The organism is Bacillus sp. AFS037270, from assembly GCF_002585305.1.
The window spans coordinates 1-115,343 of the sequence record NZ_NUNF01000019.1 but is presented as its reverse complement, the minus strand read 5'-3'; the positions used below and the strand labels follow the sequence as shown (position 1 = coordinate 115,343).

General features: G+C 38.4%; 115 protein-coding genes and 1 pseudogene (1 of these 116 running past the window's edge). 78 read left to right on the top strand and 38 right to left on the bottom strand.

Annotated elements, in window-relative coordinates; genetic code table 11:
* From ureC to COD92_RS09970, 12 genes are all read left to right on the top strand, one after another.
* Positions 1 to 1,167: the 3' portion of an urease subunit alpha gene (gene ureC, locus COD92_RS10025; RefSeq protein ID WP_098996244.1), read on the top strand. Its footprint begins 546 nt before the window's first position; the window shows 1,167 of its 1,713 coding nt (coding positions 547–1,713); its start codon lies off the left edge, out of view; it ends in the stop codon at positions 1,165 to 1,167.
* A gap of 26 nt (positions 1,168 to 1,193) precedes the next feature.
* Positions 1,194 to 1,640, top strand: coding sequence for an urease accessory protein UreE (gene ureE / locus COD92_RS10020; protein WP_098527378.1), 447 nt, complete (start codon positions 1,194 to 1,196; stop codon positions 1,638 to 1,640).
* Positions 1,633 to 2,319: an urease accessory protein UreF gene (locus COD92_RS10015; protein WP_098996243.1), complete on the top strand. Its 687-nt coding sequence runs from the start codon at positions 1,633 to 1,635 to the stop codon at positions 2,317 to 2,319. Before ureE ends, COD92_RS10015 begins: the two co-directional genes overlap by 8 nt.
* Before the next feature lie 25 nt (positions 2,320 to 2,344).
* The gene (gene ureG, locus COD92_RS10010) at positions 2,345 to 2,956 is read left to right on the top strand and encodes an urease accessory protein UreG (protein ID WP_098996242.1); all 612 of its coding nucleotides are present in this window, start codon (positions 2,345 to 2,347) and stop codon (positions 2,954 to 2,956) included.
* Between the two features lie 6 nt (positions 2,957 to 2,962).
* On the top strand, positions 2,963 to 3,775 hold the full coding sequence (locus tag COD92_RS10005) for an urease accessory protein UreD (RefSeq protein WP_098996280.1): 813 nt from the start codon (positions 2,963 to 2,965) through the stop codon (positions 3,773 to 3,775).
* Between the two features lie 75 nt (positions 3,776 to 3,850).
* A complete protein-coding gene (locus tag COD92_RS10000; RefSeq protein ID WP_098996241.1) occupies positions 3,851 to 4,306 on the top strand; it encodes an SRPBCC family protein in 456 nt (151 codons plus the stop codon).
* An 85-nt stretch (positions 4,307 to 4,391) separates the two neighbouring features.
* Positions 4,392 to 5,327 (top strand): dipeptidase, encoded by a 936-nt coding sequence (locus tag COD92_RS09995; protein WP_098996240.1) that lies wholly within the window; start codon positions 4,392 to 4,394, stop codon positions 5,325 to 5,327.
* Positions 5,328 to 5,567: 240 nt separating this feature from the next.
* Positions 5,568 to 7,907, top strand: coding sequence for a helix-turn-helix domain-containing protein (locus COD92_RS09990; RefSeq protein ID WP_098996239.1), 2,340 nt, complete (start codon positions 5,568 to 5,570; stop codon positions 7,905 to 7,907).
* A gap of 273 nt (positions 7,908 to 8,180) precedes the next feature.
* The gene (locus tag COD92_RS09985) at positions 8,181 to 9,587 is read left to right on the top strand and encodes an MFS transporter (RefSeq protein WP_098996238.1); all 1,407 of its coding nucleotides are present in this window, start codon (positions 8,181 to 8,183) and stop codon (positions 9,585 to 9,587) included.
* 55 nt (positions 9,588 to 9,642) lie between these two features.
* A complete protein-coding gene (locus tag COD92_RS09980) occupies positions 9,643 to 10,830 on the top strand; it encodes an amidohydrolase (RefSeq protein ID WP_098996237.1) in 1,188 nt (395 codons plus the stop codon).
* Between the two features lie 237 nt (positions 10,831 to 11,067).
* Positions 11,068 to 11,301, top strand: coding sequence for an excisionase family DNA-binding protein (locus COD92_RS09975; protein WP_098527370.1), 234 nt, complete (start codon positions 11,068 to 11,070; stop codon positions 11,299 to 11,301).
* 92 nt (positions 11,302 to 11,393) lie between these two features.
* Positions 11,394 to 11,765: a DUF488 domain-containing protein gene (locus COD92_RS09970; RefSeq protein WP_098996236.1), complete on the top strand. Its 372-nt coding sequence runs from the start codon at positions 11,394 to 11,396 to the stop codon at positions 11,763 to 11,765.
* Positions 11,766 to 11,822: 57 nt separating this feature from the next.
* Here the strand turns inward: COD92_RS09970 and COD92_RS09965 are convergent, their stop codons facing one another.
* Together COD92_RS09965 and trhA are read right to left on the bottom strand one after the other, a co-directional pair.
* Positions 11,823 to 12,644, bottom strand: a complete 822-nt coding sequence (locus COD92_RS09965; RefSeq protein WP_176541032.1) for a YitT family protein — start codon at positions 12,642 to 12,644, stop codon at positions 11,823 to 11,825.
* 214 nt (positions 12,645 to 12,858) lie between these two features.
* On the bottom strand, positions 12,859 to 13,506 hold the full coding sequence (gene trhA, locus COD92_RS09960) for a PAQR family membrane homeostasis protein TrhA (protein WP_098527367.1): 648 nt from the start codon (positions 13,504 to 13,506) through the stop codon (positions 12,859 to 12,861).
* 131 nt (positions 13,507 to 13,637) lie between these two features.
* On the opposite strand from trhA, the gene COD92_RS09955 reads away from it, so the two are divergent.
* Entirely contained in the window at positions 13,638 to 14,228 is a 591-nt protein-coding gene (locus tag COD92_RS09955; RefSeq protein ID WP_098527366.1) for a DUF1836 domain-containing protein, read from the top strand.
* A 117-nt stretch (positions 14,229 to 14,345) separates the two neighbouring features.
* Here the strand turns inward: COD92_RS09955 and COD92_RS09950 are convergent, their stop codons facing one another.
* Together COD92_RS09950 and COD92_RS09945 are read right to left on the bottom strand one after the other, a co-directional pair.
* On the bottom strand, positions 14,346 to 15,902 hold the full coding sequence (locus COD92_RS09950; RefSeq protein ID WP_098996235.1) for a glycosyl hydrolase family 28-related protein: 1,557 nt from the start codon (positions 15,900 to 15,902) through the stop codon (positions 14,346 to 14,348).
* Positions 15,903 to 16,190: 288 nt separating this feature from the next.
* Complete coding sequence (locus tag COD92_RS09945) at positions 16,191 to 16,937, bottom strand: RDD family protein (RefSeq protein ID WP_098996234.1); 747 nt, start codon at positions 16,935 to 16,937, stop codon at positions 16,191 to 16,193.
* A 154-nt stretch (positions 16,938 to 17,091) separates the two neighbouring features.
* On the opposite strand from COD92_RS09945, the gene COD92_RS09940 reads away from it, so the two are divergent.
* On the top strand, positions 17,092 to 17,406 hold the full coding sequence (locus tag COD92_RS09940; protein WP_098527363.1) for a DUF3892 domain-containing protein: 315 nt from the start codon (positions 17,092 to 17,094) through the stop codon (positions 17,404 to 17,406).
* 39 nt (positions 17,407 to 17,445) lie between these two features.
* Here the strand turns inward: COD92_RS09940 and leuD are convergent, their stop codons facing one another.
* From leuD to COD92_RS09875, 15 genes are all read right to left on the bottom strand, one after another.
* Positions 17,446 to 18,030 (bottom strand): 3-isopropylmalate dehydratase small subunit, encoded by a 585-nt coding sequence (leuD, locus tag COD92_RS09935; protein ID WP_098527362.1) that lies wholly within the window; start codon positions 18,028 to 18,030, stop codon positions 17,446 to 17,448.
* Between the two features lies 1 nt (position 18,031).
* Positions 18,032 to 19,450 carry a 3-isopropylmalate dehydratase large subunit gene (gene leuC / locus COD92_RS09930; protein ID WP_098996233.1) on the bottom strand — a complete coding sequence of 473 codons (1,419 nt, stop codon included), beginning with the start codon at positions 19,448 to 19,450 and terminating at the stop codon, positions 18,032 to 18,034.
* Positions 19,451 to 19,543: 93 nt separating this feature from the next.
* On the bottom strand, positions 19,544 to 20,650 hold the full coding sequence (gene leuB / locus COD92_RS09925; RefSeq protein ID WP_098527360.1) for a 3-isopropylmalate dehydrogenase: 1,107 nt from the start codon (positions 20,648 to 20,650) through the stop codon (positions 19,544 to 19,546).
* Between the two features lie 236 nt (positions 20,651 to 20,886).
* Positions 20,887 to 22,431: a 2-isopropylmalate synthase gene (locus tag COD92_RS09920; protein WP_098527359.1), complete on the bottom strand. Its 1,545-nt coding sequence runs from the start codon at positions 22,429 to 22,431 to the stop codon at positions 20,887 to 20,889.
* A complete protein-coding gene (ilvC, locus tag COD92_RS09915) occupies positions 22,418 to 23,449 on the bottom strand; it encodes a ketol-acid reductoisomerase (protein ID WP_098527358.1) in 1,032 nt (343 codons plus the stop codon). The genes COD92_RS09920 and ilvC overlap by 14 nt, the downstream gene beginning before the upstream one ends.
* Before the next feature lie 26 nt (positions 23,450 to 23,475).
* Positions 23,476 to 23,997: an acetolactate synthase small subunit gene (gene ilvN / locus COD92_RS09910; RefSeq protein WP_098527357.1), complete on the bottom strand. Its 522-nt coding sequence runs from the start codon at positions 23,995 to 23,997 to the stop codon at positions 23,476 to 23,478.
* Entirely contained in the window at positions 23,994 to 25,721 is a 1,728-nt protein-coding gene (gene ilvB / locus COD92_RS09905) for a biosynthetic-type acetolactate synthase large subunit (protein ID WP_098527356.1), read from the bottom strand. The genes ilvN and ilvB overlap by 4 nt, the downstream gene beginning before the upstream one ends.
* 599 nt (positions 25,722 to 26,320) lie before the next feature.
* Entirely contained in the window at positions 26,321 to 27,991 is a 1,671-nt protein-coding gene (gene ilvD / locus COD92_RS09900; RefSeq protein ID WP_098527355.1) for a dihydroxy-acid dehydratase, read from the bottom strand.
* A 363-nt stretch (positions 27,992 to 28,354) separates the two neighbouring features.
* A complete protein-coding gene (locus COD92_RS09895) occupies positions 28,355 to 29,089 on the bottom strand; it encodes an exonuclease domain-containing protein (RefSeq protein ID WP_098527354.1) in 735 nt (244 codons plus the stop codon).
* Positions 29,076 to 30,062, bottom strand: coding sequence for a DUF294 nucleotidyltransferase-like domain-containing protein (locus COD92_RS09890; RefSeq protein WP_255286498.1), 987 nt, complete (start codon positions 30,060 to 30,062; stop codon positions 29,076 to 29,078). Before COD92_RS09890 ends, COD92_RS09895 begins: the two co-directional genes overlap by 14 nt.
* A gap of 72 nt (positions 30,063 to 30,134) precedes the next feature.
* Positions 30,135 to 31,397, bottom strand: coding sequence for an ammonium transporter (locus tag COD92_RS09885; RefSeq protein ID WP_098527352.1), 1,263 nt, complete (start codon positions 31,395 to 31,397; stop codon positions 30,135 to 30,137).
* 192 nt (positions 31,398 to 31,589) lie between these two features.
* A complete protein-coding gene (locus COD92_RS09880) occupies positions 31,590 to 31,919 on the bottom strand; it encodes a MerR family transcriptional regulator (RefSeq protein WP_098527351.1) in 330 nt (109 codons plus the stop codon).
* A gap of 141 nt (positions 31,920 to 32,060) precedes the next feature.
* Positions 32,061 to 32,219 carry a hypothetical protein gene (locus COD92_RS31900; RefSeq protein ID WP_176550420.1) on the bottom strand — a complete coding sequence of 53 codons (159 nt, stop codon included), beginning with the start codon at positions 32,217 to 32,219 and terminating at the stop codon, positions 32,061 to 32,063.
* Between the two features lie 21 nt (positions 32,220 to 32,240).
* Positions 32,241 to 32,378, bottom strand: a complete 138-nt coding sequence (locus COD92_RS31895) for a hypothetical protein (RefSeq protein ID WP_176541029.1) — start codon at positions 32,376 to 32,378, stop codon at positions 32,241 to 32,243.
* Between the two features lie 170 nt (positions 32,379 to 32,548).
* Positions 32,549 to 32,905 (bottom strand): PspA/IM30 family protein, encoded by a 357-nt coding sequence (locus COD92_RS09875; protein ID WP_098527350.1) that lies wholly within the window; start codon positions 32,903 to 32,905, stop codon positions 32,549 to 32,551.
* A 430-nt stretch (positions 32,906 to 33,335) separates the two neighbouring features.
* Between COD92_RS09875 and COD92_RS09870 the strand changes: the two genes are divergently transcribed.
* The 3 genes from COD92_RS09870 (at position 33,336) to COD92_RS09860 (ending at position 35,611) form a co-directional block, all read left to right on the top strand.
* Positions 33,336 to 34,136 (top strand): basic amino acid ABC transporter substrate-binding protein, encoded by an 801-nt coding sequence (locus tag COD92_RS09870; protein WP_098996232.1) that lies wholly within the window; start codon positions 33,336 to 33,338, stop codon positions 34,134 to 34,136.
* 99 nt (positions 34,137 to 34,235) lie between these two features.
* Entirely contained in the window at positions 34,236 to 34,892 is a 657-nt protein-coding gene (locus COD92_RS09865) for an amino acid ABC transporter permease (protein WP_098527348.1), read from the top strand.
* Complete coding sequence (locus tag COD92_RS09860) at positions 34,889 to 35,611, top strand: amino acid ABC transporter ATP-binding protein (protein ID WP_098527347.1); 723 nt, start codon at positions 34,889 to 34,891, stop codon at positions 35,609 to 35,611. The genes COD92_RS09865 and COD92_RS09860 overlap by 4 nt, the downstream gene beginning before the upstream one ends.
* Positions 35,612 to 35,677: 66 nt before the next feature.
* Here COD92_RS09860 and COD92_RS09855 read toward each other — a convergent pair whose 3' ends face one another.
* Entirely contained in the window at positions 35,678 to 35,938 is a 261-nt protein-coding gene (locus tag COD92_RS09855; protein WP_098527346.1) for a zinc ribbon domain-containing protein, read from the bottom strand.
* A 15-nt stretch (positions 35,939 to 35,953) separates the two neighbouring features.
* Positions 35,954 to 36,463 (bottom strand): hypothetical protein, encoded by a 510-nt coding sequence (locus tag COD92_RS09850; RefSeq protein WP_098527345.1) that lies wholly within the window; start codon positions 36,461 to 36,463, stop codon positions 35,954 to 35,956.
* Between the two features lie 372 nt (positions 36,464 to 36,835).
* Here COD92_RS09850 and COD92_RS09845 point away from each other — a divergent pair, with 372 nt between their 5' ends.
* Positions 36,836 to 39,589 carry a dynamin family protein gene (locus tag COD92_RS09845; protein ID WP_098527344.1) on the top strand — a complete coding sequence of 918 codons (2,754 nt, stop codon included), beginning with the start codon at positions 36,836 to 36,838 and terminating at the stop codon, positions 39,587 to 39,589.
* A 348-nt stretch (positions 39,590 to 39,937) separates the two neighbouring features.
* On the opposite strand, the gene COD92_RS09840 is transcribed toward COD92_RS09845, so the two are convergent.
* The gene (locus COD92_RS09840) at positions 39,938 to 40,900 is read right to left on the bottom strand and encodes a D-2-hydroxyacid dehydrogenase (protein WP_098527343.1); all 963 of its coding nucleotides are present in this window, start codon (positions 40,898 to 40,900) and stop codon (positions 39,938 to 39,940) included.
* 355 nt (positions 40,901 to 41,255) lie between these two features.
* Between COD92_RS09840 and COD92_RS09835 the strand changes: the two genes are divergently transcribed.
* Positions 41,256 to 42,023 carry a 3-hydroxyacyl-CoA dehydrogenase gene (locus tag COD92_RS09835; protein WP_098527342.1) on the top strand — a complete coding sequence of 256 codons (768 nt, stop codon included), beginning with the start codon at positions 41,256 to 41,258 and terminating at the stop codon, positions 42,021 to 42,023.
* A 104-nt stretch (positions 42,024 to 42,127) separates the two neighbouring features.
* Entirely contained in the window at positions 42,128 to 42,541 is a 414-nt protein-coding gene (locus tag COD92_RS09830; protein WP_098996231.1) for a VOC family protein, read from the top strand.
* A 52-nt stretch (positions 42,542 to 42,593) separates the two neighbouring features.
* Here the strand turns inward: COD92_RS09830 and COD92_RS09825 are convergent, their stop codons facing one another.
* Positions 42,594 to 42,800 (bottom strand): zinc ribbon domain-containing protein, encoded by a 207-nt coding sequence (locus tag COD92_RS09825; protein WP_098527340.1) that lies wholly within the window; start codon positions 42,798 to 42,800, stop codon positions 42,594 to 42,596.
* A 362-nt stretch (positions 42,801 to 43,162) separates the two neighbouring features.
* Here COD92_RS09825 and COD92_RS09820 point away from each other — a divergent pair, with 362 nt between their 5' ends.
* The 5 genes from COD92_RS09820 (at position 43,163) to recQ (ending at position 50,608) form a co-directional block, all read left to right on the top strand.
* Positions 43,163 to 44,308, top strand: a complete 1,146-nt coding sequence (locus COD92_RS09820) for an acyl-CoA dehydrogenase family protein (RefSeq protein ID WP_098996230.1) — start codon at positions 43,163 to 43,165, stop codon at positions 44,306 to 44,308.
* Positions 44,309 to 44,320: 12 nt separating this feature from the next.
* Entirely contained in the window at positions 44,321 to 45,481 is a 1,161-nt protein-coding gene (locus COD92_RS09815) for a thiolase family protein (RefSeq protein WP_098527338.1), read from the top strand.
* Positions 45,482 to 45,598: 117 nt separating this feature from the next.
* A complete protein-coding gene (locus COD92_RS09810; protein WP_098996229.1) occupies positions 45,599 to 47,170 on the top strand; it encodes a fatty acid--CoA ligase in 1,572 nt (523 codons plus the stop codon).
* Positions 47,171 to 47,184: 14 nt separating this feature from the next.
* Positions 47,185 to 48,279, top strand: a complete 1,095-nt coding sequence (locus COD92_RS09805) for a CaiB/BaiF CoA transferase family protein (RefSeq protein WP_098996228.1) — start codon at positions 47,185 to 47,187, stop codon at positions 48,277 to 48,279.
* 205 nt (positions 48,280 to 48,484) lie between these two features.
* Entirely contained in the window at positions 48,485 to 50,608 is a 2,124-nt protein-coding gene (gene recQ, locus COD92_RS09800) for a DNA helicase RecQ (RefSeq protein ID WP_098527335.1), read from the top strand.
* A 178-nt stretch (positions 50,609 to 50,786) separates the two neighbouring features.
* On the opposite strand, the gene COD92_RS09795 is transcribed toward recQ, so the two are convergent.
* A complete protein-coding gene (locus tag COD92_RS09795) occupies positions 50,787 to 51,587 on the bottom strand; it encodes a formate/nitrite transporter family protein (RefSeq protein WP_098527334.1) in 801 nt (266 codons plus the stop codon).
* 200 nt (positions 51,588 to 51,787) lie between these two features.
* On the opposite strand from COD92_RS09795, the pseudogene yfkAB (COD92_RS09790) reads away from it, so the two are divergent.
* From yfkAB (COD92_RS09790) to COD92_RS09770, 5 genes and pseudogenes are all read left to right on the top strand, one after another.
* A pseudogene (gene yfkAB / locus COD92_RS09790) lies at positions 51,788 to 52,447 on the top strand (radical SAM/CxCxxxxC motif protein YfkAB); the annotation flags it as partial.
* 76 nt (positions 52,448 to 52,523) lie between these two features.
* Complete coding sequence (locus COD92_RS09785; RefSeq protein ID WP_098996227.1) at positions 52,524 to 54,053, top strand: recombinase family protein; 1,530 nt, start codon at positions 52,524 to 52,526, stop codon at positions 54,051 to 54,053.
* Between the two features lie 107 nt (positions 54,054 to 54,160).
* Positions 54,161 to 54,952: an ABC-three component system protein gene (locus COD92_RS09780; RefSeq protein ID WP_098996226.1), complete on the top strand. Its 792-nt coding sequence runs from the start codon at positions 54,161 to 54,163 to the stop codon at positions 54,950 to 54,952.
* Positions 54,952 to 55,185, top strand: a complete 234-nt coding sequence (locus COD92_RS09775; protein ID WP_098996225.1) for an ABC-three component system middle component 7 — start codon at positions 54,952 to 54,954, stop codon at positions 55,183 to 55,185. The genes COD92_RS09780 and COD92_RS09775 overlap by 1 nt, the downstream gene beginning before the upstream one ends.
* Positions 55,169 to 56,773 carry a DUF2326 domain-containing protein gene (locus tag COD92_RS09770; RefSeq protein WP_098996224.1) on the top strand — a complete coding sequence of 535 codons (1,605 nt, stop codon included), beginning with the start codon at positions 55,169 to 55,171 and terminating at the stop codon, positions 56,771 to 56,773. The genes COD92_RS09775 and COD92_RS09770 overlap by 17 nt, the downstream gene beginning before the upstream one ends.
* 96 nt (positions 56,774 to 56,869) lie before the next feature.
* Here COD92_RS09770 and COD92_RS09765 read toward each other — a convergent pair whose 3' ends face one another.
* The 4 genes from COD92_RS09765 to COD92_RS09750 form a co-directional block, all read right to left on the bottom strand.
* Positions 56,870 to 57,220 (bottom strand): hypothetical protein, encoded by a 351-nt coding sequence (locus tag COD92_RS09765; protein WP_098996223.1) that lies wholly within the window; start codon positions 57,218 to 57,220, stop codon positions 56,870 to 56,872.
* A gap of 49 nt (positions 57,221 to 57,269) precedes the next feature.
* A complete protein-coding gene (locus COD92_RS09760) occupies positions 57,270 to 57,506 on the bottom strand; it encodes a hypothetical protein (protein WP_141561090.1) in 237 nt (78 codons plus the stop codon).
* Between the two features lie 420 nt (positions 57,507 to 57,926).
* Positions 57,927 to 58,475, bottom strand: a complete 549-nt coding sequence (locus COD92_RS09755; RefSeq protein WP_098996221.1) for a tyrosine-type recombinase/integrase — start codon at positions 58,473 to 58,475, stop codon at positions 57,927 to 57,929.
* A 321-nt stretch (positions 58,476 to 58,796) separates the two neighbouring features.
* Positions 58,797 to 59,069 (bottom strand): hypothetical protein, encoded by a 273-nt coding sequence (locus COD92_RS09750; RefSeq protein ID WP_098996220.1) that lies wholly within the window; start codon positions 59,067 to 59,069, stop codon positions 58,797 to 58,799.
* 1,110 nt (positions 59,070 to 60,179) lie between these two features.
* On the opposite strand from COD92_RS09750, the gene COD92_RS09745 reads away from it, so the two are divergent.
* From COD92_RS09745 to hprK, 10 genes are all read left to right on the top strand, one after another.
* On the top strand, positions 60,180 to 61,049 hold the full coding sequence (locus COD92_RS09745) for a hypothetical protein (RefSeq protein ID WP_098996219.1): 870 nt from the start codon (positions 60,180 to 60,182) through the stop codon (positions 61,047 to 61,049).
* 156 nt (positions 61,050 to 61,205) lie between these two features.
* Entirely contained in the window at positions 61,206 to 62,240 is a 1,035-nt protein-coding gene (locus COD92_RS09740; RefSeq protein ID WP_098996218.1) for a hypothetical protein, read from the top strand.
* Positions 62,241 to 62,255: 15 nt separating this feature from the next.
* Complete coding sequence (locus tag COD92_RS09735; RefSeq protein WP_098996217.1) at positions 62,256 to 62,858, top strand: hypothetical protein; 603 nt, start codon at positions 62,256 to 62,258, stop codon at positions 62,856 to 62,858.
* A gap of 193 nt (positions 62,859 to 63,051) precedes the next feature.
* Entirely contained in the window at positions 63,052 to 63,885 is an 834-nt protein-coding gene (locus tag COD92_RS09730; protein ID WP_098996216.1) for a hypothetical protein, read from the top strand.
* Positions 63,885 to 64,049, top strand: a complete 165-nt coding sequence (locus COD92_RS31890) for a hypothetical protein (RefSeq protein ID WP_176550419.1) — start codon at positions 63,885 to 63,887, stop codon at positions 64,047 to 64,049. Before COD92_RS09730 ends, COD92_RS31890 begins: the two co-directional genes overlap by 1 nt.
* Positions 64,050 to 64,138: 89 nt before the next feature.
* On the top strand, positions 64,139 to 64,918 hold the full coding sequence (locus COD92_RS09725; RefSeq protein ID WP_255295267.1) for an HNH endonuclease: 780 nt from the start codon (positions 64,139 to 64,141) through the stop codon (positions 64,916 to 64,918).
* A gap of 108 nt (positions 64,919 to 65,026) precedes the next feature.
* Positions 65,027 to 65,188: a hypothetical protein gene (locus COD92_RS31885; RefSeq protein ID WP_176550418.1), complete on the top strand. Its 162-nt coding sequence runs from the start codon at positions 65,027 to 65,029 to the stop codon at positions 65,186 to 65,188.
* Positions 65,189 to 65,312: 124 nt separating this feature from the next.
* Entirely contained in the window at positions 65,313 to 66,503 is a 1,191-nt protein-coding gene (gene yfkAB / locus COD92_RS09720) for a radical SAM/CxCxxxxC motif protein YfkAB (protein WP_098996215.1), read from the top strand.
* A gap of 298 nt (positions 66,504 to 66,801) precedes the next feature.
* Positions 66,802 to 67,599, top strand: a complete 798-nt coding sequence (locus tag COD92_RS09715; RefSeq protein WP_098996214.1) for a fumarylacetoacetate hydrolase family protein — start codon at positions 66,802 to 66,804, stop codon at positions 67,597 to 67,599.
* A 206-nt stretch (positions 67,600 to 67,805) separates the two neighbouring features.
* Complete coding sequence (gene hprK, locus COD92_RS09710) at positions 67,806 to 68,729, top strand: HPr(Ser) kinase/phosphatase (protein ID WP_098996278.1); 924 nt, start codon at positions 67,806 to 67,808, stop codon at positions 68,727 to 68,729.
* A gap of 143 nt (positions 68,730 to 68,872) precedes the next feature.
* Here hprK and COD92_RS09705 read toward each other — a convergent pair whose 3' ends face one another.
* A complete protein-coding gene (locus COD92_RS09705) occupies positions 68,873 to 70,027 on the bottom strand; it encodes an MFS transporter (protein WP_098996213.1) in 1,155 nt (384 codons plus the stop codon).
* A 183-nt stretch (positions 70,028 to 70,210) separates the two neighbouring features.
* Complete coding sequence (locus tag COD92_RS09700) at positions 70,211 to 70,852, bottom strand: GntR family transcriptional regulator (RefSeq protein WP_098996212.1); 642 nt, start codon at positions 70,850 to 70,852, stop codon at positions 70,211 to 70,213.
* Positions 70,853 to 71,216: 364 nt separating this feature from the next.
* Between COD92_RS09700 and COD92_RS09695 the strand changes: the two genes are divergently transcribed.
* The 7 genes from COD92_RS09695 to COD92_RS09665 all read left to right on the top strand — a co-directional run bounded on the left by COD92_RS09695 (position 71,217) and on the right by COD92_RS09665 (position 77,662).
* Positions 71,217 to 72,563 (top strand): MFS transporter, encoded by a 1,347-nt coding sequence (locus COD92_RS09695; protein ID WP_098527330.1) that lies wholly within the window; start codon positions 71,217 to 71,219, stop codon positions 72,561 to 72,563.
* Between the two features lie 111 nt (positions 72,564 to 72,674).
* A complete protein-coding gene (locus tag COD92_RS09690; protein WP_098527329.1) occupies positions 72,675 to 73,640 on the top strand; it encodes a catechol 2,3-dioxygenase in 966 nt (321 codons plus the stop codon).
* Between the two features lie 227 nt (positions 73,641 to 73,867).
* Positions 73,868 to 74,599: a PIG-L deacetylase family protein gene (locus COD92_RS09685; protein ID WP_176541028.1), complete on the top strand. Its 732-nt coding sequence runs from the start codon at positions 73,868 to 73,870 to the stop codon at positions 74,597 to 74,599.
* Positions 74,599 to 75,306 (top strand): 4-carboxy-4-hydroxy-2-oxoadipate aldolase/oxaloacetate decarboxylase, encoded by a 708-nt coding sequence (locus tag COD92_RS09680; protein WP_098996211.1) that lies wholly within the window; start codon positions 74,599 to 74,601, stop codon positions 75,304 to 75,306. Before COD92_RS09685 ends, COD92_RS09680 begins: the two co-directional genes overlap by 1 nt.
* 35 nt (positions 75,307 to 75,341) lie before the next feature.
* Positions 75,342 to 75,722, top strand: coding sequence for a RidA family protein (locus COD92_RS09675; protein WP_098996210.1), 381 nt, complete (start codon positions 75,342 to 75,344; stop codon positions 75,720 to 75,722).
* 156 nt (positions 75,723 to 75,878) lie between these two features.
* On the top strand, positions 75,879 to 76,109 hold the full coding sequence (locus COD92_RS09670; protein WP_098996209.1) for a hypothetical protein: 231 nt from the start codon (positions 75,879 to 75,881) through the stop codon (positions 76,107 to 76,109).
* A 221-nt stretch (positions 76,110 to 76,330) separates the two neighbouring features.
* Complete coding sequence (locus tag COD92_RS09665; RefSeq protein WP_098527325.1) at positions 76,331 to 77,662, top strand: GntT/GntP/DsdX family permease; 1,332 nt, start codon at positions 76,331 to 76,333, stop codon at positions 77,660 to 77,662.
* Positions 77,663 to 77,705: 43 nt separating this feature from the next.
* Here COD92_RS09665 and COD92_RS09660 read toward each other — a convergent pair whose 3' ends face one another.
* Positions 77,706 to 78,551 carry a MurR/RpiR family transcriptional regulator gene (locus tag COD92_RS09660; RefSeq protein ID WP_098527324.1) on the bottom strand — a complete coding sequence of 282 codons (846 nt, stop codon included), beginning with the start codon at positions 78,549 to 78,551 and terminating at the stop codon, positions 77,706 to 77,708.
* A gap of 148 nt (positions 78,552 to 78,699) precedes the next feature.
* On the opposite strand from COD92_RS09660, the gene gnd reads away from it, so the two are divergent.
* Positions 78,700 to 79,596 (top strand): phosphogluconate dehydrogenase (NAD(+)-dependent, decarboxylating), encoded by an 897-nt coding sequence (gene gnd / locus COD92_RS09655; RefSeq protein WP_098527323.1) that lies wholly within the window; start codon positions 78,700 to 78,702, stop codon positions 79,594 to 79,596.
* Positions 79,597 to 79,831: 235 nt separating this feature from the next.
* Here the strand turns inward: gnd and gntK are convergent, their stop codons facing one another.
* Entirely contained in the window at positions 79,832 to 81,376 is a 1,545-nt protein-coding gene (gntK, locus tag COD92_RS09650) for a gluconokinase (protein ID WP_098527322.1), read from the bottom strand.
* 375 nt (positions 81,377 to 81,751) lie between these two features.
* Between gntK and COD92_RS09645 the strand changes: the two genes are divergently transcribed.
* The 19 genes from COD92_RS09645 (at position 81,752) to COD92_RS09555 (ending at position 98,843) form a co-directional block, all read left to right on the top strand.
* On the top strand, positions 81,752 to 82,051 hold the full coding sequence (locus COD92_RS09645) for a YrdB family protein (protein ID WP_098527321.1): 300 nt from the start codon (positions 81,752 to 81,754) through the stop codon (positions 82,049 to 82,051).
* Between the two features lie 115 nt (positions 82,052 to 82,166).
* Positions 82,167 to 82,928, top strand: coding sequence for a threonine/serine exporter family protein (locus tag COD92_RS09640; protein ID WP_098527320.1), 762 nt, complete (start codon positions 82,167 to 82,169; stop codon positions 82,926 to 82,928).
* A 17-nt stretch (positions 82,929 to 82,945) separates the two neighbouring features.
* Positions 82,946 to 83,392, top strand: a complete 447-nt coding sequence (locus COD92_RS09635) for a threonine/serine exporter family protein (protein WP_098527319.1) — start codon at positions 82,946 to 82,948, stop codon at positions 83,390 to 83,392.
* Positions 83,393 to 83,600: 208 nt separating this feature from the next.
* Positions 83,601 to 84,350 carry a C39 family peptidase gene (locus COD92_RS09630; RefSeq protein WP_098527318.1) on the top strand — a complete coding sequence of 250 codons (750 nt, stop codon included), beginning with the start codon at positions 83,601 to 83,603 and terminating at the stop codon, positions 84,348 to 84,350.
* 772 nt (positions 84,351 to 85,122) lie between these two features.
* Positions 85,123 to 86,538 (top strand): branched-chain amino acid transporter BcaP, encoded by a 1,416-nt coding sequence (bcaP, locus tag COD92_RS09625; protein ID WP_098996208.1) that lies wholly within the window; start codon positions 85,123 to 85,125, stop codon positions 86,536 to 86,538.
* Positions 86,539 to 86,715: 177 nt separating this feature from the next.
* A complete protein-coding gene (locus COD92_RS09620) occupies positions 86,716 to 87,957 on the top strand; it encodes an ATP-binding protein (RefSeq protein ID WP_098527316.1) in 1,242 nt (413 codons plus the stop codon).
* Between the two features lie 225 nt (positions 87,958 to 88,182).
* The gene (locus tag COD92_RS09615) at positions 88,183 to 89,364 is read left to right on the top strand and encodes an HD-GYP domain-containing protein (RefSeq protein WP_098527315.1); all 1,182 of its coding nucleotides are present in this window, start codon (positions 88,183 to 88,185) and stop codon (positions 89,362 to 89,364) included.
* 103 nt (positions 89,365 to 89,467) lie between these two features.
* Positions 89,468 to 90,715 (top strand): zinc metalloprotease, encoded by a 1,248-nt coding sequence (locus tag COD92_RS09610; protein ID WP_255286496.1) that lies wholly within the window; start codon positions 89,468 to 89,470, stop codon positions 90,713 to 90,715.
* A gap of 138 nt (positions 90,716 to 90,853) precedes the next feature.
* Positions 90,854 to 91,939 (top strand): hypothetical protein, encoded by a 1,086-nt coding sequence (locus tag COD92_RS09605; RefSeq protein WP_098996207.1) that lies wholly within the window; start codon positions 90,854 to 90,856, stop codon positions 91,937 to 91,939.
* Positions 91,926 to 94,094, top strand: coding sequence for a molybdopterin oxidoreductase family protein (locus COD92_RS09600; protein WP_098996206.1), 2,169 nt, complete (start codon positions 91,926 to 91,928; stop codon positions 94,092 to 94,094). Before COD92_RS09605 ends, COD92_RS09600 begins: the two co-directional genes overlap by 14 nt.
* Positions 94,094 to 94,654, top strand: coding sequence for a 4Fe-4S dicluster domain-containing protein (locus COD92_RS09595; RefSeq protein WP_098527312.1), 561 nt, complete (start codon positions 94,094 to 94,096; stop codon positions 94,652 to 94,654). Before COD92_RS09600 ends, COD92_RS09595 begins: the two co-directional genes overlap by 1 nt.
* Positions 94,655 to 94,666: 12 nt before the next feature.
* Positions 94,667 to 95,191, top strand: a complete 525-nt coding sequence (locus COD92_RS09590) for a Rieske (2Fe-2S) protein (protein ID WP_098527311.1) — start codon at positions 94,667 to 94,669, stop codon at positions 95,189 to 95,191.
* Complete coding sequence (locus COD92_RS09585) at positions 95,181 to 95,372, top strand: hypothetical protein (RefSeq protein ID WP_098527310.1); 192 nt, start codon at positions 95,181 to 95,183, stop codon at positions 95,370 to 95,372. Before COD92_RS09590 ends, COD92_RS09585 begins: the two co-directional genes overlap by 11 nt.
* Positions 95,365 to 95,676, top strand: coding sequence for a hypothetical protein (locus COD92_RS09580; protein WP_098996205.1), 312 nt, complete (start codon positions 95,365 to 95,367; stop codon positions 95,674 to 95,676). The genes COD92_RS09585 and COD92_RS09580 overlap by 8 nt, the downstream gene beginning before the upstream one ends.
* Entirely contained in the window at positions 95,663 to 95,944 is a 282-nt protein-coding gene (locus tag COD92_RS09575; protein WP_098527308.1) for a hypothetical protein, read from the top strand. The genes COD92_RS09580 and COD92_RS09575 overlap by 14 nt, the downstream gene beginning before the upstream one ends.
* Positions 95,945 to 96,002: 58 nt before the next feature.
* Positions 96,003 to 96,656 (top strand): sensor histidine kinase, encoded by a 654-nt coding sequence (locus COD92_RS09570; RefSeq protein WP_098527307.1) that lies wholly within the window; start codon positions 96,003 to 96,005, stop codon positions 96,654 to 96,656.
* 20 nt (positions 96,657 to 96,676) lie between these two features.
* The gene (locus COD92_RS09565; protein ID WP_098527306.1) at positions 96,677 to 97,330 is read left to right on the top strand and encodes a response regulator; all 654 of its coding nucleotides are present in this window, start codon (positions 96,677 to 96,679) and stop codon (positions 97,328 to 97,330) included.
* A 12-nt stretch (positions 97,331 to 97,342) separates the two neighbouring features.
* The gene (locus COD92_RS09560; RefSeq protein WP_098527305.1) at positions 97,343 to 97,795 is read left to right on the top strand and encodes a GAF domain-containing protein; all 453 of its coding nucleotides are present in this window, start codon (positions 97,343 to 97,345) and stop codon (positions 97,793 to 97,795) included.
* A 19-nt stretch (positions 97,796 to 97,814) separates the two neighbouring features.
* On the top strand, positions 97,815 to 98,843 hold the full coding sequence (locus COD92_RS09555) for a PAS domain-containing sensor histidine kinase (protein WP_098527304.1): 1,029 nt from the start codon (positions 97,815 to 97,817) through the stop codon (positions 98,841 to 98,843).
* A 78-nt stretch (positions 98,844 to 98,921) separates the two neighbouring features.
* On the opposite strand, the gene COD92_RS09550 is transcribed toward COD92_RS09555, so the two are convergent.
* Together COD92_RS09550 and COD92_RS09545 are read right to left on the bottom strand one after the other, a co-directional pair.
* Entirely contained in the window at positions 98,922 to 99,386 is a 465-nt protein-coding gene (locus tag COD92_RS09550) for a low molecular weight protein-tyrosine-phosphatase (protein ID WP_098527303.1), read from the bottom strand.
* A 209-nt stretch (positions 99,387 to 99,595) separates the two neighbouring features.
* Positions 99,596 to 101,254, bottom strand: coding sequence for a glutamine--tRNA ligase/YqeY domain fusion protein (locus COD92_RS09545; protein WP_098527302.1), 1,659 nt, complete (start codon positions 101,252 to 101,254; stop codon positions 99,596 to 99,598).
* 229 nt (positions 101,255 to 101,483) lie between these two features.
* On the opposite strand from COD92_RS09545, the gene COD92_RS09540 reads away from it, so the two are divergent.
* The 3 genes from COD92_RS09540 (at position 101,484) to COD92_RS09530 (ending at position 105,900) form a co-directional block, all read left to right on the top strand.
* Positions 101,484 to 102,467: a Gfo/Idh/MocA family protein gene (locus COD92_RS09540; RefSeq protein WP_098996277.1), complete on the top strand. Its 984-nt coding sequence runs from the start codon at positions 101,484 to 101,486 to the stop codon at positions 102,465 to 102,467.
* 300 nt (positions 102,468 to 102,767) lie between these two features.
* On the top strand, positions 102,768 to 103,784 hold the full coding sequence (locus tag COD92_RS09535; protein WP_098996204.1) for a 4Fe-4S binding protein: 1,017 nt from the start codon (positions 102,768 to 102,770) through the stop codon (positions 103,782 to 103,784).
* A gap of 148 nt (positions 103,785 to 103,932) precedes the next feature.
* The gene (locus COD92_RS09530) at positions 103,933 to 105,900 is read left to right on the top strand and encodes a WG repeat-containing protein (RefSeq protein WP_098996203.1); all 1,968 of its coding nucleotides are present in this window, start codon (positions 103,933 to 103,935) and stop codon (positions 105,898 to 105,900) included.
* 63 nt (positions 105,901 to 105,963) lie between these two features.
* Here COD92_RS09530 and COD92_RS09525 read toward each other — a convergent pair whose 3' ends face one another.
* Positions 105,964 to 106,317: a hypothetical protein gene (locus COD92_RS09525; RefSeq protein WP_098996202.1), complete on the bottom strand. Its 354-nt coding sequence runs from the start codon at positions 106,315 to 106,317 to the stop codon at positions 105,964 to 105,966.
* Positions 106,318 to 106,588: 271 nt separating this feature from the next.
* Here COD92_RS09525 and COD92_RS09520 point away from each other — a divergent pair, with 271 nt between their 5' ends.
* The 5 genes from COD92_RS09520 to COD92_RS32765 all read left to right on the top strand — a co-directional run bounded on the left by COD92_RS09520 (position 106,589) and on the right by COD92_RS32765 (position 110,873).
* Positions 106,589 to 107,437 carry an MBL fold metallo-hydrolase gene (locus COD92_RS09520; protein ID WP_483295673.1) on the top strand — a complete coding sequence of 283 codons (849 nt, stop codon included), beginning with the start codon at positions 106,589 to 106,591 and terminating at the stop codon, positions 107,435 to 107,437.
* A gap of 127 nt (positions 107,438 to 107,564) precedes the next feature.
* Entirely contained in the window at positions 107,565 to 107,864 is a 300-nt protein-coding gene (locus COD92_RS09515) for a DUF5658 family protein (RefSeq protein WP_098527298.1), read from the top strand.
* A 100-nt stretch (positions 107,865 to 107,964) separates the two neighbouring features.
* The gene (locus COD92_RS09510; protein WP_098996201.1) at positions 107,965 to 109,110 is read left to right on the top strand and encodes a DEAD/DEAH box helicase; all 1,146 of its coding nucleotides are present in this window, start codon (positions 107,965 to 107,967) and stop codon (positions 109,108 to 109,110) included.
* A gap of 103 nt (positions 109,111 to 109,213) precedes the next feature.
* Positions 109,214 to 110,677 carry an amidase family protein gene (locus COD92_RS09505; protein ID WP_098996200.1) on the top strand — a complete coding sequence of 488 codons (1,464 nt, stop codon included), beginning with the start codon at positions 109,214 to 109,216 and terminating at the stop codon, positions 110,675 to 110,677.
* A 61-nt stretch (positions 110,678 to 110,738) separates the two neighbouring features.
* Complete coding sequence (locus COD92_RS32765) at positions 110,739 to 110,873, top strand: hypothetical protein (protein ID WP_255286495.1); 135 nt, start codon at positions 110,739 to 110,741, stop codon at positions 110,871 to 110,873.
* A 125-nt stretch (positions 110,874 to 110,998) separates the two neighbouring features.
* On the opposite strand, the gene COD92_RS09500 is transcribed toward COD92_RS32765, so the two are convergent.
* From COD92_RS09500 to COD92_RS09495, 3 genes are all read right to left on the bottom strand, one after another.
* Complete coding sequence (locus tag COD92_RS09500) at positions 110,999 to 112,531, bottom strand: FAD-dependent oxidoreductase (protein WP_098527295.1); 1,533 nt, start codon at positions 112,529 to 112,531, stop codon at positions 110,999 to 111,001.
* A gap of 142 nt (positions 112,532 to 112,673) precedes the next feature.
* Positions 112,674 to 112,820: a hypothetical protein gene (locus COD92_RS31880; protein WP_176541026.1), complete on the bottom strand. Its 147-nt coding sequence runs from the start codon at positions 112,818 to 112,820 to the stop codon at positions 112,674 to 112,676.
* A gap of 82 nt (positions 112,821 to 112,902) precedes the next feature.
* Positions 112,903 to 113,289, bottom strand: coding sequence for a DUF1360 domain-containing protein (locus tag COD92_RS09495; protein WP_098527294.1), 387 nt, complete (start codon positions 113,287 to 113,289; stop codon positions 112,903 to 112,905).
* Positions 113,290 to 113,402: 113 nt separating this feature from the next.
* Between COD92_RS09495 and safA the strand changes: the two genes are divergently transcribed.
* The 3 genes from safA (at position 113,403) to COD92_RS09480 (ending at position 115,194) form a co-directional block, all read left to right on the top strand.
* Positions 113,403 to 114,014: a SafA/ExsA family spore coat assembly protein gene (safA, locus tag COD92_RS09490; RefSeq protein WP_098527293.1), complete on the top strand. Its 612-nt coding sequence runs from the start codon at positions 113,403 to 113,405 to the stop codon at positions 114,012 to 114,014.
* 153 nt (positions 114,015 to 114,167) lie between these two features.
* Positions 114,168 to 114,515 (top strand): lmo0954 family membrane protein, encoded by a 348-nt coding sequence (locus tag COD92_RS09485; RefSeq protein ID WP_098527394.1) that lies wholly within the window; start codon positions 114,168 to 114,170, stop codon positions 114,513 to 114,515.
* A gap of 34 nt (positions 114,516 to 114,549) precedes the next feature.
* The gene (locus COD92_RS09480; RefSeq protein WP_098527292.1) at positions 114,550 to 115,194 is read left to right on the top strand and encodes a PspA/IM30 family protein; all 645 of its coding nucleotides are present in this window, start codon (positions 114,550 to 114,552) and stop codon (positions 115,192 to 115,194) included.
* Positions 115,195 to 115,343 lie beyond the last annotated feature (149 nt).

The window sequence follows — 115,343 nt, the reverse complement described above, 5'->3', positions numbered from 1 at the left end:
ATGTTAGAAGCAGCAGAGGAATTCCCTATGAATTTGGGATTTTTAGGAAAAGGAAATTCGTCCGCACGAGAACCGTTAATTGAACAAATTAATGCTGGGGTCATTGGCCTAAAGCTTCATGAAGACTGGGGGACAACGGCATCGGCAATCGACCATTGCCTTAGGGTTGCAGACCAGTATGATGTCCAGGTCGCGATCCACACCGATACCTTAAATGAGGGCGGGTTTGTCGAAGATACCTTGGCAGCGATCAATGGACGGGTCATCCATACATATCATACGGAAGGGGCAGGAGGCGGGCATGCCCCTGATATTATTAAGGTTGCCAGCTATCCCTATATTCTTCCGTCTTCTACTAATCCAACCCGTCCCTATACAAAAAATACCTTAGATGAACATCTTGATATGTTGATGGTATGCCATCACTTAGACCCTGAGGTACCGGAGGATATTGCTTTTGCCGATTCAAGGATTCGCAAAGAAACGATTGCGGCCGAAGATATTCTCCATGATTTGGGCGTATTTAGTATGATTAGTTCCGATTCACAGGCGATGGGCCGTGTGGGAGAGGTTATTACCCGGACATGGCAAACTGCGGATAAAATGAGAAAGCAAAGAGGAAAGATGCCAGAGGATACCGGTGTGGGCGACAATTTTCGGGTCAAACGCTACATTGCCAAGTATACGATTAATCCGGCGATTACTCATGGTATTGCGGAGGAGGTTGGTTCTATTGAGGCAGGAAAACTGGCCGACCTCGTCATCTGGGATCCGGCATTTTTTGGTGTTAAGCCTGAACTGGTACTAAAAGGCGGTATGATTGCCCACAGTCTGATGGGTGATCCGAATGCTTCAATTCCCACTCCTCAGCCTGTAATATACCGCCCTATGTTCGCTTCCTATGGAAAAGCAAAATATTCTACTTCGATTACCTTTATGTCAAAGGCAGCGATTAATCTTGGTGTTCCACAGCAGCTCGGATTAAAAAAGCTGATCAAACCGGTTCAGGGAATTCGTCACTTAAGCAAGACAGATATGAAGCTAAATAGTGAAATGCCCAAAATAGATGTGGATCCACAAACCTATGAAGTCATGGTGGACGGGGAACTTGTGACCTGTGATCCGGCTGAGATTCTGCCGATGGCACAGCGCTACTTTTTATTTTAAAAGAGGATCAGTAAAGGGGGATAAAGATGATTATTGAACAAATCGTTGGGAATGTTGAGGATATCCCATCCTCTGGCAGGCATATCGAAAAGGTCTATTTATCAAGCGATGATTTGGTGAAGCGCATCCAGCGGGTGACTACCGACCATGGGAAAGAGGTGGGGATTCGCTTAAAGGAGCCTAAAGATCTTATAGATGGCGATATATTATATATGGATGAACACAATATGATTGTCATAAGTGTGATGAATGATGACTTGCTGGTGATTCAGCCTGCGAATATAAAGCAAATGGGGGAGATTGCCCATCAGCTCGGGAACCGCCATCTGCCAGCTCAATTTGAAGGTGAAGATATGCTCGTCCAATTTGATTACCTTGTTCAGGAGCTCCTAGAACAATTAGATGTGCCATATTCAAGGCAAATAAGAAAAGTAAAAAAAGCTTTCCGTCATATCGGTCATCATCATGGATAATCAGCTATTAGCTTTGCTGCAATTTGGCGATTCGAACTTTCCTTCAGGAGCCTTTTCCCATTCACTTGGTCTTGAAACCTATATACAGGAAGGCATGATTCATGATAAAGAAACATTCTTTAGTTGGATTAGAATGTTTTTAGAAAAACAACTAGCTGCAACTGATGGGCTCGCTTGCCGGTTGGCTATTGATGCCTTAAGACAGAATCAAATAGAGGAGGTTTGGGCCCTCGACCGAAAGCTTTATATACAAAATATTCCTAAAGAAACCCGCCAAGCTAATAGGAGAATTGGCGAAAGGCTGATTAAAATGGGCAGGGATCTATATTCAATTCCATTATTAGAAGATTATCAGATGAAAATAAAGCACAGTGAAGCCTATGGACATCCTGCCATTGTATTTGCGATTATTAGTCAATTTTTAAAAATAGATCAATATCAAATTATGTTGACCTATCTATATTCTACTGTCGGCACACTAGTTCAAAATGCGGTACGCGGTATTCCGCTTGGTCAAACAGCGGGTCAACAAGTTCTTTTAGAGCTTCAACCATATCTAGTAGAAACGGTAAAACAAATAGACAAAATGGAGCATGATGACTTTGGTGCAGTTGCCCCTGGGATTGAAATTGCCCAAATGCGTCATGAGAGGCTGCATGTACGGTTATTTATGTCCTGAAAAATAAAAGAAAGAAGGGGAGAAGATGGAGCCTATACGAATTGGAATTGGCGGGCCGGTTGGAGCAGGAAAAACCATGCTGGTCGAGCGGTTAACGAGACATCTAAATGATGAATTTAAAATGGCTGTCGTAACGAATGATATTTACACAAAGGAAGATGCCCAATTTTTAATTAAAAATAGTGTGCTGCCTGGTGACCGAATAATTGGCGTGGAAACGGGAGGCTGTCCGCATACCGCGATACGGGAAGATGCATCGATGAATTTTGCTGCGATTGATGAATTAAAGGAAAAACATCCTGACCTTTCGATTATTTTTGTCGAGAGCGGAGGGGATAACTTGGCTGCTACCTTTAGTCCGGAACTGGTCGATTTCTCTATTTACATAATTGATGTCGCCCAGGGGGAAAAAATACCTCGTAAAGGCGGCCAAGGGATGATTAAATCTGATCTGTTTATTATCAACAAGATTGATTTGGCACCATATGTGGGGGCGAGTTTGGAGGTCATGGAATCAGATACGAAGGCAGCCAGAGGCACAAGGCCATACATTTTTACGAATTTAAAAACCGATACAGGCCTTGACCAGGTAATTGATTGGATAAAAAGGAATACGTTGTTAGTAGGATTGGGATAGGTGGAAATGTGGACTGGATACCTAAGCCTGATGGCTTCCAAAAAAGGGGATCACACCATTTTAAAGGACTCGTATTCAGAGGGGGCTTTTAAAATCACTAGACCCGTTTACCTTACCACAAGCGGCGAGGCCTATTTTTATATCATGAATCCCGGTGGAGGCTACGTTGACGGGGATACTTATAAAATCAATATTGGGGTGGAAGAAGCCGCAAGCGTGGTTGTGACAACCCAATCCTCTACTAAAATTTATAAAACACGAAATCGACCGGCTTTTCAGGAGACGAACATCTATTTAAAAAGTGGAAGTGTTTTAGAGTATTTGCCAGACCCTGTCATTGCCTATCAGAATGCTCGTTTTAAGCAGACGATGGTGGTGAAGATGGAGAAAGATGCTTCGTTCATTTGCTCGGACATTTTTACCCCGGGCTGGGCTCCTGATGGAACTCTTTTTCAATATGACTTCCTCCAGTCAAAAATGGAAATTTACATGGGGGATCGACTGGTACTTTTTGATCATATTAAATTACAACCCGACAAAGATATTGACGGGATTGGCATGATGGAGGGTTATACTCATTTTGGGTCATTGATCGTTATTGATCATCGGATTAATTCAGCTGCGGTTGAGGAGCTGCAAGAAAGGTTTGATGAGTACCTGGATGCTAGAATCGGTATATCGATGCTGGGCGTTCCGGGTTTTGCGGTGAGAGTTTTAGCGAATTCGACACAGGGGATTGAAAAGGTCCAATCCATCTGTCATGAAACCATCCGACGGAACATATTGAAAACAGATCCTGTTTTTCTAAGAAAATATTAAACGGCAGGTGGTTTGGACCACCGCCGATTTTTTCTTTATAATCGAAATAATACTTTACCAGTTTTGGAGGGCCAGATGACTAAATTATTTGTTGACAAGACGATTGAAATTAATGCTCCTGCTTCAAAGGTTTGGGATGTCTTAACAATTAGTGAATTAAATCGTCAGTGGGCAGTCGAGTTTTCCAGTGGAGGGCCAGAGTTTCATCTAGAGTCAACATGGGAGTTAGGAAGTCCAGTCTATTGGAAAGGCCAGGACGGGACCGTGATTGTGGAGGGAAATGTAACCTCTGTCCAGCAAAACAAACTTCTCCATTTTACTGTCTTTGATGTTCGAATGGCAGAAAGACCAAAGGTTACGAAGGAAGATGGAATTACTTTTCAATTAGATGAAGTGGAAGGCAAGACGACCCTTCATATTCTGCAAGGTGATTTTTCGGCGATGGCAGATGGTCAAATCTATCGAGATGCCAGCGCTGAAATTTGGGATAAGGTCCTGCCCAAAGTGAAAAAGATGGCGGAGGAAAACTAAAGCCGCTATTAATCGGGTTAGATATTTTTATATCTGACCTTTTTTTGTTATGGTAAAATTTTTATAAAAAGGAGTTTTGGAAAAAATGAATATTATCGATCTGCATTGCGATGCCTTGATGAAACTCCAAGAAGCAAAGGGCTCCTTACGATTTGCTGATGCAAAGGAACTCAATACCAATAAGAATCGGTTACAAGCCGGCCAGGTCAAAGTCCAATGCTTTGCCATCTTTATTGAGCCGGATATTAAAGGCGATCAGAAGTTTCAGGTCGCTCTTGAGCAAATTGATTATTTTTATAAGGAAGTTCTCGGTCGTAATCCAGATATGGTCCATATCAAAGAGTGGTCGGACTTTGACCGTTTGAAGCTTGGGCAGATAGGAGCGATGTTAACACTTGAGGGTGTAGATGCCATCGGAAATGATTTGGCGAAGCTTCATATTCTGTATCAGCTTGGGGTGCGCTCTGTGGGATTGACCTGGAACCAAGCAAATCTTGCTGCTGACGGTGCCGGGGAACCGCGCGGAGGAGGGCTGACTCTGTTTGGCAAGGAGATTGTTAAGTTTAATAATCAACATCAAATTCTTACGGATGTATCTCATCTGAGTGACAAAGGAATTTGGGATGTTATTGAATTAGCAAGGTATCCGATTGCCAGCCATTCCAATGCCCGCGCTCTTTGTAACCATCCTCGGAATTTAACGGACGAACAGGCGAAGGCTATGTTTGCGCGAGGCGGATTGGTCCATGTGGTTTATAATCCTCCGTTTATTAAGGAAAGTGGAGTAGTGACTATTTCAGATTTGGTCAAACACATTGATCATTTTTGTTCCCTAGGGGGCGTGAAGCAAATTGGCTTGGGTTCTGATTTTGATGGTATTACTGCCTTTGTCAAGGATTTGGAAGATGCCTCTAAGAGTCAAAATCTGATTAATGAATTGTTGAAGCATTTTAAAGAGGAAGAGGTAAGAGGCTTTGCCTGCGAAAACTTTCTTAATCACCGTCCGGGGATTGGGCGTTAATTTGGATTAAAACAGGTCATCATTTTAAGAGCTTCAAACCCTTGAGAGAGAAGGGTTTGAAGCTTTTTTGTTCTTTTTTAACCCAACTACCGATCTATTTTTTGGGAAAGGGCTGTTTCTTCAAAATAAACGAAGGATATAGTAAACATAATACATCTCAAGCAGTTTTTGTAAATGTCGTTATTTAAATATAATATTTGGCACAGGTTCAAAACAGACCAGACGAAGAGAGGGCAAGGAATGGAAAACGTAGAGGACTTTCAATTGCACTTACAAAACATAGAGTTTCTATCATCAAGAATCTACCAAGGAATTGAGATTCTTCTTGTACTTGATGGTGAATTAGTTGTTGAAATGGATAGCGGATTTTTTCAGCTGCAAGAAAATGACCTGCTTGTGATAAACCGAAATCAATTATATAAAGTGCGCGCTGTAAAGAAAAATACTGTTTTAACATTAAGTATTCCAGATACATTTATTTCGAAATATTATCAGGAGTACCGTCATTATCATTTTAATTTATTTTCGCGGCAAGTTGATCGAGGAAAAGAAAATATTATTGTACAGATGCGTAAATTTCTCTCTGAATTGTTGGTTACCTATTGCAGACATGAAGAAGGGAGTCAGCTAGAATTACATATTTTAATTTGTAGAATTTTGCTTACTTTGATTCTAAGATTTAAAGGGGACAGAAACAATGTTGAAGAAATAACTGTCAAAAATCAGCGATTAAAAGAGATTATCTGCTATTTAAAGCAGCATTTTGACGAACCAATCACGTTAGAAGATGTAGCTCATCATTTTTATCTGTCTCCCAGTTATTTGTCCCGATATTTTAAACAGCAATTAGATATAGGCTTTAGCCGTTTTTTAATGAATATTAGGTTAGAACACAGTGTAAAAGATTTACTCTATTCTAACGATTCCATCACATATATTTCAATGAAAAATGGCTTCCCTAACACAAAATCATTTACAAATTTATTTAAAGAGATGCATGGAGAGACACCTCATTCTTTTCGTGAAAAGAACAAGCAGGAACAAGTGAATTTAGTGGAAAATTATCAGTTGCAAGATTCAGGGACACTTCTTAGTTCCCCGGAAATTATAATGAAAATAGGGGATTTACTATCAGAGGGGGATACTTCATCATCCTTTAGTAATACAGAAACTCACTTCGAAGAATTAAAAATTGACTTATCTGCTACTAACAGTAGACTATTGGTTCATCCTTCCAATATTTTATCGATTGGTGAATTGAGAGAACTACAAAAAGATAACGTTCGCAGGCAAGTGATATTAGCTAAAAAAGGATTGAATATAAAGTATATCAGCATACATAAGTTATTAAGTGGAGGAACAATATCTTCGGCAGTAGAAACAGATGAATTAATACCGACAACATCGCCTTACTATAATTCAGATGAAGTGATTCAATTTGTAAAAACAAATGATTTATCATTATTTATACAAGTAAATTATAAAGGCATCTCCTCAGATGAAAATGCATACCTTCAAAAGCTTGAACATTTTTTAAGACATTGCTTGCAAGTATTTGGTGAAAATTATGTAAGCTCCTGGTATTTTGTGTACTTAACAAATGATGAAGCTTTAGATCATAAAAGGTTAGAACGTTTCTATTTATCATTACACAAATTATTGAAAACAATGGTTCCTTCTATTCAAGTTGGCGTATTATTACCATTTTCATTTCAAACTGGGACAACAGATGACAAGCATAGATGGGTACTGCACCAAGAAGAGCAAATTGATTTTATTGCTTTTCAAGCGAACCCTAATGAAATCGTCGATTTTAAAGAATTAATCGATGATAATTATCTATTAGCAAAAGATTTTATTAGAAAAAAAACGGAGAAAATAAAGCACTATTTAAAAAGTCATTCGATAGAAAAACCCCTGCATTTGCTTACTTGGAGTTCCTTTTCAGGAAATACTCGTTATACGAATGGAACATTTTTCCGTGGAGCGTTAATATTGAATGATGCAATTAACGCAGCGGAAGATGTAAAATCACTCGGTTTCTGGATTAATTCTGAAATACATGAAAAAAGTGTAGGAGGAAAGAGTATTCCACTAGAAGGAATGGAATTGTTTCATTATTTTAATGGAAAACGTCCTGCCTATTATGCAATGTCATTTTTCAACAGACTGCAAGGCAGGGTGATTGCAAAAGGGGATTTTTATATTATGACGGAAAATGAAAGAGGCTATCAGATTGTGTTAATAAATCACAATATTGTTAATCCTTATTTTTCTATAGAGGAAACTTTTCTACAAAAATTAATGAAAGAAGTACGAGTAACGATAAAAGGAATCCCTAGCGGAGAATATCAAATACGTAAATATGTTTTTGATAAAGACCACGGGGCTTTGTATAAGAATTGGTGGCAAAATAACAGTAAATTTGGAATGGATGCCGAGATTATTGACTATATTACACATTCAAGTCAACCATCTTTAGAAGTATTTGATGAAATGATTGACGCGGAATGGTCGTTTTATTCTTACTTAACCATGAATGCGATTCATTTTTTTGAACTAAGAAAAGTATTTCTTTAAAAGAGAATGAATCTTTAAATATTTTCACCTGAACAATCTGTTGCTTTACTTATTCAATCTATTTACACAGTAAAGGTAAAAAATATACCGTCAAATTTCGTTTAGATATTTTCTGCGTTTATAAATGCATGTATCCGATAGCTTAATTTGGATAAAAAATGGCTCCTTTTTACAGGGAGTCTTTTTTATAATATAGACATACCACCGGTGTTATTAAGAAAAATTATTAAAATGCAAGATACTTATAAATTTTGCATTTGAGGAGGTAAAAGAATGGAAACCTATAAAGGTACAAATAAATTGATTACCGGGATTGTGTTTGGCGTTATTACATTCTGGCTGTTTGCTCAAGCCATGGTTAACGTAGTGCCAGCTGTACAATCAGATTTAGGTATTTCACTTGGAACATTGAATATTGCAATTAGCTTAACTTCGTTATTCTCAGGTATGTTTATTGTAGGTGCTGGTGGTCTAGCGGATAAAATAGGACGGAAAAAAGTTACGTATATTGGATTAATATTGAGTGTTATTGGTTCTTTACTCCTTGTGGTGACACAAGGGGCAGCGCTGCTGATTGTTGGACGGATTATTCAAGGTATTTCTGCAGCATGTATTATGCCATCAACCATTGCTCTAGTGAAGGAGTATTATGAGGGAAAAGATCGTCAGCGCGCTCTAAGTTACTGGTCAATCGGGTCTTGGGGTGGATCAGGAGTTTGTTCATTTGCTGGAGGTGCGATTGCAACCTATTTGGGATGGAGATGGATTTTTATTTTCTCCATTATTTTTGCTCTTCTTGGTATGCTGCTTATAAAAGATACCCCAGAAAGTAAAGCAGAATCAAAAGGTGCTTTTAAATTTGACGTTGCAGGATTAATCATTTTGATTATAACGATGCTTGCCTTGAATCTTTTTATTACTCGTGGGTCAGATTGGGGTTGGACAAGCACTCTTACTTTAATTAATTTAGTTGTAGCCATTATCGGAATTATTGCTTTTGTTAAAGTTGAAAAAAACAATGCCATTGCTTTAATCGACTTCTCTTTATTTAAAAACAAACCATATGCAGGTGCAACTTATTCTAACTTCTTATTAAATGCAGTAGCTGGTACATTAGTTGTTGCCAATACGTATGTTCAAGTAGGGCGAGGATTTACTGCTTTCCAATCAGGAATGCTGTCAATTGGTTACTTAATCGCAGTGTTAGCGATGATTCGGGTTGGCGAGAAAATTTTACAAAAAACAGGTGCGAAATCTCCAATGATATGGGGAGCTGTGATTACTACTATTGGTGTAGCACTTATGGGTTTAACCTTCTTACAAGGTTTTGCTTATACAATTGTTGTGTTCATTGGTTTTGCATTATTTGGTTTAGGACTTGGCATCTATGCAACTCCATCTACAGATACTTCCGTATCCAATGCTCCTTCAGATAAAGTTGGGGCGGCTGCAGGGGTTTACAAAATGGCAAGCTCACTTGGAGGAGCATTCGGTGTTGCCATTTCTGCAGCAGTTTATGGTGCCGTTACAAATGCTGCTAGTATTGAAGTTGCCGCAGCAGGAGGAGTTATCGTCAATGTCATTTTTGGTATCCTTTCTATATTCTCTATCGTGCTAATGGTTCCCAAGAATGCAGGAAAGGAACATAAAGAAAATGTACTCAACAAAAAGGCTGGTTAATGTTTCCATTAGTCGTACTAAATAAATGAGTAGGAATGTAATGGAGGGAAAAAAAATGAAAGACAAATTGATGAAAATGTTAGAAGAGCGTAAAAAAGAAATGATTGAAATTCGTCGATATCTTCATGAAAATCCTGAACTTTCATTTGAAGAAGAAAATACAAGTAAGTATATTGAAGAGTTTTATAAAGGTAAAGATGTCGAAGTACAAACCAATGTTGGCGGCGGACATGGCCTTATCGTGACCATAACTGGTGGAGAACCTGGAAAAACAATTGGGCTGCGTGCTGATTTTGATGCGCTTCCAATTTTTGAAGAAACTGATGTACCATTTAAATCGAAAAAACCAGGTGTCATGCATGCTTGCGCTCATGATGGACATACCGCTTATCTGATGATTCTTGCTGACTGCTTAATTCAACTCAAGGATGAAATCCCTGGCAAGATCAAAATTATTCATCAACCTGCTGAGGAGGTACCGCCTGGTGGAGCAATCGGGATGATCAAATCGGGTTTACTGGATGACTTAGATCATATTTTCGGGATCCATTTACTGCCGCTTGGACCAGCAGGCGTTGTCGGCTATAACAGCGGCTACGTATTTCCAGGACGTGCCTACTTTAAGTTGAAAGTTCAAGGTACAGGAGGACATGGTTCTTCTCCTCACTTAGCAAATGATGCCATTGTAGCTGCTTCCCATTTCGTAACAGCTATTCAAACGGTTGTCAGCCGCCGTTTAAACCCATTTGATATGGGGGTTATTACGATTGGTTCATTTGACGGAAAAGGAACATTCAATGTTATTAAGGATAGTGTAGTGCTCGAAGGTGATGTCCGTGCCATGACAGATGAAACCCGCGAATTAATTGAACAAGAAATTCGCCGCATCGCCAAGGGGGTTGAACAAGAATTTGATGTAACATGTGAACTTACTTATACACCAGATTATCCACCATTATATAACGATCCAGAAGTGACAGAGATGGTTGCTGGATTTTTGAAAAATGCGAATGATAAAGAAATTACGGAAGTAAAGGAATTCCCTAAGATGTCCCCATCAGAAGACTTTGCACACTATGCGAAAAGATTTCCAGCGTGCTTCTTCTACATTTGCTGCACACCAAAAGGGGTAGAAAAACCATACTTTAATCACCATCCAAAATTCGATATTGATGAAGATGCCCTATTAGTAGCCGCAAAAGCAGTCGGTCAAGTTGTTTGTGGTTATTACAAAATAGACTAACACTTTTGAAAATCTTCATTTGATAACAATAAACAAAAACCTCTGCCATGAAATTTACAATGCAGGGGTTTTTAACTGTTTGTTGTCCTTTTTTCTCATTCATTTATTTATGTTCAACCTCTACGGCATTAGTTTGTTGGTGAACGGACAGAAATGAGAATAGTAGAAAATTAAGTAACTCATGCTAAAATAGGCTATAGTAGGCTTTACAAAGTTAGTAGTAGGAGTGACGAAAAAGTGTATTTAACATTAGAGGAAACGGCTAAGTATTTATCGGTGTCTGTACCATATGTAGAGAAACTAATTTTACAAGGTAAAATACGAGTTTTGCATGACGAAGATGGCGTAGTAATGATCTTCAAGAATCAGTTCAAAACACATTTTGAACAGCTTGAGAAATATAAGAAATTAGTGGAGGAATTGAAGAGTGAACCAATTCCAGAAGATATAGATATAAAAGATGAAGACTAAGGCTTTTAGCTTTTTGGTGCCTGACACCATTCGTGGACATTGACCGTTTGGAGTGGACGAATGGAGATTTACCCATAGGGGAGTGATTGTTTTTGTCTAATGTTTTTATTAAAAGAATTTATGAACCTTATGATGAGATGGATGGCTGCAGGATTTTGGTTGACCGGCTGTGGCCACGCGGGATTTCGAAGGATGCAGCTAGATTATCTTTTTGGTTTAAAGAGGTAGCCCCGAGTAATGAGCTGCGGAAGTCATTTTGTCATGTACCGGAACTTTTTGAAGAGTTTCGAACGAAGTATCTTAATGAGCTACGGACGGATAATGAGAAAGGTGATTTAGTCAAGAAAATCCTTGAACTGGCTGAGGAGGATAGGGTGACTCTTTTATATGGAGCAAAAGAAACAGTTTATAATCATGCTCAAGTGTTGATGGACGAGCTTAAAAGACAGGAAGCTGGATCCTAGAACTACTTCATCCTCCAGACAAAAGCAGAAGGCCGAAACGTTAATGGCTGTCTGCTTTTAATTTTTCCGGAATCGTCCCATCACTTCCATCGTTTGCATGATATTCACAAACGCCTGAGGGTCGACATTTTTTATCGTATGCTTTGTTTCATTAAGCTCAAATTTGGTAATAACAGTCGTTAACATTTTCCTTTGCTTATGAGTGTAAGCCCCCTCAACATCGGTCATCGTAACCCCTCTTGCATGCAGTTGAAATAAAGCGTCCGTTAGTTCATGATACTTATCGGTTATAATCGTAATCGTCAATTTATTCTGATTGGTATAAACCATATCGACAGCACGGCCGGCCACATAGATCGCAATTATTGTATAAAGGGTAATATTCCATCCGAAAATCAGTCCAGAACTACCTACCACAAAAAGATTCATAATGGTATTTAAAAAACCAACTTGAATGTTCCTCTTTTTGGCAAGGGTTAAACTGATAATATCAGTTCCACCCGTGGACCCGCCTTGACGGATAATGAGCCCAACAGCAATTCCATAGAGAGCACCGCCAATAATCGAGGAGAGAAGAATATCCGGACTAATGGCCCTAATCGGGATGAATCGCATACTAAGTGATAAAACCAATACCGCATATCCAGTAAACAAGACAAATTTTTTTCCCAAATATTTAATCCCAACGAAAAATAATGGAATATTAATCGCGAGAATAATCAACCCAGTATTAATATGGGTAAAGTGCTGAATTAAAAAGGAGATACCCGTTACACCACCGGACGTCAGCTTATGGGGGATTAGGAATGTATTAAAGGCAAAGCCAAAAAGAATCGAGCATAGTCCAATGACAATAATTTGAAATATTAATCGAAACAAATTAAACACCTCAGTTGTTTTTTAACCAATTTGTTATAAGTTCACATGACCCCAAGTCATTGCCATCTAAATTGGCTAAACGTAATAAGAAGCAGATAAACGTTATTAAAACCTAATCTTAGTTTGAGTCAATATAAAAAGTTTAATGTTAATGAATTTGTATAAAATATGTAATTTTGCAAAATAAAAACGCCTTTGTTAGAGGCGTCTAAAATTAAATCACATATAGGTATACCGTTAAGAAATGTGACAGGGTTCCTAATAAAATAAAAATATGAAAAATCTCGTGGAAGCCTAGATATTTAGTTTCAAGGAACTTCGGTTTTGCCCCGTAAATGACTCCGCCGATCGTATAGAAGATTCCTCCAAGGATAAGTAAGAACAGTCCAATCGAGTTTAGGCTTCCTGTAAGTGGTGAGAAGACAAACACAATCATCCAGCCCATCGCGATGTACAAAGCAGTCGAAATCCAGCGTGGACAAGAAAACCAGACCATTTTAAAAACAACGCCGCTAATCGCAACCGCCGAGATAATTGAAAATAAAATGGCACCTGTTTTTCCGTTCAGACTAATAAAACAAAAAGGCGTATACGTTCCCGCAATCAGAACAAAAATCATCGAATGATCGAGCCGACGTAAAAAGGCGATCACTTTATCTCGTGCAATGACCATATGATATGTCGCTGAAGCAGAGTAAAGCAGGATCATACTGACACCAAAAATAATGACAGCGGTGATCGCAAGCGGAGTTGGGGTGGTCATGGACGCTTTTATGACCATCATGAGCAAACCGACAAAGGATAAAACGGCACCGGCTAAATGGGTTAATCCATTAATGGGTTCTCGAATATAATTATGCATTTATTTGCCTCCTTAACACCACATGTAGTTTTTATAACTACTTATAATAATACTGATAAAACAGAATCTAGTCAATCTTTATCTCATTATGTATAATAATATTATCGATTAAGTTAGTGGGGGCTTTTAAAATGGAAAATATCAAACATATCATTGATTCGATAGGTCCTGAGATAAATTTAACACTGGATGAAATTCCAAACATTGATTTATATATGGACCAGGTCATTCAATTATTTGAAAATAAATTCAACGAGTCAAAGCGGAATCAAGAAGATAAGATTCTTACTAAAACCATGATTAATAACTATGCAAAGGGAAAATTGATTTTTCCGATACAAAATAAAAAATATTCAAAAGAACATCTAATTTTAATGAGCTTGATTTACCAGCTAAAGGGGGCACTATCGATCAATGATATTAAAGTGACCCTAAGCGGAATTAATAAAAAAATTATAAATGATAAAATGGATTTAGATTCTTTTTATAGTAGTTACTTACATCTAACCAGCCAAAATGTTGCTGATTTTAAAGTAGATATTGGAGATAGAGTAACGCAAGTAAAGGAGGAAATCTCTGAGGACCACCAAGATGATGCTGCTTATTTAGAGCAGGTTCTGATGATTTCTACTCTAGTCCATATGAGTAATTTATACAGAAGAGCTGCTGAAAAACTAGTAGACGAAATTGTTGTTGAGAAGGAAGGGAAGCGTCAAAAATGATTTGACGCTTTTTTCATGAGATAAGAAGGTATAAAAGTTTTTAACTTTGAGNNCTTTCCCTGAGCGTCTTATGTTTGTCGGGGCTGTTCAAGGCGCTTTTCGCTTTTCTTATGTGGTCTAAATTCCGGCAGGTCCATGGGCAGGGGCCATTGTTTCAATCCAAACATCTTGTACACCCGGCCCAACCTCAATTTCTTCTGGAGAGCAATCTTGAATTTTAATAGAGTCAGCATGATTATCGCCGCCGTAAACCTTTATACAAGCCCCTCGATTTGTAAAATTCTTGACTGTCACTCTGTTCAAAATTACATTTCTGGCTCGATATTGCACCGCAATAACCGGGTTGCCTTTAAAGTCATACTCAGGGCCGCCAACCACTGTAAATTGATTAACGACCACATTTTTATAAGCGGAAACGACTAATCCTCGTGGTGTTGAATCCTTATATAAATCAGAGTATACTGGTGCAATCGCTGCCAGATTGGCAGCGATAATATTATGGGCACTCCTCGATTCTGAATCGTTCCGGTTATGGTGACCTATATGGCGGAAGTTAAAAGAACGATTATCATTCAGAGAAATGTGTCCCATGATTATCACGTTGGACGCCGCAGAAGAATTCTCGTGGGCCTTTATTTCAATTCCGCCAAAGCATCGGGAGCTTGAATTATTCACTAAACAAACATTCCGCGAACCATCATCAATCTCGATTCCGTTTGAATTTGAGAAGCCCTGTTGATGAGCACGACCGCTTGGGTCGCACATATGTGAATTAGAGATAAAAATATAATCGCTGTGGTGTGTGGTAATTCCATCGTCACCAAAACCGTAGCCAGTCACATGATCAAGCCAGACATATTTGCTGCCGCCGCGGGCCCGATATCCGTCACCGGCATAATTGTATAATGTTGAAGAAATATCAAAACAATGAAGTCCGGGATTCATTCCTTCCACGTCTTTCACCCAGCCGTAAGTAACATTTGCGTAGGTTAAACAGCTTGAATGGTTGCCCCATGTACTTGTCTTTTGAACATTACCGAGTCTTTCGACGTTCCAATCCAAACTTAAGCCTTGGACAAAAAGGTGATGATTTCCTTTCCAATGATTAGCGTTTGTGATTAATCTATTGCCCTTTGGGGCTTTGTCATGAAGTTTAATCGTGGTTGTGCCTGCACCCGAGCCGATAAACCATGTCCAAGACGGCAGTGTAATACCCTTCGTGACATAAATTCCAGGAGGAACGATTACTTTAACTTGTCCGTTACCAAGTGCCTTTTTAAATGCAGAGGTGCAATCTGTTTTTCCGTCCCCAACTGCTCCATAATCCACTACATTTATTTCTTTCTTAATGTTAGCAAGTAATCGCTTGTACTCCACGTCAAGCTTGTCTTTCCAATCTGGAACGACATTTCCATCATGGTCCAGTAAAATTCGAGTAGGTTCCAATAGCCGAGCTCGCTCAGCAGTAAGATGAAAAACACCACTTTCAAGTTTTTTTATGATAGAAAATGATCTGCTTGCTTCAGGTTGAGGTGCGTTGGAAAAGTGACGTGATTGCTGAAATAAGGAATCGGTTTCTTGTATTAGTTCTTTTATATGTAGTTTATTTCCGGTTATTTGGTCTATTAGCAACTTGTTCTGAAGCGGATCATGGGTTTTATCTAAATCTGGCATTTTCTTCACTCCGTAAAGGCTTATTAAAAGTAGTATACACTGGTTAAGCTTTAAAGTGAAAAAGAACGGGTCCAATATAAATCCATCCCAATCATTTATCTATTCGTTAAAATGGAATGACAAAAGAAGGTATATCATGGAAAGTTGGATGAATTACCGGGAATCCACAGTAGAACTATCAGTAGTATGAGAATTTATTCAATTCATGATGAACTGAATCTAAATTCCTGTTCAATGAAAATAAAACCCTTCCATAAAAATTTATGAAGGGTCGTCAATTATACAATTTTATAAAACAAAACCGGCAATTAATAAGGCAATCGGAAAAAAACTGATAAATAAAATCCGGGCTGTACTAGTGTGCCCATATAATACTACAGTTCCAATTTGCCTATCCCAGGTCGACCTTCCATTCTTTGTAAGATCAAGAAAAGAGAAAAAAAAGCAAACCAAATTAATAATCGGTACACCAAGTCCCATTCCAACTGCAGTTACATAAATACTCCGTTTTATTGCTGTTAAAATGTCGACTCGCTCTCCATTTACTTTATATAAACGAATGTTTAGAATGGCCTTACCTAAGGTGTTGCCAAAGATAGAGAGGATATAAGCCTCTACAGAAATATAGAGAATCACGCTAAGTAAAAAGATGAATAACCTTGATGACTTAAAAATAAAGGACGGGGAAAAGATCGATACAAATGTGATAAGGAAAAGAGAAAATAACGATAGATCAAATAACCTAGCCAAAAAACGTACAAAGGGTCTTCCATTTGGATAAGTATCCTTTTTTAGTTCCTGCCAAGTGGCAGCTAAATTTACCTTTGAATCGGCGATTTTATACTTAAAGGAGGATTCCGGAAGCAGATATAGACTATTTGCCATCTGCCAATCATCCATATCTTTGTTCCAAATATAAGTTTCAGCAGGTAAGATGCCTTGTTCAAATAGTTTCCCTAATTCAAAAAAACCAACAGGTCCTTGTTGTTGATGATCGCGGATGTAAAACCAAACATTTTCTTTTGGTAATTCCATATCATCACCCCTAACTAGGTAAATTATACCATGATAAATTAACTGTAATTTTTTATTAGTTTAGGATAAGTTTGAACATTTATTGACATTTTTGTCCAAAAGGATAAATGAAATGATAATGAAAAATAATAACAAATGTTCGGAGGTGGAAGTGATGGAACAGAAGGATTATCAAAAAATTTACGAAGAGTATAAAGCACAAGGTGAACAGCAGGCACAAGTTGAGGCGAATCAAGGGACTAACCCCGGAAAAGAGGAGTTTGTTGCAGTTAGAAAAAATGATGATGGCGACATCATCGCGTTCAGAACCAGTTCTGGGCGGGAATTAGATTATCTAACCGCTTTAAATGAAGCGAAGGCAGGCAAACTCGCCCATGTAGATGTTTTTCATAAATATGGCCGGGACATCATTCGGAGTGAACCGGATGGTATTAAGGAGAACAATCTGGATCATCTGCCAGAATTTTAATAGGCAGAAAAAATGCGCTAGGGCAATGCCCAGCGCATTTTATTTGCTTGCAGCTTCATATTGATTAATTTTATCCTCGTATGTTAAAGTGACGCCAATTTCATCCCAGCCATTAAGCAACATTTGCTTAGGGTATGGAGCGATATCGAATGAAAGTTCAAAACCTTCATTGTCGTATACTTTCTGTTCCTCAAGGTCAACTGTTAATGTGTATTCAGTGGACTCAGCCTTTTTAATAATTGTCTGAACCTGATCCTCACTAGCTACAATCGCGAGAATACCATTTTTCACACAGTTGTTTTTAAAAATATCGGCATAGCTTGGAGCAATAATGACTTTAAAGCCGAAATCCTGAACTGCCCATGGGGCATGCTCACGAGAAGAGCCACAGCCAAAATTCTCGCCGGCAACTATGATGGATGCGCCTTTATATTTCGGCTCATTCAATGAAAAATCAGGACGAGGATTCCCGTTGTCATCAAAACGCCAGTTATAAAATAAAAATTGGCCGAAACCACTGCGTTCTATCCGTTTCAAAAACTGCTTAGGGATAATCTGGTCAGTATCAATATTAGAACGGTTTAATGGATAAACAAGGCCTTGGTGCACACGTAATGGTTCCATATTAAATTACCTCCTGAGCAGTAAATTGACGGACATCCACAAAATGACCAGCTACCGCAGCGGCTGCTGCCATTTCTGGACTTACAAGGTGGGTGCGGGCACCATTTCCTTGACGTCCTTCGAAGTTTCGGTTAGAAGTAGATGCACAGCGTCCGCCTGGAGGAACAATATCATCATTCATTGCAAGACACATACTGCAGCCTGCTTCACGCCATTCAAAACCAGCTTCAATAAACACTTGATCAATGCCCTCTTTTTCAGCGGCAAGTTTAATACTAAATGAACCTGGAACAACAATCGCTTTAACACCAGGATTTACTTTGCGGCCGTGAATCACTTCAGCAGCTTTACGTAAATCGCTCAATCTTGAGTTTGTGCAAGAACCAATAAATACATAATCGATCGCTACACTTGAAAGAGGCTGTCCAGCTTCAAGTCCCATATATTCAAGGGCACGCTTGATTTCATCTTTTTCGCTTGGCTTGTTAGAATCAGCAGGACTTGGTACGTTTGCTGTAACCGGGATACACATACCAGGGTTCGTTCCCCATGTTACTTGCGGTTCAACTTCAGCTGCATCAATTTCAACTACAGAATCATAAACTGCACCTTCATCTGTTGCAAGAGCACGCCATTTTTCTACAGCTTTCTCAAACTCTTCCCCTTGTGGAGCATGTCTTCTGCCGCGTACGTATTCAAAAGTGGTTTCATCTGGAGTAATCAATCCTGCTCTAGCGCCAGCCTCAATGGACATGTTACAGACCGTCATACGCTCATCCATGGAAAGGGCTCGGATTGCTTCACCAGTATATTCAATGACATAACCAGTACCAAACTGAACACCGAATTTTCCGATAATCGCGAGGATTAAATCTTTTGCAGTAACGCCTGTCCCAAGTTTTCCATTAACCTTTACATTAAGGGTTTTTGGTTTTGCTTGCCAAAGGGTTTGGGTGGCAAGAACATGTTCAACTTCGCTTGTTCCAATACCAAAGGCCAGGGCACCAAATGCACCGTGTGTAGAGGTATGGCTGTCGCCGCAAACAATGGTTTTACCAGGTTGTGTAAGACCAAGCTCAGGCCCGATAACATGGACGATTCCGTTATCTGGATGATGAATGTCAGCAAGGGTTACTCCGAATTCCTGACAATTTTTTTGTAAGGTATCAATTTGATTTTTCGAAACAGGATCGTTAATAGTCAGCCTCTGGCGGGTTGGCACGTTATGATCCATTGTTGCAAAAGTCAGGTCAGGGCGGCGAACTTTGCGCCCGTTCATGCGCAAGCCTTCAAACGCTTGAGGGGAGGTTACTTCATGAACAAGATGTAAATCAATATATAGTAAATCTGGTTTTCCTTCTTCTTGATGAACAACATGCTGTTCCCAAATTTTTTGGATAATTGTTTTTGGTGTTGTCATAGTACACTTCCTCACTATAAGTGATTTATAGTTTTTATGGATAGAAAAATTGCGGGTAAACCATTTAATTAACTGGTTTACCCTGCAAATGAATTAATAATAACAGCTGGCGATGCATTTGGATGCATGCTGCGATTTAATATAATCAACAATCAATTTTGTCATCTCTGCTGTTCCTACTTGGCGTCCTTCTGCAATTTGAAGGTCCCCTGTATGGAATCCAGAATCGAGAACCGACTGTACGGCATCTTCAATCACTTTGGCTTCATTATTTAAATCAAATGAATATCTCAGCATCATGGCAGCTGATAAAATCATCGCAGCTGGATTGGCAATTCCTTTGCCGGCGATGTCAGGTGCGGAACCATGAACTGGTTCGTACAGACCAACACCGTCTTCACGCAAGCTTGCAGAAGGGAGCATACCAATCGAGCCAGTTAAAACAGAAGCTTCATCACTTAAAATATCGCCAAAAAGATTTTCTGTCACAATGACATCAAACTGAGTTGGGTTTGTGATTAATTTCATTGCGGCAGCATCAACTAACAGATGCTCAACCACTACATCAGGATATTGAGCTTTTTTCTCCTCAACCACTTCACGCCACATCTTGCTGGATTCAAGGACATTGGCCTTATCAACCGAAGTAAGGTGCCCCGAGCGTTGCTGGGCAGCTTGGAAACCTTTATCGACAATTCTTTCAATTTCCTTACGTGTATAAGAAAGTGTGTCGACTACAGCATTACCATTATCACGGCGTTCGCTTGGTGTACCGAAATAAAGCCCGCCCGTTAATTCACGTACAATGAGGAGGTCGCTTCCTGCCACGACTTCTTCCTTAAGTGGGGAAGCATGGAGCAGATTCTTAAATCCCTTAATTGGCCTTAAATTTGCGTATAAATCCAACGCTTTCCGAATACCAAGCAAGCCACGTTCTGGACGAAGATGGGAAGGGTTTTGATCCCATTTTGGTCCGCCTACAGCACCTAGTAAGACAGCATCTGCTTGTTTACAAGCATCGACTGTTGAATCCGGAAGGGGAGTGCCGTACTGATCAATGGCTGCTCCTCCGATTTCATGGGTTTCAAAGCTAAAACTATGATTAAATTCCTCTGCAATTGCTTGTAAGACATCTTTTGCGGAATTAATAACTTCCTTGCCAATCCCATCACCGGGAAGTAAGACAATATGTTTTTTCACTAGAAGCAACCTCCTCATTTTTTTGTTTTACGATTAGCGCCTATGGGGACGCCTTTATTTAAATATAAGAATGTATAAATTTCCACTTCGAGAATTGTCCAGCTCCAGGCGCCATCGGCTCGAGGTCACAAGCCAATCCGTCCAAAAGGTTAAAGAACAACCTTTCGGCCGGCTCGTCTTGTGCTTGTCGCCGAAGTCTAAGCGCCTTGCGCTTTTCTTATTAAATAAGAACTTTTTTATAGTGCTGCTGGTTCTTGAACTAATGCTGTTTGGTTAAAACAAGCACGATTGACTGCATTTAAGAAGGACCTTGCTGATGCTTCCAAAACGTCTTGGGCAGAGCCGCGGCCCGAGTAAGAGGTTCCGTTCACCGTCATCTTTACATGGACCTCAGCAAGAGCGTCGCGTCCTTGGCCAACAGAACTTAGTCTGAAATCAGTCAAATGGATTTCTTCTTCAATTAGTGCTTCAAGGGTGTTCATTAATGCTTCAACACTTCCTGATCCGGTACGCGCTGTTTCAACTCGATTACCCTCTGGAGTTGTAAGGGCAACAGTCGCAGTAGGGAGATTTGCTGAACCATAGTGCACTTGGAAAGCAACCAATTCATATTTTTTCACATCGATAGTCGCTGTCTGAATATCAGTTAAGATGGTAAATAAATCCTCATCTGTAACTTCCTTTTTACGATCGGTTAATTGTTTAAAAGAAGTAAATGCTTCAGCAAGTTTTTCAGGTGATAAGGAGTAACCTAATTGCTCGATTTTGTCCTTGAAGGCATGGCGGCCAGAATGTTTTCCAAGAACTAAGTCATTGGAAGTAACCCCGACTAATTCAGGAGTGATAATCTCATAGGTTAACGCATTTTTTAAAACGCCGTCCTGATGTATTCCTGATTCATGAGCGAAGGCATTTCTTCCTACAACTGCTTTATTAGGCGGAACAATCATCCCTGTTAAACGGCTGACCAAATCACTTGTGCGTTTAATTTCTTTTAAAACTAGATTGGTAGTATATGGATACTTATCTTTACGGATATTTAGGGCAACGGCAACTTCTTCTAAAGAGGCATTGCCGGCACGTTCACCAATCCCGTTGATGGTACCTTCAACTTGAGTTACACCATTTTCAATTGCTGCTAATGTATTGGCAACGGCCATTCCTAAATCATCGTGACAATGACAAGAAAGGGCAGCTTTATGAATATTAGGTACATTTTCTCTGATGTAACGGAACATCCGTCCATATTCTTCAGGGGTTGTATAACCTACTGTATCCGGAAGATTAATGACAGTTGCTCCGGCATCAATGACTTTTGTAATAATTTGAACTAGAAAATCCAGATCAGAGCGGGAAGCATCTTCTGCAGACCATTCAATATGCGGAAATCTTTGTTTCGCATATCTAACCATGTCTACTGCTGTGTTAATAACCTCCTCTGGAGTTTTCATCAGCTTATATTGCATATGGATAGGGGAGGTAGCAAGAAAAACATGCAATCTAGGTTCGGCTGCACCTTTTAACGCATCCCACGCAATGTCAATGTCCGATTTTGTTGCACGTGCCAGGCCTGTAACCGAAGAATTCTTGATTGTTTGGGCAATGGCTCTTACTGCTTCAAAATCGCCTTGAGAGGAAGCCGGAAAGCCGGCCTCCATAATATCAACCCCAAACCGTTCAAGCTGTCTGGCGATTTCTAATTTCTCAAGCTGGTTTAAATTCACACCAGGAGACTGTTCTCCATCACGTAAGGTTGTATCAAAGATGTTAACGTGAACCATTTACCACCACTTCTTTCTTCGCATTTACTGGCTTTTTAATAAATGGCATTAATGCACGAAGCTCGCGGCCGACAACCTCGATTTGGTGATTGTTTTCAGCACGGTTAATTGCGTTGAATTGTGGGCGGTTTGTTTGATTCTCTAAGATCCAGCCCTGAGCAAATTTACCAGTTTGGATATCTTTTAATACTTCTTTCATGCGCGCTTTTGTATCTTCGTTCACTACACGTGGTCCAGATACGAAATCTCCCCATTGAGCAGTGTCAGAGATAGAATAACGCATGTTTTCTAATCCACCTTCATATAAAAGGTCAACGATTAATTTCAATTCATGTAAACACTCGAAATAAGCAACTTCAGGCTGGTAACCTGCTTCTACTAGAGTTTCGAAGCCAGCTTTGATTAGGGCAGTAGCACCGCCGCAAAGAACCGCTTGTTCTCCGAATAAATCTGTTTCTGTTTCTTCTTGGAAAGTAGTTTCTAATACTCCGGCACGAGCAGAGCCGATTCCTTTTGCATAAGCAAGAGCAACATCACGTGCTTGACCAGTGTAATCTTGGTAAACAGCATATAGAGCAGGAACTCCAGCACCTTCTGTATAAGTACGGCGAACTAAATGTCCTGGGCCTTTTGGAGCTACTAAGAATACGTCAACATCAGCAGGAGCAACGATTTGGCTGAAGTGAATGTTGAAACCATGTGCAAATACTAATGCGTTTCCTGCTTGAAGATTTGCTTTGATGCTTTCTTCATATACTTTAGGCTGCATTTCATCTGGAAGAAGAACCATTACTACATCAGCAGCTGCAGTTGCTTCTGCAACAGGGCGAACGTCTAAACCATCTTCAACTGCTTTATCCCATGATTTTCCTTCGCGTAAACCAACTACTACATCAAAGCCGCTTTCTTTTAAGTTAAGCGCATGAGCATGACCTTGAGAGCCATATCCGATTACTGCAATTTTCTTTCCTTGTAAAACTTCCTCTTTAATATCTCCGTTATAAAGTACCTTTACCATTATGAATCATCCTCTCAGATATATTGTTATTTTAATAGTGAATATGTTGCTAGGTCGTTTACTTGTGGCTGGTGCCCACGCTGGAGGGCAGTCAGACCGGTTCTTGCAATTTCCTTAATGCCGTAGGGGCGAAGCATTTCAATCAAGGCATCAATTTTATCAGGACGTCCTGTAATTTGGACGGCGAGACTGTCTTTGCTTACATCAATAATTAAGGCACGGAACGGATCAATAATCCCGTTGATTTCACTGCGCAATTGGCTGTTAGATGCTACTTTTATTAGGGCAAGTTCTCTTGCGACAATCGCTTTATCAGTAATATCGGATACCTTTAAAACATCAATTTGCTTGTTTAATTGTTTTGTTACCTGTTCAAGACGCTGTTCGTCTTCAACTTCAACTACCAGGGTCATTTTTGAAATTCCCTCGGTTTCGGAAGGGCCAACCGAAATACTTTCAATATTGAACTGGCGTCTTTGCAGGAGTCCGGTTACACGGTTAAGGACACCGCTTCGGTCTTGAACAGTTGCTGTTATGATCCGTTTCATGGTTTCACCCCCAACATTTCATGAATTCCTTTACCAGGGGCAATCATCGGGAATACTTTTTCTTGCTGAAGGACACGGCAATCAACTAATACCGGACCATTATGGGCAAATACTTCCGGTAAAACCGTGATCAGTTCTTCCTGATTGTTAACCCGATAACCCTTAATTGAATAGCTGTCAGCAAGTTTGACAAAATCAGGCTGTGTATGAAGAATCGATTCTGAAATACGATTTCCATGTAAAAGTTCCTGCCATTGGCGAACCATTCCTAGGGCGCCGTTGTTGACAATAATAATTTTTACCGGAAGGTTTCTTTCGTATATAATCGACAATTCCTGAAGTGTCATTTGGAAGCCGCCATCGCCAACAATTGCTACAACGGTACTATCTGGTTCGGCGATTTGTGCGCCAATTGCGGCAGGGAAACCAAAGCCCATTGTTCCAAGTCCGCCAGAGGTAATCCAGCGATGTGGCTGCTTAAAGGTGTAATATTGTGCTGCCCACATTTGGTGCTGACCGACATCAGTTGCAACGATGGCGTCACCATTCGTAACTTTATGGACTGCTTCGATTACCCATTGCGGACACATTCCGTTTGGATCATGTTTATACCAAAGCGGATACTCCTGTTTGTTCTGGCTCAGTTTTTTCAGCCATTCAGCAGCTTTAGGTGATTCAATTTCCTGATTAAGCAGTTCGCTAAGTGCCTCTTTCGTATCAGAAACGATTGGAAGATGTGTTGGAACATTTTTACCAATTTCAGCAGGATCGATATCGATATGGGCAACCTTCGCAAATGGGGCGAAGTGTTTAAGATTTCCTGTTAGTCTGTCATCGAATCGGGCACCAAAGTTGATTAGCAGGTCACATTCGTAAATTGCCATGTTTGCTGCATAGGTTCCATGCATTCCTCCCATTCCTAATGAAAGGGGATTATCTGCAGGAAAGGTACCAAGTCCAAGTAAGGTAGTGACTACTGGGATTTGGTGTTTTTCCGCAAAAGCAGTTAATTCAGCGGATGCTTTTCCATGAAGGACACCGGCGCCCGAAAGAATTAATGGCTTGATAGCTTTTGAAATCGATTCGGCAAGCTTTTTAATTTGTAATGGATTTGGCTTTGTTGTTGGCTGATATCCAGGTAAATTAATGCTTGCTTCCTCAAATTCCTGGGTTAAAAATCCAGCTGAGATATCTTTCGGGACATCCACTACGACTGGTCCTGGCCGCCCTGTAGAAGCAATATGAAAAGCTTCTTTGACGATGCGCGGTAAGTCCTCAACGGATTGGACCTGAAAGTTATGTTTTGTAATTGGTGTCGTGATCGCCATAATATCTGCTTCTTGGAAGGCGTCTGTTCCGATGATGTTTCGTGCAACCTGCCCAGTGAAAACGACAAGCGGCAGGGAATCCATCATTGCATCCGTTATGCCTGTAACAAGGTTGGTTGCTCCAGGTCCTGAGGTAGCAATGACCACTCCAGGTTTGCCTGTAACGCGGGCATAACCTTCGGCTGCATGAATCATTCCTTGTTCATGTCGGAAGAGAATATGCTCGATTGTTCCTTTGGCACGGTATATGGCGTCGTAAATTGGAAGAACGGCACCACCAGGATATCCAAACAGTGTTTCTACACCTTCTTTTTTCAGTAAGTCGATGAGAAGGTCTGCACCGGTTCTCGGTTCTGTAGTTGTTTGGACCTCAAGCTTTTTTGCTTCTACTTTCACGTCATAATCCCTCCTTAAAGGTATAAATTGAATGTAGATATCGAAAAATAATGAATTTTTAAGTAAATGTCGTTTTTTGTATTATAATATAGAAATTTGTAAATAAACAGATAATTTTATTAATAAAATGTTGGAATTTTACGATAAATCTTTATACACAGTCAAAAAGGCCCATTATCCACGAATTAACTGCAAAAACGAAAACATAAGCAGAATAATCGGGGAGAAAAGGCCTTTCATTTTCTCGGTACCACCCGTTTTTTTACAGTATCCTTACGAATACTGCCTTAGGAAGCGACAACTAATTAGAACGCTTCTTTTGGTAACAGGTGCTTTTAAAATAACACCTGATTGAGCCTACTTTATAAAATATTTCAGCCCAACACTCAGGGATGATGTCAGAATAAGTTGTATTACTGGGCTTCCAGCAACCCCAGCTCTCTGAAAATACAAGATCTTATTCCTTTATTCCCGTCATCGATTTAACTATTATTTTGTCAAATAATCATCATTGTCACTTTTAGTACCTTATCTTCCTTAGGGAAGGGGAGGGGTACTAACGATTCCCGTGCTTTAGCTTCGGCAATCATGCCGTTATTTTATATCTTCATTATGCCGCCAGTATTAGCAGAAGTAACAAGCTTCGCATATTTTGCTAGATAACCAGTTTTAATTTTTGGTTCTGGTTTAACCCATGCTGTGCGTCTTTCAGCTAACACTTCATCATCAACAACAAGTTCAATCGAACGCGCTTCTAAATCAATTAAAATCTTGTCACCATTTTCAACGAGGGCAATCGGTCCGCCTTCTGCAGCTTCTGGTGAGATATGACCAATTGAAATTCCACGGCTTGCACCCGAGAAGCGGCCGTCCGTGATAAGCGCAACTTCTTTACCTAGTCCACGTCCCATAATAGCGGATGTAGGAGCAAGCATTTCTGGCATTCCTGGTCCGCCTTTTGGTCCTTCATAGCGGATTACCACTACGTGGCCAGCTTTCACGGTGCCGTTATTAATGTTTTCTTGTGCTTCTTCTTGAGAATCAAACACGATGGCTTCTCCTAAGAAGGTCTTAATAGAAGGATCAACTGCACCAACCTTGATGACGGCACCATCAGGAGCAATGTTTCCATATAGGATGGATAGTCCACCAACTGGGCTATATGGATTGTCTTTAGTCCGAATGACCGCCTCATTTGTGATTGTTGCTTCCTTCACATTTTCATGAAGAGTTTTTCCTGTAATGGTTAGGCAATTATCATGTAATGCGCCTTCTACTTTATAAAGCTCATTGATGATTGCACTAACACCGCCGGCACGATGAACATCGTCCATAGAATAATCAGATGCTGGCATAATCTTTGCAAGATAAGGGACTCTTTCAGCAATTTTGTTAATTTCGCGAAGATCGTAATCGATCCCTGCTTCATGAGCGATGGCTAATGTGTGTAACACCGTATTAGTGGAGCCGCCCATTGCCATATCTAGTGCAAAGGCATTATCAATGGCTTCTCTTGTAATGATGTCACGTGGTTTAATATCATTTTTAATCAATTCAATCAGGTGTCTAGCGGCTTGCTTAATTAGTTGGTGTCTTTCTTCTGAAGTAGCAACCATCGTTCCGTTACCAGGAACGGTCATTCCTAAAACTTCCATTAAACAGTTCATTGAGTTTGCTGTGAACATTCCGGAACATGAGCCGCAAGTAGGGCAGGCATTTGTTTCAATCTCAAGTAACTGCTGCTGGCTAATTGTGCCGTTGTGGTAAGCACCAACACCTTCAAAAACTGAAGTTAGGGAAAGATTTTTTCCTGTTGATGGTGAAACACCAGCCTCCATTGGACCGCCTGATACAAAAACGGATGGTACGTTCGTTCTTGCGGCAGCCATTAACATCCCTGGTGTGATTTTGTCACAGTTTGGAATGTAAAAAACACCGTCAAACCAGTGTGCGTTGATTACAGTTTCAGCACTGTCCGCGATGATTTCACGGCTTGGGAGGGAGTAGCGCATGCCAATATGTCCCATTGCAATTCCGTCATCGACGCCGATTGTATTAAATTCAAAAGGAATACCTCCAGCTTCACGGATCGCTTCTTTCACTATTTCACCGAAATGATTAAGGTGTTTATGTCCTGGGATAATGTCAATATACGAGTTACACACCCCGATAAATGGCTTTTCAAGGTCACTCGTTTTTACCCCGGTTGCATATAATAGACTGCGGTGGGGAGCACGATCAATTCCCTTTTTAATCATATCGCTTCGCATTTTCTTAGCTCCTAACTGACAATGGTATGGTCTGTATCTTGGGTAACAAGCCACTCCGTCGTTTGTTACATTTCATCTTGTTAATGATTGATGATTTATTTTCGATAATCATACAACCAATCGAGAACATGGTCAATATAAAAATCTGACAATTCAAACAAATCAATTAATCTGGTAGCGTTTTCATCATTGGTCTGATAAGGAATTTATAAATAAAAAATTTTTAAAAAATTTTTTATTCTTTGAAACTGAGGAGAGAAAATTCGAAGAAATTTCAGTAGTAAGTAGGGGGGAGGAGTATAAAAGTCCAGTTGAAAACTACTATGCTAATAGGTAAAAATGTTAGATTAATATAGTAGTTTATCAACCGATTTTTGCTAAATGTTCATATACTTGTCGTAAATATCGGAAGCCTTTTTCCTCTGCTAACTGTAAATAATGTCTCCAAACTTTTGCTGTCATGATGGCATCACTAAGGGCATGGTGGCGATTTTCTACCTCAATGCCACATTCCTCGCAAACTTCTTCAAGCGGGGCTGATTTCATATAGGGGTTTGATAGGCGGATGAGAAAAGAAGTATCGACAATCCGATGGTCGAATCTTGTTCGTAATGCGTCGCTGGTGATTCTCTTCATAAACGCCTGCTCGTGACTGGCATGGTGTGCAACTAGAAGATCGCTTTTAATAAATTGAAAGAATTGCATTAACGCATCTTTAGCAATCGGGGCAGTACTTAAATCACTTTCGTAAATATTCGTTAAAGCAGAAATTTCACTTGATAATGGAAGATTCGATTTGACTAATGTATAAAAGGTCTCCTGTTCCTTTAATTGGCTTCCTGTCATTTTGACCGCACCAATCGAAATGATTTGGTCCCCCTTTTCGGGGTAAAAACCGGTCGTTTCTAAATCAAAGACCACAACCCTTAATTCTTTCAACGGAACGTCCAAACTGTTCTTTTCTTTCATTTCTCTTTGAATTTCTCTAAGGAAAGCCATTTGCTGCAGAGAGGATTGATTTGGTAAGCTGGCAAATAGATTTGAATTTGCTCTTCCAGATATTTGGCGGAAAAATTGGATCATATCATTCATTCTCATCTGAATCATCCTTTTCTATTAACCTTTTCATATTATGAAAGAGGACTGCACCGTTTTTAATGATTTCTTTAACCTCTCTGATCTGTTCTTTTGTCAGGCGGCTGACCGCTAAATAATGACCTGAATCATAGTCATTATGGTCAGAAAATAATAATCGGTAGGTAAGCAGCTTTAAGAACTGTTTTTTGAAAAAAGCTTTATCACTCGCAGGAAAATAGGAATCTGGTATTTTTTCAAGACGCAAAAGAGATGAGGTTTCGTACAATTTTTCTTTCATGGAGAGAAGACGGATTGCATTTACATATGGAAAAAGACCAATTTCTTTGATATTTAGTTTACCGGCATGGGCCCCGTGTGTTTCTGCGAGAAGCTGGCCCAATACGTTGATTCCTTTTTTGAGATGAAGGGTATTGCTTAAAGATTTCATCAGTAAGTGATGTTGGTTCATGTTTTGATAAATATGTTCCTTTAACATTTCAACATAGGCGACATCGCCATAAATAGATCTTCCGTCTAGAAAGATGAGCAGATAGCGGATCGATTCCCAGGTTGATTCCAGCATCCATTTCGATAATTGCTGCTTCCATTCATTAAGTGATTTACACCAGAACGGGTTGCTGGCCATTACGCCGCCGTCACAATATCTGTACCCTGCTTGATAGAGTCCTTTGGAGATTTCTTTTCCTAATGTTAGAAAGTAAGATTTGGCCTCGTCCGATGAATCGAGATAAATAATTCCATGGTCTTGGTCACTCCACACAGATTGTTCCATCCTGCCAGCACTGCCCATGACGAAGAATGTGAAGGGTGAAGGAGGAGGTCCATGCTGGCTCGAAACTTGATTAATAGCGATATCCGCCACACGGTGGATCAATGTATCGTGCAGTTCGTTTAGTTTAAAATGGTCATGGTAAATGTTTTTTATGTTTTCATCCCGAAGATGAACTAGTTCTGTATATGGGTCAATTTGCACATGTACACCTCCTAAATTCAAATAGCAGTCAATCCTTATTAAAGGGATTGACTGCGTTTCATTATTCATTTCTTATTGAATTTTAAATTGTTGCTCTGCCTTTACCAATTCAGGGTATCCGTAGCTGCCGTGCTCGCTCATATCAAGACCGATAATTTCTTCTTCTTCCGTAACACGTAATCCGTTCATGACTTTTTTCATCACAGCTAGAAGAATAAAGGATACGATGAAGGCGAAGGCTGCACAAGTGAAAACCCCTAATGCTTGAACACCGAGCTGATGTAATCCGCCCCCATAAAATAAACCGGGCTTACCAACAGTGGCTAATTCTTTTGTTGCAAAGAAGCCTGTAGATAAGGTTCCCCAAACCCCGGCAGTTCCGTGAACTGAAAGAGCGGCAATTGGATCGTCAATTTTAATTTTCTCAAAGAATCTGATACTATAAAACACTAATATTCCAGCAATAAAACCAATTAATACTGCTGCCCATGTTTCTACGAAAGCACAGGAAGCTGTTATCGCTACAAGACCTGCTAAAGCACCGTTTAACATCATTGGAACATCTGCTTTCCCTAATACGATCCAAGAAACGATCATTGCTGCTATGGTTCCTGCTGCAGCCGCAAGGTTAGTATTCATAGCAACAAATCCAAAGAACCCTTTGTCAACAGATAACGTACTACCTGCATTGAATCCGAACCAGCCAACCCATAATAGTAAGACGCTCAAGGCTGTGAATACTTGGTTATGTCCTGCTAGGTTATTAGCGGAACCGTCTTTGTTATATTTTCCAATCCGTGGTTTTAATAGAATGGTAGCAGCAAGTGCTGCCATTGCACCGGTTAAGTGAACAACTGTTGATCCAGCAAAGTCTTGTTTACCATGCTCAGCTAACCAGCCGCCGCCCCAAATCCAGTGAGCGATAGGAGGGTAAACGATGACGGAAAATAGTACTGCAAATACAAGATATGCACTTAGTTTAGCCCGTTCAGCAAATCCGCCAAATGCGATTGTTAGTGAAATACCAGCAAAGGCTAATTGGAATAAGAAGAAAACTGCGCCGGAAAGTGATAAACTATCCATGTCATAGCCAGAATATAAGAAATTCGAGAAACCAATCAGTGAGTTACCTTTACCAAAAATTAAACCAAAACCAACTGCCCAAAATATAATGGAACTGATACTAAATGTTAGTATGGTTTTACCCGCTATATGTCCTGCATTTTTCATCCGGGTTGATCCGGTTTCTAAGAGGATGAAACCGCCGATCATTAAAATAACTAGTACCGCTCCTAACATAACCCATAGACTGTTCATTAAGAATGTAGTATCCATTTATATTCCCCCTTATTACTGATGTTAATTTTTATAACATCCTCTGTAGTTGTAACTTTACAATAATCTGGAGGTCCTATCTATAATTGTGGGAGATTTTCTAACATAGTTTTTAAAAAAGGGGAAATAATCTCCCTATGATATGTAAAAATAAAGCCTCGTTTCTGTTATAAGAATCGAGGCTTTTTACTTTTATGAATTTCTTCGGATCCCAAACTGGGCATTTAGCTGTCCTTGGATCATTTTGCGGCGTATATCATCCTGATTTTGTTTCTTCTGTTCTCGAAGCATTTCCTTTCTAATTTCATGTGTTTGAATTCCGTCCTCAATTTTGTTAGCGATATCCATTAATAATTCGACATCAGTAAAGGAAAATTTTCGGCTTCCGCCTGCAGATCTTTCGGGGAATATCAGCTTTCTTTCTTCATAATATCGTATTTGCCTTTCGGAAAGTCCGGTTAAGTCTCTGACAATACCAATAGTAATAACCTTTTTATCTTTGTAAGACATATCTTTTCCCATTTTACTCGCTCACCACACCCCAATGTTAGCTATAGTTAGAATATTTTTAATATTATACGTTACATTTCCTCACATGAAAATGGATATTTGTATTTATATGGTTTATTTTTATGAAATAAATCTTTTTGGAGTAGAAGGATATTATTTTTTAGAGGGCATTGACTTCTTATAAAGAATCTCCAGTTCACTGATTGTAAGTGATTGAAGCTCGGCAGATGAATAAAGCATATCGGAACCTGCTAACTTTTTAATATAAAATTGCTTTAATCGTTCAAGGCCTCTTCGTAAGTGGGTTGTCAACATCTTTCCCTCCTTTAGATATTAGGCGTTTTGTAATTTTCGTAAAAGTTCGTGTCCTTTAGAGCCCATAGTTTTCATGAGTTCTTCATATAATTCATCACGTAATTTATCTAATTGTAAGATTTGCATCGCTAATTTAATTTCATATCGTTGATTCATGTGAAATCTCCCCTTCGATTAGTTTATAATCAAAAATTAACTGATTTTTTTGCTCTTGTCAGTGAAGATGTTAGAAAGGTTAACAGGATATTTTCTGGGGTGCCGGAATGTATTGAAAGGAATTCTTACGAATGAAAAAGAACCGGCTTTTGACCGGTTCTAATGATGCTTTAAAATTCTCCTTCAAAAGGTGTAAATGGAATGTGGAGGCGATTTTCAATTGCTCTGACTCGTTGATTGACACGTTGGAGCCGTCTTTGTAGTTGGACTACATCCCGCTGGAGCTGATTAATTTCTCTTTCTTGACGTTCATTTTGCCTTTCAAGCTGATTAATTCGACGTTCAAACTGCAGCGGCTGCCGATTTGGGTCGTATTGGTCAATGGGAGCAAAGTGATTTACTTGATCGATTGGAGCATAAGATTGAATTGGTTCTGTTGGACCGTAGGAAGGGTATTGTTCTACTGGAACATAGGTATGATACTCAACTGGCATTTGTGGGCCTTGATAATAACTGTAGGGATTCATTTAGGCATCTCTCCTTATGTGATAGTACCCTATAAATTATGTAATTAAATGTAGTGGGAAACGGCGAATGCCTATAAAGGAAATTTGATTCAGAAAAAGAGCGCTAGTTCGTTATAAATCTATAAATAACTTATGTTTTTCATAATTTTGGAAAACCAGATGTCGTTAAAAACTAGTATTTTTGCTATTGAAATGTTTTGGGTATTATAGGAAAGTATTTCGGTTTTACTACTCTGGAACGTATGATACTAGTGTATTGAGGATAAAAGCTTCTATTAATAGATAGGTGATTTTAGTTTATTAACGTATTAATATAGTAAGAAAATAAAATATTGAATAAAAAAACAAAACAAGTTATAATCACTTATAGTCTTAATATTATTAATCTTGTAAATTTAATATTATATAAAAATAATTAGGAGGTTCAAACATGAAAAAAATTAAGTTAGTTTCAACCCTCATGGTGGTTGGATTACTCCTGCTGCTATCAGCTTGTGGAACAAGTAAAACAGGGAGCAGCGAGAAGAAAACACTTAGAGTTGTAACCGATGCTGCCTATGCACCATTTGAATACCAGGAAAAAGGCAAAGTCGTTGGTTTCGATGTTGATTTTGTTAACGCTGTTGCTAAGGAAGCAGGTTTCAATTTAAACATTGAACATGTTGGCTGGGACCCAATCTTTGTAGAGATCGAAAAGAAGACAGCAGATTTCGCTGTATCTGCGATTACCATCACTCCAGAACGTCAACAGAGCTATGACTTTACTGTTCCATATTTCCTATCCAAAAATGAAATCTTAGTGCCAAAGGGAAGTTCAATTAAGAGTGCGAAGGATTTAGAGGGCAAAAAGATTGCCGTTCAAAATGGAACGACTGGACAGGAAGTAGTCGAAAAATTATTTGGGAAAAATAACCCTAATATTAAGAAGTTTAAAAATAACAATCTAGCCATTCTTGAATTAAAAAATGGCGGAGCTGACGCAGTTGTTGCGGATAACACAGTTATTGAAACATATGTTAAAAATAATCCAAAAGATAATTTCGAATTCATTGAAGACGATACTGCTTTTTCAAAGGAATTTTATGGTCTATTATTACCGAAAGACAGTAAGTTGAAGCCTGAACTAGATAAGGCTGTTAAGGCAGTAATTGACAATGGAACATATGCAAAAATCTATAAAAAGTGGTTTGGGGTTGAACCAGATACCCAAACATTAAAGGACCAACAATAGTACTCTATTGAAATTGCGTAACTTCTATCTAATAGGCAGTTACGCAATTTTTGGTTAATAAACAAACTGGACAGGAACAATCTAAGCGGGGGGATCATAATGGATTTTAGGTGGGATATCATCGTTGATTATGCACCTTTACTTTTAAAGGGTACATTGTTAACGATTGGTTTTTCAATCGCTAGTATTATATTTGGTACCATTCTTGGTTTATTTATTGGATTAGGAAAATTGATGAAAAATAAGCTATATTCTTTGCCGTTTAGATGGTACATTAACTTTTTCCGAGGCACACCATTAATGGTGCAAATTCTATTAATTCATTTTGCTGTTGTACCCGCATTTCTCAGTACCACAAATGCAATTGTGGCAGCCATCCTAGCACTTTCTTTAAACTCGGCTGCATATGTGGCAGAAATCTTCCGCGCCGGAATTCAATCTATTGATAAGGGGCAAATGGAGGCAGCTCGTTCTCTCGGGATGACACATGGACAAGCTATGCGTTATGTTATCTTACCTCAAGCCTTTAAACGGATGATTCCTCCGCTTGGGAATGAATTTATTGTTTTGATAAAGGATTCGTCATTGGCAGCATTGATTGCTGCCCCTGAGTTGATGTACTGGGGACAAGCTATGCAAGGGGAGTATATGCGTCCGTGGGAGCCATATCTTTCATCAGCGGCGATTTATCTAGTGTTAACCTTATCTTTAAACTTCCTATTAGGAAAACTTGAAAGGAGGTTCGCGACAGAATGATTCAGGTGAAAAATTTAAAGAAGTCGTTCGGGACGAATGAGGTCCTCAAAGATATTAATGTTACGGTTAAGCCAAAAGAGGTAGTGGTTGTGATTGGTCCTTCCGGTTCAGGAAAGTCGACGTTTCTTCGCTGCATCAACATGCTTGAAACAATTACGGGTGGACAGGTCCTGATTGAGGGCGTTGATATTACCGATAAAAAAACAGATATCAATAAAATTCGGACCGAAGTTGGAATGGTGTTTCAACAATTTAATCTTTTCCCTCATAAGAAGGTTATTGATAATATTATGCTTGCACCGATGAAGGTTAGAAATATACCTGCGGATAAGGCGAGAGCTAAAGGGATGGAGCTGCTACGTAAGGTCGGTCTTGAGGATAAAGCAGATGCCTATCCTGATTCTTTATCTGGCGGACAAAAGCAGCGGGTAGCGATTGCTAGGGCGCTGGCGATGGAACCGAAGATAATGCTGTTTGATGAACCAACCTCTGCGCTTGACCCAGAGATGGTTGGCGAGGTATTAGAGGTAATGAAGGATCTTGCCAAAGAGGGCATGACGATGGTGGTCGTTACTCATGAAATGGGCTTTGCGAAAGAAGTAGGGGACCGGGTAATCTTTATGGACGGCGGCTTAATAGTAGAAGAAAAAGTTCCAACTGAGTTGTTCGAGAATCCAAAAGAGGAACGGACGAGGGCATTTTTGAGTAAAGTATTATAATTTTTTTATTGGGGGCCGACTAAGGGCTCCTTATTTATTTGATATAAAAAAGAAGTTGACTTCTCATCATCTCTTCCATCTCTCAAGATTATGAATATTTCTTGTAAACATACCAGCAATGAATTTGGGCATTCCAAATTCAACTATCTTCTCTTTTACTCGTTGTTTCATTTCTTCCACCGTTATATTAGGAAGAGTAAATTCGCCATTCATAAAGCAGTGGCTGCAATATTTAATGCTTTTGGTTCCATTTTTCTCCGTTCCGCCGCCTAACTCATCTTTTGCTAAAGGCATCCCACAGCTTTGACAGTTTTTATAAATTCCCATTTTCCACACCCCAATTCAATTCTCAAAATCAAACACTTCGGTAATTTTATCCGCTTTAATCCTGTTTTTGCATAGTTTGAAAAGTTGTCTGATGAAATCTTCCACCCCAGCTGAAGAGGATGGCAATTTAATATGAACGGTTGTCGACCCAAACATTTGCTTAAAATATGCCTTTCTTTGGTCGTTTTTCCCGTCTCGTTTAAAAGGTTTATAGGACCAAACCAGATGGGACCCTTCCTCAAGTTCTTGTATTTGCCGTATTTCAGCACAGGTAGTGGATTTATCATGTGCATAAATAACTAAATAATAGTTGTCATTACGATGCCAATCTATAAATAAAAAATAATAGCCGCTGTCAATTTCTGGGCGGATCACTTCATATGCGGCCAATATTTGCTTGCCATTTGTCCATTGATGAAACTTTGGCAGCATCCCGGCTTCAGTTTCTAGCTTTTTAATCTCAAATGTTATGGGATTAGCTCGTTCAATTTGTCCGATTAAAAAATTTGCTTGACCCTTTTCCAAATAAATATCCCCTTTAAGTATTTGTTAGCATTATACGTTGAAAATCGTAAAAAAAGGAAGCTAGTCTATTTCTATTTTTAACTAAAGAAAAAGGTGATATACTTTGTTTATTGATAATTCTGAAAAAGTGGTAAAACAGGATGAATTTTTTAAAGAAGACCTATCCGTTCAATCAGGGTTAGCGGAAGAGGAGCCAACCCAATCACGTTTGTCTTCAAAATGAAATACAACTGACATCATTTTAAAAAATTCCTTTGTTAGAATCGATATAATTGGGACTTAAAATCCATACATACGTCGAATAGTATATGGAATAAATATGAGTCTTTTCCATATGAATGACATAGAGTGTTTGCAATTGGAGGGAAAGAAATGACGTTAGAAGAGCAGCTAAAACAAAAGACGTATTATAAAATGTTCATTAATGAGCATGAAGACATTCACCCGATCCGCGTTCTTGGCGAAGCGTTTCAGGAGGAGGCAACAAAGGATCTCCCAAACCTATCATCAATACGCTTTGCCCAAGGGGAAGTGTATTTTCACCATAAAGACTATGAAGCGGCTATTTTTAAATGGGAAAACATTACCGAAGAACTTGAGCCATGGGCAAAGAAAAATACAGCTGATGCCTATTATGAATTAGGTTTGCTGTCGACTGCAGAGGATATTTACACTACTATCTCATCAGATAATGCTACCTTAAACACTGAAGTCGCATTACAGCTATTTTCTCTGTATATCGAACGCGGCAAGAACGACGCGGCGGTTGCAACAATAAAAAGGACAATTGCGTCTAATCCGGAGTACCCGAACGTTACCGAAATCGCCAGGGCATTTTTTGAAGGACAGCAGGACTGGAATAATGCGGTTGATTTGGCAGTATCCGAAGCCATGCGCTCGGAGGATTTAAATTGGATTAACGTATTAAATACCTATGTAGACAAAGGTGTCACAAAGGGCCATGCGCCCAGCTATTTTACCCCAGCCTTAATTCGCTTGTTTCAACTTGATAAGGAAAAATTTGAACAACTCGTATCTTCATTATGGAAAAGCTACGAACACGAAGAATCTTATTTTACTTGGATCAGAGAAATCAACCAGCTATTATTACAACTTGACCTAGAAAGAGAAGATAATTGGCATGAGCTGTCAAGGCTTCATAAAAATTCTTATTTCAACTTGATAGAAGGCAGATATTTTATAAAAATGCTGCAAGAATTTATCCCAGACATGTTAACCAATTGGCTTCGCTTAGCGGATGAAAGAAATGTCGTGTTATCATCTGCTGCTGTGCTTTCTTGGAACGAATTGTTTCCTACTACTATCAGTTTATCCATTGTTTCCGAGGCGGAAAAGCTAATTAGTATAACAGAGACGGACATTGATGAACTTGAGGAAAGCCTGTCATTATTTGACGCCATTATTGATTGGGCGGCAGCACATGATATGGGTGAGAATAACCGGTTTAAATGGCTTGTCGATCAATTAGTGGATTTTGATAGACAGCACTTGCTTATTACCGGGTTAACGGGGAGTGGTAAATCCACTTTTATTAATACTGTTCTTGGAGATGACCTTCAGGACAGCCCAACTTCTTCTATTGTCATGTTTAAAGACGGGAAAGAAGAGGAAATAACTGAAATAACGGATCGAGAGATTTCTAGATTAGATGGCTTTGCGGAATTTCAGGAGCGGATGGACCGCCGACGTAATGCTTTAGAATCGATTATTGAATTTAGAAGTCCAAACGGATTTTTGCAGGAAAATAAAGTGGCTTTTATAGATACCCCAGGTTTAAAGGGAAACCACAATGACCGCTATGAAGTATTGAAAAACCTGCAAGTTGCCGACGCTGTCTTGTTTGTGCTTGATGGTAACGCTCCGTTTAGAGACAAAGAAAGAGGAATATTGGTGCAGATTCAGGAATTAGCACCTGATATTCCGGTTCATTTTCTGCTTAGCAAAATGGATACGATTGTGGGTGAGCAGGAAGCGGTTAGAATATATCAAGAAACCGAGTCCTTGATTCATTCCATATTGCCGGATGCAACCGTTTTTGCCTTTTCATCACAATATGAGAGAGGTCAGCAGTTAAAGGATATAAAAGAGTTTATTCAGTCGATAAAAACTACTAGAAACCTAGAGGATAGACGACTAGCTAAGCTGTTATATTTTATCCGAACCATTATTGCAAACCTATTGCAAAAACGGATTGATGTGGAAGATCAACTGGTAGAATCAATCCGCTGGAATGAAGAAATGTACACGAAATTAAATGGGGCTGTAAATCAGGTTAAGGATACAGAAGTACAAAAAACAAGAGCGATTACGAAATCCTACCGGACAATCAGGGAATCAATTCAACAGGATATTGCCAAGACAGTTCCAGCTATGTTAAAAGAATGCTCTGCGCTTATTAAAGAGGACAGCAACTTTAGTAATATTCATCTGGAATTGAACGATGAAATGAATCGCAGATTACAAGAATACTTGGAACAAACGGTTATGCCTAAATTCTATTCTTCCTTACAGGATTGGATTTCCCATAGCAAAGAGGAGTTTGACCAGGCACAGGAATTTTTAAATGAGATGGGGGACGGCTTTAACCAGATGTACGGGGAGGAGCACCTCGCGCTTGTTTGTGATTTCAAGGTGCTAGATGATTGGCTCCGCGATACGGATCGTATGACAAGCCGGTTCCAGCTTGAAAACGTCAATATCCTCCTCCGCCGAACGCCGTCGCAATTTTTACTGAAGAGTGCCGGGAGATTATTCGGGGCGATTTCGCAAAACAAAGCAATGCTTTATAACAAGTACAAAGCATTTGTGGAAAATGAGGACTACGCTGAAACAATTGACGAAGTTAGTAAGCAATTTTTCCAACCGTTTGAGCTGTTTGAAAAATCACTAGAGCGGGATGTAACTTTATTTTTCAAGAGTTCGTTAAGGAATTTAGAAGCAGCTGTTGAAGAAGCTAAGTTAGGAATTGAGTCAAACCAGGACCTGCTTAACAAAATGAATACTAATCCAGAAATGTTCCGTGATCCGTTAACACTTTTCGGGGTAAGACTCCGACAATTCGAATGGATGACTGTGGCTGGAAAAGGAATACAAACTGTATATTAATCAGGAAGATGTCCAAGGGGCATCTTCTTTTTTTTTTGATGCGCCGTGCATTGCGATAAACTAGACGGTGAAAGTTCGTTATGGGGGTAGATAGCGACCTGGTTGCCAATAGAACTTATTGACGACCGTAAATCAAAAAACTCATAACAAAAAACATTCCGGTCGATGAAACCGGAATGTTTTTTTGTTATGAATGTTATTTTTTCTCAGATAACCACTTGGCAATTTTCTCTGAATCTTCGTTAGAGAGTAAATTACTTGCATCATGCCTCTGCCGTCCTTAACAATCTTGAGGATATTTATTAGCTTTTCTAACAGAAAACAGGTTGGTTTAAAAGAGCCTTTTTTTTAATATCCTTTTCTAAAATTCACTAGATTAATGCTTGGTGTCTTTCCAGATAGATAGGTTTCTAAATTGGGAATTAGGATGTTTTCAACGACCCGTCTATTATAGTGCTCGGTTGCCCCGGAGGTGTGCGGGGTAATAATGACGTTGTCCATTTCCCATAAGGGACTTTCTGAACTTAGCGGTTCTGTTTCAAAAACATCCAGACCTGCACCAGCAATCGTGCCTTCTTGTAAAGCGGCAATCAAATCCTCTTCAACCACGATTTCACCACGGCCAATATTGATAAAAAAGGCAGACGGTTTCATTTGATTAAATTGCTGTACTCCAAATAAGTGATGGGTTTCAGGTGTATGCGGCAGGGTGACGACCACGTAATCACATTTTGGCAGCACCTGATCTAATTGATCTGGTGTATACATTTCATTAACATAGTCAGATGGTTTCCCTGAGTGCCTGACACCAAGTACCGTCATTCCAAATGCTTTAGCAATTTTAGCTGTTTCTTTTCCAATTTCACCAACGCCAATTACTCCAATCGTTTTTTCATGGATTTCCAGGCTTAAGTGAGCATGGTCCCATGTTTTCGTTTGTTGATTTTTTACATAGGTATGAATTTTTCTTGTTAATCCAAGCATTAGGGCAAAAATTGTTTCAGAGATCGGATAAGCATGTACACCATTGGCACTTGTTACTCTAATATTTTTTGATTGCAGTCTCTCAAGGGGCAAAGAATCGACGCCGGCACTCCAGGTTTGCAGCCACTTCAGGTTTGACTCAGGGGCAAGGCAATAATCGGCTAATTCTTTTCTCCAGCCGGCAATGATTTCTGCATCCTGCGCATGTTCCTTCCAAACCGCTGGCTCTTTGCTAACGATTACATCCCAATCAGGGACGATGTCTTTAATTTTTTCTATGTATTCCTGTTTTAAGTTTTGTGTAATGACTATTTTCCGGTTGCTCATTTAACTCCCACCTTTATGTTGATATAGACTAATCATATCGTATATATAATTAAATATTAATAGTTTCTTTGAACTGGGTGGTGTTCAAATTTAGATACTTTTGTTTGTCCGCTCTCCAAATTGCTACGGCGGAATTTTTGTTCATGAGGACAAGAATAGCTTGTATCAACAGGTTTATGTCCGTATGAAAGATCCATGAGGACAAGAATAGCTTGCGGTTACAGCTTTTTGTCTGCAAGAACAATCCAAAAAAAATTGAACAGTATTGCACTCTCATGTAGCCCGTGCAAAAACCTCATCTAGCATAAAACTTGCAAACTATGAATATGAAAATGAATATGAGGAGGATGAATATATGCAAATACAAACATGCAGGGCCATTGTAACAGGGGGAGCCTCGGGTCTTGGAGAGGCGACCGTTCGCCATATCATTAGAATGGGTGGAAAAGCTGTAATTCTCGATCAATCAGAGGATAATGGTGTGCGTCTTCAGAGTGAATTAGGTGAAGCAGCTTTATTTTTAAAAGCAGATGTGACCAAAGAAGAGGATATCCAAGAGACTGTTAATCAAGCTGCCGATTTCTTAGGTGAAATAAACACGGTAGTAAACTGTGCGGGGATTGGGATTGCTAATAAAGTACTAGGCAAGAAGGAAGTACATAATCTTGCGCTCTTTTCTAAGGTGATCCAAGTCAATTTAATCGGAACCTTTAATGTAATCCGTTTGGCAGCTGAGAAAATGGCAGGAAATAAAGTGAATGAACAAAACGAGCGCGGCGTTATTATCAACACGGCTTCTGTGGCCGCCTTTGACGGACAAATCGGCCAGGCTGCCTATAGTGCCTCTAAAGGAGGGATTGTCGGCATGACCCTGCCGATTGCCAGAGAGTTAGCCCGTTACGGGATTCGCGTAATGACGATTGCACCGGGATTGTTCCACACACCAATGTTTGATACTCTCTCGGAAGATACAAGGATTTCATTAGGGAAAATGGTGCCGTTTCCTCCACGGCTAGGCTATCCGAGCGAATACGCACAGCTCGTTCAAAGCATAATCGAAAACTCTATGCTAAATGGGGAAACCATCAGGCTCGATGGAGCAATCAGGATGCAGCCTAAGTAATATGATGGAAGGGACGACGAACAGTCATCCCTTTTTAGTTATGAATTCTATTTCATTCGTGTCATAATGGAGGTAAATCGTTTACAAGAAAAGGAGAGGAACTAATGATAAAACAGTTTTGGATTAACCTCCCGGTAAAGAATATAAATCAATCAAAAGAATTTTATAGTAAACTTGGATTTTCAGTACACACTCGAGCTGACCAAATCGACCAAGCACAACTAGTGATTGGCAATACCGATACTTCGATTATGCTTTTTCCAGAGGCAACCTTCAAACATTTTATAAGGCATGAAATTGCTGATACGAAGCTGGCTTCTGAAGTATTGCTTTCTTTTGATGCGGAGAGTCGAGAAGAAGTAGAAAGAATAGCCGAATTAGCGGTAAATGCGGGAGGTACATTATATGGTGAACCTTCTGAGATACAGGGCTGGATGTATGGATGCGGCTTTACTGATCTCGACGGTCATAGGTGGAATGTCCTGTATATGGATATGGCTAGGATGCCAAAAAATTAAACTTATAAAATTGGAGGGATTCCCCATTAGGAGAATCCCTTACTTAAAAAAATCATCCTCCAAAGAACAAATCAAGAATGTTCGAAGCGGTCGATGTTTTTTTATTATAAAACTCTGAATATCCGCAGTTCTTACAAAAAACAACTGTGAATGTGTTGTGCTGAAGGTCAAACATTTTTGATAGTCCTGTTCCTGTCATTGCTACATCTTTCGTGCCAGTATCCCTGCTTCCGCATTTAATACATCCTTTTTCACTCATTACAATCAACTCCAAATTTAGATATCTCAAAATATTTACGATTGAAGTAAGAAAAAGTTGCTAACCAAATGTAAAAATATTCTAAATCATCCTGCTTTTTTGGTACAATAGAGATATGTGAGTGAAGCCATGATCCAATATCAGGATAAGGTTTGGGAGTTTTTTACCAATAATTGTAGAATTGTTCTTTGTTTTTGTTGAATTATTGTTTTCTTCGTAGAATTACCCTTTACTTTTGTAGAAAAAAGCTTAGATTTGTAGAATAACCGTAGGAATTTGTAGACTCCATTCAAAATCATCGTAATCTAAAAATCACATCAAAAAAGTAAGCGTTTACAAATCCTGAGAGGGAGGTTACTAGAATGAAACATCCATACTTAAACGAAGATCATGAAATTTTTCGCCAGTCATTAAGAAAGTTTTTAGAAAAAGAAGCATATCCCTTCTATGAACAGTGGGAAGAAAATCGTATGATTCCTCGGTCGTTCTGGAAAAAGATGGGGAAGCAAGGCTTTCTGTGTCCGGATATCGACGAAAAGTATGGCGGCAGCGAAGTCGACTGGGGATTTGCCGTAGTCATCAATGAGGAGCTTGAACGAGTAGGATCAGGCTTAGTTGGCATCGGGCTCCATAATGATATTGTCATTCCTTATATCACCTCTTACGGAACGGACGAACAAAAGCAGCGCTGGCTGCCGAAGTGTGTAACAGGCGATATTATTACAGCAATCGCTATGACCGAACCCGGAACTGGCTCAGATTTAGCCAACATAAAAACTACAGCCAAACTGGACGGTGACTATTATATCGTCAATGGTCAAAAGACCTTTATCACGAACGGAATCCAATCTGATTTGATTGTTGTTGCGGTTAAAACAGACACCCAAGCAGTTCCCAAACATAAAGGAGTGAGTCTCCTCGTGATTGAGCGGGATACACAGGGGTTTTCTCGAGGAGGAAAACTGAACAAAGTCGGTCTGCATTCACAGGATACAGCTGAATTAATTTTTGAAGACTGCCGTGTCCCAAAGAACAACCTGTTGGGAGAGGAGGGCAAAGGCTTTCTCTATTTAATGGAAAAACTTCAACAGGAACGCCTTCTTGTCGCGATTGGGGCGCAAACGGCCTCAGAAGTTATGCTCAAGACGACGATTGACTATGTAAAAAGCAGGGAAGCTTTTGGAAAGCCAGTTAGCCAATTTCAAAATACCCAGTTTAAGATTGTCGAAATGGCAACAGAAATTGAAATGGGCAGAGCCTTTTTAGATCAGTTAATTGCAGAACACATTGAAGGGGAGAATGTGGTAGCGAAGGTGTCGATGGCCAAATGGAAACTGACGGATATAGCTAAACGTGTCGCTTCCGAATGCATGCAGCTCCACGGCGGTTATGGCTATATGGAAGAATACGAGATTGCGAGGCGTTTCCGAGATATCCAGGTTTCAAGTATTTACGCCGGAACAAACGAAATCATGAAAACGATTATTGCAAAAGATCTAGGATTATAGGGGGAAATAATCATGCGTGAAGTTGTTATTGTAGAAGGCGTTCGTACACCGGTAGGAAGAAAAAATGGGGTATTAAAGGATATCAGGCCCGATGACCTGGCAGGTTTAACCCTAAAAGAGCTCGTTAACAGGGCCGGAATCAATCCAGCAATCATTGATGATGTTATTTTAGGATGCGTGACTCAATCGGGAGAGCAGGCTGGTGATATTGCCCGGGTTGCTGCATTAATTGCTGGGTTCCCTATCGAAGTTCCTGGAACAACAATTGACCGTCAATGCGGCTCTAGCCAGCAAGCCGTTCACTTTGCGGCACAAGCGATCCTCTCCGGCGACATGGATGTGGTCATCGCTGGCGGTGTTGAAAGCATGTCCCGTGTTCCAATGGGATCCAATTACAAGGGGGCAGAAGAGCCATTTAGCCCGACGTTAAGGTCAAAGTATGAAATGATTCACCAAGGTCTATCGGCCGAGAGGATTGCTGAAAAATATGGGTTTACCCGTGCTGAACTTGACCAATTCGCACTAGAGAGCCACCAGAAGGCCCTAAAGGCGCAAGAAGAAGGATATTTTTCGAGAGAGATTTTTCCAATTGAAGTGACCCTTCCTGACGGAACAAAGGCTGTTATTAAGGATGATTCTGGTCCAAGAAAAGGAACTTCTCTTGAAGCATTAGCCGGTCTCCGTCCAGCGTTTAAAGAAGATGGGGTCATTCATGCCGGGAATTCCAGCCAAATTAGTGACGGTGCTGCCGCCTTATTACTGATGTCACGGGAAAAAGCAGAAGTACTCGGTTTGAAACCTCGTTTTCGAGTCCACACACGTGTGGTCGTTGGATCAGACCCAACCTTAATGCTGACAGGACCGATCCCGGCGACACAAAAGGCGCTTGTAAGATCAGGCCTTTCGATTGGTGATCTGGATGTATTTGAAGTCAATGAAGCCTTTGCGCCTGTTACGCTGGCATGGTTGAAGGAGACTGGTGCCGACCCTAGGAAGCTGAATCCGAACGGAGGTGCGATTGCCTTAGGCCATCCATTAGGCGGCAGTGGTGCACGTTTAATGGTTACGATGATGCATGAGCTTGAACGGACAGGTGGGCGATATGGTTTGCAAACCATGTGTGAAGGTCATGGAATGGCGAATGCGACTATTATTGAACGGTTGCAACGTTAAAAAACGATTCGCTGATAAACTGAAAAAATCGCTGATAACCAAATATCATCCTAATCCTAATGAATAAATAAAGGCAGTCCCTACTGCCCTTAAGTTTAAAAAATTGGAGGCGGCCTAATGAGTACGACGATTGGTAAAATCTTTGATTTAACAGTGAAAAAGTTCCCGAACAAACCGGCCATTTACGATGTCAGAAAAAATGTCCGTTACACCTATCAGGAGTGGAGCGAACAAGTAAACCGGCTAGCCAATGCGCTACTCAAAGAAGGGGTGAAAAAAGGAGACCGCGTATCAACCTTCATGTTTAATACCGAAGAATTAGGTACAGCCCTGTTTGCCTGCGCCAAAATCGGAGCGGTATTTAATCCAATTAATTTCCGTTTAATGCAGGAGGAGGTTGCCTTTATTCTCTCAGATGCTACCCCGAAAATCGTACTTTTTGAAAGGGCACTGGAGCCTGTAATTGAGGCCATCGCAGCCCGATTTGATAAAACTGCCTTTTGGTTTATCGATGAAAATAAGCCTGACTATGCCGCATCGTATCAAGAAAAACTGGCAGAAGCTTCTACTGAGGACAAAAAAATAGAGGTAAAAGAATCTGATATCTATGCGTTTATCTATACAAGCGGAACAACCGGAAGACCAAAAGGTGTGATGCATACACACCGCAATATGGTGGACCAAAGTGTATTGTGTATCGCCGCAGAAAAGCTTGAAGTAAACGATGTCGGTCTGGTAACAGCACCGATGTTTCATTGTGCTGAACTCCATTGTGCCTTTATCCCGAGGGTCCATGTCGGGGCGAGTAATGTCATTTTGCATCAATTTAATCCTAAGATGATCCTAAAATTAGTTGAACAAGAAAAAATCACGAAATTATTTGCTGCTCCAACAATGTGGAATATGCTTCTTCAAGAGGATTTAGCTCAATATGAACTCTCCAGTCTGAAACTCGGTCTTTATGGTGCGGCACCCATGGCTCCATCCCTTGTTCACGCGCTGCATGACCGCCTAGGTATCTCTCTAATCCAGGCTTACGGGATGACGGAAATGGGACCTGCCATTACCTTTTTATCAGAGAATGATCAGCTTCGGAAAGCAGGATCTGCCGGGCAAGCAGCTCTCAGTCATGATATTCGAATTGTCCGCACGAGGGAGGATGGCCCCTCAGATCCGGATGATATCGTTCCAGTGGGAGAAACGGGTGAGATTATTGTACAGGGACCATGTATGATGCTTGGATATTTCAACCGTGAAGATGCGACTGAAAAGGCTATGTATAAAGGGTGGTACCACTCCGGCGATATCGGCTACATGGATGAAGAAGGATTCCTTTATGTCAATGACCGTGTCGATGATATGATTATTAGCGGTGGAGAAAATATATATCCAAGGGAAGTAGAAGACCTTTTACATGCTCATCCTAGTGTCCTTGACGTGGCAGTTGTTGGTCAGCCGGATGACCGCTGGGGAGAAACGGTTACCGCTTTTATTGTAAAAAAGAATCCGGTTATTACGGAGCAAGAGCTGGATGAGTATTGTAAAAACAGCGATCAGCTGGCCAATTATAAACGCCCGCGTAAATATGTTTTCTGTGAGTCACTCCCGCGGAATGCGAGCGGAAAAATTCAAAAATTCGTTTTGCGAAAACAATTAGAGGAACTTCTTTCCCCAGACTCCAGCAAATAGAAAGGGTTTTGTCTATGTTAAAAGGAATAAAGGTGATTGATTTTACCAACTATCTTCCGGGACCATTCGCAACTCTTAGACTTGCGGAATTAGGGGCAGAAATTATCAAAGTAGAGTCACCGGAAGGAGATCCAGCCCGGAACACAGGCGTATTAAAGGATAATACTGGCCTTGTTTTTCTAGCGAATAACAGACAAAAGAAGAGTATTGCACTAAATCTGAAGGAAAAAGCTGGCCTGGAGACTGCGCTAAGGTTGATTGCCCATGCTGATGTTGTGATTGAAAGCTTCAGGCCCGGGGTAATGGAAAAACTAGGTCTGGGATATACCGCGGTTCAACAGGTGAAGCCTGATATCATTTACTGTTCTATTTCTGGTTACGGTCAAAATGGCCCGTTAAGTAAACTAGGAAATCATGACATTAATTATATGGCTCTAAGTGGGGTCCTTGCCCAGCTTAAAGATCAACAGGGAAGACCCATCCATCCCTCGATCACTCTTGCCGATTATTTGGGCGGGTTTGCCGCCAATGAGCGGATTTTAGCAGGGCTTGTTTCAAGACTGTTGACAGGAAAGGGAAGCTATCATTCTATTTCCATTACTGATCAACTGGTATCACTTTTGGGAAATCATGTCTTGGTAGAAAAAGAAACAGGTGAAGGAAGCGGTATAAACGTTTTGAACGGCAGTATTATTTCGTATGCGATTTACGAAACGAAGGATCAGCGTTACATGAGCTTAGGGGCCTTAGAGCCAAAATTTTGGAAGAGTTTTTGCCAGGCCCATGGACGCGAGGATTGGATAGGAGCTCATTTTTCCAGAACAGAAGCATCTAACCCAGTCTACCAAGAGCTCATCAACCTTTTTAAAACTAAGACCTTTTTCGAATGGAGTGAATTTGCTCAGGCCGTAGATTGTTGTATGGCACCAGTTCTCGAGGTGGGGGAACTGAGCAAAAATCCGTATTTTAAAGAAAAAGAACTTATTTTTGCATCGTCCTGGGGAGATTATCAGGTTAAAATGCACAGCGATTTAGAGCTCCCGGTGATTGCTCCTCCTCCTAAAAAAGGTGAGCATAAAGCAGAAGTTTTAAATAGTATCTTCATATAAACAAGAGAAAGGCTATCGGAGGGAGCGATAGTCTTTCTTTTTATGGTTAAGAATACTCTCGGATTAAAAAAGGTTGCTCTCGGATAAGCGGAAAGTACTCTAGGCATAAGAATTTTCTCTCTCAGTTTTTTTTATTAATAGAACAGTAGCCGCTCCGAAAGCAGTATAATATAGACAGTTCCTAAAATTGAAAGGAGATACCATTTTGTTTGAACAAGCACTTTCCCTACTAAAAACACACTTCGGTTACAGTTCCTTCCGAAACGGGCAGGAGCAGGCAATCCGGTCGGTACTAACAGGTCAGAATACCATTTGTGTCATGCCGACAGGCGGCGGTAAATCGATTTGCTATCAAATTCCAGCCCTCGTCCTTTCAGGTACCACAATCGTTATTTCCCCATTGATTTCCTTAATGAAGGATCAAGTCGATACCCTCATCCAAGCAGGAATCCCTGCCACATTTATTAATAGCTCGTTAAATTTTTCAGAAGCTAATAGGAGAATAAACGAAGCGAAAGCAGGGAAATACAAGCTATTGTACATAGCGCCGGAAAGATTAGAGTCCTATGATTTTATTGAGGACTTAAGGCAGATGGACATACCATTAGTTGCAGTGGATGAAGCCCACTGTATCTCTCAATGGGGACACGACTTCCGCCCAAGCTACCGTCATATCCAGCAGATGGTTAATAATCTGCCACAAAAACCGGTAGTACTCGCCCTTACAGCAACCGCGACACCAAGGGTTCGGGAAGATATTTGTTATTCTCTCGAAATTGATCAAGCGAATACAATTATCACCGGATTTGAACGGGTAAACTTATCTTTTTCTGTTATTAAGGGGCAGGACCGTCTTAAGTTTCTCCTTGATTATCTAAAAAAGAATCAACAAGAAGCCGGAATTATTTATGCGGCTACAAGGAAAAATGTTGATCAGCTATATGAAAGACTGCGTAAGGAACAAATCAATGCTGCCCGCTATCATGCCGGGATGGGGGATGCAGACCGTGCTCGAGAACAGGAACGATTTTTAGAGGATAAAGCTTCTGTGATGGTTGCCACCTCTGCATTTGGAATGGGTATTGATAAATCCAATATCCGCTATGTCGTTCATTTTCAGATGCCCAAAAATATGGAGAGCTATTATCAGGAAGCAGGACGTGCAGGCCGGGATGGGTTAGATAGTGAATGTATTTTGCTTTATTCTCCTCAGGATGTCCAAGTTCAGCGTTTTCTTATCGATCAATCGAGTGATCGCGGCAGGATAACGCAAGAGTTAGAAAAGCTGCAGCAAATGGCGGATTACTGCCACACGGAAAACTGTCTTCAGGAATTTATTTTAAGATATTTTGGTGAAACAGAAACAGAAAGCTGTGGGAGATGTGGAAACTGCTTAGATTCAAGAAGCAAGGTGGATGTAACGAAAGAGGCACAGATGGTGATGTCTTGTGTGATTCGAATGGGCCAGCGCTTTGGGAAAAATCTAACTGCCCAAGTGCTAACGGGATCAAAAAACAAAAAAGTCTCAGAGATGGGCTTTGATAAGCTGACCACTTATGGAATCATGAAGAATCAGGGTGCAAAAGAAGTAGGCGAATTTATTGAATTCCTAATCTCACAAGAATTAATTGCGATTGAACAAGGGCAATTTCCAACCATCTTTGTCGCGCCAAAAGGCAAGGAGGTCCTCCTGGGCAAGCAGCATGTGTATCGAAGAGAAGCGGTACAGGTTAAACAAGTGTCGAAAAATGATCCATTATTCGAAAGCTTGAGAGAAGTACGTAAACAAATTGCCGAATCGGAAAATGTCCCGCCATTTGTAATTTTCTCGGATGCTGCACTTAAAGATATGTGTGCCAAACAGCCGAAAACTAGTGAGGAATTTTTACAGGTAAGCGGAGTTGGAGAACACAAGCTGCAAAAATATGGACTGGAGTTTATTCAAGCTATTCGTGTGTTTCTTGAGGAGAATCCAGAATATCAAAGTGAAGAAGTACCAGCATCCAATGCACCGAAAAAAACGACCAAAAAGGTCGTTCGTGACTCACATTTAGAAACATATACCTTGTATAAAGAGAATCTCTCTCTCAATGAAATTGCTGAAAAGCGGGATTTATCTCTCAAAACGGTTGAGGAACATATCATCCAATGCGCACAGCAGGGGATGGAGGTTAACTTTACCGCTCTCATTCCCGAGGAGTATCTGCCATTACTAGAGCAGGCGGTAGCAGAAGCAGGAAGGAGCCGCTTAAAACCGATTAAGGAACTACTGCCTGAAGAAGTCAGCTACTTTATGATCAAGGCATATCTTTATTTTTTAAGTAAGTAAGATAAGGCTGGAAAATTTCCAGCCCTTTCTAAATAGTTATATAAATTTCGCTTTGAGAATGGTCCAGCTCCAGGGCCTGGTCAAGGCGCTTCCGCTTTTCTAATTGTCGTAATCTCTCTGATCTTGTGAATATTTCCTTGGAAATTTGTCGAAAGGTAGAACAGGGACCATGACTTAATTAATGCCCCTGCTCCTTATCATACTCAGCTAAAAATGGCTTATTTGCATAATAGTACATCATCGCCATAAACACAGCACCGCCAATTAAATTACCAATCGTGACCGGAACTAAATTATGTACAACCCCTGCCCAAGAAATTGTGCCTGGATGATTTAATACCAAAGCAATAGCGAACGTACACATATTAGCAATACTGTGCTCATATCCAGAAATAAAGAAACAGAATACAAACAACATCATTGCAAACATTTTTGGACCATCTCCTTTTAATCCCATTGGAAGGAAAAAGGCCATACATACGAGCCAGTTACAAAGAATCGCTCTAAAAAATAATTGAGTTGTCGGAACTTGCATTTTTACTTCCACGACATGAAGTAAAAAGCCGTTCACAGATGAATCTGCATAAAGTCCGGTAGTAAAAATAATAAAGGCAAATACCGCAGCTCCCAAGATATTACCAAAGTAACTACAAATCCATAGTTTGATGACATCCACCCAAGCCATTTTCTTACGAAGTGCTGCATAGGTGTAATAAAATGTATTACCCGTAAATAAATCACCGCCTCCATATGCTATTAAAATAATAGCTGCTCCAAAGGTAAGAGCTGCCATAGGATAGGCAAACGGGGAATCTTTTAGATAGAAAAAGTTTCCTGTCTTAAAGGCAACAATAACGCCAAAGCCGATAAACATACTCGCAAGCATTGCCCGTAATAGGTAGCGAAGGATGCTTTGGCGGAATATTTTAATCTTTTTTAAAGCGAGCTTTTCCGCTTCACTTAAAGGCTGCATTTCCATGTAAATTACCACCATTCTAACGTTTAATATTATCTGTATATTGTAAACGAAAGGAGTCAGGATATGTATATTTTTGGCGAATTTTCCTTGAATAGACACATTTGCTGCAACATAAAATTTGTTAACACTTAAAACACCCCATTATTCTAGAAATCAGCTATAATAAAAAGGTTTTGAAGACTGATTTTTAAGGAGTTCAAATGTTGACTAGAAAACAAATCACCCCAAAATATGATCCATGGGAAGCTTATTTAGACATTGAGGAGTATGGGAAGCCGCTGCTTTCGAATATTGAATTCACCACGACAACCCTATGTAATATGCGCTGTGAACACTGTGCAGTTGGCTATACATTACAGTCAAAAGACCCAGACGCACTGCCGCTTGATCTGTTATTAAAAAGATTGGATGAAATTCCGTCATTGCGTTCATTAAGTATTACTGGCGGGGAACCGATGCTCTCCTTATCCTCGGTAAAAAATTATGTTGTACCAGTATTAAAGTACGCTCATGAGCGTGGTGTCCGAACACAAATTAATTCCAACTTAACCCTTGATTTAGGACGTTATGAGCTCATTGTCCCTTATTTAGATGTTTTACATATTTCGCATAACTGGGGCACAGTGGATGATTTTGCTCAGGGCGGTTTTGCAAGGATGGAGAGAAAGCCCGATTTCAAACAACGAGAAGCCTATTTTACGAGAATGATAGAAAACAGCCGTGAACTTGTGAAAGCGGGAATCATGGTATCAGCAGAAACCATGTTAAACAAGCGGACTCTTCCGCACTTAGAGAAAATTCACCGGCAAATTGTTGAAGAGATGTTATGTCAACGGCATGAGGTCCATCCTATGTATCCTATGTTATAAATATTGCAACCATCTAAATACCTGATATAATAGGCTTTAGACAAATATCAGGGAAGGAGTTAAGGAGATGGCAACAGGTCAAAAAAAGCTAGTAGCTATTTATGTCAGAAAGTCAAGGCTAAAAGATGCTGATGCTATTGAGATTGACAGGCAGCTTGAGCTACTTACTGACTATGCAGACAAGAATAACATGGAGTATGAGGTGTTTGCTGAGGAAGGTAGCTCAGAGGATTGGAATAGACCTGAGTTTCAGAGGATGCTCATGGATCTAAAAAGAAATATTTATGATGGAGTGCTTTGTACAGACCAAGATAGGATAACAAGAGATAGAACTGATTTTGGGCTCTTTGTAAGGTTTATGAAAGCTGAGGCTCTACAGTTTTACACTTTAAACAAGACCTATAACTTTATGAATGATGAGGATGTCTTTGTAACAGGTATTCAGTCAGAGATGGATAACCATTTCATGAGAATGACTAAGAGAAAGCTAAGGAGAGGTAGAATACAGGCTATTCAAAAGGGAGTTTATTTTGGGATTGCTCCTTATGGCTATACAAAAGATGAGGCAAAGCATCTCCTCCCTCATCCTACTGAGGCTAAGATTGTAGAGGATATATTTGATATGTATGTTAATCAGGGATTAAATCAGGCTGAGATATGTGAGCAGTTAACTTTGAGAGGCATTAAAACAAGGTCAGGCAAAAACTTTACTCCTAGAGCTACCTCCCTCATATTGTCTAATGTAGCTTACAGAGGGATTGTACATTATGAGCTACAGGGAGAGGATGCAATAACTGTAGAGGAGGCTCATCCTGCTCTAGTAGATGCAGATACTTACAATAAGGCTCAGGAGATTAGAGCTAAGAAAAGGGCAGTACCTCAGAAGTCTCAAAGAGGAATATATACATTATCTAAATTGCTTGTATGCCCAAGCTGTGGGCAAACATTATCCTTTTGCAATAAATATGTAAGCAGGTCATCTAGAAAGACTCTAGATAAGTCTCAGAGAGAGCTATACCTCCTTAACTGTTACTCCTCTATGTCTCAGAGAGCGAAGCAGGAGTTTACAGGAGAGAGATGTAAAAACAATGCTACAAAGGCATCTAGAGTTGAGGAGGTTATCTTTTCTAAGCTCAAAGGGCATCTAACAGACCTAGATGAAAAGATAGAGGCTATTATAGCAGGAGATACATCTTTTTTAAGCTCAGTAGCTAAGAAACAACAGGAGCTAACCCTCCAATATAACAAGCTAGAGGAGCAAAAGAAAAGAGTGCAAGATGGCTTTAAGGCAGGTATTTATGAGGCTGAAGAGGCATCAGAGGAGATTAAGAACATTAAAGAGCAACAACTACAGATAAATAAGGAGCTACAGGGATTAGAGGGAGCTGATGCTAAGTCTGTGGTAGACAAACATAAGAAAGCTAAGGCTAAGATAGAAATGTTATTGTCTATGGATACTGATGCTAACCCTACTAAGGCTAACAAGCTGTTACATGATGTTATTGATAAGGTCTACTACTGGAAAGAGCAGTCAGATAGAGATGGTAAGCCTAAGTCTTTTGAAATAAGAATAGTTTACAAGGGAGAGGAGAGCTGATGCTCTCTTTTTTTATAGTTTAGGAAAATTTATGTAGAAAAGAGGATTTATACCTATTTTGTCGAATCATATATAAGTTTGTAGTTTCAAAGGTGGTGTAAATATAAATGAAACCTAAAAAGAAAAATTCAACTGAAAATGAAGAGCCTAAAAGAAAAAAACTAACTCCTAATCAAAATGCTATTCTTCTAGCTGAAGTTGAAAATATGTGTCCATTATGTTCTAAGCCTCTTATGTATGAAAAAAATGGTAAGAATGAAAAGCTATATGAGGGTGCTCATATTTATCCTTTAAATCCAACAGAAGAAGAAAAAGAGTTATTAAAGGATGAAGAGAGATTGCATGAGGATGTTAATAATTTGCAGAATTATATTGCCTTATGTGTAGATTGCCATACAAAATTTGATAATCCTAGAACTGTTGAGGAGTATAGAAAGTTATTTAGTATTAAGAAAAATATATTGATTAAAAATCAGACAAGAGCAAAATACATAGATTACCAAATTGAAACTGAGATAAAAGAGGTTATAGCTAAGTTAGTAGAAGAATTTAATGAGGGTGCTATTAAAACTCTAAACATGTCAGCCTTAAAACTAGATGAAAAAGCAGATGAGACTTTATCAAGAATAACTAAAAGTAGGATTAGAAATGAAATAATTGAATACTACTTATATATCAAGGAGCAATTTGCCCAACTAGATAGCCAGTACCCAAAATCATTTAATGCAATTTCCTCACAAGTTAAATCTTTTCATGACAGTTTAAGTAGAAAAGAATCTTCTCAAGAAGTTATATATGCACAACTTACAGAATGGTTATCCAAGAAAACTGAAAATAGCTCCTTAGGAGCATGTAGCATAATAATTTCCTTTTTTATTCAGAATTGTGAGGTGTTTTAATGTTAGTACCAAATAAGGTTATTAGCTTTAGTGAGTCTATAATTGGAAAAATGACCATTATACTTGATTACATAATAAAAGAAGAAATGCCTTTAAAGGAGCTATATTTTAGTACACAAGATCACTTTGGAGAAATAGATGAATTTATTTACTCACTGGATGTATTATTCCTATTGGATACAATTAAAGTGGATTTTGATAAAGGAGTAGTCACATATGTTAACAGAGATTAGGAGTGTAATATTTCAAGAGGAAAGCATAAAATTTCATGAAGGATTGAATGTTGTTTTAGGTGATAATAATGGTTCAAACTCAATTGGTAAATCAACCTTACTTATGATTATAGATTTTATTTTTGGTGGAAATACATACCTTACACATAATAGTGATGTTGTTACAAAATTAGGCAATCATGATTTTTGGTTCACTTTTGAGTTTAAAGATTATAATTATCATTTTATTAGAGGTACAGAAGAGCCAAGTCTTGTTTATAGAAGTAACAATAATTTGGAAAAGCTAGATGCTTTAACTCTTAGTGATTTCACAGAGGGGTTAAAAAATCACTATGAGCTAAATTACCCACAATTAAATTTTAGAGCTGCAGTCAGCACTTTCTCTAGAGTTTGGGGTAAAAACAATTACAATGTTAAAAAGCCTCTCCATAATCATCCTTCTGAAAAAAATAGTGTCACTGTAGCCAATTTAATAAAACTTTTTAATAAATTTGAGACAATAGCACAACAAGATAAAGACCTTAAGAAATTAGATGACTCAAAGAAAGTTTTAAATAAAGGTGGAAAGCTGAAATTAATCCCAAAAATCAATAAAAGTAAATATGAGAAGAATGTAAAAGAAATTCAGAACCTAAATACTGAAATTGAAAAGTTAGGGAAAAGTGCATATAGTCCCTCAATCAATATTAAAGATATAGTATCTGATGAATTAATTCAGCATAGAAAAAAGAAAAAAGAGCTATTAGAGGAGAAAGAATATTACCAATCTAGGTTAAATAGGATAAGGACAGTAAATAAACCTGCTGATGCTGGATTTGAAAGTCTTTTAGAATTTTTCCCAAATGTTAATCTTGAAAAACTTAGAAATATAGAGTTGTTTCATAAAGGGATTAGCTCAATTCTTAGTGATGAATTGAAAAATGCAAGAAAAGAATTAGTGGATAAAATTCAAAACTTAGATAATGAAATCAATTTAATAAACCAAAAATTAGAGCAACTACTCAATCCTAATGAGGAGCTTAATTTATTTATAGATAATCTAATTGAATTTTCTTCTAGGTTAAAGAATTTACAATTGGAAAATGAGTATTATACAAAATTGCTAGTTTTAAAATCAGATATTACATCTAAAACAGCAGAACTTGCTGGAATAAAGGAAGAAATAGTTAAAGACATAAGAAAGAAAATAAATGATAAGTTAAAAGAGATAAATGATCTTATTCATGAGGATAAAAGAACTGCACCTGAATTAGATTTAACCTACAGTAATTATGAGTATAACTTTTTTGAGAATACAGGGACTGGAAAAGCCTATACAAATCTAATCATTTTTGATTTAGCTATTTCTACTCTGACTAATATCCCATTTATAATACATGACTCTTTCTTATTTAAAAACATTGAGAAAGAGGCAATAGAGGAAATAATCAAATTCTATAACTCAATGTCAAAACAAGTATTTATTGCTATTGATGTCATTAATATCTACAACAAGGAAACTCAAGATATTCTAAATGAGAAGAAAGTAATCCAGTTGTCTAAAGATAAGTTATTGACTACTTTGGATTGGAGAGACAACAAAAAATAAAGAGTGATGGGGGCTGAAAAGCTCCTTTTTCATGTTTAACTTATTTAACTGACCTTAGGAAGTTATAAGAATATAACAGCAAGAATTTCAGTAAAATCAGTCCAATGGGATAATAAATTGACTTTTTGGATCAGTTATTTGATTTTCAATAAAATATTCAGCCTCATCTTTAATAATGTTAATATAATGATGCTTTTTATGAGGCTTAATTATTTTAGCAAGCCCTCTTAGTTTTCTTATTACCTTTGTTTTATTATTAGGAACATCAACAATAACAGTCATATACTCCTTCTGATTATGTATTATCTTTCCTGTAACTTGACCTTTCTCCAAGTCAACTGTATATTCAGGAATAATTTTCACTGGATAATATGTTGTCCAACCTCCCTTATTAGGATTTATTCCAAACCTAAATAAGATTGTCTCAATAATGTCTTTTAGTTTCATAAAACAGTTTACCTCCATATTGGCAAATGACTATTATGCTTAAATTCTTTTATTTTTTTTGTTTCCTTACTAATCCAATTGCAGCTAGATACAATCCCATAAAAATAGGTAATTTGTGATTAACATTTTCATTCTTGTCTGTGAAATAAACAAAGCCTAAAAGTACAACTAGGCATAAATACACAATTTTTTTCTTCTTATCACTAATTTTAAAAAATTTAAAAGGAAGTATCAGTAATCCTAAAATAAGAATAAATACAGCAATTTCAATAACATCAAGCCACATAGTTATACCTGCTTTCTCCAAGAAGTCATCTTGTCTTTGAGCAAATTCTAACAGAAAATAAAACATTAGCCATTGGTAAATTATCCTTAATTTTAATTATGCCTCCTACTGGATTTACAAATTAGGCACAGCAAAATTTTTTTATAAATAGTCATTTTAAAAGTACCCCCTTTTCCAAGAGTACCCCCCCTAAATTGTACTGCATGGTTACAGGATGGATACAGCTAGAGCTACCTGCCTGATTCCTGAAAACAGGAATGGATTTGTTTTTGTAGCTTGTTCCAGCCTCAGCAGGGTATGCTCCCCCCATGTACTGGGTATAAGCCTCTCACAGTCTTTCTAACAGCTTAGCTGCACATATACAAACTAATAAAAAAGACAATAGCTTAACTGCTATTGCCTGACTGTAACTAATCCATATTAAATACCAATGCTTAATCCAGTAGTTACCCTGTTAGCCTCATCCTGTGTAACTCCAATGTATCTGAGGGTAACAGCCTGAGAGCTATGGTTAAAGATGTATTGGAGCAGAGCTAAGTCTACATCCTGCTTATATGCCATGTAGCCAAAGGTCTTTCTAAGGCTGTGGCATGACAATGTTATCCCTATCATATCCCCTGCATGGGCTACAATTCTATGAGCCTGTACCCTGCTTATTGGCTTACCCCTATCCTTATTACTGTAGAAAAGGTAATCCCCCTCCTGTAGATTGTTAGCCTCTACAAAGTCTCTAATCAGTAGCTGTAGCTTTGGGTTAAGCTGTATTATCTTTTCTTTGTTGGTCTTTTCCTCTCTATCTTTCCATACTCCCTTTAAGCTATCCTGTACATTAGCTCTCAGGATGTCACTAATCCTTAGTCCAGTATTGAGTGCATAGGCAAGGAGTAAATACTGCTTTGATCCCTTCTTATATACATCCATCAGCTCTTTAAGCTGTTTAGTATCTGTTATTGGTTGAGCTGTATTCAATGTAACAAAGCCTCCTCAATATGTTACTTTTTTATGTATCTGAGATTATAATAGCAGACAAACCCTTCTATATCAACATTTGTGAGGTTACATAAGTACATTGTGTTACATTTTTTAGCAGTGCCTTCCTACACAGATATTTTCTGAGGGAGGAGGTATGGATGAGGGAGGTTTCTTGTACTCTTAGCTATCTCAGTCTCAACAGACAAAATATATCATTATGTAGTAATAACTGTGACCTATATTATCAGGCTCAATACAGTCTCATTACTAAAAAAAGAAGAGGCATAGACAGCCTCTCCCTTCTGATTATTTACTAAATTAATTTACAGCCTTTTGAAAGTAGAAACCTGTACCATCCTGCCTTTGAAAATATTTCAAACTATTATCATGTGATGGTATTGCTTTTTCCATACTTTCTACAATGGTTTGTTCTTCTGCTGATATGACTAATTTTTGGTCTTTATTAATTTGTACATTTTGCTGTGAGACAGTCTCTGCTTTTGTTAAATTATTCTGGCTTAAAAATCCTAAAGATAATGATAGAGTTCCTGCAAAACAAAGCATCATAGCAAATTTAGCTGTTTTATTCATCATAGCCTCCTAATAAGCATGTCCTAATATACATATATTACCTTTATTTCAATCATATTACTATAAACACTTTTAGACAAAAAAAATAACAGCCTACAGGGGAGACTTTACCTCCTCTATAGACTGCAAATTAGAGATTAATTCAGATAACAATTAAGAATGATTAGACATCAGTATTCAAGCCTTATGAGTTTATAACAGAGAATGTAGAGGCAAAGGCTCTGTATAGCCCTTTAAGCCTCTAACATCCATTCTGTAACCCCAATAAACCAACACTGTAAGGAGACTGAATGAGAGAGCATTTTACTACCCTCTCACTTATTTAGCCATCTCAACTGGAACAATTAAAGGCTACCTGTATCAGAAACTGATACTAAACAGTATATATACAGTAAATAGAGAGGTATAAGCTGTAAATGATTAGTATCAGAAACTATAACACTAATAGACTCTATGTATCAAAAATTTAAACACTAAACAGTTATAACAGTATATAAAAGCCCTAAAGGGCTTGAGTCTGCCTTATCAGGCATCCTCTAAACATAGAGAAATGTACTAGAGGGATTTTAAAAGAGAATTACAACAGGATTGTATAAAAGCCTGCCCAAACTGCCCTAAACAGGCTAATAAGTCTACTATTGTTGTAGCTCCTTAAAAAGTTATAGCTTTAAGTATTTATGTTGTAGTGGAGCTTTGCTCCTGAGCTTTAGCTCATAAAGAATAAGAAGGATACTACTCTGCAAAATAGCCCTTAATCCCTTGGGGCTCTAAGGCTTAATCCACTTTTTTAAAATGCCCTTTTTTTACACCTATTCAGGAGATTTATGCCCTTTTTTTACACCTATTTTTTATGTCTCCTGATTCTAAAATAGGTAAAAAACCTCGCAAATACTACATTTATACCTCTTTTATGTTAAGAAAATACCCCCAATAAAAAAACTTTAGATTTATGCCCATTTTTTTATTTTTTCACTTTAAAAAGGCAGGTAATAGCTAGATATATATGTGACTGAAAGTGATTAGCTTTTAATAGCCTTTTGGGAGACAGGCTGTGAGAGAGATAGGAGCTGAAAACAAATGAAAATTACTATAGGGTGAGGAGAAAAGAAAATGAATGAAAATAAATTAAAAACATTGGTAGATATTGAAACAGGAGAAATGCTAGAAAACATTGTTTCTTACAGAACTAAGGAACAGCAAGAAATTATTGATAATGAAAAGAGAAAGAAAGCCTTTAGGGATGCTCAAGGATCAGAAAAGCATCCTTTTTATTTTGCAAAGATGGAGAAAGTTAAGGAGGCTGACAAAATGTTAAGCATGAAAGAAATGGGCTATTTCCTAGTTATGCAAACTTATATCAGTTATGACAACATATTGAAAATGGAGAATGATGCAAAGCTACCTATGACTAAAAAGGAGCTTATGGAGGTATTAAAGATTAAAAAGCCTCATACATTAAATGCTCTGCTTAAAAAGTTTGCTGAGCTACAGCTAGTGACTGAGGAAAAGGTAGAGCTTTTTGGTAAGCAGTATAAAGCATTTTTTATCAATAAAGAATATTGTTTCAGAAAAGATGTAAACAGCAGAGCATCAGTTAAAAAGACTGCTAGAGTATTCATGGACAACTTAAAGGAGCTGTATGCAGAGGATAAAATTAAACCTGCTGATATTGGTTTTATTTACAGGATTATTCCTTTTGTAAACTATCATCATAACTTACTAACTGTTAATCCATATGAGATGGATGCTGCCAAAGACCAGTATTTGACTGTTAAGGATATATCTGAGGCTCTAGATATGGAGGAAAAGCTAGTATCTAAAAAGGTATCAGGTCTTTATTGGGGAGATATGGCTGTATTTGCAAGGATTAAAAGAGGTAGAGAGACAATCCTTAAAGTTAATCCTTTAATCATTTACAGACAAGAGGGATACCCTCCTGCTAGTTTGTATGCTGAGTTTGTTATTGGAAAGAAAAAATAATGCCTATTTTAATAAAAATTTTTTCAGAAATGGCTAAAATCCACTTTATTTAGGCTTTATCAGTCAGACATATATATGGGAAAGGGAGTAGAGGTTAGGGATACAGCCTCTGCTCTTTTTTATTGACCAACATTATGAGAGGAGAGTTATTACAGAATGAATAACAGATTTTTTGAAAATATGGCTGATGAAAACAGCTCAGATAGAGAGATAAAGATTGCTGAGTATTTAACAGAAAATGCTCCTGATGATGAGTTAAGCCATGTTTTAGCTTATGCACATTTAAAGCAGACCTATCAAGTCAGTCAGGCAGAGTATCAAAAGCTAACAGGAGTTAATGAAAGAACTTTAAGGACTTATATCTCAAGGAATAGAAAAGAGTATGAGGAGCAGTTGGAGGCTAGTAAGCCTACTATGCAGATTGATCCTGATAAATTACAGAGTGCATTGACTGAGGAGGAGTTTGACCAATTTATAGCAACCAGTATACAGAAAGCTATTGGTCCTGATAGTACAGTTGCTGATAGAAAACTTGTCATAGAAATGTTTGGAATCAAGGCTGAGGATATAAAGAGTTTTAATCAAATAAAAAACAGGTCTCTCAAGTGGCACATTAAGAATAACCTTTCTAAGCTATCTCAGGTATTGGATACAAGGCAGTTAGGTATCATGCTCCAAGAGTCTCCTTACCTGTATCATGCTGATAGAGAGTCTAAGGGAAATAGTCAGAGGTTTATAGATACAAGTTTAGAAGATGAGAGCTTTAAGCTAGAGCTGATGTACTGGGGAATGGTCTTTGTCTCCATGTATAACAGTAATGCTCATCCTGATTTAGACCTTTTAGCTAATGCTGTAAGGATTAACAGGCTAGAGAATGGAATTAAAGAGCCTATGAATATGTCAGAGGTTAAGGCTTTTGCTAAAGGTAAAGACATAGAGAAAACAGCTCCTAAGAAAGCAACTAAGGCTGAAATTGAGTCACTTTTGAAACAGCTTGAAAAGGAGTTTGGAGAAGAATACAGCCATGCTAGAAAGACTGTTAAGGGTGTAGTTAAGTCTCCTGAATTTCCTGAGGTTGAGGAGATTGAGGCAAAGTCATCTAAGTATTTTAATGAGCTATTAGTACTTACCTCTGTAGAGGAAGAACTGGAGTATTTATTTAATGGCAAATTAAAAATAAACAACATTTAAGGAGAGGTTACTATTATGAAATTGGATCAATTAAAAACTGAGGTTACTACTATTGTTAAGGAGCTTGTTAAAAAAGCTGATGCTATTCAGGCATTTAATGAGGCTATTCATACTGCTCAAGCAGAAAGTCAAAAAGCTGTAGAGGAGTTAGAGGCTCAGCTTGCAGAGCTAAAAAATGAGGTAACTACTGCTACTGATATTCAAACAGCTAAGAAAGCTCAGGTAAGAGCTGAGATGCTTGAGAAAGATGTTGAGCTGCAAAAGGTTGTTAATAACTCAATTCTAAATAATAAAAAAGCTGAGCTAACAGAGCTATTTGAGGAGTTTATTACAGTTTATAAAGAGGCTAAGCCCTTTTATGGAGTGCTAGATAAAGAGATTGCTTTTAATATGAGCATCAAAACTTATGAGGCTGATGTAGAGCTACTAGAGACCTTATCAACTCAGGCTTACAATGCTTTGCAAATTGCTAAAGGTGTACTTGTTGAGCAAGGCATTGTTACTCATGCTGATAATTTGTATAAAGGCTTTCACCTTAGACAAAGTGAAATGGGTTTGAATGGCATTTATAGAGATGTAGCATATGAGTTAAAACCTTTCAAAGCAAGGTTTAAGTAACAATCTGAGTAGGCTGATAAAGGAGACAATATACCCAATAAACCAACATAGGAGGGCTAATTATGTTAGCTATTCAAGTAATTGTCTCAATGATTGTAGTGTATGGAGTTATTCCAGCAGTATTTTTTAATAACAACAAATAAGCAGGGGAGCAGATTGCTCCTCTTTTTTAATGGAGAGGAGACTGAATAGAATGGATTTTAACAAAGCATATAAAGCAATTCACATGTATTATTCAGAAGGTATTACCAATGTTGATAAGATTTCTGATGAGACTGGCATTAGACCCAAGTTAATTAACAGACTTATTAAAGGGGATGCTTTCCCTGCTGTACTGGCTGACTATAAGGCTGATGCTGAGGCAGGAGATTTCAGTAGAGTATATGAGATGCCAAAGCTTGTAAGACTAAATCAGATTGATTATATAAGTGTATATAATTCTTTTCTAACAAAGCTGTTATCAGGAAGGGAAACTTTAGCAGATGTTAGAGGATTTCTGATAGAGGATGATATAGATGCTAAACAAGCTAAAAAAATGTATGAGGCTCTTGAGACTGCTTATAATGAGCAGATTGAGCTGGTCTTAGAAGATAAGCTGTTAAACATCTTAGAAGTATTAGAACAGCCTACAAAATGGGGCATTGATAAGGCTGGGAATGTTATAGAGCTTTACCCTCATCCAGTACTGAATGGAGTAAATGAGGTTATAGGAGTACAGTACAAAAAAGATAAATCCTTTCTTATTCCTGATGAGCTATATGATGTCTACTGCTCTATGATGGCTGATATTGATGCTGTAATTTTTAAGAAAGAAAAAAAGCAAAAGGCTATGAAAAAGGTAAAGGCTCAAAGATCTCATCAAGTAAGAAATAATAAGGCTAAACAGGCTCAGGCTGAGTCTCTTATGTTTCTTTGGTTAGGAAAAGCTCAAGCAGGAGTTTCACCTGAGGAGATTGCTAAAAGGTCTGCTTTTTCTGCTCCTACTATTAGAAAATACATTAAGAAAGCTCAGGAGGTTATAAAGTAATGGCAAGTTATAAAAAGTCTGATACTTATAAATTAAACAGCATGTATTACAGTCCAAAGCCTGATGTTAAAAAAGCATATGAAACAGGCTTTAAAATTAATAAGATTCAGGGAGGATCTTATCCAAAGGGGAGCTTTTCTCTACAGCCAAAAGTTAAGAAATAAGGCAGAGCTGAGTTAATGGCTCTGCTTTTTTATATCAGAATGATGTCACATTTAAAACAACAATAATTATACATGGGGAATGATTAAGAATGATTAGATTAACAGTTAAAGAAATTGAGAACAGAGTACAGCTTGTAAAAGAACTTATGGAGCTTGAGGGCAGTTACTACAACTTAGAGCAAGGCATTGTAAAGATACCTAAGCTGAAAAATGGAAAAGGATACAGGAAAGAATCTGTTACAAAGCAAGGATACAGATACTTTGCTTTAAGGGATATAAAAGCTAAAAAGACTTACACTGTTTACCTGCATCATATTGTAATGATACTGGCTGATCCAAAGAAATATATTGAGCAGATGACTTTAGGAATGACAGTTAATCATAAGGATGGAAATAAGGCTAACAACAGTCTCAGCAACTTAGAGTATCTGACTCATTTAGATAACCTTACCCATGCTTATGTAATAGGATTGAAAAAAGAGGATGCTCTAGAGCTTTCAGTCAGGGAGGCAGATGTATACAACATCCTGAGAGCTTATCATATAGCTCATATGTCTGCTGAGGAATTGTCTGAGATGTTTGGTATTTCAGTATCAGCTATTAAAAAGATTGTCAGAGGCAGATTACACAGACCTATTTACATGATGTTTAGGGCTGTTAATGCAGAACTGCTGAGGAAAGAAAAGCCTGGCAGTCAAAAGCTGTCAGAGGATGAGGTAAGAAGTATTTTAAGGATGTACCTTATTGAGGATATAGCTCAGAAAAAAATAGCTGAGCAATACAATATTAAGAGGTCTACTGTAGGAATGATAGCAACAGGGCAGAGATGGAAAAAAGTATATGAGGAATTTACAAAGCAGGGAGCTTAATAAAAGGCTCTCTGTTTTTTTATGTCTGTAAGCCTCAGCCTGTCACAGATTGCAGCTCTACCTCTAATGAAGAGGTGTGAGGGCATTTACAAAAAGGAGAGGGTACAGATGCAAAAAACAACAGATATGAATAAGCCTTACAGTAAGATTGCTGAGTTATTGGGAGAACCTCAACCTGAGAATATTACAGTAACTGATAAAGGGGTTATTGTTACTGAGATTGGTAAGCCTGATGTAGATAAGCTAATTAGAAAAGCCTTAAGCCTGTAAATGGTTTGAGGCTATTTTTTTTGTATTTAAGTGATTACATTGGATTTATAAGGTATTTTGCATTGACATAAGTTAAATCAAATTCTCATAATAATGATGTATGAATAAGATAGGAGCAATTGACATGAATAAACAAGTAACCAAACCTAAAAGCACTCCCCAAAATGATGCATGGGAGGCTTATCTAGATGTTGAGAAGTATGGTAAACCAACTCTATCAAGTATAGAATTTACTACCACTCATCTATGTAATATGAGATGTGCTCACTGTGCTGTAGGACATACTCTTGTAACTAAGGACTCTGAGGCATTACCTTTAGAGCTATTACTGCAAAGATTAGATGAGGTTTCTACCTTGAGGACTATGAGCATTACAGGTGGAGAGCCTATGATGTCCTTAAAATCAGTAGAAAATTATGTATTACCCTTATTGAAATATGCTAATGAGAGAGGCATCTATACTCAGATAAACTCTAACCTAACATTAGACCTAGACAGATACAAGCTCATAGCACCTTATTTAGATGTATTACATATCTCTCATAACTGGGTAACAGAGGATGAGTTTATAGATACTGGCTTTGCTATGATGGAAAGAAAGCCTACTAGAGAGCAAAGAAAAGCATTATTTGACAGGATGATTTCTAACTCTAAGGCTTTATCTGATATGGGAGTTTTAGTATCTGCTGAGACAATGTTAAACAGCAGGACTGTACCTCATCTAGAAAAGATACATAAGCAGGTAGTAGAGGAAATGGGATGTATGAGGCATGAGATTCACCCTATGTATGACAGTGGATTTGTTGGAATGACTACACCAAATAAGAAGCAAGATTCATTACTTTCTATGTATCCAAGTGATTTTGCTAGCAGCCTTGAAACTCTTTCATTAGGGGAGATAAGGGAGGCTATTCATCATTTATTAGATGTTCGGTATGAAAATGTCTGGATGCTGTTTGGGACACTGCCATTTTATGCGTGCAGTAAGAAAGAAGAGGACCTAGCGCTTCTAAAAAGACTTTATGAAAGTAAGAATGTCACCGTAAGAAACGATCCAGATGGCCGTTCTCGTTTAAATGTGAACATTTTTACTGGAGACATCATAGTTACGGATTTCGGTGATACACCACCACTTGGAAATATTCAAACAGACGATTTAATATCGGCCTATGACAGTTGGCAATCCTCTAACCTTGCAAAAGAATTAAGTTGTCATTGCCCAGCTGTGTCCTGTCTAGGACCTAATATCCTAGTAAAAAATAGTTATTATCAAGATATGGACTTTGCAACACAAAAAGCTACAATAATAAAGTGATAGAAAAAACAGTGGTAGGAAGGCTTTTAAGGGAGGGAATGATCCTTTTCTAAAGCCTTCCTATTTTTTTAGCATCCACTGCATTTGACTTTATGACGGAGTGGTATTCCCTTTTGCATATACATTGACATAAGTGAAACCGCATTCTATAATAAAATCCAAATTGTTCAACAATAACAATGAACAAAATTACATATTACTTTGTGAGACAAATGATGAATGTTAGTAAAGACAACCAAAGAGAAATAGAAGGATCACGATGAGATTAAATTCCATTTAGAAATGGGGCTAATAGAAAATGAAGGTACTAAAAAGAACACAAACAATCGTTCGCTATCGAAATTATAAGGGTAAAGTATTTTACGGAATTGTGGAAGATGGAGAAATTTTGCAATTGTCCAGTGATTTTACTGAAATAGTAAACAATGAGCTGAAATTTGACGGTGCGAGAGTTAAATTAAACGATGTAAATATTTTAGAGCCTGTAACACCCTCAAAAGTCATTAATTTTGGATGGACCTATGCAGGACATGCAACAGAGACTGGGGGGAGACCAAATCTTAAAGAGCCATTTTTGTTTTTAAAACCTGCATCGTCCCTGATTTCAAATAAGGGAGAAATTATTCTTCCGTCCAATCATTTAACCAAGCAGGTGGAAATGGAGGGGGAAGTGGCACTCGTAATAGGAAAACGAGGTAAAAATATAAAAGAAGAAGAGGCTTTGGATTATGTTTTTGGCTGTACCATTTTTAATGATGTAACAGCAAGAGATCTTACAAAAGTTGATCCCCAATTTACGCGCGGTAAAGGATTTGATACTTTTGGGCCGTTGGGTCCGTGGATTGTTACAGGTATTGACCCAACCAATTTACGAATAGTAACAACTTTAAATGGCAAAGTCGTACAAGATGGTAATACGAATCAGATGTCTCTATCCATTCCTTACCTTATCAGTTGGGTATCAAAGGTTATGACGCTAGAGCCGGGTGATGTTTTGGCCACTGGTTCACCTTCTGGCAGTTGTCCAATGAAGTCGGGCGACGTTGTATCAGTGGAAGTGGAGAAAATAGGCCATCTATGTAACTATGTAATATAGTAAGAATACTTTTCTAAACTAGGGTATCTTTGTTTTATTTCTTGTATCCAATTAAATTTTAGGTTAACCAGTCTTCTGGTTGACCTTTTCTATTGTTATAGGTTTAACTGCTATAGCTGATTTCTTAAAAAATCTCACATTCCATTATGTAAAGGATGATAAAATCAAGACTAAGGAAGTGATTTAGGATGGAGAGTGGCATAGACATGAAGATATTAACAGTTGAAAACTTAGTTCGAAGATTTTCTTTGAAAATATTGGCTGGAGAAAATCAATTACAACAAACCATTACACAATCCCGATCTCATCGTCCGGGTTTAGAATTCGTTGGACACTTTGATTTTTTTCCAACTGAACGTGTTCAAATTCTTGGAAGAAAGGAAATTACTTATTTACATAAGTTAAGCATTGAGGAGCGTAAGATACGAATAGGTAATATCGTTAAATACCATCCTCCATGCTTTATCGTTACAGCGGGACAGGAAGGTCTAACGTATTTAACTCAGTATTGTCTTGAAGAGGGAATCCCGTTGTTATGTACGTTAGAGCCTCAAACGACTTCTGAATTTATTATGAAGCTTGATGCTTATATGGTGAAAAAATTAGCGCCAGAAATCGCCGTCCACGGGGTATGTATTAATGTATATGGAATGGGCATTTTACTTCGGGGAAAATCAGGTATCGGCAAAAGTGAAATTGCACACACAATGATTGGCAGAGGTCATAGACTTGTGGCCGATGATATCGTTGTTTTAAAAAAGCTTAGTCCACGAACCATTCTTGCTACACATGACGGAAAGACGAAGGAATTTCTTGCTCTAAGAAGTGTGGGACTATTGAATGTGGTCCGACTATATGGGAGAAAAGCTTTTCAAGATGAGACGAGAATCGCACTCGATATTGAACTAACCAAATGGCAAAAAGATTCCCTCCATAATGAATTGGATCACGAATCTAGATTTACGGAATATATGGACGTTCGAATTCCTCATATTGAGATTCAGCTGCAACCTGGACGTGATGTTGCGGGGTTGATTGAAGCCGCGGCAAATAACTGGCTTTTAAAGCAGGAAGGATACAGTGCTGCAGAAGAGTTTATGAGACGGCTAGAATCTGATGTAAGCCCATAAAAACAAATGAATTCAGAATCCATCTAAATGTATAAATAGGTGGATTTTGTTTTTTTCTAGAAAACGGAAAGATAAAAAAAGAGGCTGAAAAAGTGGTGAGCGTATCCCTTTTTTCAGCCTTCCTGAATTAATATGGGTTTAGTTTAGCTAGTAGTTTGGTGTGAATTTAACTTCTTCTCAAAAAGTGAATAACCGCTAAATAATAACAAGACGGCATTCGACCAGAATACTGGAAAGAATCCAAGCACCGATCCGATAGAACCAAACAAAATAGGAACCAAAAACTGAACAGTTTTATTGACCGTGAGACGGATCCCCAATACTTCTCCTGTACGTCCTTTGGGCGAACGATTATAAGCCATAACAATGGATAATGGCTGACAGCACCCCATCCCAAGTCCCATAATGAAAGAGATGACCATCAGGGACAAAGATTGATCAAACAATGGAATTAAAAAGAAAGCGACTGCCGATATAGTAAGGCATGCTCCAAGAACGGTTTCTTCCTTAAACTTCCTAAGCAGCCACTGCATAAGTAAGCGTGAAAGAATATAGGCGAGAGCATTACAACTTACAATCACTCCAATGGTGGAAGCAGATAGTTCAAGTGTTTTTCCATAGATTGGGAAATAGAACTCATATAGTCCGACACCTGTCAAGATGATTCCACTTGTAATGAAGGTCTTACGTAAAGAGCGCTTAAGCAGAAGTTCAACAAAACTATTTTTCTGGTCTGCTTCTTTTTGAACTGCTTTTGGCAAATGAATCGTGTTTAAAAGAAAGAAAAGTCCCGGAATCATTGAAATATTTGCTAGTAACAAAAATGTAAGGTCAAAGTGGATATGATCGATTGAGAATCCAGTGATGAAAGGACCTAAAAAATTTGATATGGAAATACCAAGAGTATAGGTTGCAAAATACTTCGATCGTGTTTTTTCAGTACTAAGAGCACCAATCAAATTTTGAAACGCAACGACGGTGAAAATTTGAGATAATCCAAATAAAGATTGTGAAATTAGTAAAATAAATAATTGATTTTTGAACATGTAAGGTAATAGCAATGCGATCCCTGTGCCAAACATACCGGATACTAGAGGAAGACGGAGCCCTATTCGGTCGGACAATCTTCCTGCATAGGCAGCAAAAAGCATCGGAAACATTGAATTTGATGCTACAATTAGGCTCAAATATGTCGAATTTGCGTGCAGATTCATGGCATATAAAGTTACTAAAATAGTATTTCCCCGTACACTAGTTTGATAAATTATGGACAAAAAAACAACAATATAAAGAATCATCTACTCACGTCCAATTTCCATTGTTGTTATTCAAAAGTTTATAAGTAAGAAAAGCTCTCAACTGTATTTTTAGTCAAAGTTGTTAAACAATGTTATCTTGATATGAGTGTACTCCACTCTAAATTTTCTGTCAATCATCACTCCACTAAAAAAAGATGGGGGGCTGCCTCCATCTTTTAAACGTTATACTAAAAAAGAGTAATGTTCTACAATTGTTTGCCTTACGTTAGAAACGTGGAATTTAACAGCATCTTCCGCCCATTTTGCGTCTTTTTCCTTTAGGGCATTCAGTATTTTTTGATGTTCTTTAAAAGATTCTTGTGTTCTCCCTGGAACCAAAATGGTTTTAAATCGCAATCTTTGTAATTGTGTTTTTATTTTATTTACCATATCTACTGCCTGACTGTTTGTTGATGATTCGTAAATGATATTATGAAAAAGATGATTACATTTAGAGTATTCATCGAATCGGTTGTTGTCTAAGTGTTCCTTCATTTTTTCTAACGTTTCTTCTAATTGAAGTAATTTAGCATCGCTAATATTTAAGGCTGCTGACTTTGCAATTAATCCCTCAAGAACTTCTCGAATTTCCAGGTAATTAATGATCTCATCAAGCGTAAAAGACTTAATCGTTGCCCCTTTATTCTCTTCTAAACTGACTAGATTTTCCTGCTCTAGTTTTAATAACGCCTTTTTAATCGTATTTCTACTAACACCAATCAGCTCGGAGAGTTCACTTTCAACTAGCTTTTGTGAAGGCATGAAAGTTCCATCCATAATTTTTTGCCTAATGAATTGATATGCGACTTCAGTTGGTCTGCTCATCCTAAAAACCCCATCTTTTATAAAAGTTATTTAACAATATATTTAGCAAGATTGTTCATTGTTTTTATTTGTAATATACAGTTGAGACATACTTGTGTCAATAAACAGAAAATGCTTCCATGATCAATTATAAAGGAAATTTATGTGGTATAGCAAAAAGTTTAAGTGTTTATTGATTTTTCTAAAAATTGTTTGACACTAATATCCCTTTAACTTATAATCAAAATTGTTAAACAAAGTAGTTTAAAAATAGGAGGATGTTTATAATGGTTTGTAAGAAGAATCGTAGGGTTGGTAGTCAATTAGGCACGCTTGGATTTATAAACGCCTAAAAGAAACTTATTTTTTGAAAGGGGATTCATTAATGTCAAATCATTCTATTAAAAACATTTTGGATGAAAGTAAATTTAACCGCTTTCACTTAGGCTTATTACTGTGGTGTCTACTTTTTGTATCATTTGAAGGGTACGATTTAGTTGTATACGGCTCTGTTGTCCCATTTCTTACGAAAGAGTGGAACCTATCACCGATTGAAGCAGGTGTCATTGGTAGTTATGGACTTTTTGGAATGATGTTTGGTTCGATTATTCTTAGTCTTTTAGCAGATCGATTTGGCCGAAAGAGCATTATCATCGTATCCGTTACTTTTTTTAGTATTTTTACCACCATTTCGGGTTTTGCAACAGATGCACAATTGTTTTCCTGGTGCCGGTTTTTAGCAGGAGTTGGATTTGGAGGAACCTTACCTACCGTAATCTCACTTTTGACTGAATATATCCCTAAATCTAGTAAAAATAAGTCTATCACAATTGCATTGTGTGGAAACCAAGTAGGAGGCATACTGGCACCATTAATAGGTGTTTTAGTTTTTGCATTGTTAGGCTGGCGTCCTGTTTTATGGTTTTCAGCCATTCCTTTGTTATTAATTCCTTTAATCATTAGATATTTGCCAGAATCACCACAGTTTCTCATTCGCAAAGGAAAATTAGACATTCTAAGAGCGACTTTAACGAAAATTGATCCTAACTATCATGACCGCCTAATGGCTGAGCAAACAAAAATATCAGAACCTCCTGTAGTACGTACTCCAATTATTGGATTATTTAAAAATAAAATGGGATTAAGTACGATCCTATTCTGTATTGTTTATTTTATGGGATTATTGATGATTTATGGATTAAACACATGGCTTCCAAAGTTGATGCAAAGTGCAGGTTATCCACTCATTTCCAGCTTAGGTTTTGCTATTTTTTTAAATGGAGGAGCGTTAATTGGAACCATTATTATCGGAGTGATTGCAGACCGAAAGGGATCCAAAAAATTAATAACAGGCCTATATGTTCTTGGTGCCATCTGTCTTGCTCTTCTTGGAATTAAGAGTAATATTTTTCTCCTTTACTTGTTAATTGCTATTGCTGGAGTATGTACAATGGGGAACCAAAGTTTATTAAATGCTTTTGTTTCTCAATATTATCCAAATAATGTCCGATCAACAGGTGTAGGTTTAGCAAATGGAGTGGGGAGATTAGGAGGAATGTTAGGTCCAACACTTGGGGGAGTACTGTTATCAATGAATGTACCTATTGGGTTATGTTTCTTGGTTTTCGCTTTGCCAGGTATATTCGCAGCACTTGCATTATTCTTAGTAAGAAAAACTATTCACAAGCAAGAACCAACTTCTACTATAAATACGGAATTAAAAATCAACTAAACTTGTTTAGCATTGTTAAGGATATTTAAAATTGACAGCACTTACAATAGTTTAATATAATTGAAATAACGGAATTGTTGAACAATATTGATGAATATGTGAGGCGTTAATATGAATAATTATGACAAAGAACCAATTCGGGATATAGCACATCTTGGGCATGTGGAGTTATTGACTCCTAAACCAGAGGAAAGTCTATCATTTTTTAAAGATATTCTTGGTATGCAGGAAGTAGCGCGAAAAGAGAATTCTGTCTATCTCCGCTGCTGGGGAGATTACGAACAATACTCCGTCAAATTAACCGAATCCACGCTGCCAGGAGTAGGTCACACGGCGCTCCGTACGATGAGCCCACAAGCATTAGAAAGAAGAGTTAATGAGATTGAAGCACTTGGTAAAGGAATCGGATGGATTGATGGTGATGTCGGGCATGGGAAAGCCTACCAATATCATGGACCGGATGGACACGTCATGGAACTGTATTATGACTCTTTTGAATACCAGCCGCCAGAACACCTAAGACCGGCGCTGAAGAATCAGCCGCAAAGATTTACGGGTCATGGTGTAGCAGTAAAACAACTAGATCACATTAATTTCTTGTCTTCTAATCCGGAAGCAGATGGTGATTTTGCAGAAAATGTCCTAGGTATGAGATTGACCGAGCAAATTCTATTAAACAATGGACGTCGCCCCGGTGTATGGTACAGCCCAAATAATAAATCCTATGAAATGGTTTATACGTTAGATGCTACAGGATCGCGTGGGCGTTTTCATCACATGGCTTTTACAGTAGATACAAACGAAGGAATTTGGCGTGCGGCAGATTTATTTTTGGAACACGGAGTTTTCATTGAATTTGCCCCAAGCAAGCATGCCATCAATCAGACCTATTTTGTATACGTTTACGAACCAGGCGGCAATCGAATTGAAATCTGTTCTGGTGGATATCACGTCTTAGCACCTGATTGGAAGCCGATTACTTGGACGGAGGAAGAAAGGGCAAAAGGACAAGCATGGGGCAATAAGACGGTTCCAAGTTTTCATACTTATGGAACCCCTATTGTTGAATCTAAATAATGATTTCAAATGTGGCTTAATACTTAGGATGATCATTTGATTAATGGTGAGGGAAACCTCACTTTTTTTAATAGAATAGGATATTTCCCTTTTTCTGAATTAAGTAAATATATTGACACAAAGACAAAATACAATTTATAATCTATTTATAAACAATATTGTTAAACAATATTGAAGTGTATATTTTATACTAGACTTTTGGAAAAAGAAAAGTAGGAGGAAGACAAATGATTGATAAAAATACAAATCTATTAGTTGTAAGCGCACACGCAGCGGATTTTGTTTGGAGAGGCGGCGGTACGATTGCAAAATATGCGAAGCATGGGGCTAATGTTTCCCTTGTCATTTTAAGTTATGGAGCAAGAGGGGAATCAAACGATCTTTGGAATATCGAAGGGCAAACATTGGAGAATGTAAAAGCGCATCGCCAAGGTGAAATCGAAGCAGCTGCAAAATGCCTTGGAATTGAAAACATTGAAATTTGGGATTATCAAGATTACCATATGCAAATCAATGAGGACCGAATGGACCGATTGGTTCGCAAAATTAGAGAAGTAAGACCTCATCATATCCTTACACATGGACCTAGAGATGCCTTTAACCCAGATCATGAAACCGTCTCCAAATTTGTTTTTGATGCAAGTGTTTTATCGACCTCTAATGGAGTGAGATTAGAAGGGACAAAAACAGCCAAACAAGCGAGTATCTTTGGGTTCGAGCCGCATCAATCAGAAATTAGTGATTTCAAACCAGAAGTCATTATTGATATAACAGAAACCTACGAACAAAAACAAGCGGCCATGAATTGTTTTAAGGCGCAGAAACATTTAATTGATTACTATGGAGCGAAAGCACAATTACGCGGGAATCATGCCCGCAGATGCTCCGGTAATAATGAATATAAGTATGCGGAGGCATTTAGCCGATTCTTCCCTTATGTTGGAGGTGAATTCAACTAATGGAAAAGTATGTGCTTAAAAGCATTACAAGACCCAACGCACAAATGATTGAAGAATTTAAGCAACTAGATGTTTCAACCATTTATGAAGCACAGGGTAAAATTGGTCTCATGGACTATCATTTGAAACCTATCTTGGACAACACACTAATCTGCGGACCGGCGGTCACTGCTGTATGCCATGCAGGAGATAACTTAATGATTCACGCGGCCATTGAAGTATGTAAACCAGGTGATGTACTCGTTATTACAACCGTAGGTGAGGGAGTAGCAGGGATGATTGGGGAATTAATCGTTACGGCCCTAATCAAACGTGGAGTTCAAGGGGTCATCATTGACTCAGGGATTCGAGATGTAGCGCAAATCCGTGAACTTGAATTCCCTATTTGGACTAAGGCTGTATTCTCCCAAGGAACCACCAAGTCCAAAGGCGGCTGGGTAAACGCGCCAACCGTTTGCGGAGGAGTTTCAGTTGAACCAGGTGACTTAATCATGGCTGATGATGATGGAGTAGTCGTTGTTAAAAAAGGAGATCTTCAGTTTGCATTAGAATCATCTAAACAACGTCTAAAAAAAGAAGAAGGAACGAAGGAGAAGATTGCAAGAGGAGAAATTAGCTTAGACTTTTACAACCTAAGACCAACTTTGGAAAAAGAACAGGTTGTTTATTATGAAGACGAATCTGAATTCAACAAGAGAAATGCTTAGAATAAAACATACTTATTGAAGGGAGTGAATGGATCATGGCAAAACGTGAAGTTTTACATGTGAAAGGATCTAATCATCATAATCCAATTCCAACCGCTGTGAAAATTGGAAATATGGTATACACCTCAGCCATCATTGGATCGGACCCAGAAACAGGTGAAATGCCAGAAAGAGTCGAAGACGAAGTGTCTAATCTTTTTCATTACCTGAGAGAGATCATGGAGCTTGCAGGAGGAACGACCGATGATATCGCACATTTAAGTGTTTCAGCAACAGACCGTGAATATAAAAAAATTGTCAATGTTGAGTGGCTAAAAATGTTTCCAAATGAAAATGATCGCCCTGCAAGACATACCAGTGTTAAAAATCTAAGGGAAGGCCTTAGAGTACAAATTGAAATGACAGCTGTCTTGTAATAAAAAAATACTTATTGAAGTAAGGCTACTTTTTATAGATACAAGTCAATAAGCTTTTTTCTTAAAATTACTTAAAATAAAAATATCTTTAAGAGACATTAATTTTGTCTCTTTTTTTTGCAGTTTGGAACAATAAAAGGATGAGGAGGGAAGTGAATGGACCATATTGAAGCATTTTTACGAAGCAAGAATTGGCTTGATACTGATTTAGACTCAAGGTATATCAACGTCAACCACCCCTATGCTATCCTTGTTTCGGAGGATGAGGGACAAGTTACTCTGAGAGGAAATTCTGGCATAGACAATGGCCAGAATGGTGAAGAGATTTTTACTTTCACCTCTTTGAATGAGCTCCAGGAATGGTTTGAAGACAATATTGGAGAGTAGAGACGGGACATTTGCACCCGTCTCTTTTCTTAATCGGAAGGGCCTCTTAAATTAATTTTGTTGTGGAGAATGAAAAAATATTTTGTTTAGTAAGTAAACAAAATATTTTTTCAAAATAATTGTTGAAATAAAAAATTTTTTTTCGTATAATCAATTTTGTTGGAAGTGCTTTCATGGTAATTCTACAAAAATCGATTAAAACTTAGAGGGGTGGCAATCAAATGAATGCCTATTTATTACTCATTACACTTGTTTCAATTGTTATTGTTATTTTAGGAGTTTCATTGTTTAAGTGGCATGCGTTTATTAGTTTAACAGTAGCAGGATTATTCTTGGCGATTATGTCAGGATTAGGTTTAGATAAAATTGTTGCCGCTTACGAAACAGGAGTCGGCGGTACATTAGGGCACTTAGTCGGTATCTTGGCTTTGGGAACAATTCTAGGAAAAATGTTGTCTGAATCTGGAGCAGGTTTACAAATAGCTAATTTCTTCATAAAAGTATTTGGTGAGAAGAAACTGCCTTGGGCCATGTTTCTATCAGGGTTTGTCATTGGGATCCCGGTCTTCTTTGAAGTTGGAATTTTAATTTTATTACCGCTTGTAATTTCAATTCAAAAAGCATCAAAACAAAATATCTTATTAATTGGTTTACCAGCGATTGCGGGTTTATCGATTGTTCACGGACTTGTCCCTCCGCACCCTGGTGCGATTGCGGCTATAGGGCTTTATGGGGCAAACCTTGGTAAAGTATTACTTTACTCATTAATCATTGCGATCCCGGCGGGAATCATCGGCGGACCATTATTTGCTAAATTTATCAACAAACGTGTCGTACCGGTTGGAGAACCAGAATTAGTGCGTGTTGATGACAATAAAGACAAAAAGTCATTACCAAGTGTAGGTGTTTCTTTCCTTACTATCTTAATGCCAGTTATCCTAATGGTTTTAGGGACAGCCGCACCATATTTACCTGTACCAGCTGGTTTTGAAAAGTTCTTGGTATTTATTGGTAGTCCAATCATTGCTTTATTGATTTCATGTTTCTTTGCCTTTTATTTCTTAGGCTTCCGTCAGGGAATCGATAAAAACGCAATTAAGAATTTCACAGAGGAATGTATTTTACCAGTTGGTTCTATTCTATTAATAATCGGAGCAGGCGGTGGATTTAAGCAGATTCTTATTGAGAGCGGAGTGGCGAAGGTCATTGCGACGATGTCTGAAGGAATGTCATTATCTCCACTTGTATTAGCCTTCTTGATTGCTGGTTTAATTCGAATTGCAACTGGTTCGGCTACGGTATCTTTAACAACTGCTGCTGGAATTGTGGCACCAATCGTAGCTAATATGTCAGGTGTTAATTTAGAATTACTTGTTATCGCCACGGGAGCAGGTTCGTTAATGTTTTCCCATGTTAACGATGCAGGCTTCTGGATGGTGAAAGAATATTTGGGTCTTTCTATTCAAGAAACATTTAAAACGTGGACTGTACTGGAAACGATTTTATCCTTCATTGCGTTTGCAGGTGCACTTATTCTTAACATTTTTGTATAAAAATAAAGAGGATGGCCTAATTTAGGTCATCCTTTTTAAATATCTACATTCTTGTATTAGAAATTGCTTGTCTTACTTTTCCGAGAGAGTGTTTTGCTTTTTCCTTATTTAGGACCATTATATTCACATAAAGTGCGTCAATAAGGCTTAATTGGGCTATTCTGGACGAAAGTGCCTCGGAACGGTATTCTGTTTCTTCTGAACTCGTATAGAGTGCAACATCCGAATACTGACAAATGGGGGATTTTGGATAACTTGTAATGCCAATCGTTTTTGCACCATTTCTTTTTGCCGTCTTTAATATATTTAGGGTGTCTTTATTTGTTCCCGAGTGGGAGATCACTACTGCAACATCATTTTCTCCTAACTGAGAAGCTGACATAAGTTGAAAATGGGAATCGATAAATGCAAACGCTTTAATTCCTGTGCGCACAAATTTATGAAAAGCGTCCATTGCCACCACATTTGATCCGCCAGTACCATAAAATTCAACCCGGTTGGCCTTCATTAACAGACTAACAGCATCTTGAATGGAATTGCCGTCAAGGATCTGTAAGGTGTTTTCTAATGTTCTGATATTTGAATGAAAAATCTTATCAGCTACTGTTTTTTCATTATCGTTTTCATTGATTTCCTCATGAATCTGCTGTATGGGTTCGATAATTTCGGAAGCAAGGGCGATTTTCATTGCTTGATAGCCTTTAAAACCTATGCGCTTACAAAAGCGAAATACCGTCGCATCAGCCACTTGCAAATCTTCGGCGACTTCATTGATTGTATTATGGATAATTTTTTCAGGATTTTTTAAGATATAATCCGCAACTTTTTTTTCTTTTTCACTAAGACGTGCGTAATAAGAGCGTATCTTTCCCAAACAGTTTTGTGCCATAAATTGATATCCTCTCTATAAAAAATCGTATCTTAAGTATAGCATGAAATTATCTGAAAAAATATTTTTTCAACTATTAATTGATTTAAGAAAAAAAATTTCATATAATACAATTATCAAGAAAAAATTATTTCGGAGGTTTTTCCAAATGGAGATCGGTTTAATAGGATTGGGAAAAATGGGGTATAATTTAGCACTTAATTTGATGGAAAATAGACATAATGTGGTTGCATTTGATGTAAATAAGGAAGCTGTTAATAAAATCAGCGGAGAGGGAGCAGTTGGGGCTGAATCTATTTCTGCCCTAGTAAAAAAACTTTCCACTCCTAGAATCGTATGGGTAATGGTTCCATCAGGTTCTATCACTGAACAAGTGGTGGAGGAGCTAAAGGACGAGCTGGCGGAAGGGGATATCGTTATTGATGGAGGGAATTCTCACTATAAAGATTCCATCCGGAGAGGTAAGGAACTTGCAGAAAAAGGCATACATTTCTTCGATGCAGGTACGAGCGGCGGTATGGCTGGAGCAAGGGAAGGCGCCTGCATGATGGTTGGCGGAGATAGGGAGGTCTTCGGCACGATTGAACCAGTTTTCCGTGATATCAATGTAGACAATGGTTACTTGTATGCAGGAAAGATCGGCAGCGGCCATTTCTTAAAGATGATTCATAATGGAATTGAGTATGGAATGATGCAGGCAATTGCGGAAGGGTTTGAAGTTTTGGAAAAAAGCGATTTTGATTTTGATTATGAAAAGGTTGCACGAGTTTGGAATAATGGTTCCGTTATCCGCTCTTGGCTGATGGAACTAACGGAAAACGCCTTTTCTAAGGATCCTAAACTTGATTCTATTAAAGGAATTATGCATTCTTCAGGAGAAGGTAAATGGACAATTGAAACTGCTCTTGAACTTCAAACAGCAATGCCTGTAACGGCCTTGTCACTGATGATGCGATATCGATCACTTGATGAAGATACCTTTACAGGTAAAGTTGTCGCTGCTTTAAGAAATGAATTTGGTGGACATGCAGTTGAAACAAAATAATAGGTTAGAAAAAAAGCATCCGGATTTTAATCCGGATGCTTTGCTTTTTTTAAAAGCTAAGAAAGTATAAATTTCGACTTCGAGAATTGTCCAGCTCCAGGCGCCATCGGCTCGAGGTCACAAGCCAATCCGTCCAAAAGGTTAATGAACAACCTTTCGGCCGGCTNNGCCGGCTCGTCTTGTGCTTGTCGCCGATAGGCGGGCGCCTTACGCTTTTCTTAGTTCAAAAGATTGGTTACTTTACCCACTTCTCTTGGAAACTTGTAATAGGAGCATATTCATTTTCTAAAACGCGTGAGACGCGGATATAGATAGGTGTTAAGTCGTTATAAATTTCTACATTACTTTCGATTGGCTGATGGGCATGGGTTGAACCAACTAGTTCAGACATAATTGAAAAATCTTCAATTTCCCCAAGAGCATACATACCTAGAACGACTGCACCCAGACATGAGCTTTCAAAGCTTTCTGGGACTACGACCTCCTGGTTGAAAATATCTGCCATCATCTGCCGCCATAATTCAGACCGTGCAAAACCGCCTGTTGCTTGAATTTTGGTGGGCACTCCAATAACTTCCTGAAGCGCAAGTAAGACAGAATATAAATTTAAGATTACACCTTCGAGCACAGCGCGAATCATATGCTCTTTTTTGTGATGAAGTCCAAGGCCGAAAAAGGATCCTCTTGCATGGGCATTCCAAAGTGGCGCGCGTTCACCGGCCAAATAAGGATGAAAAATCAGGCCATCAGCACCTGGAGCAACCCTTGAGGCGATCTTGGTTAATACCTCATAAGGATCAATTCCCAAGCGCTTAGCAGTTTCCACTTCGCTTGAAGCCAACTGGTCACGCACCCACCGGAAGGTCATACCGCCGTTGTTCACCGGACCGCCAACAACCCAGTGTTTTTCTGTTAGCGCATAGCAAAAAATTCTTCCTTTTGGATCTGTAACCGGTCGATCCGTCACCGTCCGGATGGCACCACTTGTCCCAATCGTAACAGCTACTACACCAGGGTCTATAGCATTAACACCTAAATTGGAAAGAACACCATCGCTAGCCCCCACTACAAAAGGCGTTTCTATAGATAGTCCTAGTTCTTTGGCAAACTCCTCTTTTAAGCCTGTTAAATAATAGGTAGTTGGGACAGGCTCGGATAGTTTATCACCGTTAATCCCAGCTACTTCTAGGGCTTCAGCATCCCATGCAAGCTCTTCAAGGTTAAACATTCCTGTTGCCGATGCAATGGAATAGTCGACGACATATTTGCCAAATAGCTTATGGAATATATATTCCTTAATCCCGATGAATTTATTTGTCTTATTAAAGAGTTCAGGCTCGTCGTGGCGCAGCCATGTAATTTTACTTAATGGTGACATCGGATGAACCGGTGTTCCTGTCCTTCGATAAATAGCGAGTCCGTTTAATTCGTTTTTAATCGTTTCAGCCCAGGCAGTTGCCCGGCTGTCTGCCCAAGTTATACAGCGGGTAAGCGGTTTATCTTCATCACTCATGGCAATGACACTATGCATTGCGGAACTAAATGAGACAAGTTTAATCTTCTGGGAATCGATTTCCCCCTTCTTGACCGCCACTTTAATGGTTTCCACCACCGCCCGAAAAATTTCTTCCGGATCTTGCTCAGCGATTGATGGGGTTGGGCTATAGAGTGGATATTCGACATGGTGCATACTAATGACCGTCCCTTTATCTTTATAAAGAACTGTCTTAGTACTAGTTGTTCCAATATCTACGCCAAGGTAGTAAGATAAGTTATCCATTAGACAATCTCCTTCAATATTAATTAGAAGTTTTTGACTGGAGAAAAAATTCTTCTAAATAATAAATAATATGAAAAAATATTTCTTATAACATAATTGTACCTGAAATAATTATTGTTTTGAAACTTTTTTGACTTTAAATTTGAATTAAAAATGCAGTAGGGTTACATCCAATGATCAACTATCTTCATTTTTTGTTCAAAATGAAATTTATATGTGCGATTGTATGAACAACCCGCCTAAAATTTCCATATTATTTTTGGATTTAATTGCTGCATAAGCTTCTTTGTATTTTGGGACAGAAAAAAGGTTTGAGCCTATATTGAATACACAAATGACAGAAAGAATATTTAAGTATAGGGGTGGAAGGAGAATATGGAAGTCATCAAACGATTGGGTCTAGGAGTCCGCTTTTTGCTTGAGATTTTGGCGTTAATAATTCTAGGTTACTGGGGATTAAAACTCAAGCATGGTACGACTCTAAAGGTAGTGATTGGTATTGGAGCACCTAAAGCACGGTTCCGATTAAGTGGAATTCCCTTTCTTTTCTTAGAACTTATCGTTTTTGGATTGCCTTTTGTTGCCTTTCTTTTGACTGAAAAAACAACACTTGCTTCCCTTTATGGGGTAATGGTAATCTTGAATCTGGTGTTTATGAAAATCTGGAAACAATAATCCGAACAGGCAGCCAACCTAATGATAAGGCTGCTTATTATTTTTGGCCAGATTGCTTCGAACACTTATTTTCTTTAAACTGATAGTAAATGTTGAAACATGTGGTGAGAAATAGATGGAAAAAATGGTTGAACAGACATATGAAATCATGGAGGTTTGCTTGCTTGCAGGGAAGATTATGCTTCAAAGCGGCGGAGAGACCTATCGCGTGGAAGATACCATGATGCGGATCGCAGCTTCATTTGGGATTGATAAATCACATAGTTATGTCACTCCAACGGGAATCATTTTCTCAGCAGAAGGATCTGAACCAACTAAAACTAAACTTATCCGAATATCAGAACGGTCAACCGATTTGAAAAAGGTAGCCATGGTGAATAGTATTTCTCGGAGTATTAGCAGCGGGGAATTGGACTTGAACGAAGCCTTGAACAAATTGAAGGATATTGAAGACCTCAATGTTACTTTCCCAATGCGATACCAAGTAGCGGCAGCCTCAATAGCCAGTGGTTGTTTTATGATCATGTTTAACGGCGGCTGGAACGATTTTATCCCTGCAATGATATCTGGTGGAGCAGGATATGTAAGCTTTATTGCTTTTCATCGCTTTGTTCCGATTAAGTTCTTTTCGGAGTTTTTAGCTTCATTTGTCATTGGGTTACTATCATTATTATTTGTTATGATCGGCTTGGGGCATAAATTAGATACGATTATCATTGGCTCAGTCATGACATTAGTTCCGGGGCTTTTAGTGACCAATGCCATCCGTGACTTAATGGCCGGCCATTTGGTTTCAGGTCTGTCAAAAGGGGCTGAAGCCTTTCTGACGGCGTTTGCGATTGGGGCCGGAATTGCGTTTGTATTATCATTTTTATAACTTGGTGGTGAACAAGAATGGACATTCTTTCGCAGGCTATTACCAGTTTCCTGGCTACAGCAGCATTTGGGATACTATTTAATGCCCCAAAAGAATCGTTAATAAAATGTGGCTTAATCGGGATGGGCGGATGGTTAATTTATTTTCTTCTCGAAGGTTATAACCATGATCCAATAGTAGCCACATTGGCTGCAACAATTTTTATTGCGGTCCTCAGCCAAGAAATGGCGAAGCTCTATAAGATGCCGGTGATTATTTTTAGTGTTGCCGGCATTATTCCATTAGTCCCTGGTGGTCTGGCGTATGATGCGATGAGAAATATTGTAGAAAATAACTATAACGATGCGATTGCTCTCGCAGCGAGAGTACTCATGCTGGCAGGTTCAATTGCCTTCGGATTAGTTTTTTCGGAAGTTATTAATCAAATTGTTAAAAAAATTAAACATTCAAGGATAAAAGTTTAGGAAGCATGGGGACGGTTCTTATGCTACAGAAGAACCGTCCCCATTCTTCTCTTTTTTAAGGAAAAATTAAGAAAAGGCACTTATGATTAAATTTGGTAAAGTTTTACCTTTAAACAACTAGTATAATTTGATAATGTTATATAATAGTACCTTACTAATTTTTACACATCATCAGCAAAGAATTTAACAAGGAATGGTTTATCTGCCTATGAAAAAATTTCTAATTATCATAGTGATTCTCTCACTTTCCGTTTTTGGGGCCAAAACGATTTTTGCGGTCATGTCTGAGCGGCAAGCATCTGCAAAGACATTGAAGGCTGCTCCCTTAAAAACAAGAGAAGTAGTTCTTCAGGCGAAGGTAGCTCCCAGCTTACCAGATAGCATTAAACTGGATGTGCCTTTAATTATGCAAATGGATCAACCGCTTCTTTACAATGGCTGTGAGGTAACAAGCCTTGCGATGATTCTTAACTATTCTGGTGTAAAGGTAACGAAAAATGAGTTAGCTAAAAATATTAAAACAGTCCCGTTTACCTATAGTAATGGCCAAAAAGGAAATCCTAATGTTGGGTTTGTTGGAGATATGGCACATGGACCTGGGCTTGGAGTATATAATGGACCTGTTTTCGAACTAACAAAGAAATATGTCAGCGATCGAGCAGTAAATCTTACGGGTAAACCATTTACTGATATTTTAAAAGAGGTGGGACAAGGGCGTCCTGTTTGGATAATTACCACGTCCAGCTTTGCTCCAATCTCTGTTTTTCAAAACTGGAATACACCCCAAGGTATAATTAAAATTACCTTTAGCGAACATAGTGTCGCCATAACTGGATATGATGAAAATTATATCTATATTAATGATCCATATGGCGGGAAAAATAAGAAATTAAACCGTGAAAGTTTCATTAAGGCTTGGGAGCAAATGGGCAAGCAAGCAATCGTTATAAAAAATTAAAAAATGTCATGTATTTTGAATACAGGACATTTTTTATTGGTAAAATTGGGCGAAGGCAGAGGGGAAATCCCTCTGCCTTCTTTTAAAGAAGATTCATTTAGTTAAGAATCTATTGTAACTTGTGAATGGTTGTTGTCATTTAATATCAGCCATTGCAAGGTAAAAATTCCATTTATTGTAATTGTTTAATAAAAACAAGTTTGCCGCGGTTATTCTTCCACCTGATGGTTTTATACCTAAACGACGTAAGCCCTACCTCTCTTACATCCTAACGGCTCCGAAGCCGATCCAGTGTGAATAAGTTTTTATCTTAAAACATAAGCAGAATGCCAGAAAAAAATTCTTACATTGCATTATCTTATCTATTACAAGTTACTCTTTATTTTTGGAGCACAAAAATTAATAATACACTGTTTTAATCGATCTGTCAAGAAATATTGGTGATGTAATGGTTATTGTTCTAATTTAAAACATAACTTGCACACTTGAAATGGCATAAGTGGTAAGAGCTAACCATTTTTACTAACGTTTCTTTAAAATACAAAAATTACTTTTTTGAAATAATGAAACCAACAAGTAAAACATGTGGATATAGTGAAAATTAAGTTGTATAAATGCTTTTTTGTGGGAATTTTTGTATTGGAACTATTTTGAAATAATATATTTTTTTAAAATTTATTGCTTTTTCTGAAAAATCATTATACTATTCAAATATAAGTTTTTGGGCCGTCTTTTCAGAAATTTCAGAAATTAAACCCAAGGGGGTTATATAATGGATTTATTTAGGAAAAAATCAATCCAACAGCTTATTCAAGATGTTGGTCAAAAAGACGTAAAGTTAAAAAAAGAGTTGGGTGCATTCGATTTATCCATGCTCGGGATTGGGGCTATCATTGGCACAGGTATATTTGTCCTTACAGGAGTAGCTGCTGCTGAGCATGCAGGTCCTGCATTAATCCTATCCTTTATCTTATCAGGTTTGGCCTGTGTATTTGCAGCACTATGTTATGCGGAATTTGCTTCAACAGTTCCGGTATCAGGAAGCGCCTATACTTACAGCTATGCTACCTTTGGCGAATTAATTGCATGGATACTTGGTTGGGATTTGATCCTTGAATATGGTTTAGCCTCATCCGCAGTTGCGAGTGGCTGGTCAGGTTATTTCCAAGGACTATTAGCAGGGTTTGGAATTCATTTTCCTAAAGCAATCACAAGTGCTTATAATCCTGCAAATGGAACCTATATTGATGTTCCTGCAATCTTAATTATTTTCATTATCACAATGTTACTAACACAAGGTGTAAAGAAGTCTGCTCGATTAAATACTATTATGGTTATGATCAAGCTGGCAGTTGTTGTATTATTTATTGCTGTTGGAGTATGGTACGTAAAACCAGGAAATTGGACTCCGTTTATGCCGTTTGGATTCTCTGGTGTGACAACTGGTGCAGCCACTGTATTCTTTGCTTATATCGGCTTTGACGCGGTATCAACTGCAGCAGAAGAAGTAAGAAATCCACAGAAAAATATGCCGATTGGTATCATTGCCTCTTTATTAGTTTGTACGGTTTTATACATCGTTGTATCGGGCATTTTAACAGGGATTGTTCCTTATCAACAGCTAAATGTTAAAAACCCAGTGGCTTTTGCTCTTAACTATATTCACCAGGATTGGGTAGCAGGTTTCATTTCAATAGGAGCACTTGCCGGTATTACTACCGTATTATTAGTAATGGTTTATGGACAAACACGTTTATTCTATGCAATCAGCCGTGACGGATTACTGCCAAAGGTATTCTCTAGAGTAGATAAAAAGAAACAAACACCAATGATAAATTCTTGGATCACCTGTATATTAGTATCAATCTTCGCAGGATTAGTTCCGTTAGGAAGACTTGCAGAGTTAGTAAATATTGGTACCTTGTTTGCCTTTATGACGGTTTCGATTGGAATATTGTATCTGCGTAAGAACAAGCAGACCCCAAAAACCGGTTTCCGTGTACCATTTGTACCATATATCCCGATTCTTGCTTTCTTATTCTGCGGATATTTAGCTCTTCAGCTTCCAGCTCTATCCTGGATCAGTTTCGCTGTTTGGTTAGTAATTGGATTATTTGTTTACTTCGGATATGGACGCAGGCATTCAACGCTAAATGATAAAGCTAAGCGCATGGAGAAAGTCAGCTAGTCAACAGGAAAAAGAACTTGCTTTTTGGCAAGTTCTTTTTTGTTATAATTTTATCGAATATTGTCGTAAATTATCGAGTAAAGAAAAATATTGTCATTTGGATTCGTGAAAGATGGTAGAATAGGAGTAGAGAACTAGTTTGATCTATTATTATTTAAATATTAAGGAGTTAGCTATATGAAAAAAGGTAGCAATAATCTTAGATTATTTGCTGAAGAAAAAAAAGCGGTAATCCTTTTTTTATGTTTATTTAACCTGCTTTTTTATGTTTGGGATGTGTATTACTACTATATTAGGTTATACATTGGTGGCAGTGTTGAAGTTTCCAGAGATGGTTTAGGACTATCTTTATATTTTTTAATGTTGTTACCCCTTTTTTTGGCTGTTTACCAATTCAAAAAAGGGAAGATTTTCTTAATTAAATATCTATATTTAACTGCCTTCCTAATGATTGATATTATAGATAACTTTATTAGGTATATTGGAACAAATCATCATTTTGCAACTGGGAATATAGTAGAGGTCCTCTGTATTCTATTTGCACCTATATTTGTAAATAAGAAGTACTTTTGGTTTACTGCGATAGGAATCATTGGGAAATATATATTAATAGGTCTAATCCTGCAGGATATCAATGTTGTTTTTCCCATATTACTTTACTTAATTTTATCAGGAATTGCTCTAACTGTTTTGGTAAGGTTTTATTCTTACATTCATTCGTTAACTGATGTTTACGAGGAACTAAAGAAAAAGGAGAAACTCGCGGTGATTGGTCAAATGGCAGCAGCTATTGGTCATGAAATTCGGAACCCTCTGGCAGCATTAAAAGGATTTACTCAGTTCCAGCAGGAAAACTATCCAAATACTAATAACTATTTTCCAATTATGATTGAGGAAATCGACCGCATCAACTCAATTGTTGATGACCTTATGTATATAGGAAAACCAAAAAAAATTAAATATGAAAAGGCAAGCATTGAGGAAATTATTGCCTATACCCTATCGATTACCCAGCAGCAGGCTGAAAGACAAGGTGTAACTGTCGAAACTGTTATTGCTGGACCATTGCCCCCGCTTGATTGTGATGAAAAACAACTAAAACAAGTTTTTATTAATCTAATAAAAAATGCAATTGAATCGATGCCTGAAGGCGGCCGGATTCAAATTCAAGTAAAGGTTTTTGAAAAACAGCAGAAATTATTAATTTCAATTAAGGATGAAGGTATGGGGATTGCTGAAGAAGACATCTTAAATCTTGGTGAACCTTTTTTCACTACAAAAAAGGATGGAACAGGTTTAGGTTTAATGGTTACTAACCAAATTATAAAAGATCATCTAGGGGAAATTAAGATCGAAAGTTTCTTAAAAGAGGGAACTAAAATCAAAGTTATTTTACCGATTAATAATAAAGGAAATTAATGGTTAACTAAATTTTTTAACTTGTTAGAAAAAAAGAACATTTTTTACATTTAACCTAAAAATATTTCTTATTTATTCATAAATCGACTTGATTTATTGTACTTAAATTAATTTAAATGTTTTATAATGTAGGAAAGTGTCAACAAAAATAGCTTTCAGTTCGTCAATATAATACTTACTACCTAAAAGGAGAATATTTTATAATCCTTACGAGAGGTTTACCAAATGAAAAAACAACCAACAATTGATCCTAATTTAAGAAATGCTGAAACTCGAACGGTAAAATGGTTTTTGGTTTTATTCTATATAATATCTATTGCTTTTGATATCATTTATTCTTTCATCTCTAGACGTAATACAGAATTAGAGGATGGCCCAGAAAGTCTTATATACTGGTTATATTTATTAACGATTGCATTACTGCCGGTGGCACACTATTTAAACAAGAAACAAAAAACACATTATATTAAATATATTTACTTTTTAACCTATACTTTTATTTCATTAATAAATGATTTAGTGACTTACGTGGGAGACCCCTCCAAATATCCTGGTGGTAGTGCCGTAGAAATCTTTTGGCTGTTACTCTCAGCAATTTTCGTTAGTAAACCTTTTGTGATAGTTGTTTCGTGTGGAATCATATTGAAATATATGATAGTGGGACTAGTTATTAACCCACCAAATGTAGTCATAGGCATTATTTTAGCGGTCACACTTTCCGTTTTTTCATTTATTTTATTATCAAGATTTCAATCTTATGTGAATGCAATAAAATCATCTTATGATCAACAATTAACTGGTCTTGTAAAGGGAGTAATTGCAACACTTGAACTTAAGGATCCATATACAAGAGGACATAGTGAACGTGTCGCAGGGTATGCATTAGAGCTAGCAAAAGCTACTCAGAAATATAAAGAAAAGGAACTAAAGGATTTTGAATTTGCTTGTTTACTTCATGATATAGGAAAAATTCACATTCCAGATCAAATATTAATGAAACCAACTAGGCTAACAAATCAAGAGTATGAAATAATTAAATCCCACACAAGTGTTGGGGCAGATGCCGTATCAAAGGTGGTAGGTTTAAATAGTAGTATTGATGTTATTCGCTCGCATCATGAACGATGGGATGGAAATGGTTACCCTGATCAGTTAAAAGGGGAGGAAATTCCATTTCTGGCTCGGGTTGCTGCAATAGCAGATGCCTTTGATGCGATGACCTCGAATAGATCTTATCGAAATGCATTGTCAGTTGATGAAGCTTACAAACGGATATTAGAGGGGAAAGACACTCAGTTTGATCCTGAATTAGTTGAATTATTTAAACAGGTTTATCCAACATGGAAAGAGCTCCATGATAGGTCTGTAAATACGATTGATGAAAACAATAATCTTGTAATTTACTAATTTAAGGAGGTGATATCCTTGAAAATCCGGAAATTGAAAAAAATTAAAGCAACTAGTTTATGTTGGGTTTGTTGGTTTGGATGATAAATAAAAAATGGGGGGGGTGTTAGCAAAAAAGCTTGCATCCCTTATTTATTTTATACTATTTAGGAAGGTGTTTGCTCTGGATATAACCCTTTTTTCGAATCTTACATTAGTCCCTATCAATATTAGAAAAGAAAAAATACACTTTATTGTTGAAGATATAAATTCCGGTGAGTTTTATGAAATGCCAGAGATTTGTATTGAGGCAATTGATTTAATAAATAATGGTCATTCATTAGGGGATATCGAGCAGCGTATGAAAGTAAAGTATCCAGAAGAAGAAGTGGACCTTCTTGATTTTGCTAAACAGCTTTTAAATCTTGAGCTGATTGCAATAATTGATGGAAAAGAGATTGTTTCTAAACAAAAGGAAAATAAAAAAGCACATCCAGGATTTTTGTGGATTTCACCAAAGGTAGGGAAGTTCTTTTTTAATAAGGTAGCACTGTTTTTTTATGTTATATTGTTCATTTTAAACACGTTTCTATTAGTTTCCCACCCAAATCTATTTCCTCATTATCAGGATATATTCATTTCTAATTATATGGTTTTAAATATTATAGCTTTTCTTGTTCTAACTTTTTGTTCCGTGATAGTTCACGAATTCGGTCATATATTAGCAATGAGGGCACAAGACCTTTCGACTAAACTAAATGTAGGACATCGACTGTTTTTAATAGTATTTGAGTCTGATATCTCCACTGTTTGGAAGCTACCTTCTAAAGAACGTAATATAATATATACTGCTGGCTTATGTTTTGATATGGTTATCCTATTCTTTGCTTTAATAAGTCAGCTCATTTTTGTAAGTGGATCAGGAATTTTCCCGAGATTAATGTATGTAGTTGTATTAAATACAGTTCTCCGTATTGTTTACCAATGTTGTATATATATGAAAACAGATCTTTATTATGTATTTGAAAGCATTACTGGCTGCTATAACTTAATGGAAAACGCTCAACAAATGATCAGAAGAAGGTTACCATTTATAAAAACGATTGAAACAAAGGATTCGGTTTTTGAGGGTGAGAAAAAGACTGTCTTTACTTATTCCTTATTTTATTTTGTTGGAGTTGTGTTGACAATTAGCTTATTTGCTTTCTTTTATATCCCGCAACTATTGTTTGCAGTTAAAAAGATTATCCCTGGATTTTTGGAAGGATCAACCTCTCTCCCGTTTTGGGATGCTACCCTATTTTCATTACAAATATTAATTGGACTAGCACTACTTCTCTACTCATGGCGAAAAAAATACTTACAAAGATAATGTGACAAGAATTTGTCTAAAATAACTTTATTAGGGGTTTTTCCCCCGCATAATAGGGGATTTCCCTGATATAGATAACACATCCGTTTTTCTTNNAAGAAAAACGGATGTGTTATTTTTTTTGAGGAGGATCAAAAAATGCAATCAACTACTGTAGCAGCGACAAAAAAAGCGGGACGTTCTGTTAATGATGCCTTTGCTTCCCACTTTGCTAAATCCATGTTTTTAACGATCATCGGACTTGTCATTTTAACATTTATAGGAACAAGAATGTTTACACATATCGACTTAAACCTATACGGATACATGGTCGGAACCTTCGTCTTTATCGGTGGGTTCTTCTATCGCTTTATAGCATGGGGGGAAAGACCGCCAACCAAAATTATTATCAAAAAAGGCTTAAAACTGTTACTTAGGAAGAGCACACCAAAGACAGCTGTAAATCACTTAGCCATTTACGATTTCATTCGCAATCGGGGAATTTACCGATGGGTTCAGCATATTTTGATCGGCTGGGGCTGTGTGCTAGCATGTTTAGTTACTTTCCCACTGGTATTCAGCTGGATGTACTTCACGATGGAAGACAATGGGTACTACACAATCGTCTTATTCGGAATGAACATCATGCATGTAAAAGCAGAGGGAATCATTGCTTGGATGTCCTATAATGCCCTAAATATTGCAGCGATCATGGTTACTACAGGCGTATGTATGGCGCTGCACCGCCGCTTGAAAAATATGCAGGCAAGAGCAGAACAAAAATTTATGTATGACTTCTTACCGCTTTATCTATTGTTGTTTATTTCTGTTACAGGACTTTTATTAACTGTCCAAAATGTTCTTTTACATGGATGGATGCAGCCACAAATGTCGCTGATTCACCAATTTTCCGTGATTGTCACTTTAATTTACCTTCCATTCGGGAAGTTAGCCCATATACCATTCCGTCCAATGAGTGTCTTTGCAAGAAACTACCGTGAACATTACGGAGAACAAGAAATGAAAAAATGTAAAGTGTGTGGAGATCACTTCGTATCAGTCGAACAATCAAACGATGTTATCAATGTTTTAGGTGTAAACCAAATGGAATTTAACATGGAAGATGGATTTAATCTTGCCGAATTGTGCCTGCCGTGCCGCAGAAAATACCGCATTGCTCGATTCTCTGGATTCCCAACACATCAAGTAAAGGTCAAGGAGGCAAACCAGAATGCCAAGGGATAAATTTTTTAAAGAAATCGAAAATGTACGTCATCCAAATGAAACGCTTGTAAAAACCCATTGCAGCTATTGCGGTATGCAGTGTGGCATGAACTTGCGTGTAGATACAAGAACAAACAAAATCATCGGGGTTGAACCACGCTATGACTGGCCAGTAAACGTTGGGAAAATGTGTCCAAAAGGGGTTACGGCTTACCAGCAAACCAACCACCCAGATCGTATTCTAAAACCGTTAATCCGTGACGATGCTTCTTTAAAGGGAACGAAAGAGGGTTTCCGGGAAGCAACATGGGATGAAGCATATGATTTAATTGCGAAGAAATTTATAGATCTTCAAGAGAAATATGGAAAAGATACATTATCCGTATTCAGTGGTGTATCCATGACCAATGAAAAATGCTATCTAACAGGAAAATTTGCACGCGTTGCACTGCAAACACGCTATATCGACTATAATGGCCGCTTCTGTATGTCAAGTGCTGCCGGCGGCTTCCTTCGTTCTTTTGGAGTAGACCGAGGTTCAACATTACCATGGACAGATATCCATGAATCAGATTGCTTGTTTATTGCTGGGAGCAATACAGCAGAATGTCACCCAACATCGATGTTCCGTGTTTGGAATGTACAAGAAAGAGGCGGTTACTTGATTGTAGCTGACCCGCGTGAAACACCAGTTGCTAGAAGGGCAGATGTTCACTTAGATTTAAGACCAGGAACAGACCTTGCACTTGCTAACGGAATCCTAAATCTATTGATCCAAAATGGTTATGCTGATGAAGCGTTTGTAAATAATCATACGAATGGTTTTGAAGAAACGAAAGAACTAGTAAAAGAATTTACTCCAGAATATACAAGCCGGATTACCGGAGTTGCTGTCGAGAAGATTATCCGTGCCGCAGAAATCTACGGTAAAGCTCCAAATGCCGTGGTGATGTTCGCCCGCGGAATTGAGCAGCAGCATAAAGGTGTCGATAACGTGTCTGCATACACTAATATGGCGCTAGTTACAGGAAAGATTGGCCGGCCAAAATCAGGTGTTGCTACTTTCACTGGTCAAGGTAATGGCCAAGGCGGCCGTGAACATGGTCAGAAATCAGATTTACTACCTGGTTACCGTAAATTAACAAATCCTAAGCATGTAGAAGAAGTCTGCAAGGTATGGGGAATTACTTCAGAAGAAATGCCGCAGCCAGGGGTTTCTGCTTATGAAATGTTCGAATTAATGGAGCAAAAAACCATTCGTGGTCTATACCTGCTTTGCTCTAACCCTGCTGTTTCTGCACCAAACCTAAACTTTGTACGTAAAGCTTTAAAAGGCTTGGATTTCATGGTTTGTGCTGATTTCTATCTATCAGAATCGGCGGAATTTGCTGATGTGATTCTTCCAACGGTTACATGGTCAGAAGATGAAGGAACAGTGACAAACCTAGAAGGCCGGATTATTAAAATCAATAAGGCTCAAGAGCCGCTTGGTGAATCAAAGCCAGATTGGCAAATCCAAGTGGAACTTTCCGAACGTTTAGGAAGAGGCAAATACTTCTCTCACTTAAAAACAGCTAGAGACGTGGCGGATGAATTCCGTTTAGCATCTAAGGGCGGTTATGCTGACTACTATGGGGCAACATGGGATAAAATCGACAAGCAAGACGGAGTATTCTGGCCTTGCAGAGACGAAAACGATCCAGGAACACCACATATGTTCCTAGATAAAAAGTTCTATCATCCAGACGGGAAAGCAAAAATTTGTGCCTTACCGTACCGTCCGCCAGCTGAAGAGCCGGATGCAGACTATCCATTACGTTTAACGACAGGACGCGTTGTCTTCCATTATTTATCTGGAAATCAAACACGCCGTATTCAATTTTTACGAGATATGTGCCCTGAGCCATACGTAGAGGTGCATCCAGAAACAGCAGCAAAATACAAGATTGAACATGAAGAATATGTCCGCCTGTTTACTCGCAGAGGCGAAGCGGAATATAAAGTGAAAATTACAGAAGCCATCCGGAAGGATACTGTATTCGTTCCTTACCATTTTGGTCACGATAAATCTATTAATCTATTAACTATTGCCGCGTTAGATCCGATGTCAAGGATGCCGGAATTTAAAGCTTGTGCAGCGCAGATAGAAAAACTTGCAAGAAAGGCGGTTCAGTAATGAAAAAGCGATTATATTTAGAACTTGAAAACTGTATAGGATGCCGTTCTTGTTTGGCTGCCTGCACGCAATGCGGCGGGCACGAAGAGCGGAACCGTAACTATGTTTACGACGTCAATCCTCTCGTCAACCGTCAAACAATGCCTCTCATGTGTCTTCACTGTGTGAATCCAGCATGTGCGAGAAGTTGTCCAGCACAAGCAATCCAAATTCACGAAACAGGAGCCGTTTTATCGGCTCTTGTAGAAAAGTGTATCGGCTGTCAAAACTGTACTATTGCTTGCCCTTACGGAATACCAAAGTTCGATACAGAGCAGAATTTAATGTATAAGTGTGATTTGTGTATCGACAGGTCAAAGGATGGAATTCCACCAATGTGTGCGAGCGTTTGCCCGTCAAATACATTACAATGGCTAACAGACGAAGAAATTGAGGCAAAACAAAAGCAATTTAATCTTGATAATGGCAAGTGGGTAACAAGCATGCCTTACTTAGAAGGCGAAACAAATGTTAAAGTGAATCTTCCTGGGATCCTTCAGGGCGTCACTAAATTGTTTTAGGAGGGATTAAAGATGACAGAGAAAAATAATAAAATCCCGTTCAGTGAAGATAACTATACACACAATATTAATCGAAATAATGAGCGCAAACTGGACCGCCGCGGTTTCATGAAAACATTGATGGGGGCTGCAGGGGTATTCGCGGTTTCCTCTCTTCCCTGGGGAGCATTAGCGGCAAAAGAATTAACTGGGCTTAGTGATAAAAAGTATCCAAAGCACAAAATAACCGATGTAAATGCAATTCCAGTGGGGGATGCCGTTGATTTTGCTTTCCCCGGTGAACACGACAGCGCTATTTTAATCAGGTTGTCTGAAAATAAATATGTGGCTTATCAAAATGCATGTACCCATTTACGCTGCCCAGTGTTTTGGAAAAAAGATGAGGGTGAGATGTTATGCCCATGCCACCACGGAAAATTTGATGTGAAAACGGGAGAACCAATTGCCGGGCCGCCGAGACGTCCGCTTCCTGAAGTTTATGTAAAAGTAGAAAACGGTGCTGTTTATGCCGTGGGGGTGAAACGTTATGAAGCGTAGTTACGTACCCGTTGGCCTCCTTTTAGCTGTACTCATGTTAAACATAATTTTCACACAATATATGGTACATCAATATTTCTATCAAAATTATTCGAACACCATTATAGCTGCCGTCATCAACGTAATTTTATTTCCGATTGCATTGCTTATTTATAAAAAAGGTGTGAATGTCAATGACTAGTGAGACCTATATTGATTTTTGTTTTGTAAGGCCAGCATCAGGCGGTTTTGCAGCGGAGATTGATGAGTTATTGAAACAGACCTTTGCGAAAAAGCGGTTGAATTGGTTTTTAGAAGAAAAAATAAGTGAAGGTATTGAAATAGTTGTGGCAGAAATTAAAGGGATGAGCAATTGGCAGTCAGAAGAAGAGACGATCCAATTTATCGAAGAGCATGCTGGCGAGGCGTTTTGGGAGTATTTGCAGGGCTACAAAATGTTCATCTATCCGGTATTGAAAGGATGTAATAGTTGTGGAACCCATTAATTTGGCAGATGTAGAACCATTTATTGGTGCCCTAGTCGAGATTATCATCCAGGATGAACAAGGCGGCGACCAAGCAGCTGCAGTAAGGAAAACGATTAAAAAGGTTCAGTATTGTCCGGATAAAACGCATATTCGTTTTTATTTTGATCATTTTTATTTTCTTGCTGTCCCGCTCACAAGCAAAATCACTCAGTCAGATGAAGTATGGGCAGCGTTTGACGCAGAGAGCGGATTAACCTATACATTAAAAAAGGTTCAGGTCCTTTAATAAGAACCTGACTTTTTTCATATTCTCAAGTAAATGGGGCTAAAAGGGGGGAACTTTAATGGATGTAATACAGAAAAAGCAAAAGATTAATTCTTATATTATTGACTCACAGGAAGAGGAAATTAAACGGATTGCCTTAGAGCTGCATGAAGGTGTTGGTCAAAATTTATATAGTATTTTAACAGGATTGCAGTTTGTGGAATCCGGGATAACCGAGCAGAATATGAAAAGTTATGTCCGTGAAATGTCGCAGCTCATTGAAAAAACAATCCAGGAGATAAGATTATTATCTGTAGAATTGCATCCTCCTACCCTGAGCACATTTGGCTTACTTCCGGCAATAAAAAGCTATCTGAAGTTATATACATCTACGTTTGGAATCTTGGTGGATTTAGAATCAACTGGTGAAGAGTTCAGTCTGCCTGAACGCACCAATATTGCCGTTTTCCGTGTTTGCCAAGAAGCGCTGACCAATATTGCAAAATATGCTGATACATCGAAAGTAAAAATGTCTTTTCTTTGGACGGAAAAAGAATTAAAGATTACCATTCATGATTTTGGTAAGGGATTTCAACTCGAAGAACATGAGGGCTCACATCATTCATCAGGACTTGCTATAATGACAGAAAGAATGCATCTCGCTGGCGGCAAGTGTGCGATATCTTCTACAATAGGAGAAGGGACATCAATTGAACTATCATTGCCCTTATAGAAGAAAAGGAGATTTAATCATTGATAAAAATTCTGTTAGTTGATGATCATGCAGTAGTCAGAAGCGGTTTAAAGATGTTGTTGAATACGAATCCCGAATTGGAAGTAGTCGGAGAAGCATCGGAAGGAAATGAAGGGATCAAAAAGGCCTTAAAATTAAAACCTGATGTTGTTGTCATGGATTTAAGCATGCCGCATGGAAAAGATGGCTTATCAGCAACAACAGAATTAAAAAAACTTATGCCTGAGGTAAGTATTTTAATATTAACAATGCATGACGACGAGGAGTACCTCTTCCGTGCCATTGAAGGCGGGGCATCTGGCTGTATTTTAAAAAGTGCGCCTCATGCTGAGTTAATGTCTGCGATTGAATCGGTGGCCAAAGGGGATGCCTATCTCCATCCTGCCGCACAGAAACGTTTAATGGAAGAATACTTGGCAGGGGCAAAGCAGGATAGTAATGATATGTATCATCTTTTATCTGACCGCGAACAAGAAGTTCTTACCCTTATAGCGAAAGGTTACTCAAACAAGGAAATTGCAGAGCAGCTCGTCATTAGTGTTAAAACGGTTGAGACCCATAAAGGAAAAGTGATGGAGAAACTTCAGATGAAAACTCGGCCTGAGCTAGTTGAGTATGCCGTGAAAAAAGGGCTCCTAGGCTATGGGATATAAGGGGAGCCCGGAATGACGGAAATAAAGGAATTGCGAAAGGTTATTGAAGTATGTAATCGATTAAAAGGACAAATTTCTTGTGATTTTGTCGGTCTCGCCATTCAAAATAGAGTGGGTCCTGACGTAAGGTGGCATTATGCAGTTGGCAATTTAAACGATAAATATAAACGAATAACCGTCCGCTTTGGGAAAGGTATAGCTGGAAAAATCATCTCAACTGGAACCCCGATGATGATGGTGAATTTTCCTCATCAAGCAGCTGGAAAGGTAACGGATTATCCGATTGCTCTTGCCGAAAAGCTGAACACATCCTATGCCGTTCCTTTATTTTTTAATGGGGTCCCAAAAGGTGTATTACTGGTTGGAAACCGTGAATCTCGTCTGTTTAACGATAATGATCAAGAAGTGGTAAAAGAATCAGGTCAGGCTTTGGAAGCGATATTAAAGGAATATATTGGACTTTAAATCTGGGGGAAAGAAAGAGATGGATATTCAGCAGACGAGAAATGAACTGATGGATTATAAATTCGCCCTTGATGAATCTTCCATTGTCGCGATTACCGATTCGCGAGGTACCATTACATATGTGAATGATCAATTTTGCCTTATCTCGAAATACTCACGTGAAGAACTCATCGGTAATGATCATCGGATAGTTAATTCAAGGTATCATTCGAAAGAATTCTTCAAAGAGATGTGGAAAACAATCGGAGCAGGCAAGGTTTGGAAGGGTGAAATTTTAAACAAAGCTAAAGATGGTACTTATTACTGGGTGGATACAACGATCGTTCCGTTTTTAAATGAAAAAAATAAGCCCTATCAATATGTTGCGATTCGATATGAGATTACAGAAAGAAAGCGTGTTGAACAAGAACTTCAAAAAATGATGAGCTCGATTATTGAGGTTCAGGAAGAAGAACGAAAACGTTTGTCACGTAATTTACATGATGGAATTGGCCAAAATCTTTATAGTCATTTAATTACGATTAATCGCTTAATGTCTGAGGTTGATCATCCACTGTTGCAGCAGATGCAAGAGGAAGCGGCACAATTAATTGAAGAGATACGGGAAATTTCTTGGGAACTGCGTCCATCTGTTCTGGATGACCTTGGTTTAGTCCCGGCGATCCGTTCTTTCTTATCCCGATATTCTGACCATTACAATATCGATGTCTTTTTTGATTGTGTGTTAACTCAGCGTCTTTCCATCAATATAGAATTGACTATTTATCGCATTATTCAAGAAGCATTAACCAATATACGGAAATATGCAGAAGTAACAGAAGCAGCAGTCACGCTAAGAGAAATGGATGATGTCGTCCGGGTCATGGTGGAGGATAAGGGAAAAGGGTTTGATATGGAGAAACAAACCCTTGGAGTTGGTCTATTCAGTATGGATGAACGGGCACGCTCTGTCGGCGGTGATTTGTCTATTTTTGCGTCACCGGGAAGAGGAACAAAAGTGATTTTAGATATACCAATATTCAATAAAAATGAACCAGGGCTTCCGTAAGCTGCCTGGTTCTGTTTAGTTTCCTTTCATGGAATTTTCAAACTATTTAAGAACAAACAATTATTGATAATTGCATTGCTATAAGTAATGTTCGTTGCGTATTTTATTGAGTAATGCGCGGCACCCGGCTGAAACAAGACGATAAGTTTCATCAAAATCACCTGTAAAAAATGGATCGGGGACATCTTTCCTGTATTTTGTCAGGTCGAGCAGCCTAATGATCTTTGGATGATTAGTTTTGCTTGTTATCCTGTAAATATTTTTTAAGTTGCTTTCGTCCATACCGATAATATAGTCGAATCTCCAAAAGTCTTCTTTCTTTAGTTTGCGTCCAATAAGCCCATCAGAAGGGATATTGTATTTCTTTAGAATATCAAGAGTTCCTTCGTGCGGAGGGAAGCCGATTTGCCATGAACTGGTTGCAGCGGAATCAACTGCGATTTTGTTTGTCAAACGTTCTTTTTTGACTAAGTTTCGAAGCAAGGCTTCAGCCATTGGTGAACGGCAAATATTCCCCAGGCATACAAATAAAACTTTGATCATGATACTTAACCCCTCTTAATTTATCTTTTTTTCCATTTACATAAGAGTCTATGTACATAACAGAAATGTGGAACGGCGATGTTTGCAAATTACTAAAGGGAGGGGCTTTTGTTTAATTAAGCCGAATATAAAAAAATGCTCAGAGTTTTTAGCCCTGAGCATTTTTTACTTCAAAACTGAACCGTTTTTAAAAACATGGGTTCTTTTTGTTATAATTTAAACGAACTTTTTAATGAAACAATTCGGTTAAAGACAAGCTTATCAACGGTCGTTTCTTTAGGGTCGACGTTGAAATAGCCGTGGCGGAAGAATTGGAATTTATCCTGTGGCCGGCTTTCTCTCATGTTTGGTTCGACAAAGCCTTGCAGGATTTCTAATGAATTTGGATTGACTTGATCAAGGAAAGAAGTTTTCCCTTCCTCATTGCTATCTACTGTATCCTCCAAAATAAGCGGCTCGTATAAGCGGAATTCAGCCGGAACTGAGTGAGTAGCTTCCACCCAATGGATCGTTCCTTTAACTTTTCTTCCGGTAAAGCCAGTTCCACTTTTTGTCTCAGGATCATAGGTACAGCGAAGTTCTATTACTTCACCATTTGCATCCTTGACAACCTCTTCACATTTAATGAAATACGCATGTTTTAAACGAACCTCATTGCCAGGGAAAAGACGGAAGTATTTCTTTGGCGGATTCTCCATAAAATCATCTTTTTCAATATAAATTTCACGAGAAAAAGGAATCTTCCTCATCCCCATTTCAGGGTTTTCTGGATTAATTTCGGCATCAAGTAATTCGATTTGGCCCTCTGGGTAATTGGTAATCACCACTTTTAACGGGTTAATGACACCCATTGTCCGAGGTACCTTTAATTTTAAATCTTCTCGGACATAGTGTTCGAGCATTTGTGAATCGACGGCACCGGAACCTTTGTGAACACCTGTTTCCTTAACAAAGGCACGAATGGATTCCGGCGTAAAGCCTTTTCTTCTCATTCCCGAAATAGTCGGCATGCGCGGGTCATCCCAGCCATCAACAAATCCCTCTTCAACTAACTGCTTAAGCTTCCGCTTACTCATCACGGTGTTGGTCACATTCAAACGGCCGAACTCAATTTGCTGCGGTGTGCTTTTCATTTCACATTGTTCTACAACCCAATTATATAATGGTCGTTGGTCTTCGAATTCAATCGTACAAATAGAATGGGTTACCCCCTCAATCGCATCCTCAAGCGGATGAGCAAAAGCATACATTGGGTAAATGCACCATTTATCACCGGTATTATGGTGTGTTGCATGAGAGATACGGTAAATAACAGGGTCACGTAAATTGATATTCGGTGAACTCATATCAATTTTTGCCCGAAGTACCTTTTGACCATTATCAAATTCACCGGCACGCATCCGTTTAAACAGGTCAAGATTCTCCTCAATAGAACGGTCGCGGTAAGGACTATTTTTTCCAGGCTCTGTTAATGTGCCGCGGTATTCACGGATTTCATCAGCTGACAGGTCATCAACATAAGCAAGCCCTTTTTCAATTAATAAAACAGCTCGGTTGTACATTTCCTCAAAATAATCGGAAGCAAAGAATAAATTATCCCATTCAAAACCCAGCCATTTTACATCTTCTTTAATGGAGTTAACATACTCGATATCTTCCTTTAACGGATTGGTATCATCAAAACGTAAGTTGGTTTCTCCATTAAAATCATCAGCTAAACCAAAATTGATAATAATTGATTTAGCGTGCCCAATATGTAAATAACCGTTCGGTTCTGGTGGGAATCTTGTTACAATCTTTTGGTGTTTACCTGATTCCAAATCTTTTATCATAATATCTTTTATGAAATTAGATGTTTGATTTTCCACCTTTACAACCTCTTTTCTTCAGTGTCTGCTCCGGCCCTGAGATAAAGCCCTGCACTTTTCTTCATATCTATTACATATAACATAAATTCTGATATTTTTCCATTGTTCCCAACAATTCATGTTCAAAACAGATAGAATATGGAAAAATTACTTGTTTATATTGGAAAGTGGTACTTAAAAAGGATAAAATGGAACCTAAAAGTATTGAATAGAAAGAGGTAATAAAATGATTAAGTTTGCTACAGTAGGGACAGGATGGATTACGGAATCTTTTATTCAAGCAGCAAAGCTTAGTGAGCAATACCAATTAGTTGGGGTGTATTCTCGTAATGAGGAAAATGCGAGAAAGTTCGCTAATCAATATAACGCATCAAATTATTTTACCGATTTAGAAGAAATGGCAAAAAATGAAGAGATTCAGGCCGTATACATTGCGTCGCCAAATTCGCTTCATTTTGAACAAACACTTACCTTTTTGAAAAATAAAAAGCACGTGATCTGCGAAAAACCGATATTCTCTAATACGGCTGAATTAGAAAAAGCCTACCAAACCGCTGAAGAAAATGGAGTCTATTTATTTGAAGCAATCCGAAATATACATACTCCAAATTTTAAAATCCTCAAGGAAAAACTGCACCTTGCAGGTGATCTAAGAAGTGCAATTCTTCCTTATATGAAGTACTCCTCCCGTTATGATTTATTTTTAAAAGGAGAGGAACCCAATATTTTCTCAAGCCTCTATTCCGGAGGGGCGTTAGTAGATCTAGGCGTTTACCCATTATATTTAGCTGTTTGTCTGTTCGGTGAGCCTAAGAAGGTATCTTACCACCCTGTTGTTTTACGAAGTGGTGTCGACGGCAGTGGAACATTATTATTGAATTATGAGGGATTCGTTTGCACTATTCTTTGTTCTAAAATTGTAGATTCGATGATTCCATGTGAAATTCATGGTGAGAAGGGGACATTTGTCCTTGAAGATGCCGCCCCAATCTCGGAAATTAAGTTCCATGATACACATACAAAGGAAAGCAGTATCTTAAGTGTGGCCCAAGAAGAACAAAACATGGTCTATGAATGCATCAATATCGCGAGAATAATGGAAACCAATAATCAAGAAGAATATGAGCAATTAAAAGACTGGAGTAAAATTGTCCTCAAAATTACGGATGAAGCAAGAAGGCAAAATCAAATCGTGTTCAAGGCGGATCAATAAAAAATACCGGTGGATTCAATTGAATTCGCCGGTATTTTTTTAGCCGATTGGAAAGTATCACTTTCCAACCAGGTATAAGTGCAGCTACGCCTCTGTCTTTGCCCTTAGAGGCTCGCTAATCGGCAAGTTTTCTATGGTTAAAGTTTATATTTCTTTTATTTGGAAATGAAATCACTTTTTGACAAATTTAAGAATGCTTATGTGACATTTTTTTGAAATAAAATCCGCCAATGATTTATATCACTTACCAGCTTTTCCGCGTTCATTATAGTTAGGTTGATAATGAATGGAGGAACCCTTATGAAATCAAAGGCTTGGTATAGAAAACAGTTGAAACGAAAGTCCGTGCAAATCACCAGATATACCATTCAGGCTGTGTTTTTGCTGTTTTCGCTCTATATAGGTCTGCAATTTTATCAATTTTACGAGCATTTTGTAACAAATGGAAAAACACCTTTTGTGGAGCGCCCATCTGCTGTTGAGGGATTTTTGCCAATCAGTGCCCTCGTTGCCCTAAAGGTTTGGCTGACCAGTGGGGATTTTGATGTAATTCATCCGGCTGGTCTGGTTTTGCTCTCGTTTTTTGTCGGTGCAGGAATCCTTCTCCGTAAAACCTTTTGCAGCTGGATTTGTCCAGTGGGTACAGCAAACGAACTCATTGCCTGGCTGGGCAGAATGATATTTAAAAGAAACTTTGATCTACCTAAATGGCTTGTCTGGCTGTTAACCCCCATAAAGTATGTGCTGCTGTTATTTTTTATCGGTATGGTTCTTCAAATGGATATCTTTAGTGCCAAAAGTTTTCTCGTTGATAACTACAATAAAGTTTCAGATGTGAAAATGCTGCTCTTATTCTTAAACATTAGTGGATTTACCTTGAAGTTCATTATTGTTATTTTTATTTTATCTTTATTCTTTCGGAACTTCTGGTGCCGTTTTTTATGCCCGTATGGTGCATTCATTGGTCTGGGTTCCATATTTAGAATAACAAAAATCGAAAGAAACGTTGATACTTGTACCAACTGTGAAATGTGTACAAAGGTATGTCCGCAACGATTAAAGGTTCATCAAGTGGAAAAAGTTATGTCCCTAAATTGCTCAGCCTGCATGTCTTGTGTAGAGGCATGTCCGATTAAGGGTACGTTAAACATGACCGTTGCCAAGAAGAAAGTCAATAAATGGTTTGTTCCGGTTACATTCTTTGTTTTATTCTTCGTGGTCATAGGCGTAGCGAAAATGACTGGTCACTGGAATACGATTATTACATATGCTGAATGGAAACATTTAATCCCGGAAGCACGATATATTGGTCATTAAAAAATACAGTCAATTTGGCTGTATTTTTTGGGATGAACCCAACAATAGTACACTTTCAGTGGTGTGCTATTTTTAATTTGGATAGTACATCATCACACAAACCGCCCATCGAATTCATATATATATTAAAAAAAATGGGTGAGAAACCATGGGTGAATTAAATCGTGAGGTAAGCCTTGTCTTAACTTACCTCCCGGCTGGAGCAAAAATCTTATATCAAAACGAGCAAGCCATTCTAAGATGGGGTGATTTGGATGGAGACGGAATCCATGAAGTCTTTGGCCTTTATCATTATCAACATCAGCGATATTTATTTATTTTAAAGAATCCGTATGGGTCTTATCTATCCTACTTTCCAGTTTCGAAGGAAGTTGAGAGGAGGGCAGTAAGAATACTTAATGAAATCTTTGAAATAAGAGCCGTTTATTTATTCCCTGCCTCGATTAAAGAGATTGGCGGAAATAAGTGGGGATTTATCAATCCTAGAGGCAAATTTGTTCTTCCTCCAATCTATGACCAGGCGGGGGATTTTCAAGATAATGGTTTAGCAATTGTAGGCCTAATGAATAAAACTGGTGTCATTAATGAAAAAGGTTATCTAATCGTTAAGCCAAAATATGATACCATCCAGCCGTTTGCAGAAGGCCGTTCGGTGGTTAATGACCGTGAAGGCTTTAAGGTTATTGATGAAAGCGGTAAAGAGATAACTGAAAAAGCATACTCTTTCATTAGTCCCGAATATAAGGAGGGGCGCGTAGAGGCTGCAGAAACAGATGTGCACGGAAATTTTCTATATGGGTATTTAAATAAAAGAGGCAAAGTGGTTATCCCGTTTATTTATGAATCGACCAGTGAATTTACAGAGGGAAGGACAGTAGTAAAAGTTAAGGGCGGTCAGTATCAACTAATAGATCTTACAGGAAAAGTATTGCATACCTACTCTTATGCATGGGTTGGAAACTATGGCCAGGCTCTTCTCTCCTTTAAGAAAAGTAATGATGGTCCACTTGGCTATATCGATGTTCAGGGTAACATAGTCATTGAGCCACGGTATACAACGGCAGGGCAATTTATAGACGGACGTGCCATTGTCAGTTTAGAAGTAAATCATAAGGAACAGTATGGACTCATTGATCAAAAGGGACAATTTGTAATAAAACCTAATTATAATCAAATTTTATATTTAGGAGAACAACGGTTTGCGATTGGGAAGGAAATCGATCCGAAGCAGGCATGCATGAGATCAATTTTTGCCTTGGCAACTGACGAAGGACATATTTTTACTGGATTTATTTTTCACGAAATGGGAATCTTTGAGGACGGTTTGGCATCTGTCTCGGATGATCAGCATACCTACTTTATAGATAAACAGGGGAACCATATGAACCACTTGCCCCAAGTAACTGGCAGCGGGCGGCTTAGTTTTGAACAGACCCTAATAAAAGGTGATATTGATCAGCACTTGATATATTTTAGTCAAAATAATGAGTTAATTTGGAAACAAGCATCCACTTTTTCGTTAAATAACCAATATGCTGTTGTGGAACATAAATATAAGCCGAATTTTGATTACCTCGTTTATTACCCAGAGATTAAGGGAATGGATCATTCAGTCCAAGTTAATAAGACCTTAAAAGATATGGCCGGGGTAAAACCAGTGCCCTCCACTCCATTGGAATCCAATTATACAGGGGATTATGAGATTACTTTTTACAAGAAAAATTTATTGGTGATTGAAATAACAGGCTACTATTATCCCTTTTGTGCAGCTCACGGTATGCCAATAAAGAAATATGCGCATATAAACCTTAAAACGGGCAGGTTGTACCAGTTAAAAGATCTATTTATAACAGGGAGCCCTTATGTAAAGGTGATTAGTGAGTTAATTGAGGATCAGATTAAAAGTAATGATCAAAATTCATACATTTTTCCAAATGAATATCATGGTATTCAAGCAGATCAGCCGTTTTTTATCAATGATGCATGCTTAAATATCTTCTTTCAACCTTATGAAATCGCTGCTTTTGCGGCTGGTTTTCCTACCTTTACAATTCCTTTTAATGAACTTAAGGAATGGATAGATGTCAACGGAGAATTTTGGAGGGCCTTTCATTAAGTGGAGGAAAGATAATAATGAAAAGGCGTGTATACCATGTGGATACACGCTTTTTGGGTTTTACTAGACATGCTTCCTCCTAAAAACAAACCAGTAGCTGCTAAGACCGATAAGGAGGAAAAGACATACAACTGCAGGAACAACGTAGTCTTTAATAGAAGGTTCAACACTCTGGTTTTTTTTCGTAAGCAAAACAGCATTTTCTGTTTCATTCTTGGTGTCTTTTGTGTCTGTAGCTTGTATATTTGTGTTCTTATCTGAGACTGTCACCAAAGTTAATGTTGAATTATTATGAACTAAATCTGCTTGGACAGAATCGAATTTAGGAGTAGATTTTTCTGATTGTGTATAAGCAAACCCATTTGTTCCAGATATAAAGAACAAAAATGAGACGAAAAGTGCAATTCTGCTAAACATCATATTCAACTCCAATATATTGTTATCTTGATGTTCATTTTATCATCAATGCACGGGTTTTAATCGAATTAGCGACATTGTTCACAAACCTTTCGAATTTAAGTAACTTTGAAATTGTATAAGTTTTCCTGAACAAAGGTAACGATCGCTAAAGTATTTATTCTTTATTAAAAACAAATTTGTTTGTTATAATGTGTTTATCTTTTGTCATGTAGAGACGGTCATAAATTTACTTTCTGGGTTAAATAATATACATAAAGGGGGTATTTCATTGGATCAGACTCAGGATAGTAAATTTGAAGATTCATTTCTGCCGATGTCTTCCATTGGCAGCGGGATTGGTGTTGCTGTGGTGCCGGATGTTTATTGTTATACCGATCAAATCGTCAATCTTGTCTTAGTGGGAAATCCAAATGAGACAAGTGAATTTGTGTTGATTGACACGGGGATGCCAAAGTCGGCCGAGCAAATTAAGAATATGATTCAAAAGCGATTTGGGGAAAATGCCATACCAAAGGCGATCATACTGACACACGGGCATTTTGATCATGTTGGGTCGATTGCAGCTCTATTAGAGGATTGGGATATTCCTGTATATGCACATGAACAGGAGCTCCCTTTTTTAACGGGAAAAGAGGATTACCCGCCAGGGGACCCGAATGTGGACAGCGGCCTAGTAGCCAAGATGTCTCCAATGTTCCCAAACCATGGGATTGATATTAGTGCTCATGTTCAGCCCCTTCCAAGTGATGGAACGGTTCCTAATATGCCTGGCTGGAAATGTATACATACCTCTGGACATACTCCGGGTCATATTTCTTTATTCCGAGAACAAGACAGAATCCTAATTGCAGGAGATGCCTTTGTTACTGTAAAACAGGAATCCCTTTATAAGGTTTTGACACAAACACAGGAAATAAGCGGACCGCCAAGGTATTATACGACTGATTGGGAAGCGGCTTATGAGTCTGTTGAAAAATTGGAGGCACTAAAACCGCAAGTGGCTGTGACGGGGCATGGGGTCCCGATGAGTGGGAAGGAACTTTCAACAAACCTTCAATACTTAGTGGAGCATTTTAATGAAATGGCTAAACCTGAAAGCGGGAAATACGTAAATTAAAATGATTGTTTAGGTTGCTTTAACCAGCAGCCTTTTATTCCGTCTGTATGTTCGTAATAAAGAATGTATCAGCATATATATATATTTAGAAAGAATGGTGTTTAACAGTTAGTCTTAAGGAGGAACTATGAAACCGTGTATCTTTTTGCTTGCTGCTGGTTTGTTAGATGCTATCTTGACACATGTCGGAATTTCATCCGGTTTTATTGAAGAAGGAAACCCGATGATGAAAGAAGTCATTAACAAGGGCTGGTCCTATTTTTATTTGATCAAGATATTCCTCCCGCTCTTGCTTCTTGGTTTATTTTATCTAAGGCCCTTTAAGGGAACTATTCGAATACTGCTCATATCAACCTGTGTCCTATATTTATCCGTTCTTGTTTATCATATGGTTTGGGTCGTACTCTACCTCAATACTTCAGCATAATCAAAACTAGACACCTTAAGAATAATAAGATAGTATCAATACGATATTGAATAACAAATAATAAAGTAAAAAATGATGTTAGATATAGAAGGAGTATAAAATGTTAAACACCTTACAACCGTTTCTACAGGAAGCATGGCAAAAGTCTGGCTTCCAAGCACCAACATCCATCCAGGAAACAGCCATTCCGCTCATACTCGAGGGCAAAGATGTGATTGCGGAGTCGCCGACAGGTACGGGGAAGACACTTGCTTATTTGCTTCCATTGTTACATAAAATCGAAAGTAATACCCCGTCCTTGCAGGCAGTTGTTTTAGCGTCTTCACAAGAGCTAGTCATGCAGGTTTTTCAAGAATTCCAAAAGTGGTCAGAGGGTAGTGGTATTAGAGGTACCTCTATAATTGGCGGTGCCAACTTAAAACGCCAGCTTGAAAAATTAAAGAAGCGGCCGCATGTTATCTTTGCTACACCTGGACGCTTACTGGAGCTAATCAAGCAAAAAAAGGTGAAAATGCACGAAGCCAAGATGGTTGTCCTTGATGAGGGTGACCAGCTGTTAATTCCAGAGCATTTGCAGACGGTTCAGCAAATTGTAAAATCGACACTGGGTGACCGCCAAGTCGTCTTATTTTCGGCTACCATGAAACCGGCAACAGAAAAATTAGCGAAAGAAATGACTAATGATCCCGAAGTATTACGGATTGAAAAAGACGAGATTGCATCTTCTGGGGAAGTGGAACATATCTATTTCTTGGTTGAGCAAAGGGATAAAATTAAGCTGCTAGAAAAAATAACACGTCTTCCAAACAGTAAATCACTAGCCTTTATAAATGATATTGGTGAAATTCAAGTTTTTAAAGAAAAATTGTTGTTTAAAGAATTATCCATTGGCATCCTCCATAGTGATATGAAAAAGCTGGAGCGTCAGGCCGCGTTAAAGGACTTCCGTGATGGGAAAATGAAAATGCTGATTGCCACTGATATTGCCGCTCGAGGGCTGGATATCCAAGGTGTCAGCCATGTGGTACAGATCGACTTTCCGAAGGATATTACCCAATATGTGCATAGGGCCGGGAGAACAGGAAGAATGGGGGCTGATGGTACCGTTATTTCATTAGTAACCGAGCGTGAAGAACGCGAACTGAAGCGTTTTTGCAAGGAATTACAAATTCCGCTCGATAAAAGAGTATTTTATCAAGGGAAAATTGTGGCGGAAGACCAACGCCATCAAAAGTTAAAACGGTAAGAGGAAAGCAGTGGAATATTCCACTGCTTATTTCTATCAAAGAATGACTTTTTTGCAGCTGCACTTCTTCAAGGAATTTATGTAAAAACGGGAGGGGAAAAATGTGCAAAATCCAAAATTGAAAAAACTATATGATGAATGGCTTGAGGAGGCCTCGATTCTTGAGATGCAAGAAAAATTAACAAGTGACGAGCTTACCTCAAAAGAGCTCGTGCTGCTGTACCTAAAGAGGATCTCTATTTTTGATCAATCTATTCATTCTATCCTTGAGATTAATCCTGATGCCTTACATATCGCAGAAGCTCTTGATGCTGAACGGAAAAAATCTGGACCACGCACTCGGTTACACGGTATTCCTATTTTAATTAAGGATAATATTGATACAAATGACAAAATGCATACAAGTGCTGGATCCTTGGCATTAAAGGACTCAATTGCTTTGGAGGATTCTGCAGTAGCTGAACAATTACGTCAGGCAGGAGCTGTTATTCTTGGAAAGACCAATATGACAGAGTGGGCCAATTTTATGACTTATGGAATGAAAAGTGGTTATAGCTCAAGAGGTGGGCAGGTTCTTAATCCTTATGGTCCAGAAAAGTTTGATGTTGGAGGGTCTAGTTCAGGATCAGGTGCAGCGATTGCTGCTAATTTTGCTGCAGCAGCTGTTGGGACGGAAACATCTGGTTCAATTTTAAATCCGGCTTGCCAGAACTCTTTAGTGGGTATAAAGCCGACAGTTGGTTTAATTAGCAGAAGAGGGATTATCCCCATTGCACACTCCCAAGATACAGCAGGACCAATGGCAAAGACGGTGGAAGATGCCGCCATTTTACTGACCGCACTATGTGGAAGTGATGATCGTGATGTTATCACGAAAATTAACCCTTTAATAGGTACAGACTTTACCGATTTTCTACGAAGGGATGGCCTTAAAGGAAAAAGAATTGGTATCGCAACGGAAGGATTTATTGAGCTTTTAAATAAGGATAAGGCCGAAGTTGTGACCTCGGCATTGGAATATTTGAAAAGCTCAGAGGCTGATGTAGTTGAGAATATTTCCATTCCTTCGGTCATAGCAGAATGGAAGTATGATGTTTTAACGTATGAATTTAAGCCAGATCTGAATGCTTATTTAAGTAAGCTGCATCCTTCGATATCTATTAAAACTCTTGCTGATTTAATTGCATTTAATGAGGAAAATGAAGAACAAATGCTTAAATATGGCCAGTCTGTGCTGATTGAATCGGAGAAAACAAGCGGGTCACTAACTGAACAAGCTTATATCGAAGCATTAGAGTTTGATCTTTATTATTCGACAAAGCAAGGGATTGATTATGCGCTTAAAAATAATGGCTTAGATGTGATTGTGATCCCAAGCGATGAAGGGTCGCACATTAGTGCAAAGGCCGGGTATCCAACCATAACCGTTCCGATTGGTTATACAGCAGAAGGAGAGCCAGTCGGCATTTCGTTTGCCGGAACGGCCTTTAGTGAACCAGTTTTACTTGAAATTGCTTATGCCTTTGAACAAATGACCTGCCATCGAAAGCCGCCAGTTTTAGGTTAGGAATAGGCGGAATCTGTTTCATCCATACTATAAATGATTTTCTTGAAAAGGAGATGGTAGTGTGGGAAAACAGAAGCTTGGTAATGCCAATGCCCAGCGTAATAACAATCGTAAAAAGGGTATGAAAGATAGTGCTGAATTAGTGGAATTTACAACGGGTGAAGAATTAAAACTGAATCGTCCGAATAGCAAATAATAGGAACGCCTCCTTCGATGGGAAGGGGGCGTTTTTTGAATTCTAATATTGAATTGTTAATATATCGATTTTTTTGTTAATATCAGACGAGTTTTTGTTAATATCACTAATTTCTCCTCGAAAAATTACTCTCCTTGAAGCAGTTCTAACGACTTTTTAGTTGGACCCTCAATCACATCGCCAGCGTACGAATAGCGGGAGCCGTGGCATGGGCAGTCCCAAGACTTTTCGGCACGATTCCATTCACATTCACACCCCAAATGAGTACAGGTCGTGTCAACAATATAAAGCTTGCCATTCTTGTCCTTATAGGCACCAGCTCTTTTGCCATGGAACATCACAACCGAACCTTCACCTTCCTGTAAATCTTCCGGAACCTTTTCAACTATTTCAAGCTTACCTTTGAGTAAGTGTTTGGCAACATCGACATTAGTCGAAATGACTTCCTTTAAATCTGGATCAGCATGAAAGCGTGATGGTGAATATAATGCTGCAAAACGATTCGTTCCACCAACAATATGATCTTTTAAAATATGCCCAGCTAAAATACCAGTGGACATCCCCCATTTTTTATAACCGGTTGCGATTAGGACATTTTTTCGTTCTGCTGTATATGGACCGATATAAGGCATTTTATCGAGGGTCACATTATCTTGAGCAGACCAGCGGTATTGGTATTCCTTGATGCCAAAAACCTCTTCAGTAAAGGTTTGAAGCTCTTCAAAGTGCTTTAGCGTGTCAACACCTTGCCCCGTTTTGTGGTTCTCGCCGCCAATAATTAGCAAACTTTCGCCATTATCGAGCGGGGTGTACCGAATCGAACGTGACGGGCTGTCAGCGCTGATGTACATGCCGCCAGGATATTCTTGCTTCGTTTTGACCCCGATGGCATAAGAACGATCCGCATACATTCTTGCAAAATAAAGTCCTGGTTTATCATAAAAAGGAAAATGCGAAGCAATGATTACATGCTTAGCTGTCACTCTTTGCCCGTTTTTTGTAATAACCTTTGGCTCTGAATGGTCATCCTCTATATCATCAGCAATGGTATTTTCATAAACGGAACAGCCCGCTTGAACGGCCTCATCTAACAGTGCTTTTAAAAATTTCAATGGATGATACTGAGCCTGGTTACTCATCATCAAGGCTGCTTTTGCTGGAATATTAAAGGGAATCGAATCTTTCAAGGCTCCCTCAATATCAAGACTCTTGTAAGCCTCCCACTCAGTTTTTAGCTTGTCGTCATACTCATCCGTTGTGGCATATACATAGGCATCCTGCTTACTAAAGTCGCATTTTATACCTTTCTCGTTCACCGTATTCTCCACAAACTGAACAGCCATCATCATTGATTCATAATATAGTCTCGCTTTTTCTTTACCAAAATGATTAATAAACTCATCATAAATAAGCCCGTGCTGAGCAGTTAATTTTGCCGTTGTGTGTCCAGTTGTACCGTTTAAGATTCCCCCAGCCTCAAGTAAGGCTACTTTTTGACCTTCTTTAGTCAGCAGATAGGCAGCAATTATCCCTGTTATTCCAGCTCCAACAATGGCAACATCTACACTAATATCCTGTTCTAATGGCTTGAATGTTGGTAATTCAATTTCACGCCAATATGTTCGAGGAAACTTTTGGGTGTTTTCAGATGAACTCATATGTATTCCTCCACTTCAAAATTATCACATGTTTAATTTTTCCTAAAATGAAAAAATCATGTGATGTAAAGGAGAACTTATTTTTTAAAAAAATAAAACCCGCCAATAGGCGAGTCCATCGTGATCTACAAAATGAGGGATGTTACATGGATTCTTGATCGGAATTAATTTTATCAATCCGTTTGGAGTCGTCTATATCCAGTCCCTGTCGTAAGAAATGAATAAAGGTTCCGCCTGCAAAACCAAGACAAAGGACAAAAGCGATGGTTGTAATCCACCAAATTGCCAACTGAATATCCCCCTTTACATATGCCTAGCTACAGAAGCATATCTAAATATATGCGCAAGGGGGAGAAATTTTTCCACTTGTCTTAGGATTTGTTACTGTCTTTTTTGTGAAGCTCGGAGTAGTAATCGACCTTTTTTATGTTCACTCCGACAAAAGTTTCGATAATCGATTGGCCGCCTGCTATGGAGAGAATTAAAACAATGACATAGGTGACCTTGGGGAATAGCAAGTAGGCGCCCCCTAATAAAAAAGCGCTCCACACGCCGGCACACCAATAACATTTTAATAAGTAACCAAACATGGAGGTAGGAACTTCCTTTGTTGTGGTTCCCTCGCTCGTTTCTACCTTGACCTTTTTTACAAATGGTCTTCGGATAAATTCGGTGATTTTATCAAAAACGATCAAATGGGTTAATCGATAGCTTGCTAAAATTAACATGATATAAGTCATCCCAGAAATGTCTGCCACTTTTTTAGTCCTCCAAAGACGGTTTGTTATAGTGTTACTTTTAGAAAAGTTTTTTTCGCTGCCTGTATATTTTGAGCCTGAAATCAAAATTATATATCGAGGAGGCGAATAAAATGAAAAAATCTTTTTGGTTCAGTTTTCTGTTCTTACTATCCCTTTTCTGCATTCCAAGTGTCTCTTTTGCCCAACAAATCTACACGGTTCAATCTGGGGACTCACTTTGGAAAATTGCTGTCCGGTATCAAGTAGGAATTAGTGAGCTTATTTCAGCAAATCCGCAGTTTAAGAATCCTAACATGATTTATCCTGGTCAAAAGGTAACCATTCCTGATTTAGGCGGAGTAAAATCAATTGAAAACCAAGTTATTCAGCTTACAAATCAAGAGCGTGCAAAGAACGGGTTACCAGCCATGACTGCTGATTGGGAACTGTCAAGGGTTGCACGCTACAAAGCAATGGACATGAGAGACAAAAATTATTTTAGTCATACAAGTCCAACGTATGGCAGTCCTTTTACGATGATGAAGAATTTTGGTATTACTTATCGTTCTGCAGCGGAAAATATTGCTGCCGGACAAACTACACCACAGTCGGTGGTACAGTCATGGATGAATAGCTCAGGTCACAGAGCCAATATCCTAAGCTCCAACACTAGAATTGGAGTTGGTTACGCTAAGGGCGGTTCCTATGGTTATTACTGGGTTCAGATGTTTATCTCTAAATAATCTAAAGCTAAGGGTCAGTTTCTTAAGCAATTGCTTAAGAGGCTGACCCTTTCTACGTCTTAAGACCGATAAAAAAATCAAGCTTAGGCTCAATTATGGGAGTCAAGGGAAACAGGTATGATGAAAACAAGAAAGGAAAGGAGTGAAACAAAGATGAAAAAGTTTGGTTTACTGTTAGCCGGGGGAATTGCGGCATTCATCCTGCTTTCAACCATCGGTCCAATGGTTGGATTACTTGTAAGTGTGGTTCTTCTGTATTTCATCTTTAAGCAATTCTTAAAGACAAAATCTATTGGGGGACGAATTGGTCTGGGGATCATTGGCTTTATTGTCCTAATTGCATCGCTTCACAATGTACCGGCAATAATTGGCATAGCAGCAGCATACGTTTTATACCTTGTTTATAAAAAGTGGAACAAGAGTAAGGTCAACAAAACAATCGAAGCAGATGATCCATTTAGTAACTTTGAAAAACAATGGAGCGAATTGAAACAGTATTAGAAATGCTAATTCTATTAAAAGGAGAGAATGAACAATGACAAACTTATTTACAAGGATTAAAAATACGATTACCGCCGATTTACATGAGGCGCTCGACCAGAAGGAAAATAAGAACCCAATTGCTATGCTGAACCAATATCTTCGCGAATGTGAGCAGGAAACGGAAAAGGTAAGAAAACTTCTGCAGCGTCAATATACTTTAAAGGATGAATTTACGAGAGAATATCATCAGGCAGAGGAGTTAGCCAATAAAAGAAAGCATCACTCAGAAATTGCTTCCAAAGCGGGAGAAACAGAGTTATCCGATTTTGCTTCGGCTGAGTATCAGCAATATCAAGACAGGTCTAGCCGCATTAAGGCATCACTTGATCAAGTCACGGGACAGCTTGGAGATTTAGAAAGAAAATACGAAGAAATGAAACATAAATTAAAAGACATGCATTTACGCCGTATGGAGTTAATGGGCCGCGAGAATGTAACTCGGGCAAATCTGCGAATAAATCAAGTGCTTGATGCCCATTCTGATTCCGATCAATCCTTCTCAAGATTTAAAGAAATTGAAAACTATCTTGACCGTCTCGAACATCAAGTTAACAGTTCTTTTTACCGGAATACAATCGATGCGAGAATTGCACAATTAGAAAAAGAAATGAAATTAAAAGAAAGCAAGTCCATTTAATCAAAAAAATGGTATTCTATAAAAGAAAGCGGAAGCGCCTTGTTCAGCCCCGACAAGCACAAGACGAGCCGGCCGAAAGGTTTGCTTTTTAACCTTTTGGACGGATTGGCTGTAGACCATCGAGGGGCTAGGCGCTGGAGCTAGACAAT

Coding starts and splice junctions, on each gene's coding strand:
- ureE (WP_098527378.1), top strand. CDS start 1,194: ATGATTATTGAACAAATCGTTGGGAATGTTGAGGATATCCCATCCTCT.
- COD92_RS10015 (WP_098996243.1), top strand. CDS start 1,633: ATGGATAATCAGCTATTAGCTTTGCTGCAATTTGGCGATTCGAACTTT.
- ureG (WP_098996242.1), top strand. CDS start 2,345: ATGGAGCCTATACGAATTGGAATTGGCGGGCCGGTTGGAGCAGGAAAA.
- COD92_RS10005 (WP_098996280.1), top strand. CDS start 2,963: ATGTGGACTGGATACCTAAGCCTGATGGCTTCCAAAAAAGGGGATCAC.
- COD92_RS10000 (WP_098996241.1), top strand. CDS start 3,851: ATGACTAAATTATTTGTTGACAAGACGATTGAAATTAATGCTCCTGCT.
- COD92_RS09995 (WP_098996240.1), top strand. CDS start 4,392: ATGAATATTATCGATCTGCATTGCGATGCCTTGATGAAACTCCAAGAA.
- COD92_RS09990 (WP_098996239.1), top strand. CDS start 5,568: ATGGAAAACGTAGAGGACTTTCAATTGCACTTACAAAACATAGAGTTT.
- COD92_RS09985 (WP_098996238.1), top strand. CDS start 8,181: ATGGAAACCTATAAAGGTACAAATAAATTGATTACCGGGATTGTGTTT.
- COD92_RS09980 (WP_098996237.1), top strand. CDS start 9,643: ATGAAAGACAAATTGATGAAAATGTTAGAAGAGCGTAAAAAAGAAATG.
- trhA (WP_098527367.1), bottom strand. CDS start 13,506: ATGCATAATTATATTCGAGAACCCATTAATGGATTAACCCATTTAGCC.
- COD92_RS09955 (WP_098527366.1), top strand. CDS start 13,638: ATGGAAAATATCAAACATATCATTGATTCGATAGGTCCTGAGATAAAT.
- COD92_RS09950 (WP_098996235.1), bottom strand. CDS start 15,902: ATGCCAGATTTAGATAAAACCCATGATCCGCTTCAGAACAAGTTGCTA.
- COD92_RS09945 (WP_098996234.1), bottom strand. CDS start 16,937: ATGGAATTACCAAAAGAAAATGTTTGGTTTTACATCCGCGATCATCAA.
- COD92_RS09940 (WP_098527363.1), top strand. CDS start 17,092: ATGGAACAGAAGGATTATCAAAAAATTTACGAAGAGTATAAAGCACAA.
- leuD (WP_098527362.1), bottom strand. CDS start 18,030: ATGGAACCATTACGTGTGCACCAAGGCCTTGTTTATCCATTAAACCGT.
- leuC (WP_098996233.1), bottom strand. CDS start 19,450: ATGACAACACCAAAAACAATTATCCAAAAAATTTGGGAACAGCATGTT.
- COD92_RS09920 (WP_098527359.1), bottom strand. CDS start 22,431: ATGGTTCACGTTAACATCTTTGATACAACCTTACGTGATGGAGAACAG.
- ilvC (WP_098527358.1), bottom strand. CDS start 23,449: ATGGTAAAGGTACTTTATAACGGAGATATTAAAGAGGAAGTTTTACAA.
- ilvN (WP_098527357.1), bottom strand. CDS start 23,997: ATGAAACGGATCATAACAGCAACTGTTCAAGACCGAAGCGGTGTCCTT.
- ilvD (WP_098527355.1), bottom strand. CDS start 27,991: ATGCGAAGCGATATGATTAAAAAGGGAATTGATCGTGCTCCCCACCGC.
- COD92_RS09895 (WP_098527354.1), bottom strand. CDS start 29,089: ATGAGAATGAATGATATGATCCAATTTTTCCGCCAAATATCTGGAAGA.
- COD92_RS09885 (WP_098527352.1), bottom strand. CDS start 31,397: ATGGATACTACATTCTTAATGAACAGTCTATGGGTTATGTTAGGAGCG.
- COD92_RS09880 (WP_098527351.1), bottom strand. CDS start 31,919: ATGGGAAAAGATATGTCTTACAAAGATAAAAAGGTTATTACTATTGGT.
- COD92_RS31895 (WP_176541029.1), bottom strand. CDS start 32,378: ATGAATCAACGATATGAAATTAAATTAGCGATGCAAATCTTACAATTA.
- COD92_RS09875 (WP_098527350.1), bottom strand. CDS start 32,905: ATGAATCCCTACAGTTATTATCAAGGCCCACAAATGCCAGTTGAGTAT.
- COD92_RS09870 (WP_098996232.1), top strand. CDS start 33,336: ATGAAAAAAATTAAGTTAGTTTCAACCCTCATGGTGGTTGGATTACTC.
- COD92_RS09865 (WP_098527348.1), top strand. CDS start 34,236: ATGGATTTTAGGTGGGATATCATCGTTGATTATGCACCTTTACTTTTA.
- COD92_RS09860 (WP_098527347.1), top strand. CDS start 34,889: ATGATTCAGGTGAAAAATTTAAAGAAGTCGTTCGGGACGAATGAGGTC.
- COD92_RS09855 (WP_098527346.1), bottom strand. CDS start 35,938: ATGGGAATTTATAAAAACTGTCAAAGCTGTGGGATGCCTTTAGCAAAA.
- COD92_RS09845 (WP_098527344.1), top strand. CDS start 36,836: ATGACGTTAGAAGAGCAGCTAAAACAAAAGACGTATTATAAAATGTTC.
- COD92_RS09840 (WP_098527343.1), bottom strand. CDS start 40,900: ATGAGCAACCGGAAAATAGTCATTACACAAAACTTAAAACAGGAATAC.
- COD92_RS09835 (WP_098527342.1), top strand. CDS start 41,256: ATGCAAATACAAACATGCAGGGCCATTGTAACAGGGGGAGCCTCGGGT.
- COD92_RS09830 (WP_098996231.1), top strand. CDS start 42,128: ATGATAAAACAGTTTTGGATTAACCTCCCGGTAAAGAATATAAATCAA.
- COD92_RS09825 (WP_098527340.1), bottom strand. CDS start 42,800: ATGAGTGAAAAAGGATGTATTAAATGCGGAAGCAGGGATACTGGCACG.
- COD92_RS09820 (WP_098996230.1), top strand. CDS start 43,163: ATGAAACATCCATACTTAAACGAAGATCATGAAATTTTTCGCCAGTCA.
- COD92_RS09815 (WP_098527338.1), top strand. CDS start 44,321: ATGCGTGAAGTTGTTATTGTAGAAGGCGTTCGTACACCGGTAGGAAGA.
- COD92_RS09810 (WP_098996229.1), top strand. CDS start 45,599: ATGAGTACGACGATTGGTAAAATCTTTGATTTAACAGTGAAAAAGTTC.
- COD92_RS09805 (WP_098996228.1), top strand. CDS start 47,185: ATGTTAAAAGGAATAAAGGTGATTGATTTTACCAACTATCTTCCGGGA.
- COD92_RS09795 (WP_098527334.1), bottom strand. CDS start 51,587: ATGGAAATGCAGCCTTTAAGTGAAGCGGAAAAGCTCGCTTTAAAAAAG.
- COD92_RS09785 (WP_098996227.1), top strand. CDS start 52,524: ATGGCAACAGGTCAAAAAAAGCTAGTAGCTATTTATGTCAGAAAGTCA.
- COD92_RS09780 (WP_098996226.1), top strand. CDS start 54,161: ATGAAACCTAAAAAGAAAAATTCAACTGAAAATGAAGAGCCTAAAAGA.
- COD92_RS09775 (WP_098996225.1), top strand. CDS start 54,952: ATGTTAGTACCAAATAAGGTTATTAGCTTTAGTGAGTCTATAATTGGA.
- COD92_RS09770 (WP_098996224.1), top strand. CDS start 55,169: ATGTTAACAGAGATTAGGAGTGTAATATTTCAAGAGGAAAGCATAAAA.
- COD92_RS09765 (WP_098996223.1), bottom strand. CDS start 57,220: ATGAAACTAAAAGACATTATTGAGACAATCTTATTTAGGTTTGGAATA.
- COD92_RS09760 (WP_141561090.1), bottom strand. CDS start 57,506: ATGTGGCTTGATGTTATTGAAATTGCTGTATTTATTCTTATTTTAGGA.
- COD92_RS09750 (WP_098996220.1), bottom strand. CDS start 59,069: ATGAATAAAACAGCTAAATTTGCTATGATGCTTTGTTTTGCAGGAACT.
- COD92_RS09745 (WP_098996219.1), top strand. CDS start 60,180: ATGAATGAAAATAAATTAAAAACATTGGTAGATATTGAAACAGGAGAA.
- COD92_RS09740 (WP_098996218.1), top strand. CDS start 61,206: ATGAATAACAGATTTTTTGAAAATATGGCTGATGAAAACAGCTCAGAT.
- COD92_RS09735 (WP_098996217.1), top strand. CDS start 62,256: ATGAAATTGGATCAATTAAAAACTGAGGTTACTACTATTGTTAAGGAG.
- COD92_RS09730 (WP_098996216.1), top strand. CDS start 63,052: ATGGATTTTAACAAAGCATATAAAGCAATTCACATGTATTATTCAGAA.
- COD92_RS31890 (WP_176550419.1), top strand. CDS start 63,885: ATGGCAAGTTATAAAAAGTCTGATACTTATAAATTAAACAGCATGTAT.
- COD92_RS09725 (WP_255295267.1), top strand. CDS start 64,139: ATGATTAGATTAACAGTTAAAGAAATTGAGAACAGAGTACAGCTTGTA.
- COD92_RS31885 (WP_176550418.1), top strand. CDS start 65,027: ATGCAAAAAACAACAGATATGAATAAGCCTTACAGTAAGATTGCTGAG.
- yfkAB (WP_098996215.1), top strand. CDS start 65,313: ATGAATAAACAAGTAACCAAACCTAAAAGCACTCCCCAAAATGATGCA.
- COD92_RS09715 (WP_098996214.1), top strand. CDS start 66,802: ATGAAGGTACTAAAAAGAACACAAACAATCGTTCGCTATCGAAATTAT.
- hprK (WP_098996278.1), top strand. CDS start 67,806: ATGAAGATATTAACAGTTGAAAACTTAGTTCGAAGATTTTCTTTGAAA.
- COD92_RS09705 (WP_098996213.1), bottom strand. CDS start 70,027: ATGATTCTTTATATTGTTGTTTTTTTGTCCATAATTTATCAAACTAGT.
- COD92_RS09700 (WP_098996212.1), bottom strand. CDS start 70,852: ATGAGCAGACCAACTGAAGTCGCATATCAATTCATTAGGCAAAAAATT.
- COD92_RS09695 (WP_098527330.1), top strand. CDS start 71,217: ATGTCAAATCATTCTATTAAAAACATTTTGGATGAAAGTAAATTTAAC.
- COD92_RS09690 (WP_098527329.1), top strand. CDS start 72,675: ATGAATAATTATGACAAAGAACCAATTCGGGATATAGCACATCTTGGG.
- COD92_RS09685 (WP_176541028.1), top strand. CDS start 73,868: ATGATTGATAAAAATACAAATCTATTAGTTGTAAGCGCACACGCAGCG.
- COD92_RS09680 (WP_098996211.1), top strand. CDS start 74,599: ATGGAAAAGTATGTGCTTAAAAGCATTACAAGACCCAACGCACAAATG.
- COD92_RS09675 (WP_098996210.1), top strand. CDS start 75,342: ATGGCAAAACGTGAAGTTTTACATGTGAAAGGATCTAATCATCATAAT.
- COD92_RS09670 (WP_098996209.1), top strand. CDS start 75,879: ATGGACCATATTGAAGCATTTTTACGAAGCAAGAATTGGCTTGATACT.
- COD92_RS09665 (WP_098527325.1), top strand. CDS start 76,331: ATGAATGCCTATTTATTACTCATTACACTTGTTTCAATTGTTATTGTT.
- COD92_RS09660 (WP_098527324.1), bottom strand. CDS start 78,551: ATGGCACAAAACTGTTTGGGAAAGATACGCTCTTATTACGCACGTCTT.
- gnd (WP_098527323.1), top strand. CDS start 78,700: ATGGAGATCGGTTTAATAGGATTGGGAAAAATGGGGTATAATTTAGCA.
- gntK (WP_098527322.1), bottom strand. CDS start 81,376: ATGGATAACTTATCTTACTACCTTGGCGTAGATATTGGAACAACTAGT.
- COD92_RS09645 (WP_098527321.1), top strand. CDS start 81,752: ATGGAAGTCATCAAACGATTGGGTCTAGGAGTCCGCTTTTTGCTTGAG.
- COD92_RS09640 (WP_098527320.1), top strand. CDS start 82,167: ATGGAAAAAATGGTTGAACAGACATATGAAATCATGGAGGTTTGCTTG.
- COD92_RS09635 (WP_098527319.1), top strand. CDS start 82,946: ATGGACATTCTTTCGCAGGCTATTACCAGTTTCCTGGCTACAGCAGCA.
- COD92_RS09630 (WP_098527318.1), top strand. CDS start 83,601: ATGAAAAAATTTCTAATTATCATAGTGATTCTCTCACTTTCCGTTTTT.
- bcaP (WP_098996208.1), top strand. CDS start 85,123: ATGGATTTATTTAGGAAAAAATCAATCCAACAGCTTATTCAAGATGTT.
- COD92_RS09620 (WP_098527316.1), top strand. CDS start 86,716: ATGAAAAAAGGTAGCAATAATCTTAGATTATTTGCTGAAGAAAAAAAA.
- COD92_RS09615 (WP_098527315.1), top strand. CDS start 88,183: ATGAAAAAACAACCAACAATTGATCCTAATTTAAGAAATGCTGAAACT.
- COD92_RS09605 (WP_098996207.1), top strand. CDS start 90,854: ATGCAATCAACTACTGTAGCAGCGACAAAAAAAGCGGGACGTTCTGTT.
- COD92_RS09600 (WP_098996206.1), top strand. CDS start 91,926: ATGCCAAGGGATAAATTTTTTAAAGAAATCGAAAATGTACGTCATCCA.
- COD92_RS09595 (WP_098527312.1), top strand. CDS start 94,094: ATGAAAAAGCGATTATATTTAGAACTTGAAAACTGTATAGGATGCCGT.
- COD92_RS09590 (WP_098527311.1), top strand. CDS start 94,667: ATGACAGAGAAAAATAATAAAATCCCGTTCAGTGAAGATAACTATACA.
- COD92_RS09585 (WP_098527310.1), top strand. CDS start 95,181: ATGAAGCGTAGTTACGTACCCGTTGGCCTCCTTTTAGCTGTACTCATG.
- COD92_RS09580 (WP_098996205.1), top strand. CDS start 95,365: ATGACTAGTGAGACCTATATTGATTTTTGTTTTGTAAGGCCAGCATCA.
- COD92_RS09570 (WP_098527307.1), top strand. CDS start 96,003: ATGGATGTAATACAGAAAAAGCAAAAGATTAATTCTTATATTATTGAC.
- COD92_RS09560 (WP_098527305.1), top strand. CDS start 97,343: ATGACGGAAATAAAGGAATTGCGAAAGGTTATTGAAGTATGTAATCGA.
- COD92_RS09555 (WP_098527304.1), top strand. CDS start 97,815: ATGGATATTCAGCAGACGAGAAATGAACTGATGGATTATAAATTCGCC.
- COD92_RS09550 (WP_098527303.1), bottom strand. CDS start 99,386: ATGATCAAAGTTTTATTTGTATGCCTGGGGAATATTTGCCGTTCACCA.
- COD92_RS09535 (WP_098996204.1), top strand. CDS start 102,768: ATGAAATCAAAGGCTTGGTATAGAAAACAGTTGAAACGAAAGTCCGTG.
- COD92_RS09530 (WP_098996203.1), top strand. CDS start 103,933: ATGGGTGAATTAAATCGTGAGGTAAGCCTTGTCTTAACTTACCTCCCG.
- COD92_RS09525 (WP_098996202.1), bottom strand. CDS start 106,317: ATGTTTAGCAGAATTGCACTTTTCGTCTCATTTTTGTTCTTTATATCT.
- COD92_RS09515 (WP_098527298.1), top strand. CDS start 107,565: ATGAAACCGTGTATCTTTTTGCTTGCTGCTGGTTTGTTAGATGCTATC.
- COD92_RS09510 (WP_098996201.1), top strand. CDS start 107,965: ATGTTAAACACCTTACAACCGTTTCTACAGGAAGCATGGCAAAAGTCT.
- COD92_RS09500 (WP_098527295.1), bottom strand. CDS start 112,531: ATGAGTTCATCTGAAAACACCCAAAAGTTTCCTCGAACATATTGGCGT.
- safA (WP_098527293.1), top strand. CDS start 113,403: ATGAAAAAATCTTTTTGGTTCAGTTTTCTGTTCTTACTATCCCTTTTC.
- COD92_RS09485 (WP_098527394.1), top strand. CDS start 114,168: ATGAAAAAGTTTGGTTTACTGTTAGCCGGGGGAATTGCGGCATTCATC.
- COD92_RS09480 (WP_098527292.1), top strand. CDS start 114,550: ATGACAAACTTATTTACAAGGATTAAAAATACGATTACCGCCGATTTA.